Annotated in this window: 103 protein-coding genes and 1 pseudogene (2 of these 104 running past the window's edge); 56 read left to right on the top strand and 48 right to left on the bottom strand. The window is 71.8% G+C overall.

What is annotated here, in order from left to right; genetic code table 11:
• Positions 1–1,068, bottom strand: the 5' portion of a protein-coding gene (locus LO762_RS12245; RefSeq protein WP_230614725.1) for a helix-turn-helix transcriptional regulator. It extends 57 nt beyond the left edge of the window; only the first 1,068 of its 1,125 coding nucleotides appear in the window; the start codon lies at positions 1,066–1,068; its stop codon lies beyond the left edge, outside the window.
• A 182-nt stretch (positions 1,069–1,250) separates the two neighbouring features.
• Here LO762_RS12245 and LO762_RS12250 point away from each other — a divergent pair, with 182 nt between their 5' ends.
• Positions 1,251–2,204 (top strand): hypothetical protein, encoded by a 954-nt coding sequence (locus LO762_RS12250; RefSeq protein ID WP_230614726.1) that lies wholly within the window; start codon positions 1,251–1,253, stop codon positions 2,202–2,204.
• A 352-nt stretch (positions 2,205–2,556) separates the two neighbouring features.
• Here LO762_RS12250 and LO762_RS12255 read toward each other — a convergent pair whose 3' ends face one another.
• Together LO762_RS12255 and LO762_RS12260 are read right to left on the bottom strand one after the other, a co-directional pair.
• Positions 2,557–3,504, bottom strand: a complete 948-nt coding sequence (locus LO762_RS12255) for an aldo/keto reductase (protein ID WP_230614727.1) — start codon at positions 3,502–3,504, stop codon at positions 2,557–2,559.
• A 46-nt stretch (positions 3,505–3,550) separates the two neighbouring features.
• Positions 3,551–3,940 carry a PPOX class F420-dependent oxidoreductase gene (locus LO762_RS12260; RefSeq protein WP_230614728.1) on the bottom strand — a complete coding sequence of 130 codons (390 nt, stop codon included), beginning with the start codon at positions 3,938–3,940 and terminating at the stop codon, positions 3,551–3,553.
• 143 nt (positions 3,941–4,083) lie between these two features.
• On the opposite strand from LO762_RS12260, the gene LO762_RS12265 reads away from it, so the two are divergent.
• Complete coding sequence (locus LO762_RS12265) at positions 4,084–4,263, top strand: hypothetical protein (RefSeq protein ID WP_230614729.1); 180 nt, start codon at positions 4,084–4,086, stop codon at positions 4,261–4,263.
• Positions 4,264–4,331: 68 nt separating this feature from the next.
• On the opposite strand, the gene LO762_RS12270 is transcribed toward LO762_RS12265, so the two are convergent.
• Positions 4,332–4,820, bottom strand: a complete 489-nt coding sequence (locus LO762_RS12270) for a GNAT family N-acetyltransferase (protein ID WP_230614730.1) — start codon at positions 4,818–4,820, stop codon at positions 4,332–4,334.
• A gap of 67 nt (positions 4,821–4,887) precedes the next feature.
• The gene (icmF, locus tag LO762_RS12275; protein ID WP_230614731.1) at positions 4,888–8,091 is read right to left on the bottom strand and encodes a fused isobutyryl-CoA mutase/GTPase IcmF; all 3,204 of its coding nucleotides are present in this window, start codon (positions 8,089–8,091) and stop codon (positions 4,888–4,890) included.
• Positions 8,092–8,196: 105 nt separating this feature from the next.
• Here icmF and LO762_RS12280 point away from each other — a divergent pair, with 105 nt between their 5' ends.
• Positions 8,197–8,682 carry a MarR family winged helix-turn-helix transcriptional regulator gene (locus LO762_RS12280; protein WP_230614732.1) on the top strand — a complete coding sequence of 162 codons (486 nt, stop codon included), beginning with the start codon at positions 8,197–8,199 and terminating at the stop codon, positions 8,680–8,682.
• A 107-nt stretch (positions 8,683–8,789) separates the two neighbouring features.
• A complete protein-coding gene (locus LO762_RS12285) occupies positions 8,790–9,146 on the top strand; it encodes a YkvA family protein (RefSeq protein WP_230614733.1) in 357 nt (118 codons plus the stop codon).
• Here the strand turns inward: LO762_RS12285 and LO762_RS12290 are convergent.
• Positions 9,076–10,209, bottom strand: coding sequence for a fumarylacetoacetate hydrolase family protein (locus tag LO762_RS12290; protein WP_230614734.1), 1,134 nt, complete (start codon positions 10,207–10,209; stop codon positions 9,076–9,078). The two genes, LO762_RS12285 and LO762_RS12290, sit on opposite strands and share 71 nt — an antisense overlap.
• Positions 10,210–10,480: 271 nt before the next feature.
• Between LO762_RS12290 and ssuE the strand changes: the two genes are divergently transcribed.
• Complete coding sequence (gene ssuE / locus LO762_RS12295; protein ID WP_230614735.1) at positions 10,481–11,029, top strand: NADPH-dependent FMN reductase; 549 nt, start codon at positions 10,481–10,483, stop codon at positions 11,027–11,029.
• Complete coding sequence (locus LO762_RS12300) at positions 11,026–12,177, top strand: LLM class flavin-dependent oxidoreductase (protein ID WP_230614736.1); 1,152 nt, start codon at positions 11,026–11,028, stop codon at positions 12,175–12,177. The genes ssuE and LO762_RS12300 overlap by 4 nt, the downstream gene beginning before the upstream one ends.
• A 46-nt stretch (positions 12,178–12,223) precedes the next feature.
• On the opposite strand, the gene LO762_RS12305 is transcribed toward LO762_RS12300, so the two are convergent.
• Together LO762_RS12305 and hppD are read right to left on the bottom strand one after the other, a co-directional pair.
• Positions 12,224–15,016, bottom strand: coding sequence for a CARDB domain-containing protein (locus LO762_RS12305; RefSeq protein WP_230614737.1), 2,793 nt, complete (start codon positions 15,014–15,016; stop codon positions 12,224–12,226).
• Between the two features lie 75 nt (positions 15,017–15,091).
• Complete coding sequence (gene hppD, locus LO762_RS12310; RefSeq protein WP_230614738.1) at positions 15,092–16,261, bottom strand: 4-hydroxyphenylpyruvate dioxygenase; 1,170 nt, start codon at positions 16,259–16,261, stop codon at positions 15,092–15,094.
• Between the two features lie 132 nt (positions 16,262–16,393).
• Here hppD and LO762_RS12315 point away from each other — a divergent pair, with 132 nt between their 5' ends.
• The gene (locus LO762_RS12315) at positions 16,394–16,918 is read left to right on the top strand and encodes an Lrp/AsnC family transcriptional regulator (RefSeq protein ID WP_230614739.1); all 525 of its coding nucleotides are present in this window, start codon (positions 16,394–16,396) and stop codon (positions 16,916–16,918) included.
• 10 nt (positions 16,919–16,928) lie between these two features.
• On the opposite strand, the gene LO762_RS12320 is transcribed toward LO762_RS12315, so the two are convergent.
• On the bottom strand, positions 16,929–17,621 hold the full coding sequence (locus tag LO762_RS12320; RefSeq protein ID WP_308103781.1) for a helix-turn-helix domain-containing protein: 693 nt from the start codon (positions 17,619–17,621) through the stop codon (positions 16,929–16,931).
• 316 nt (positions 17,622–17,937) lie between these two features.
• Between LO762_RS12320 and LO762_RS12325 the strand changes: the two genes are divergently transcribed.
• Positions 17,938–18,765 (top strand): helix-turn-helix transcriptional regulator, encoded by an 828-nt coding sequence (locus LO762_RS12325; protein WP_230614740.1) that lies wholly within the window; start codon positions 17,938–17,940, stop codon positions 18,763–18,765.
• A gap of 6 nt (positions 18,766–18,771) precedes the next feature.
• On the opposite strand, the gene LO762_RS12330 is transcribed toward LO762_RS12325, so the two are convergent.
• Together LO762_RS12330 and LO762_RS12335 are read right to left on the bottom strand one after the other, a co-directional pair.
• Positions 18,772–19,578 carry a universal stress protein gene (locus tag LO762_RS12330; protein ID WP_230614741.1) on the bottom strand — a complete coding sequence of 269 codons (807 nt, stop codon included), beginning with the start codon at positions 19,576–19,578 and terminating at the stop codon, positions 18,772–18,774.
• Positions 19,579–19,645: 67 nt separating this feature from the next.
• Positions 19,646–20,749 carry a ferritin-like domain-containing protein gene (locus LO762_RS12335; protein ID WP_230614742.1) on the bottom strand — a complete coding sequence of 368 codons (1,104 nt, stop codon included), beginning with the start codon at positions 20,747–20,749 and terminating at the stop codon, positions 19,646–19,648.
• Between the two features lie 86 nt (positions 20,750–20,835).
• On the opposite strand from LO762_RS12335, the gene LO762_RS12340 reads away from it, so the two are divergent.
• A complete protein-coding gene (locus tag LO762_RS12340) occupies positions 20,836–21,456 on the top strand; it encodes a TetR/AcrR family transcriptional regulator (protein WP_230614743.1) in 621 nt (206 codons plus the stop codon).
• Positions 21,457–21,539: 83 nt separating this feature from the next.
• Positions 21,540–22,163: a hypothetical protein gene (locus tag LO762_RS12345; protein ID WP_230614744.1), complete on the top strand. Its 624-nt coding sequence runs from the start codon at positions 21,540–21,542 to the stop codon at positions 22,161–22,163.
• Here LO762_RS12345 and LO762_RS12350 read toward each other — a convergent pair.
• The 4 genes from LO762_RS12350 to LO762_RS12365 are packed head-to-tail and all read right to left on the bottom strand — an operon-like array spanning position 22,145 to position 25,281.
• Positions 22,145–22,513, bottom strand: coding sequence for a YchJ family protein (locus tag LO762_RS12350; RefSeq protein ID WP_230614745.1), 369 nt, complete (start codon positions 22,511–22,513; stop codon positions 22,145–22,147). The two genes, LO762_RS12345 and LO762_RS12350, sit on opposite strands and share 19 nt — an antisense overlap.
• Positions 22,510–22,887, bottom strand: a complete 378-nt coding sequence (locus LO762_RS12355; protein WP_230614746.1) for a signal peptidase I — start codon at positions 22,885–22,887, stop codon at positions 22,510–22,512. Before LO762_RS12355 ends, LO762_RS12350 begins: the two co-directional genes overlap by 4 nt.
• Before the next feature lie 11 nt (positions 22,888–22,898).
• A complete protein-coding gene (glsA, locus tag LO762_RS12360; protein ID WP_230614747.1) occupies positions 22,899–24,683 on the bottom strand; it encodes a glutaminase A in 1,785 nt (594 codons plus the stop codon).
• A 31-nt stretch (positions 24,684–24,714) separates the two neighbouring features.
• Positions 24,715–25,281 (bottom strand): TetR/AcrR family transcriptional regulator, encoded by a 567-nt coding sequence (locus LO762_RS12365; RefSeq protein WP_230614748.1) that lies wholly within the window; start codon positions 25,279–25,281, stop codon positions 24,715–24,717.
• A gap of 106 nt (positions 25,282–25,387) precedes the next feature.
• Between LO762_RS12365 and LO762_RS12370 the strand changes: the two genes are divergently transcribed.
• From LO762_RS12370 to LO762_RS12450, 17 genes are all read left to right on the top strand, one after another.
• A complete protein-coding gene (locus LO762_RS12370) occupies positions 25,388–26,941 on the top strand; it encodes a carboxyl transferase domain-containing protein (RefSeq protein ID WP_230614749.1) in 1,554 nt (517 codons plus the stop codon).
• A gap of 5 nt (positions 26,942–26,946) precedes the next feature.
• Positions 26,947–28,875, top strand: a complete 1,929-nt coding sequence (locus LO762_RS12375) for a biotin carboxylase N-terminal domain-containing protein (RefSeq protein ID WP_230614750.1) — start codon at positions 26,947–26,949, stop codon at positions 28,873–28,875.
• Positions 28,872–29,762 carry a hydroxymethylglutaryl-CoA lyase gene (locus tag LO762_RS12380; RefSeq protein ID WP_230614751.1) on the top strand — a complete coding sequence of 297 codons (891 nt, stop codon included), beginning with the start codon at positions 28,872–28,874 and terminating at the stop codon, positions 29,760–29,762. The genes LO762_RS12375 and LO762_RS12380 overlap by 4 nt, the downstream gene beginning before the upstream one ends.
• Positions 29,759–30,904 carry an acyl-CoA dehydrogenase family protein gene (locus LO762_RS12385; RefSeq protein ID WP_230614752.1) on the top strand — a complete coding sequence of 382 codons (1,146 nt, stop codon included), beginning with the start codon at positions 29,759–29,761 and terminating at the stop codon, positions 30,902–30,904. Before LO762_RS12380 ends, LO762_RS12385 begins: the two co-directional genes overlap by 4 nt.
• On the top strand, positions 30,901–31,671 hold the full coding sequence (locus tag LO762_RS12390) for an enoyl-CoA hydratase/isomerase family protein (protein ID WP_230614753.1): 771 nt from the start codon (positions 30,901–30,903) through the stop codon (positions 31,669–31,671). The genes LO762_RS12385 and LO762_RS12390 overlap by 4 nt, the downstream gene beginning before the upstream one ends.
• 47 nt (positions 31,672–31,718) lie before the next feature.
• Positions 31,719–33,659 (top strand): acetoacetate--CoA ligase, encoded by a 1,941-nt coding sequence (locus tag LO762_RS12395; protein ID WP_230614754.1) that lies wholly within the window; start codon positions 31,719–31,721, stop codon positions 33,657–33,659.
• Positions 33,656–35,716 (top strand): acyl-CoA dehydrogenase family protein, encoded by a 2,061-nt coding sequence (locus LO762_RS12400; protein ID WP_230614755.1) that lies wholly within the window; start codon positions 33,656–33,658, stop codon positions 35,714–35,716. The genes LO762_RS12395 and LO762_RS12400 overlap by 4 nt, the downstream gene beginning before the upstream one ends.
• Positions 35,713–36,501: an enoyl-CoA hydratase-related protein gene (locus tag LO762_RS12405; RefSeq protein ID WP_230614756.1), complete on the top strand. Its 789-nt coding sequence runs from the start codon at positions 35,713–35,715 to the stop codon at positions 36,499–36,501. Before LO762_RS12400 ends, LO762_RS12405 begins: the two co-directional genes overlap by 4 nt.
• A gap of 186 nt (positions 36,502–36,687) precedes the next feature.
• The gene (locus LO762_RS12410; protein WP_230614757.1) at positions 36,688–37,986 is read left to right on the top strand and encodes an ammonium transporter; all 1,299 of its coding nucleotides are present in this window, start codon (positions 36,688–36,690) and stop codon (positions 37,984–37,986) included.
• A 191-nt stretch (positions 37,987–38,177) separates the two neighbouring features.
• Positions 38,178–39,500, top strand: coding sequence for a type III glutamate--ammonia ligase (gene glnT, locus LO762_RS12415; RefSeq protein ID WP_230614758.1), 1,323 nt, complete (start codon positions 38,178–38,180; stop codon positions 39,498–39,500).
• Between the two features lie 36 nt (positions 39,501–39,536).
• Complete coding sequence (locus tag LO762_RS12420) at positions 39,537–40,217, top strand: hypothetical protein (RefSeq protein WP_230614759.1); 681 nt, start codon at positions 39,537–39,539, stop codon at positions 40,215–40,217.
• A complete protein-coding gene (locus LO762_RS12425) occupies positions 40,205–40,873 on the top strand; it encodes a hypothetical protein (RefSeq protein ID WP_230614760.1) in 669 nt (222 codons plus the stop codon). The genes LO762_RS12420 and LO762_RS12425 overlap by 13 nt, the downstream gene beginning before the upstream one ends.
• 19 nt (positions 40,874–40,892) lie before the next feature.
• Positions 40,893–42,209: an FMN-binding glutamate synthase family protein gene (locus tag LO762_RS12430; protein WP_230614761.1), complete on the top strand. Its 1,317-nt coding sequence runs from the start codon at positions 40,893–40,895 to the stop codon at positions 42,207–42,209.
• On the top strand, positions 42,206–43,381 hold the full coding sequence (locus tag LO762_RS12435; RefSeq protein WP_230614762.1) for an FAD-binding oxidoreductase: 1,176 nt from the start codon (positions 42,206–42,208) through the stop codon (positions 43,379–43,381). The genes LO762_RS12430 and LO762_RS12435 overlap by 4 nt, the downstream gene beginning before the upstream one ends.
• Before the next feature lie 149 nt (positions 43,382–43,530).
• A complete protein-coding gene (locus LO762_RS12440) occupies positions 43,531–44,616 on the top strand; it encodes an S-(hydroxymethyl)mycothiol dehydrogenase (RefSeq protein ID WP_230614763.1) in 1,086 nt (361 codons plus the stop codon).
• Complete coding sequence (locus tag LO762_RS12445) at positions 44,613–45,242, top strand: MBL fold metallo-hydrolase (protein ID WP_230614764.1); 630 nt, start codon at positions 44,613–44,615, stop codon at positions 45,240–45,242. Before LO762_RS12440 ends, LO762_RS12445 begins: the two co-directional genes overlap by 4 nt.
• Before the next feature lie 23 nt (positions 45,243–45,265).
• Complete coding sequence (locus LO762_RS12450; RefSeq protein WP_230614765.1) at positions 45,266–45,793, top strand: AAA family ATPase; 528 nt, start codon at positions 45,266–45,268, stop codon at positions 45,791–45,793.
• A gap of 513 nt (positions 45,794–46,306) precedes the next feature.
• On the opposite strand, the gene LO762_RS12455 is transcribed toward LO762_RS12450, so the two are convergent.
• Positions 46,307–46,894, bottom strand: coding sequence for a TetR/AcrR family transcriptional regulator (locus tag LO762_RS12455; protein ID WP_230614766.1), 588 nt, complete (start codon positions 46,892–46,894; stop codon positions 46,307–46,309).
• A gap of 90 nt (positions 46,895–46,984) precedes the next feature.
• Between LO762_RS12455 and LO762_RS12460 the strand changes: the two genes are divergently transcribed.
• Positions 46,985–47,950, top strand: a complete 966-nt coding sequence (locus tag LO762_RS12460; protein ID WP_230614767.1) for an NADP-dependent oxidoreductase — start codon at positions 46,985–46,987, stop codon at positions 47,948–47,950.
• A gap of 33 nt (positions 47,951–47,983) precedes the next feature.
• On the opposite strand, the gene LO762_RS12465 is transcribed toward LO762_RS12460, so the two are convergent.
• The gene (locus tag LO762_RS12465; protein WP_230614768.1) at positions 47,984–49,225 is read right to left on the bottom strand and encodes a GNAT family N-acetyltransferase; all 1,242 of its coding nucleotides are present in this window, start codon (positions 49,223–49,225) and stop codon (positions 47,984–47,986) included.
• Positions 49,226–49,418: 193 nt separating this feature from the next.
• On the opposite strand from LO762_RS12465, the gene LO762_RS12470 reads away from it, so the two are divergent.
• Genes LO762_RS12470 through LO762_RS12480 form a run of 3 tightly spaced genes read left to right on the top strand, consistent with a single transcriptional unit; the run spans position 49,419 to position 51,147 of the window.
• Positions 49,419–50,108: a nitroreductase family protein gene (locus LO762_RS12470; RefSeq protein ID WP_230614769.1), complete on the top strand. Its 690-nt coding sequence runs from the start codon at positions 49,419–49,421 to the stop codon at positions 50,106–50,108.
• A 10-nt stretch (positions 50,109–50,118) separates the two neighbouring features.
• Positions 50,119–50,529, top strand: coding sequence for an acyl-CoA thioesterase (locus tag LO762_RS12475; protein ID WP_374201552.1), 411 nt, complete (start codon positions 50,119–50,121; stop codon positions 50,527–50,529).
• Between the two features lie 24 nt (positions 50,530–50,553).
• Complete coding sequence (locus LO762_RS12480) at positions 50,554–51,147, top strand: NUDIX domain-containing protein (RefSeq protein ID WP_230614771.1); 594 nt, start codon at positions 50,554–50,556, stop codon at positions 51,145–51,147.
• 76 nt (positions 51,148–51,223) lie between these two features.
• Here LO762_RS12480 and LO762_RS12485 read toward each other — a convergent pair whose 3' ends face one another.
• From LO762_RS12485 to LO762_RS12505, 5 genes are all read right to left on the bottom strand, one after another.
• Complete coding sequence (locus LO762_RS12485) at positions 51,224–51,871, bottom strand: DUF1275 family protein (protein ID WP_230614772.1); 648 nt, start codon at positions 51,869–51,871, stop codon at positions 51,224–51,226.
• A gap of 177 nt (positions 51,872–52,048) precedes the next feature.
• A complete protein-coding gene (locus tag LO762_RS12490; protein ID WP_230614773.1) occupies positions 52,049–52,660 on the bottom strand; it encodes a TetR/AcrR family transcriptional regulator in 612 nt (203 codons plus the stop codon).
• Between the two features lie 16 nt (positions 52,661–52,676).
• Positions 52,677–53,432: an SDR family oxidoreductase gene (locus LO762_RS12495; RefSeq protein WP_230614774.1), complete on the bottom strand. Its 756-nt coding sequence runs from the start codon at positions 53,430–53,432 to the stop codon at positions 52,677–52,679.
• 386 nt (positions 53,433–53,818) lie between these two features.
• Positions 53,819–54,301, bottom strand: coding sequence for a hypothetical protein (locus LO762_RS12500; RefSeq protein ID WP_230614775.1), 483 nt, complete (start codon positions 54,299–54,301; stop codon positions 53,819–53,821).
• Positions 54,298–55,485 (bottom strand): hypothetical protein, encoded by a 1,188-nt coding sequence (locus tag LO762_RS12505; RefSeq protein WP_230614776.1) that lies wholly within the window; start codon positions 55,483–55,485, stop codon positions 54,298–54,300. Before LO762_RS12505 ends, LO762_RS12500 begins: the two co-directional genes overlap by 4 nt.
• Before the next feature lie 145 nt (positions 55,486–55,630).
• Between LO762_RS12505 and LO762_RS12510 the strand changes: the two genes are divergently transcribed.
• From LO762_RS12510 to LO762_RS12530, 5 genes are all read left to right on the top strand, one after another.
• On the top strand, positions 55,631–58,171 hold the full coding sequence (locus tag LO762_RS12510) for a hypothetical protein (protein WP_230614777.1): 2,541 nt from the start codon (positions 55,631–55,633) through the stop codon (positions 58,169–58,171).
• A gap of 353 nt (positions 58,172–58,524) precedes the next feature.
• On the top strand, positions 58,525–59,013 hold the full coding sequence (locus LO762_RS12515; RefSeq protein ID WP_230614778.1) for a hypothetical protein: 489 nt from the start codon (positions 58,525–58,527) through the stop codon (positions 59,011–59,013).
• Positions 59,014–59,330: 317 nt separating this feature from the next.
• Positions 59,331–59,963 (top strand): Crp/Fnr family transcriptional regulator, encoded by a 633-nt coding sequence (locus tag LO762_RS12520; RefSeq protein ID WP_230614779.1) that lies wholly within the window; start codon positions 59,331–59,333, stop codon positions 59,961–59,963.
• Positions 59,964–60,025: 62 nt separating this feature from the next.
• Positions 60,026–60,784 carry a hypothetical protein gene (locus LO762_RS12525; RefSeq protein ID WP_230614780.1) on the top strand — a complete coding sequence of 253 codons (759 nt, stop codon included), beginning with the start codon at positions 60,026–60,028 and terminating at the stop codon, positions 60,782–60,784.
• A complete protein-coding gene (locus LO762_RS12530; protein WP_230614781.1) occupies positions 60,781–62,775 on the top strand; it encodes a hypothetical protein in 1,995 nt (664 codons plus the stop codon). Before LO762_RS12525 ends, LO762_RS12530 begins: the two co-directional genes overlap by 4 nt.
• A gap of 97 nt (positions 62,776–62,872) precedes the next feature.
• On the opposite strand, the gene LO762_RS12535 is transcribed toward LO762_RS12530, so the two are convergent.
• The 6 genes from LO762_RS12535 to LO762_RS12560 form a co-directional block, all read right to left on the bottom strand.
• Positions 62,873–63,865 (bottom strand): BMP family protein, encoded by a 993-nt coding sequence (locus tag LO762_RS12535; protein ID WP_230614782.1) that lies wholly within the window; start codon positions 63,863–63,865, stop codon positions 62,873–62,875.
• 83 nt (positions 63,866–63,948) lie between these two features.
• Positions 63,949–65,115, bottom strand: a complete 1,167-nt coding sequence (locus LO762_RS12540; RefSeq protein WP_230614783.1) for an amidohydrolase — start codon at positions 65,113–65,115, stop codon at positions 63,949–63,951.
• A gap of 2 nt (positions 65,116–65,117) precedes the next feature.
• Positions 65,118–66,089 (bottom strand): ornithine cyclodeaminase family protein, encoded by a 972-nt coding sequence (locus LO762_RS12545; RefSeq protein ID WP_230614784.1) that lies wholly within the window; start codon positions 66,087–66,089, stop codon positions 65,118–65,120.
• On the bottom strand, positions 66,089–67,009 hold the full coding sequence (locus LO762_RS12550; RefSeq protein WP_230614785.1) for an ABC transporter permease: 921 nt from the start codon (positions 67,007–67,009) through the stop codon (positions 66,089–66,091). The genes LO762_RS12545 and LO762_RS12550 overlap by 1 nt, the downstream gene beginning before the upstream one ends.
• On the bottom strand, positions 67,006–68,037 hold the full coding sequence (locus LO762_RS12555; RefSeq protein WP_230614786.1) for an ABC transporter permease: 1,032 nt from the start codon (positions 68,035–68,037) through the stop codon (positions 67,006–67,008). Before LO762_RS12555 ends, LO762_RS12550 begins: the two co-directional genes overlap by 4 nt.
• Positions 68,034–69,575 (bottom strand): ABC transporter ATP-binding protein, encoded by a 1,542-nt coding sequence (locus tag LO762_RS12560; protein WP_230614787.1) that lies wholly within the window; start codon positions 69,573–69,575, stop codon positions 68,034–68,036. The genes LO762_RS12555 and LO762_RS12560 overlap by 4 nt, the downstream gene beginning before the upstream one ends.
• Positions 69,576–69,709: 134 nt before the next feature.
• On the opposite strand from LO762_RS12560, the gene LO762_RS12565 reads away from it, so the two are divergent.
• The 4 genes from LO762_RS12565 to LO762_RS12580 all read left to right on the top strand — a co-directional run bounded on the left by LO762_RS12565 (position 69,710) and on the right by LO762_RS12580 (position 74,748).
• On the top strand, positions 69,710–70,408 hold the full coding sequence (locus LO762_RS12565) for a GntR family transcriptional regulator (RefSeq protein WP_230614788.1): 699 nt from the start codon (positions 69,710–69,712) through the stop codon (positions 70,406–70,408).
• 77 nt (positions 70,409–70,485) lie between these two features.
• Complete coding sequence (locus LO762_RS12570; protein ID WP_230614789.1) at positions 70,486–71,421, top strand: DUF4232 domain-containing protein; 936 nt, start codon at positions 70,486–70,488, stop codon at positions 71,419–71,421.
• A gap of 481 nt (positions 71,422–71,902) precedes the next feature.
• Positions 71,903–73,075 carry an isochorismate synthase gene (locus tag LO762_RS12575; RefSeq protein ID WP_230614790.1) on the top strand — a complete coding sequence of 391 codons (1,173 nt, stop codon included), beginning with the start codon at positions 71,903–71,905 and terminating at the stop codon, positions 73,073–73,075.
• Positions 73,076–73,428: 353 nt separating this feature from the next.
• Positions 73,429–74,748: a preprotein translocase subunit SecY gene (locus LO762_RS12580; RefSeq protein WP_230614791.1), complete on the top strand. Its 1,320-nt coding sequence runs from the start codon at positions 73,429–73,431 to the stop codon at positions 74,746–74,748.
• Here the strand turns inward: LO762_RS12580 and LO762_RS12585 are convergent.
• Together LO762_RS12585 and LO762_RS12590 are read right to left on the bottom strand one after the other, a co-directional pair.
• Positions 74,745–75,491 carry a maleylpyruvate isomerase family mycothiol-dependent enzyme gene (locus LO762_RS12585; protein WP_230614792.1) on the bottom strand — a complete coding sequence of 249 codons (747 nt, stop codon included), beginning with the start codon at positions 75,489–75,491 and terminating at the stop codon, positions 74,745–74,747. The two genes, LO762_RS12580 and LO762_RS12585, sit on opposite strands and share 4 nt — an antisense overlap.
• A 44-nt stretch (positions 75,492–75,535) precedes the next feature.
• On the bottom strand, positions 75,536–76,621 hold the full coding sequence (locus LO762_RS12590) for an AI-2E family transporter (RefSeq protein WP_230614793.1): 1,086 nt from the start codon (positions 76,619–76,621) through the stop codon (positions 75,536–75,538).
• Between the two features lie 213 nt (positions 76,622–76,834).
• Here LO762_RS12590 and LO762_RS12595 point away from each other — a divergent pair, with 213 nt between their 5' ends.
• Positions 76,835–77,380, top strand: a complete 546-nt coding sequence (locus tag LO762_RS12595) for a hypothetical protein (protein WP_230614794.1) — start codon at positions 76,835–76,837, stop codon at positions 77,378–77,380.
• A gap of 26 nt (positions 77,381–77,406) precedes the next feature.
• Here LO762_RS12595 and LO762_RS12600 read toward each other — a convergent pair whose 3' ends face one another.
• Together LO762_RS12600 and LO762_RS12605 are read right to left on the bottom strand one after the other, a co-directional pair.
• Complete coding sequence (locus LO762_RS12600; RefSeq protein ID WP_230614795.1) at positions 77,407–79,482, bottom strand: hypothetical protein; 2,076 nt, start codon at positions 79,480–79,482, stop codon at positions 77,407–77,409.
• Positions 79,483–80,540: 1,058 nt separating this feature from the next.
• Positions 80,541–81,074 (bottom strand): hypothetical protein, encoded by a 534-nt coding sequence (locus tag LO762_RS12605; protein WP_230614796.1) that lies wholly within the window; start codon positions 81,072–81,074, stop codon positions 80,541–80,543.
• Positions 81,075–81,078: 4 nt separating this feature from the next.
• Here LO762_RS12605 and LO762_RS12610 point away from each other — a divergent pair.
• Positions 81,079–81,354 (top strand): annotated as a pseudogene (locus tag LO762_RS12610) (transposase family protein); the annotation flags it as partial.
• Positions 81,355–81,474: 120 nt separating this feature from the next.
• Here LO762_RS12610 and LO762_RS12615 read toward each other — a convergent pair.
• From LO762_RS12615 to LO762_RS12645, 7 genes are all read right to left on the bottom strand, one after another.
• On the bottom strand, positions 81,475–81,840 hold the full coding sequence (locus LO762_RS12615; protein WP_230614797.1) for a hypothetical protein: 366 nt from the start codon (positions 81,838–81,840) through the stop codon (positions 81,475–81,477).
• 384 nt (positions 81,841–82,224) lie between these two features.
• A complete protein-coding gene (locus LO762_RS12620) occupies positions 82,225–82,587 on the bottom strand; it encodes a hypothetical protein (protein WP_230614798.1) in 363 nt (120 codons plus the stop codon).
• Positions 82,588–82,755: 168 nt separating this feature from the next.
• The gene (locus LO762_RS12625) at positions 82,756–86,328 is read right to left on the bottom strand and encodes an RHS repeat-associated core domain-containing protein (protein WP_230614799.1); all 3,573 of its coding nucleotides are present in this window, start codon (positions 86,326–86,328) and stop codon (positions 82,756–82,758) included.
• A 26-nt stretch (positions 86,329–86,354) separates the two neighbouring features.
• The gene (locus tag LO762_RS12630) at positions 86,355–89,690 is read right to left on the bottom strand and encodes a hypothetical protein (RefSeq protein ID WP_230614992.1); all 3,336 of its coding nucleotides are present in this window, start codon (positions 89,688–89,690) and stop codon (positions 86,355–86,357) included.
• Between the two features lie 112 nt (positions 89,691–89,802).
• Entirely contained in the window at positions 89,803–90,237 is a 435-nt protein-coding gene (locus tag LO762_RS12635; RefSeq protein WP_230614800.1) for an ATP-binding protein, read from the bottom strand.
• A 510-nt stretch (positions 90,238–90,747) separates the two neighbouring features.
• Complete coding sequence (locus tag LO762_RS12640; protein ID WP_230614801.1) at positions 90,748–90,951, bottom strand: DUF3040 domain-containing protein; 204 nt, start codon at positions 90,949–90,951, stop codon at positions 90,748–90,750.
• 75 nt (positions 90,952–91,026) lie between these two features.
• Positions 91,027–92,622, bottom strand: coding sequence for a glycoside hydrolase family 10 protein (locus LO762_RS12645; RefSeq protein WP_230614802.1), 1,596 nt, complete (start codon positions 92,620–92,622; stop codon positions 91,027–91,029).
• Positions 92,623–92,703: 81 nt separating this feature from the next.
• On the opposite strand from LO762_RS12645, the gene LO762_RS12650 reads away from it, so the two are divergent.
• From LO762_RS12650 to LO762_RS12665, 4 genes are read left to right on the top strand one after another with little or no spacing between them, the layout of a single operon-like run.
• Positions 92,704–93,198: a pyridoxamine 5'-phosphate oxidase family protein gene (locus LO762_RS12650; RefSeq protein WP_230614803.1), complete on the top strand. Its 495-nt coding sequence runs from the start codon at positions 92,704–92,706 to the stop codon at positions 93,196–93,198.
• Positions 93,199–93,244: 46 nt separating this feature from the next.
• Positions 93,245–94,135 (top strand): metal-dependent hydrolase, encoded by an 891-nt coding sequence (locus LO762_RS12655; protein WP_230614804.1) that lies wholly within the window; start codon positions 93,245–93,247, stop codon positions 94,133–94,135.
• Complete coding sequence (locus LO762_RS12660; protein ID WP_230614805.1) at positions 94,132–95,220, top strand: PDR/VanB family oxidoreductase; 1,089 nt, start codon at positions 94,132–94,134, stop codon at positions 95,218–95,220. The genes LO762_RS12655 and LO762_RS12660 overlap by 4 nt, the downstream gene beginning before the upstream one ends.
• A gap of 14 nt (positions 95,221–95,234) precedes the next feature.
• A complete protein-coding gene (locus LO762_RS12665; RefSeq protein ID WP_230614806.1) occupies positions 95,235–95,906 on the top strand; it encodes a TetR/AcrR family transcriptional regulator in 672 nt (223 codons plus the stop codon).
• A 6-nt stretch (positions 95,907–95,912) separates the two neighbouring features.
• Here the strand turns inward: LO762_RS12665 and LO762_RS12670 are convergent, their stop codons facing one another.
• A complete protein-coding gene (locus LO762_RS12670) occupies positions 95,913–97,148 on the bottom strand; it encodes an isochorismate synthase MenF (RefSeq protein ID WP_230614807.1) in 1,236 nt (411 codons plus the stop codon).
• Positions 97,149–97,248: 100 nt separating this feature from the next.
• On the opposite strand from LO762_RS12670, the gene LO762_RS12675 reads away from it, so the two are divergent.
• Together LO762_RS12675 and LO762_RS12680 are read left to right on the top strand one after the other, a co-directional pair.
• A complete protein-coding gene (locus LO762_RS12675; protein WP_230614808.1) occupies positions 97,249–98,019 on the top strand; it encodes a tyrosine-protein phosphatase in 771 nt (256 codons plus the stop codon).
• A gap of 109 nt (positions 98,020–98,128) precedes the next feature.
• On the top strand, positions 98,129–99,322 hold the full coding sequence (locus LO762_RS12680) for a multidrug effflux MFS transporter (protein ID WP_230614809.1): 1,194 nt from the start codon (positions 98,129–98,131) through the stop codon (positions 99,320–99,322).
• 10 nt (positions 99,323–99,332) lie between these two features.
• On the opposite strand, the gene LO762_RS12685 is transcribed toward LO762_RS12680, so the two are convergent.
• Positions 99,333–99,974: an HAD family phosphatase gene (locus LO762_RS12685; RefSeq protein ID WP_230614810.1), complete on the bottom strand. Its 642-nt coding sequence runs from the start codon at positions 99,972–99,974 to the stop codon at positions 99,333–99,335.
• Between the two features lie 173 nt (positions 99,975–100,147).
• On the opposite strand from LO762_RS12685, the gene LO762_RS12690 reads away from it, so the two are divergent.
• Both LO762_RS12690 and LO762_RS12695 read left to right on the top strand, forming a co-directional pair.
• Positions 100,148–101,902 (top strand): hypothetical protein, encoded by a 1,755-nt coding sequence (locus tag LO762_RS12690; protein ID WP_230614811.1) that lies wholly within the window; start codon positions 100,148–100,150, stop codon positions 101,900–101,902.
• Complete coding sequence (locus LO762_RS12695; protein WP_230614812.1) at positions 101,899–102,084, top strand: hypothetical protein; 186 nt, start codon at positions 101,899–101,901, stop codon at positions 102,082–102,084. Before LO762_RS12690 ends, LO762_RS12695 begins: the two co-directional genes overlap by 4 nt.
• 54 nt (positions 102,085–102,138) lie before the next feature.
• On the opposite strand, the gene LO762_RS12700 is transcribed toward LO762_RS12695, so the two are convergent.
• Positions 102,139–103,158 (bottom strand): Gfo/Idh/MocA family oxidoreductase, encoded by a 1,020-nt coding sequence (locus LO762_RS12700; RefSeq protein ID WP_230614813.1) that lies wholly within the window; start codon positions 103,156–103,158, stop codon positions 102,139–102,141.
• 68 nt (positions 103,159–103,226) lie between these two features.
• A complete protein-coding gene (locus LO762_RS12705; RefSeq protein WP_230614814.1) occupies positions 103,227–104,150 on the bottom strand; it encodes an endonuclease/exonuclease/phosphatase family protein in 924 nt (307 codons plus the stop codon).
• Positions 104,151–104,284: 134 nt separating this feature from the next.
• Here LO762_RS12705 and LO762_RS12710 point away from each other — a divergent pair, with 134 nt between their 5' ends.
• Both LO762_RS12710 and LO762_RS12715 read left to right on the top strand, forming a co-directional pair.
• Positions 104,285–104,743, top strand: coding sequence for a helix-turn-helix domain-containing protein (locus tag LO762_RS12710; protein ID WP_230614815.1), 459 nt, complete (start codon positions 104,285–104,287; stop codon positions 104,741–104,743).
• Positions 104,744–104,879: 136 nt separating this feature from the next.
• Positions 104,880–105,386: an NADAR family protein gene (locus LO762_RS12715; RefSeq protein ID WP_230614980.1), complete on the top strand. Its 507-nt coding sequence runs from the start codon at positions 104,880–104,882 to the stop codon at positions 105,384–105,386.
• A gap of 71 nt (positions 105,387–105,457) precedes the next feature.
• On the opposite strand, the gene LO762_RS12720 is transcribed toward LO762_RS12715, so the two are convergent.
• From LO762_RS12720 to LO762_RS12730, 3 genes are read right to left on the bottom strand one after another with little or no spacing between them, the layout of a single operon-like run.
• Positions 105,458–106,180, bottom strand: a complete 723-nt coding sequence (locus tag LO762_RS12720) for a hypothetical protein (protein ID WP_230614816.1) — start codon at positions 106,178–106,180, stop codon at positions 105,458–105,460.
• Positions 106,173–106,667: a SigE family RNA polymerase sigma factor gene (locus LO762_RS12725; RefSeq protein ID WP_230614817.1), complete on the bottom strand. Its 495-nt coding sequence runs from the start codon at positions 106,665–106,667 to the stop codon at positions 106,173–106,175. Before LO762_RS12725 ends, LO762_RS12720 begins: the two co-directional genes overlap by 8 nt.
• 15 nt (positions 106,668–106,682) lie before the next feature.
• The gene (locus LO762_RS12730) at positions 106,683–107,348 is read right to left on the bottom strand and encodes a methyltransferase (protein ID WP_230614818.1); all 666 of its coding nucleotides are present in this window, start codon (positions 107,346–107,348) and stop codon (positions 106,683–106,685) included.
• A 202-nt stretch (positions 107,349–107,550) separates the two neighbouring features.
• Here LO762_RS12730 and LO762_RS12735 point away from each other — a divergent pair, with 202 nt between their 5' ends.
• The gene (locus LO762_RS12735) at positions 107,551–108,684 is read left to right on the top strand and encodes an MFS transporter (RefSeq protein ID WP_230614819.1); all 1,134 of its coding nucleotides are present in this window, start codon (positions 107,551–107,553) and stop codon (positions 108,682–108,684) included.
• 63 nt (positions 108,685–108,747) lie between these two features.
• On the opposite strand, the gene LO762_RS12740 is transcribed toward LO762_RS12735, so the two are convergent.
• Entirely contained in the window at positions 108,748–109,830 is a 1,083-nt protein-coding gene (locus tag LO762_RS12740; protein ID WP_230614820.1) for a hypothetical protein, read from the bottom strand.
• Between the two features lie 178 nt (positions 109,831–110,008).
• Here LO762_RS12740 and LO762_RS12745 point away from each other — a divergent pair, with 178 nt between their 5' ends.
• Positions 110,009–110,971 carry a pirin family protein gene (locus LO762_RS12745; protein ID WP_230614821.1) on the top strand — a complete coding sequence of 321 codons (963 nt, stop codon included), beginning with the start codon at positions 110,009–110,011 and terminating at the stop codon, positions 110,969–110,971.
• A gap of 4 nt (positions 110,972–110,975) precedes the next feature.
• Here LO762_RS12745 and LO762_RS12750 read toward each other — a convergent pair whose 3' ends face one another.
• Positions 110,976–111,815 (bottom strand): DUF4253 domain-containing protein, encoded by an 840-nt coding sequence (locus tag LO762_RS12750; RefSeq protein WP_230614822.1) that lies wholly within the window; start codon positions 111,813–111,815, stop codon positions 110,976–110,978.
• A 117-nt stretch (positions 111,816–111,932) separates the two neighbouring features.
• On the opposite strand from LO762_RS12750, the gene LO762_RS12755 reads away from it, so the two are divergent.
• Both LO762_RS12755 and LO762_RS12760 read left to right on the top strand, forming a co-directional pair.
• Positions 111,933–112,721 (top strand): CPBP family intramembrane glutamic endopeptidase, encoded by a 789-nt coding sequence (locus tag LO762_RS12755; RefSeq protein ID WP_230614823.1) that lies wholly within the window; start codon positions 111,933–111,935, stop codon positions 112,719–112,721.
• A 54-nt stretch (positions 112,722–112,775) separates the two neighbouring features.
• Positions 112,776–113,435 carry the 5' portion of a LysE family transporter gene (locus LO762_RS12760; protein ID WP_230614824.1) on the top strand. 18 nt of this gene lie beyond the right edge of the window, so 660 of the gene's 678 nt are visible here — the first part of the coding sequence; its start codon is at positions 112,776–112,778; the stop codon falls past the right edge of the window.

The raw sequence follows: 113,435 nt of genomic DNA on the forward strand, positions 1-113,435 counted from the left end.
ATAGGGGCTAGAAAGTGCCATAATTTCGCCTAGATATCCATCCAGGCGGGCCGAGGACACAAGAGGCGCCACGCAACTCAAGGTGTTCATCAACTCCGCGGCCACATAAGGAAGGCCCGCATTTAGCGCTGCCTGCACCTGGCGGGCCATGTAGTTCGCTCCGAGCAAGGGGGAAGTTGGGATGATAAGCCTGACCGCCTCCTGGAACGCGGCAATTGACTTTCCCCAGTCCCCTTGATCGTAAAACGCCACACCAACGTTTCCAGTCAACCTGGCCCGCTCGAACTCGGGTAGCTCCGAACCGATTTCCTGAGCCTTTTCTAGCGCTGCATAAGAATGCCTTTTCTCGCGAAGTAGACCTAGGGCTCGGCCGAGGCTCACAAACCCTTGCGCCTCTTGCCAAGGAGATATTCCTGGAACTGACAAAGCTTGGCGTGCCCAGCGTTCGCCATGATACCCGTCTTGCCCATAACTGTAGAAAGATGACAGCTCGTTAAGCGCATCGCTCTGCCCACTGTCGTCCTTGGCCTGACGAGCAAGGATCGCAGAAATCTTCCCGGACTCCTGCGCCTGTGGCAATTTTCTAGCGTCATACTGGACGCGAGAAACTTGCCGGGCGAGCTGTGATGCGGCCCCGAGGAGACGCACATCTTTAGTGTCCGCGACAGAATCACGAACACGGCGAAGGTGCCTGGCAGACTCTTCTAGAGTACTAATCCCTCCTGATCCGTAGAGGCCCATTTCCACCCTATCGGAGAGCAGCATCACATACTCAGGATTAGAGTAAGGATTCCCGTTGGAGGCGGGGACAAAAGTAGCAGTTGCCACACTGGCGATGAATTCGCGTCGCTTCACTTCGACCTCATCGATTTTACGCCTTATGACCAGTTCGTAGCCTACTCGTCCCAACAGCGCAATAGCGTTGCCAACCGGGGTGTCCCGCTGTCCCGTGACCACCCTGGACACCCAGGTGGTTTGTACTCCCATCTCCCTTGCCAGGCGTGCTTGATGCCACCCTTCCTCCTTCATGATCATTTTAAGCGCGCCTGGCAGGGTCTTGGCTTCCATAAGATGAGACTACTGCTTTCAGGAGCACAGCCCACCACCATATTCCCGCAGAGGAAATATTGTCGATACGTCATGATCACGACACAAGCGATCATAATACGCGCGACGTGCCACATCTTCGGGGCTGAGATCACATCCTCAGCGGATGTTACTTTCTGTAGTCTTCCCAGTTCAGGGCCTATGTGCAAGCCGAGGTAGAAGACCGGCCCTTTACTTGGCGCGGCCCCGCCGCCGCGCAGGCGTCGAGGATCGCGAAGGACGTCGCCTCGTCGGCCGTCCAGGAGGTTCCGGCGCTCGGCCTGCGGCTGGTGTCCGCGCTGTCCGGGTACTGGTGGCTGCGCGGCATGCGCCGGGAGGGCGCGGCGGCGGCCCGGTCCCTGCTCGCGATGTGGGCGGTCGCGGCCGGGCCGCCCACCGACCACGCCGAACAGATACGGCAGATGCGCGCCAGCTCGATCGGCGACGGCAGGCCGTGGTCACGCGCGCTCGTCGAACTCGGCCACGGCATGCTCCACCTGTTCGAGGGCACGCCCGGCACCGCGCGCCGCCACCTGGAAGCCGCGCTCGCCGGCTTCGAGGCGATCGGCGAACGCTGGGGCATGGCGACGGCGCGGGACACCCTGTCGGTGACGGCCGAACTCGCGGGCGACCTGCCGGGGGCGCTCGACCTCCTGGACGGGGCGCTGCGGCTCATGCGGGAGCTCGACTCCTACGGGGAGAGCGCCGACGTGCTGCTGCGCCGCGCCGACATCCTGCTGCGGATGGGCCGCACCGGCGCCGCCGCCGAGGCGTACGCCGAGGCCGAGGCGCTCGCGGCGCGCGCGGGCACCAGGGCCGCCCGCACCCAGGCCCGGCGCGGCAGGGGCGACCTGGCCGCCGCGCGCGGCCACTGGGACGAGGCCGAGGCGCACTACACCGCGGCCCTCGCCGAGTGCACCGACCACTGGTACGCCCAGCACCTACGCGCCGAATGCCTGTTCGGCATGGCCCGCGTCGCCGCCGCCCGCGACGACCGCCCCCTGGCCCGCCACCACGCCGCCGAGACCATCACCACCGCCACGGGCCACCCCCTGGCCCGCTACCTCGCCGCCGAAGCAGCCGCCCTCCTCCACGAACTCGACGGCCCCGACAGCTGACGGGCGTGTCCGCTCGGACCCAGGGGCGACCCCCGACCTCGTCGGAAACCCCCTCGGGCATGTTCGCTCGGGCCTGGCCCGACCTCGTCGGAAGCCCTCTCGGGCGTGTTCGCTCGGGCCTGGGGGCGCTTTGGGCGACCTCGACTTTGTCGGGAGCACCCCCGGCGTGTTCGCTCGGACCCAGGGGCGCTCGGCCGACCCCGACCTTGTCAGGAGCGTGTTCGCTTGGGCTCGGGGGGCTTTGCGCGACCCCGACTTCGTCGGAAGCGCCCCCAGGTGTGTTCGTTCGGACCCGGGGGCGCTTGGGCGGGTGTTCGGCGTCCCGGACGGCGTGCCGGGGTGTGCGGTGGGCTCAGGGGGTCGAGGCGGCGGTGAGCGCGGCCAGGTCCTCGTCCGAGAGTTTTACGTCGGGGAAGGCCAGGAGTGGCGTGAGCTGCCGCAGGGTGCGGGCGCTCGCGATCGGGGCGAGGACCGTGGGCTGGGCGGCGAGCCAGGCGAGGGAGACCTCGACGGGCGAGACGCCGTGTGTTCCGGCGATCTCCTCGACCTGCGTCAGGACGCGCACCGCGCGCGGATCCTGGAGCAGCTTCTCCGCTCCGGCGGCGCGCGGGCTGTCGACGGCGGGGCCGCCCGGACGGTACTTGCCGGTGAGGAATCCGGCGGCGAGCGCGAAGTACGGCAGCGCGGACAGGCCGTGCTCGGCGGCGAGCGCCGCCCGCTCGCCCTCGTAGGTGTCGCGGCTCACCAGGTTGTAGTGCGGCTGGATCGCGACGTACTTGGCGAGGCCCGCGCGGTCGGAGAACTCCAGCGAGGCGCGCAGCCGTTCGGGTGAGATGTTCGAGACGGCGATCTGCCGGACCTTGCCCTCGCGGACCAGCTCGTCCAGGGCGGTGATGATGTCCTCGACCGGGACTGTCTCGTCGTCGTAGTGCGTGTAGTACAGGTCGATGCGGTCGGTGCCGAGCCGGGTCAGCGACGCTTCGGCGGCGGCCCTGATCGTCTGCGGCCGGAGGCCGGTGAACTGCGGGTGGCGGCCGACCTTGGTGGCGATGACGATGTCGTCGCGGTTGCCGCGCGCGGCGGTCCAGCGGCCGATGATCCCCTCGGACTCGCCGCCGGAGTGGCCGGGCAGCCACGCCGAGTACGAGTCGGCGGTGTCGATGAAGTTGCCGCCCGCCGCGGCGTAGGCGTCGAGGATCGCGAAGGACGTCGCTTCGTCGGCCGTCCAGCCGAAGACGTTGCCACCGAGGTTCAGCGGGGACACCAGCAGGTCGGAGATGCCGATGGGCTTGAGACTCATGATCTGGCAGAACCCACTCGGGGCCGCCGTCATTCCCGCGGCGCGCTCAAGTTTCGGTCAGCGTGATCCTGATGCCGACGGTGCCCTGGTCGCCGCGGCGCAGCCTGCTGCCGAGCAGCGTCAACGACCCGAGGATCCCGTACTTGCTGCGCAGCAGGGTCCGGTAGGCCGCCGTGTCCTCCGGCGAGCACAGCTCCGCCGTCCCCGGCACCGGATCCCCCGTCGGGTTGCCCCGCACGTCACACGGCCCGACGAGCACGTCGGCCCGGTTCCGGATCCGCTTCACCTTGCCGGAGTCCGCCACCGTCCAGATCCCCAGCGCGTTCCCGTCCCGCACCACCCAGACCGGCGTCGGCACACCCGTCCCGTCCTTCCGGAACGTCGTCACCAGCACATACTTCTCCGCCGCCAGCAACCCCAACGCCGACTCATCCATGATCACCATCCTACGCCTCCGCCCGCCCCCCACAACCCCACTTCCCGCCCTTTCCGTCCCTCGCCACACACTGCTACAAACAATCAGCGCCATAACCCCCTTTCCCGCCGACCAGAACCCCATCACAGAAGCCGGTACCACCGATGCCCCCACGCCGCCGCCTCCGCACCACCCTCCTCCGCACCGCAGCCCCCCTCTTCTTCCTCCTCCTGACCGCCGCCTCCCTCGACAACGGCTCCCCTCTCACCACCCTGATCTTCTTCATCCTCTTCTGCTGCTCCGTCCCCGCCGCCCTCCGCCGCCCCCACCCGAACCGACCCTGAGGCCACCCGCACCCCCGCCCACCCGAACCCTCAACACCATCCGTGCGCATCCGGGGTGGGCGGGCAGGTCAGGGGGTGTGGAGGTGGGTGTGGGTTGTGGGGGTTTGGGTGGTTAGGGGGTAGGTGGAGGTGGTGGCCAGGTGGCAGGTGGTGGTGTCGGGGGTGGGGTGGGTGAGGGTGAGGGTGGGGAGGTTGAGGATGGCGGTGGACCAGGAGGTGAGGCAGCGTAGGGCGGTGGTGGCGGCGCCTCGGCGGCGGGCCCAGGGGGAGACGCGGCAACAGATGTGTGGGGTCGGGGTGTTGAGGGCGGAGAGGGTGATGTGGCCGGCCCAGCGTTCGGTGGTGGACTCCAGGATCGAGAAGGTGAGCTGGGTGTCCCAGGTCGCGTGGGCGCGGAGCCAGGCTTTGGCCTCGGGCTCGGTGGTGGGCAGGTCCTTCGAGAGGGCGGCTGTTGTCGGGTCGGCGGCCAGCGCCAGGAGGTCGGCGGCTTCGCTTTCGCGGGGCGGGCGGAGGTGCCAGAGGCCGGCGGTGATCTCGGTGTGCTCGATCGGATCCACCCCGGCATCCTGCCAGGCCCGGCGCGGCCCCTCGCGCGCCGCCCGGTGCCGAGGGCGATCAGGACGGTCAGACGTTGCGGCGGTACTGGCCGCCCACTTCGAAGAAGGCGTCGGTGATTTGGCGGAGAGAGCAGACTCGGGCCGCCGACATCAGTTCGGCGAAGGCGTTGCCGCCGGAACGGACGGTGTCCTTCAGTGCGGCGAGGGCGTGTTCGGCCTCGGCGCGGTGGCGGTCCTGGAAGGTGTGGACGCGGGTGAGCTGGGAGCGCTTCTCCTCCTCGGTGGCGCGGGCCAGCTCCAGTGGTCCGTGCGCGGTCTCGGCGTGCGGGGAGCGGAAGGTGTTGACGCCGATGATGGGTAGCGTCCCGTCGTGCTTGCGCTGCTCGTAGAGCATCGACTCGTCCTGGATGCGGCCGCGCTGGTAGCCGGTCTCCATCGCGCCCAGCACGCCGCCGCGCTCGCTGATCCGCTCGAACTCGACGAGCACCGCCTCCTCGACGAGGTCGGTCAGCTCGTCGATGACGAACGAGCCCTGGAGCGGGTTCTCGTTCATCGCCAGGCCCCACTCGCGGTTGATGATGAGCTGGATGGCCAGGGCCCGCCGCACCGACTCCTCGGTCGGGGTGGTGACGGCCTCGTCGTAGGCGTTGGTGTGGAGGCTGTTGCAGTTGTCGTAGAGCGCGATGAGGGCCTGGAGCGTGGTGCGGATGTCGTTGAAGTCCATCTCCTGCGCGTGCAGCGACCGGCCGGAGGTCTGCACGTGGTACTTGAGCTTCTGCGACCGCTCCCCCGCCCCGTACCGCTCCCGCATCGCGACGGCCCAGATCCGCCGGGCGACGCGCCCGAGGACGCTGTACTCCGGGTCCATCCCGTTGGAGAAGAAGAACGACAGGTTCGGCGCGAAGGCGTCCACGTCCATGCCGCGCGCCAGGTACGCCTCGACGTAGGTGAAGCCGTTGGAGAGGGTGAACGCGAGTTGTGAGATGGGGTTCGCTCCGGCTTCGGCGATGTGGTAGCCGGAGATCGAGACGGAGTAGAAGTTCCGGACGCCCTGCTCGATGAACCACTGCTGGATGTCGCCCATCATCCGCAGGGAGAACTCGGTGGAGAAGATGCAGGTGTTCTGCCCCTGGTCCTCCTTGAGGATGTCGGCCTGCACGGTGCCCCGTACCGTCTGGAGCACCTCGGACCGGACGTGGGCCGCCTCCTCCTGTGCCGGCTCCCTTCCGTGCTCCTCGCGGAACCGGGCGAGGCCCTGGTCGATCGCGGTGTTGAGGAAGAACGCGAGGATCGTCGGCGCGGGGCCGTTGATCGTCATCGACACCGACGTCGTGGGGGACGCGAGGTCGAACCCGCCGTAGAGGACCCGCATGTCCTCAAGCGTCGCCACCGACACCCCCGACGTCCCGACTTTTCCGTAGATGTCGGGACGCTCGTCGGGGTCGCGGCCGTACAGCGTCACCGAGTCGAAGGCGGTGGACAGGCGGGTCGCCTCCGCGTCGGCGGAGAGCAGCTTGAACCTCCGGTTGGTCCGGAACGGGTCGCCCTCGCCCGCGAACATCCGGGCCGGGTCCTCGCCGTCCCGCTTGAACGGGAACACCCCGGCGGTGAACGGGAAGGAGCCGGGCAGGTTCTCGGCCCGCAGCCACCGCAGCAGGTCTCCGGCGTCGGAGTAGCGCGGCAGCGCCACCCGGGGGATCTTGCTGCCGGACAGGGACTCGCGGGTGAGCGGCACCCGCACCTCGCGGTCCCGGACCCGGAACACGTGCTCGTCGCCGGTGTAGGAGGCGGCGACGGCGGGCCACCGCGCCAGCAGCGCCGCGCACTCCTCGGTCAGGGCGGCCCGCGCGGCGTCCAGCCGTTCGGCCACGGCGGAGGCGGCCGCCGCCGCGCCCGTCGCGGCGAGTTCGGCCCGGACGGCGTCGAGCCGCTGGGCCCGGCGCGCCGCCTCGGCCTGCCGCTCGGTCTCGGCGTGGTAGTCCCGGACGGTCTCGGCGATCTCCGCGAGGTACCTGACCCGCGCGGGCGGGATGATGCTGGCGATCTTCGTGCTCGCCCTGACCGCGACGCGTGGCAGCGTCCCCTCCTCGACCGCGAGCCCGTGTTCGCGCAGCAGCCCGAGCAGGTGCTGGTAGAGCGCGGTGACGCCGTCGTCGTCGAAGGTGGCGGCGCTGGTGCCGAACACGGGCATGTCCTCGGGCCGCGCGCCGAACGCCTCGCGGTTGCGCACGAGCTGCCGGGCGACGTCGCGCAGCGCGTCGGCGCCGCCGCGCCGCTCGAACTTGTTCACCGCGACGACGTCCGCGAAGTCCAGCATGTCGATCTTCTCCAGCTGGGACGCCGCGCCGAACTCCGGAGTCATGACGTACAGGGACACGTCCACGTGGTCGGTGATCGCCGCGTCGCCCTGCCCGATGCCGGGTGTCTCCAGGATGACGAGGTCGTGCGTCGCCCTGCACGACGCGAGGATCCCGTCGATACCGTCGGGCAGCTCCCGGCCGCCTCGGGTGGCCAGGGAGCGGAAGAAGATCCTGTCGCCGTCCAGGGCGTTCATCCGGATGCGGTCGCCCAGCAGCGCGCCGCCTCCGCGTCGCCGTGTCGGGTCCACGGCGAGGACGGCTACCCGCAGCTTGTCCTGTTGGTCCACCCGCAGGCGTCGTAGCAGCTCGTCGGTGAGCGAGGACTTGCCTGACCCGCCGGTGCCGGTGATGCCCAGGACGGGCGCGCGCCCCCCGGCGAGCGCGGGGTCGAGTTCCGCGCCGCCCTGGAGGCAGGTGATCACCCGTGCCAGCGCCGCGCGGTCGCCGGACAGGACCGCCTCGACGGGCGCGGGCTCGGCCGTCAGGTCGACGTCACAGGCCCGGACCAGCTCGTTGATCATGCCGGGCAGGCCGAGCCGCTGGCCGTCCTCCGGCGAGTAGATCCGCACGCCGAGCGACGCGAGCCGCTCGATCTCCTCCGGGACGATCACGCCGCCCCCGCCCCCGAAGATCCGGACGTCGCCCGCCCCGGCCTCGCGCAGCGCCTCGGCGAGGTAGGCGAAGTACTCAAGGTGCCCGCCCTGGTAGGAGCTGACCGCGACGCCCTGCGCGTCCTCCTCCACCACGGCGGCGACCACCTCGGCGACCGACCTGTCGTGCCCGAGGTGCACCACCTCCGCGCCCTGTGACTGCAGGATCCGGCGCATGATGTTGATCGCCGCGTCGTGGCCGTCGAACAGCGCGGCGGCGGTGACGAAGCGCACCGGGTGTACCGGCTTGTACAGACCCATCCCGACCTCCAACGCGACGCGAGCCATCTTATTTTGAAGTCTAATATTTGGAAGTTAAAGTAAATCCCAACGCGGCGGCCGTCAAGATTCCCGTACGGTGGTGACGTGTCGTTCGATCCGCTCGCCGAGGCCCACCGCCAGTGGAGCGCGCGCTGGCCCGAACACGCCGACCACATGGCGGCGGTCACCGCCGTCATGCGTGTGCAGCAGCTGCTGCTGAGCCGGATCGAGACGCTGCTCAAGCCCTACGGGATCACCTTCGCCGCCTACGAGGCGCTGCGGCTGCTCGCCTTCAGCCGGGAGGGGCGGCTGCCGATGGGCAAGATGGGCGAACGCCTCATGGTGCACCCGGCGAGCGTCACCAACGTGATCTCCCGCCTGGAAGGGCGCGGCCTGGTCACCCGCGCGCCGAGCCCGCACGACCGCAGGGTGGTCCTCGCCACGATCACCCCCGCCGGACGCGCCCTCATCGAGGAGGCGACGGCCGCCATGCACGACGCCGAGTTCGCCCTCGACGGCCTCAGCCCCGCCCAGGCCCGGACGGTGACGGAGGTCCTGCACATGATCCGCGCCTCGGTCGGCGACGCCTGACCGGACCCGGCATCCGGGGACGTCCCCCGGCGAACGTGACGCATCGGGCGCCGCCGCGCGGGGAATCGTCGTACCCGGCGGGTACAGTCGGCGGCAGGGAGGACGTCATGCCCGACGGTTGGTGGCCCTGGGCCGTGCTGGTGGCCGTGCTCGTGGTGCTCGGCACGCTGTTCTTTGTGGTGCGCGCGCTGATCCGGCTGCGCTCGCTGCGCGGCTTCGTACACGAGCGGAACTCCCCGGCGACGGCGAAGGCCGCGTACTACGGCGCGTGGATCTACGCGCTGAGCCCGATCGACCTGCTCCCGGACCCGATCCTCCTGGACGACGTCGGCATCGTGCTCGCCGCGATCGCGACGCTGGAGTACATGGTCCGCAAACGCCGCCCGGACGGGCTCATCCAACGGCCGGAAGGACCCGGCCCGCTACCTCTCCCAGATACCGCCCGTCCGCGAGGGAAGCGCTGACCGTCACCTCGTCGTAGTCCTCGAGCCAGGCGCGCGAGGCACCGCCCGGCAGCTCCAGCGGCTTCTCCCCGCCGTGCGTCAGCTCGATCAGGGAGCCCTCCTCGCCGTCGCCGGGCCCGCTGACCGTCCCGGACGCCAGCAGGTCGCCGGTGCGCAGCGCGGCGCCGTTCACGGTGAGGTGCGCCACCATCTGCGCCGGGCTCCAGTGTGTGGTCCGGTAGGGCGGCCGGGAGACCGTCTCCCCGTTGAGCCGCACCTCAAGGCCGATGTCGAGGCCCCAGTCGGCCGTCTCGCGCAGGTAGGCGGCCAGCGGCCCGGACGACGACGGGACGGGCACCCGCACGTCCTGGAGCGCGGCGAGCGGCACCACCCACGGGCTGACGGACGTGGCGAACGACTTGCTGAGGAACGGCCCGAGCGGGATGTACTCCCACGCCTGGAGGTCGCGCGCCGACCAGTCGTTGACGAGGCAGACCCCGAACACGTGGTCGGCGAAGAACGCGGTGGACACCGGGGTGCCGAGCGCGCTGGGCACCCCGACGACAAAGCCGAGTTCGGCCTCGAAGTCGAGCCGCTCCGACGGGCCGAACACCGGCGTGTGCGCGCCGTGCGGCACGTACTGCCCGGACGGCCGGACGACCGTCGAGCCCGACACCACGACGCCGCCCGCGCGCCCGTGGTAGGCGAGCGGCTGATGCCGCCAGTTCGGGGTGAGCGGATCGCCGCCGGGGCGGAACAGCCTGCCGAGGTTGGCCGCGTGGTACTCCGAGGCGTAGAAGTCGACGTAGTCCGCGACGGTGAACGGCACGTGCATCGTCGCCTCGGACATCGGGAGGTAGGGCCCGCCGACGCCTTCGAGGAGGGCGTCGCGCACCCTGTCCCACACCTCGGGTCCCGCGACGAGGAACGGGTCGAGCGTCCCGTAGGCGAACAGGGCTGGGTGCGGGATCCGGGCCTGTGAAAGGTCGAGGATCCGGTCCTCCACCGCGACGCCGACCCGGCGCACACCGGGCTGGTCGAGGGCGGTGAACACACCGAACGGCAGCGTCTCAGCGTCGAACATTCCACGTCCAGGCTCAAGGGATTGTTTGATCTTGTGGTTCCCGGCGGCGGCCGGAACCATGCGGGCGGGCGCGCGGCGATATGGATTCCCTGCAGCGCGGCGCCGTCCACCGGCGTGGTCTCCGGTGCGGCGCGGACGGGGTGGAAGGGTTTCCCGTGCACCCCGTCGTGGATCGCGATGACCCGGGGCATGGTGACCGGCGCCCGCGCCGTTTAAAGTCCCATATGTAAGTAGGAATTACCTGAATTCCGCGCGCGAGGGGGAGACACGGTTGTCCACGATCCACGTCCTTTCCGGGAGTCCCTCGGCGGTGTCCAAGACGGCCGCGCTCGCGGGGCACCTCGCCGCGCGGCTGCGCGCCGACGGGCACACCGTCGGGGAGACGGCGGTGCGGGACCTGCCCGCCGAGGCGCTGCTGCACGCCGACGCCAAGCACCCGCGCATCGCGGCGGTGGTCCGGACGATCGAGGAGGCCGACGCGCTCGTCGTCGCCTCGCCCGTGTACAAGGCTGCCTACAGCGGGCTGCTGAAGACGCTGCTGGACCTGCTGCCGCAGTTCGCGTTCGCGGGCAAGACGGTGCTGCCCGTCGTCACCGGCGGCAGCCCCGCGCACGTGCTGGCCCTGGACTACGCGCTGCGGCCCGTGCTGACGTCGCTCGGGGCCGACCACATCGTGCAGGGCTGGTTCGTGCTCGACCGGCACATCGAGGTCGGCCCGGACGGCGTCCGCCTCGACCCGGCGAGCGGCGACCCGCTGATCCGGGTCGTCGACGGGTTCTCCGCGACCCTCGGACGTCCGCTCCTCAAGGAAGTGTCATGACCCTGAAGTTCCACTGGTTCCTGCCCACCTACGGCGACAGCCGACAGCTCGTGGGCGGCGGACACGGCACCGCCACGACGGCGTCGGGAGGCGACCGGCCCGCCACGATCGGGTACCTTTCGCAGCTCGCACGGGCGGCGGAACGGCTCGGGTTCGAGGCCGCCCTGACGCCGACGGGCGCGTGGTGCGAGGACGCGTGGCTGACCACCGCGATGCTGGCCCGCGAGTCCGAGCGGCTGAGGTTCCTCGTCGCGTTCCGGCCCGGCCTGGTCTCGCCGACGCTGGCCGCGCAGATGGCCGCGACGTTCCAGCGGCACTCGGAGGGACGGCTGCTGCTCAACGTCGTCACCGGCGGCGAGGACCACGAGCAGCGCGCCTACGGCGATTTCCTCGGCAAGGACGCCCGGTACGAGCGGACCGGCGAGTTCCTCGAGGTCGTGCGCGGCCTGTGGCGGGGCGAGCGGGTGACGCTCGACGGCGCCCACGTCCGGGTCGCCGACGCCGAGCTGACGCGGGTGCCGGACCCGGTGCCGGAGGTGTACTTCGGCGGGTCGTCGCCGATCGCGGGACGGATCGCGGCGCGGCACGCCGACGTGTACCTGACCTGGGGCGAGCCGCCCGCGCAGGTCGCCGAGAAGATCGCCTGGATCCGCGAGGAGTACCGGGCGGTCGGACGGACCCCGCGCTTCGGCATCCGGCTGCACGTCATCAGCCGGGACACGGCCGAGGCCGCGTGGGCGCAGGCCGACGCGCTGCTTTCCGCGCTCGACCCGGCGCTCATCGCGCGTGTCCAGGAGGGCCTGGCCCGTAGCGCGTCCGAGGGGCAGAAACGGATGCTCGCCCTGCACGGAGGCAGCACCGCGAACCTGGAGATCTACCCGAACCTGTGGGCCGGGTTCGGGCTTGTGCGCGGCGGCGCGGGCACCGCCCTCGTGGGCGGCCACACCGAGGTCGCCGACCGGATCGCCGAGTACCACGCCCTCGGCATCGACGAGTTCGTGCTGTCCGGCCACCCGCACCTGGAGGAGGCGTACTGGTTCGGCGAAGGGGTCCTGCCCGTCCTTGAGGCACGCGGCCTCTGGACGCATCCGGGCCGCGAGCCCTCGGCCGTCCCCAACGCCGTCCCCTTCGCGGGCGCGTCACGCTGAGCCCCGCACGGCCCGCCCTCCGACGAGGGCGGGCCGTCGTGGCCGATCAGCGGCCCCGGCCGTCGCGCGTCCAGGGCTTCCCGTAGTCCCATGGCCTGCCCCAGGCCGCCGCTTCCGGGGCTCGGGGCTTGCCCTGCTGCCAGGGCTTGCCGTGTGGCTTGCCGGGTTTGCCGGGCCTACCCCGAGTTGTCACCATGACGCAGGCGGTGTCCGGGCAGTCCGCGCCGGGCGCCGTGACCGTGTTGCAGAGTTTCGCGCGGTCGGGCGCGTCGGGGTCGACCGTCACCGAGTATCTGACGGTCGCGGATTCGCCCGGCCCGAGCGGGCCGCTCCACGACAGGACCGGCTCGTCGTAGGTGAGCGTGCCGGAGGAGGCGGTGGCGTCGTTGTTGTAGGCGGCGTGTCGTAGGACCTCCGTCAGGTCGTCCCGGAAGGTCGCCCCGGCGTCCGGTGTGGCGGTCGTACCGGAGTTGGTGATGGTCACCGTGTAGGTGACGGTCTGGCCTGGCGCGGCCTCCCTACGGTCGGACTCCTTGGACACCCCGAGGTCGGGCGCGTCCCCGCAGTCCACGGTGTTGGTGACGACGAACGCGGCGGTCAGGCCCGTCACCGTCGCGGTGTGCGGCAGCGGCAGGTCCACCGGTGTGCCCTGGGCGGCGGTGAGCCGTGACGACACGAGCGCGCAGCTCTGGTCGTCGAACGGCGCGACGGTCTCCGCGATCGTCACGGAGCCGCCGACGGGGTAGCCGGGCCGTGGCACGTCCCACGCCTGGTCGGTCGCGGCCGCGTCGCCCGGCCCGGTGAGGGTGAGCTGGGCGCCGAACCCGCCGGGCTGGTGGCCGTCGGCGTAGTGCGCGCCGTCAATGACCCACTGCTTGTCCACCACGACCGCGCCGGTCTCGGGGCAGTCCACGGTGTTGGTGATCCGGAAGGTGGTGTCGTCGCGCAGCACCGAGGCGGTGTGCGGCAGGTCCTCCTCGGAGTCCGCCCCGTCGATCAGCGTGATCTGCCGGGAGACGACGGCGCAGGCTTCCGGCACCGTGACCGTCTCGTCCACGGTGACCTCGTCGCCGACCGTGTAGCCGTCGCGCGGGTCGTCCCAGCCCTGGACCGACGCGGGCAGGCTGCCGGGGCCGGTGAGCGTGGCCCGCGCGGTGAACCCGGCGGGCTGCTCGCCGTCGGCGTAGACCTCGCCGTCGATGGACCACAGCTTGCTCACGGTGACGTCAGCCGTCCCGACGGGCTTGTTGTAGACGGTGCAGGTGAGGGCGGCGCCCTGCGGGACGGGAAGGCCGAACCCCGTCTCCCCCACGTTCTCCGCCGTCACCGAGGCGCCCGTGCCGACCTCCGCGCACACCGCGTTGACCCCGCCCTGCTGGACGAGGGTGTGCCCGTCGTGCTGGCCCTCGGTGACCTGGAGGTCGGTGATGTCCGCGTCACCGCCGAGGTCGAACACCACGGTGCCGGTGCCGTCGTCGGTCGTGGTGGCGCTGGACGGCGTCACGGTGGCGCCCCCGGTCGTGGTGGCGGCGTCGAACCGCCAGCCCGCCCCGGCCGGTTCCGCGCCCGTGACGTCCTCGCCGAGGTTCTCGCTCGGGACGAGCATCTTGGTCACCGACACCGAGCCCGCGCACTGCTGGATCACAAGCCGGTGCAGCGCCTCGCCCGCCGCCGCGTAGTCCGTGGTCTGGAAGTAGTCGGCTGTCGTGGCGTTGGCGCCGTCGTAGGCGGTGGGCCCGGAGAGCGCGCGCAGGTTGAGCGCGGTGACGCCCTCCACCCCGCTGCCGACGCCGAGCGCGACGACGCGGCTGCCGCGTGCCTTCACCGCGTTGGCGGAGAAGACGCCGCCCTCGACCTCGGCGACGCGGGTGTTGGCGCCGTCGCCGGTGAGGTCGGCGAAGTAGGTGGGGTTGCCGTCGGTGAGGACCACCACGAGGTCGTACCGCTGCTCGGCCCGCGCGACCTTCCACAGGCCCTGGTCCCAGTTGGTGCCGCTGCCGAGCGTCCAGTCGGCGTACAGCTCCTTGAACGCGTCGGCGCCCGCCTGGCTCGACACCGACATCAGCTCGGGATGGTTCGCGGTGCCGGTGCTGGGCGAGCGACGGTCGAAGGTGAACAGCGCCATCCGCGACGGGGTGCCGACGAGCGCGTCGGTGAACCTGTCGGCCGCCTGCTTGAGATCGGGCAGCGCGCTCCCGACGGACGCCGACAGGTCGAGCACCACGGCGACGTCCAGGCCGCACCGGTCGGGCAGCACGGGATTGTTCCGCGACTGCTGCCACACCCCGCTGGAGGCGAGCGGCTCGCGCACCGTCAGGTCGAACATGAAGTCTCCGGTGGACCGGTAGACCTCGCCGCCCTGGAGCGCGGGTGTGGGGAAGACGTAGGCGGTGGCCGCCGAGTCGGCGCCGGAGCCGTGCCCGGTGCGCAGCTCGGGGTTGGTGTACCAGCCGGGCGGGGCGTCGATCTGCTTGACGTGGTAGACGTCGTCGCGGCGGCTCCCGCCCGTGCCGGTGTCGGGGATGACGAAGGCGCAGTCCCCGTCGGCGTCGGAGACGCACTCGCCCCAGGGGTCGGCGGTGACCGGCGTGGTGCCCGCCGCGTCGGTGAACAGGCCGAGCCTGACCCCGGCGAGCGGGCCGACCGCCGCGTCGCCGGTGCGGTCGCCGCCCGTCCGCACCGTCACCACCGACGTGGTCGGCGTGGCCGCCGGCACCTCGGCCGGCGCGGCGAGGGCGGTCGGCGCGGCCGTCTGGCCGACGAGGGCGGCGGCCAGGAGTACCGCGGCCGTGCTGCGGCGCGCCCGTGCGGGCGCGGGCAGGCCACGCGAAAGCTGCATGCGGGTCTCCCCCGAGACGATCACCAGAAGTGGTGATCACCTACCCGGGGTGACGGCGCGGTAACGCCCGGCCGGTCACAGGTTGCCGCGCCGTGCCTGCTCCCGCTCGATCGCCTCGAACAGCGCCTTGAAGTTGCCCTTGCCGAAGCCGAGCGAGCCGTGCCGCTCGATCAGCTCGAAGAACACCGTCGGCCGGTCCTGGACGGGTCTGGTGAAGATCTGGAGCAGGTAGCCGTCCTCGTCGCGGTCGGCCAGGATCCCGAGGTCGCGTAGCGTGTCCACCGGGACGCGGGTGTCGCCTACCCACTCACCGAGTGTGTCGTAGTAGGCGCCGGGCGTCGGCAGGAACTCCACTCCCGTCTCGCGCATGGCCCGCACCGAGGCGACGATGTCGCCGGTGGCCAGCGCGACGTGCTGGACGCCGGGACCGCCGTGGAACTCCAGGTACTCGTCGATCTGGGACCTGCGCCGGGAGACGGCGGGTTCGTTCAGCGGGAACTTGACCCGGTGGTCGCCGCTCGCGACGACCTTGGACATCAGCGCCGAGTACTCGGTGGCGATGTCGTCGCCCACGAACTCCTTCAGGTTGGTGAACCCCATGACGCGTCGGTAGAAGCCGACCCACTCGTCCATCCTGCCGAGTTCGACGTTGCCGACACAGTGGTCGATCGCCTGGAAGTAGCGGCGCGGGTGGTGGGCGGGCGGCCCGGCCGTCAGCGGCTCGGCGGCGGCGAAGCCGGGCAGGAACGGCCCGTGGTAGGCGGACGCGTCCACGAGGGTGTGCCTGGTGTTCCCGTAGGCGGCGATCGAGGCGAGCCGGACGGTGCCGTGCTCGTCGGACGCGTCATACGGCTCCAGCAGGACGCGCGCCCCCTGCTCGCGCGCGTGCGCGATGGCGGCGTCCACGTCCGGGACCTCAAGGGCGAGATCGCCCACGCCGTCTCCGTGCGCGGCCACGGACGCCCCCACCGGGGTGCCCGCGTGGACCTCCCCTGTGATCCGGAAGACGGCCTTGCCGGAGACCATGACGTGTTCCGCGTAATCCCGGCAGCCCGTCTCGGGGCCCCTGTAGGCGACCCGGGTCATGCCGAAGGCCGTCGCGTAGAAGTGCGCGGCCTGGCGGGCGTTGCCGACCAGGAAGCGGACGTGGTGGAGCCCGCGCACCGGGAACGGGTCGTGGCTGAAGTCGTGCTCGACCGCCCCGACGAGGCGGTCCTCCTCCAGCGGAACGATCGGCTGCGTCATCCCCGGCCTCCTCTCCCCCTGCGCCCACCTTGACCCTCCGCCTGGCTCAGTGACAAGCTCAGAGATCTCAACTCAGCGGAATGTCAAGGAAAAGCCGGTTCAGGTGGCTATCGACTCTCAGGTGGCGGTGCGATGACCGAGGAGCACACGCGGCTCGACCAACTCGACCTGTGGCTGCTGCGGGCGCTCACCGAGCACCCGCGCGCGGGCCACCTCGAGCTGTCCCGGCTGACGGGGACGTCGCGGATGACCGTCCAGGCCCGGCTGGAGCGGCTGGAGAGGGCAGGGGTGATCCGCGGCTACGGGCCCGAGGTGGATCTGCCCGCGGCCGGGTTCCCGGTATTGGCGTTCGTCACCGTCCAGATCGCCCAGGGGGCGCTGGAGGAGGTCGCCGAGGGGCTGCGGGCCATCCCGGCCGTCCTGGAGGCGCACGCGACGACCGGCGGCGATGACCTGCACCTGCGGATCGCGGCCGCCTCGCACGCGGACCTCCAGCGGGCGCTGCTCGAGGTCAACCGGGTGCCGTCGGTCGTCAGGTCCACCTCGGTGATCGCGCTGACCGAGGTCGTCCCGGCGCGGACCCTGCCGCTGCTGGAGTCGGTGGAGCGGCCCGCGCCGTCACGTGTCCCCGGCTTCCGCGTCACCCCGCCCCGCTGACCCGAGGGGGTCACCAGGAGAACGGGCCCTGGCGTCGCTCGTCGGGCGGGAGGAGCGCCGTCTCCAGGGCGCGGGCGCAGATGCGGGCCCGGTAGAGCAGCCATTGGCCACGGGAGGCCATGAGCGCCTCGGCGGGCCGCAGCGCGACGGCGTACCGGGCGACGCCGGTGTGGTCGAGGACGGGCACGGCCAGCGCCCCGCGTCCGGAGGAGGGGTCGTCGGCGTACGCGGCGTGGCCGCGCGCGCGGATGTCGGCCAGGTCCGGCGAGGAGGGCGCGGGCAGCGAGAACGCGGCGAGGACGCGGCCCTGGGCCGTGGCGCGCAGCGGGTTGCGGACGCGGTGACCGCTGCCGGACGGCCCGCCGAGCAGGATGAGGGCGTCGTCGCCGTCCCGCATGGCGAGATCCGCCGGGCAGCCCGTCTCCTTGGCCAGGTGGGCGAGTTCGGGCGCCGCCCGGTGCAGCCCGCGCTGGTGGAAGGACTGGCGGCCGAGTTCGGCGACGGCGGGGCCGAGCCGGTAGCGGGACGTGCGGGGGTCCTGCTCCAGGAATCCCTCCGCGACCAGTGCCCTGGCCAGCCGGAACGCCGTCGAGGTGGGCAGCGCGAGGCGCCGTGCCAGGTCCGAGGCGCCCAGCGGGCCCTCGTCCGCGAAGCACCGAAGCACCCCGAGCGCCCTGCCGACCGCCTGTGCTCCCTCCGCCACGGCGCACCTCCTTCTTTCCCACGGTACGGCAATGATGGGATACCCTACCAAAAAAGTCGTGATTGACCGAGTCCCGGGGTGTGACGGAGATCCACTTCTTGTCGCGGGGGACGTCGCGCATGTAACGTCTAGGGGGTCGCGAATGTCACGCTCCATTCACAACCGGGCTATACGGTTGTTAGGCAGTTAGCGATCATGTAGGAATGCATCGCATTCCCCCGATATGGTCAGGTCGCGAGTGAATCTTTCTACAAGTCCTTCAAAGGGCCCAGGGGACGATCCGTCCGGCTTCACGGGCGGTCCCACGGTCCTGCGGATGATGCTCGGCGCCCAGCTGCGCAAGCTGCGCGAGGACAAGGGCATCTCCGCCGAGCACGCCGGCTACACGATCCGCGCCTCGCACTCGAAGATCTCCCGGATGGAGACCGGCAGGGTCGGGTTCAAGGAGCGCGACGTCGCCGACCTGCTCACCCTCTACGGGGTCACCGACCCCGACGAGCGCGCGACGATGCTGGAGCTGGTGGCACGGGCCAACGAGCCCGGCTGGTGGCACCACTACAGCGACCTGCTGCCGAACTGGTTCGAGATCTACATGGGCCTGGAGGGCGCCGCGTCGCTCATCCGGACCTACGAGCTCCAGTTCGTGCCCGGCCTGCTCCAGACCGAGGCGTACGCGCGGGCGCTGATCCCCCTGGGCTTCCCCGAGATCACCGAGGAGGAGCTGGAGCGGCGCGTCCAGCTCCGGATGAGGCGGCAGACCCGCCTGCACGCGGGCGAGCTGCGGGTCTGGGCGGTGGTGGACGAGAACGCGCTGCGGCGGCCGATCGGCGGCAAGTCCGTGATGCGCGCCCAGGTGGAGCACCTCATCGAGCTGAGCTCCCGGCAGAACGTGACGATCCAGGTGCTTCCGTTCAACGCGGGCGGGCACGCGGGCGTCTCGGGCGCGTTCAGCCTGCTGCGCTTCCCGGAGGAGACCCTCCCCGACATCGTCTACCTGGAGCAGCTCACCAGCGCGCTCTACCTGGACAAGCCCGCCGACATCGACAAGTACCTCCAGGTGATGAACCGGCTCGCGCTGGAGGCGGCGCAGCCCGAGGCCTCGCGGGACATGCTGGCGGGGGTGCTCACGCACCGCACCGCCTGACGGCCCCTACTCCTCCTCGTCCCCGACGACCATCACCGGGCACGCGGCCTTGCGGATGAGGCCGTGCGTGGTGGCGCCGAGGGCACGGATCCGGCGGCCCGGCTTCTCGTGCCGGCCCACCACGACGAGCGCCGCGTCCCCGGACGCGGCGATCAGCACGTCCTTGGGATGGCCGGGCGCGACCGTCACCCTGGCCTCGGGACGGCCCAGCCAGGGCGCCAGCTCGCCCGTCAGCCGCTCCCGCAGCGCCCCCACGACGGGCCCCGGATCGGTCGGCGGCATCGGGGCGGGCGCGCCGAAGCTCTCCACCGGCGGTTCGAACCAGGCGTGCGTGAGGCGCAGTTCGCCGCCGCGCAGCGTGGCCTCCCTGTCGGCGGCGTCCAGGACGCGGCGCGACGGCTGGTCGGCGACCCCCACGACGACGGGCCCCGCCTCCCGCTGCGGGTCGTGGTCCTTCACCAGCACCACCGGGACGGGCGAGGCACCGGCGACGGCGAGCGCCACCGAGCCGACGACGAGGCTCGCGACCGGGCCGTGCCCGTGCGTGCCGAGCACCACGAGGTCGGCGGCCGACGCGCGCTTCAGGAGTTCCTCGGCCGCCTTGCCGGTGACGAACTCCGTCTCCACCTCGACGGCGGGCGCGGTGGAGCGGACGACCTCCCCGGCGAGCACCGCCGTGCTGTCGTCGCCCAGCGGCCCGCCCACGTGCGTGAGGCGCACCCGGACGCCCCGCCGCACCGCCTCGCGCGCCGCCCACGCCACCGCGGCGTCGGCCGGCGCGGATCCGTCAACCCCGACCAGGATCTCGCTCATCCGTCCCCCGTTCCCCGATCCGTCCCCTACCCCGGGGGCGGGACGGACGAACAGGGGACGAAGACGATCAACCGGCCGCGTCGGCGATGACCTCGTCGACCTCGGCGCGGCGCTCGGCCTCCTCGGCGGCGAAGCGCCGGGCGTCCATCTGGTCGGCGTACTCCTCGTCGGCGGCCATGAGGATCTCCAGGTCGTGCTTGGAGAAGTCCAGGACTCCCATGTCGTCGTAGGCGCGCTGGATGTTCTCGCTCCACAGGCCGATGTCCTTGACGCACGGCACGATCCGGCTGAACAGCAGGCTCTGGAACATCCGCATGTACTCGGAGTTGCGCACCAGCTCGATCGCCTCGGCCCGGGGGATGCCGAAGTTCTCCCACACCTCCAGGGCCTGGAAGCGGTCGCGCATCCGGTAGCAGCCCTCGATGACGAACTCCTCGCGCTCACGGCGCTCGGCGTCGGTGATGTTCCGGTAGAAGTCGCGCAGGGCGAGCCTGCCGAAGGCGACGTGCCTCGCCTCGTCCTGCATGACGTAGGTGAGCATCTGCTTGGGCAGCTCGCGGGTCGTCATGTCGCGGACCAGCCCGAACGCGGCGAGGGCGAGCCCCTCGATGAGCACCTGCATGCCGAGGTAGGGCATGTCCCAACGGTTGTCCCGGAGCGTGTCGTTGAGGAGGCTCTGGAGGTTGTCGTTGATGGGGTAGACGAGTTCGAGCTTGTCCTGGAGGAAGCGGGTGAACAGTTCGACGTGGCGTGCCTCGTCCATGGTCTGGGTGGCCGAGTAGAACTTGGCGTCGAGGTCGGGGACGGTCTCGACGATCCGGGCGCCGGTGATCATCGCGCCCTGCTCACCGTGCATGAACTGGGAGAACTGCCAGGACGCGGAGTGCAGCTTGAGCCTGCCGCGCTCCTTGACGCTCATCTTCGCCCAGTACGGGGTGTTGTAGAGCATGTTGGCGGCGTCGGGCAGGCCGAGCGGGTCGGCGGGGTCGATGTCGAGGGACCAGTCGATGCGCTTGACCGCGTCCCACTGCTTGTCCTTGCCCTTCTGGTAAAGGCTGAGCAGCTTCTCGCGGCCGTCGTCGTACTCCCAGGTGAACCGGGAGTCCCCGGCGAGGGGGACGGCCCAGGTGTCCTCCTGGACGGGATGGGTGTAGAGCTCATGGGTCGACACGTGAACCCCCTTGTCCAAATGACGTACACCGTACGGTCAACGTACGATGTACGTAAGGTGTCACGAGGTCGGAAGGGTGTCAACGGTTGCTGACGCGGGAGCGGATCGTGGGCGCGGCCGTCGCGCTGGTCGAGCGGGACGGCGCGGACGCCCTGTCCATGCGGGCGGTGGCCGGGGAGCTGGGCGTCGCGGTGATGTCCCTGTACAACCACGTGCCGAACAAGGCGGCGCTGCTGCGCGGCATCGCCGAGAACACCATGGAGTCGCTCGACCTGCCGGACGACGGGCGGCTGGACTGGCGGCAGCGGGCCCGCGAGCTGATCCGGGCGTTCCGCAGGGTGGCGCGCGAGTACCCGCACTGCACGAACCTCATCGTGACGCACAGCGTCGAGGTGCCGTTCGGGCTCAAACCGGTCGAGCACGGCCTGGCGATCGCGCACGACGCCGGGTTCGACGGGCCGACGTCCGTCCGGCTGATGCGCGCGATCATCGCCTACGCGCTCGGCGCCCAGCTACGCGAGACCGACATGGTGAAGATGCTCGACTCGCTGCCCGCCGACGCCGCCGGGGCCTTCGCCGAACTCGACCCCGCCCGCTTCCCCCGCGTGACGGCCCTCGCCAAGGAACTCACCGAGCACGACCCGGACACCGACTTCGAGTTCGGCCTCGACCTGTTCATCAACGCCCTCGACGCCCTCCCCCGCTGACCCTTCCGGGACCGCGCCCGGGACAGCCGTCCCTGTCGGCCGGGTCACGGCCCGTCCTAGGCTCCGCCGCTGAGGAGGAAGCCATGGCGGAGGTGCGGGAGCCGGTCGGCCGGAGGCGGTCGGCTATCGACGTCGGGGTAGCGCTGCTCATCGGGGTGGCGGCGACCTACGGCTCGGCGGTCGTGATGTGCCTGTTCACCCCCTACGCGGCAGTGCCCTACGCGGGGGTCATGTGCGTCGTAGGGCTGTACTTCGTTCTCGGGCGGCTCGACGACGGACGTTCCCTGCCGCTGATGCTCACCTGTGTCTTCGCGCTCTTCCTCGCGGTCAGCGCGGCGCTCGTCAGCGCGCCGCACCTGTACCTGTCGGCGGTCGGCAGGCCGGTGCCCGCCATCCACGTCTGGGAGTGGCGGGAGCTGCCGAACCCCGGCGGCGGCGAGCCGCTGCGGCTGCCCGAGATGCGCACCGAGCTTCCCGACGGGACCCTCGTGGACGACGAGGACCTCACCTGGGCGTCCGACGGGGACACCGTCACCGCCTACGCCGACCCGAACGGCTGGCTGACGCCGTCCACGCTCACCGGGCGGTCCGAGCGGCAGGCGGCGACGTCGACGCACGTCCTGTTCGGGCTGTACGGGGTGACCGCCTTCTGGCTGGCCCGGCGGCGGGCCAGGGGCGCCGAGCCGGTTCAGAGCGCCGTGACGTAGACCCAGGCGTTGTCGAGCACCACGAACCGGCTGTTCTCCTCCAGATGCCGGTTTCTGCCGCGTTCGGTGTAGTGGGCGCGGAAGTGGACGGTGCCTTCGGTGTCGAGCGCGCTCCCCGCTGTTCTGCCCAGGATCTCCAGGCCCGTCCAGCGGGTCGCGCCGTCCACACCGACGTCGTCGGGGCGGGTCGAGGGGTGCCAGGTGCGGGCCAGGTAGGCGGCGTCGCCGACAGCGAAGGCGCTGTAGCGGGAGCGCATCAGCCGTTCGGCGGTGGGGGCCTGGGCGTCGCCCCGGTGGTAGCGGCCGCAGCAGGCGTCGTAGTCGGCGTCCAGGCCGCACGGGCACCTCATGACGCCTCCCCGGCCCCGACCTTGTAGCCGGGGACCGACGGCCAGCGCACGGTCAGCACCACCGACTCCTCCTCGGCGACCCACGAGTGGTCCACGCCGTGGCCCCACACCACGTAGTCGCCCTGCTCCTTCAGCAGGACGCTGCGGCCGGGCACCTCGACCCGGAACCTGCCCGAGATGAGGACGAGCAGGGCGGTGCGGCGCTCGCCGCGCACCCACTCGGCGCGCTCGTCGCCGGGCCGGTGCACCCCCCACTTGATCTCCACGTCGGCGCTGTGCCGGGCGTCGCCGTCGGGCATGAAGTGGCCGAGCAGCCAGCCCTGCTCGGCGAGCGCGTCGACGTTGGCGTTGCCCACATAGATGTCGTCGGCCATGTCTCTTGCTTCTAGTGGATGAGTGCGTGGTTCTCGGCGTCGGTGCGGCGCAGCCGCTCGGCGACGGCGTTGGCGATGGACCAGCGCAGCGCGTCGGCCAGCCGGGGCGAATCCCGTTCCAGCCGGGCGAGGGACTGCGTGGTGAGCACCCGGCACGTCGTCGGGCACTCCGCGACGATCCGGTGCGCGTGCTCGGCGTCGTCGATGAGGGCGAGACGGCCGACGGCGGTGCCGGGGCCCATCGACGTCTCACGCACCGCGCGCTCTCCGATGATCACCTGCCGGGCGAGGCCGCCGGAGATGATGAAGCACAGCGCCGCGACGTCCTGGATGAGGCGTTCGCCCGTCTCGTACTCGCGGGTCTCCAGGTACGCCTCCAGGGCCGTCACCATGAACGGGTCGAGGCCGCGCAGCAGGTCCTGTTCGGCGAGCGGGACCGTCGGACGGGCCGCGCCCGCCTCGGCCAGCAGCGCGTCCTCGCACAGCTCCATCCCGGCGTCACGGGTGTCCACGATGATCGCGGACGGCACCCGCACCCGCTTCTCCGGGTCCACGATGACGGTGGTGATGCCGCGCTCCTTCAGCTTGGCCGCGAGGCCCTCCAGGAGGGTCGCGGCGACGGGCGCGACCCGGCCCGCGCGCTTGAGGTCGAGCACGACCCAGCGGACCGAGTCGGTGTCCTCGCTGATCGTCCGGACGACGGCCTCGGCGTTGCCGAACGCGAGGTCGCCGCGCAGCGCGTAGACCCGGAGGGCGCCGCCGAGCCGGGCCAGCGCGGTGCGCTCGTCGTGCGCGCGGACCCGGGAGGAGTGCGCGGTGTCGCCGCGCAGCGTCCGGTGGAAGACCGGGCCCGAGCGCTCGGTGGGGCGCATCACGTGCAGGCCGAACCGGGCGGACAGCTCCTCGCAGGCGGCGACGGCGCGGACGCTGTTGCCGCGCGCGTCCAGACGGGGGCTGAACGCGCCGAGGCCGAGCTGGGACGGCAGCGCGGCGATGAGGCCGCCGGACACGCCGCTCTTGGCGGGCAGCCCCGCCCGCACCAGCCATTCGCCCGCGTAGTCGTAGGTGCCGCACGTCGCCATCACGGTGAGGGCGTTGGCGGCGGCTTCTACTGACACGACCGTCTCGCCGGTGAGCGGGTTGACGCCGCCGCCCGCGAGGGTCGCGGTCATGACGGCGAGGTCCCGGGTCGTCACGAGGGCGGCGCACTGCTCGAAGTACAGGGCGAGCGCCTCCTCGACGGGGCAGGTGAGGATGCCCGCGCCGTGCATGAGGTAGGCCAGTGCCCTGTTGCGGTCGCCTGTGGCGGACTCGGACGTCATCACCTTGGCGTCCACTTCGAGGTCGCGCCCCGCGAAGGCGGACAGGCCGCGCAGGACGCGGTCCCTGCGCTCGTCGTGGGTGTCGCCGCCGACGAGGGTGCTGGCGACGATGGCCCCGGAGTTCACCATCGGGTTGTAGGGGCGGCCGGTGGACGGTTCCAGGCGGACCGCGTTGAACGCGTCGCCGGTGGGCTCCACCCCGACGCTCTTCAGGACGTCCTCAAGCCCCCGGTCCTGGAGGGCGAGCGCGTACACGAAGGGCTTGGAGACGGACTGGATGGTGAACGGGACCTGGGTGTCGCCCGCCTCGTACAGGGTGCCGTCGAGGGTGGCGACGGCGATGCCGAACCACTCGGGGTCGGCCTTGCCGAGTTCGGGGATGTAGGTGGCGACCTCGCCGTCGCGCCGGTCGGTGAGCCGGGCGTGCAGGTCGTCGAGAAGCTCCTTGATGGGGCTGACGAAAGGTGCGTTCACAACCGCAAGGGTAGTCCTGTCGATCAGTGGGTCAGATCCGGCGCGGGGTAGCGAGCAGCGCGGCGCGCGCCATCGTGTGCAGCAGCGCGGCCATCGCGGAGCGTTCCAGCCCGCCCGCGCTGTGCGGGGTCGAGTTGATGAGCCCGATGACGGCGTGGACGGCGGCGCGGGTCTCGGCCTCGGGGCGCGGCACGCGGGCGCCGACGACGGTGACCCACTCCTCGACGTAGGCGCGCTGGATGCGGCGGATCTCACGGCGCGGCGCCTCGGGCACGTGCGGGAGTTCGCGTTCGTGCACGGTGATGAGGGCGGGGTGGTCGAGCGCGAAGGAGATCTGCCAGGTCAGCAGGGCGTCGAGCGGGTCGGCGGCGGCGGCGACCCGCTCGCGGCCGCCCTCGTAGAGGCGGGTGCTGATGTCGAGGAGGATCTCGGCCAAGAGCGCCTCCTTGCCCTTGAAGTGCCGGTACAGGGCGGGCCCGGTGAGGCCGACGGCGGCGCCGAGCTCGTGGATCGACACGCCGTGGAAGCCGCGCCCGGCGAACAGGTCGGTGGCGGCCGTCAAGATCTGGGCGCGGCGTTCCCGGGTACCGATGTCCATGGGGTCTGAGTCTAGACGCTGGACGGGCGTGTTAATGACCGATAACATTCCCCTTGTTAGCGAGCATTAACAGTGGTTCGACACGATTCTTGGAGGAGCGTTGGGCGTGCTGCCGGGGCGGGTCGACCTCACCGACGACCAGCGCGACCGCAACGCCGCCGCGAACCGGCGGCTCGTGGCGGAGCTGCGCGGGCATCTGGCGCGGGCCGCGCTCGGCGGCCCCGAGCGCTCCCGCGCGCGCCACGTGGGGCGCGGCAAGCTGCTCCCGCGCGACAGGGTGGACCGGCTGCTCGACCCCGGCTCCCCCTTCCTCGAACTGTCGCCGCTCGCCGCGCACGGCCTCTACGGCGGGGAGGCGCCCGGCGCGGGCCTGATCGCCGGGATAGGCAGGGTGTCGGGGCGCGAGTGCGTGGTCATCGCCAACGACGCGACGGTCAAGGGAGGCACCTACTTCCCCCTGACGGTGAAGAAGCACCTGCGCGCCCAGGAGGTGGCCCTCCACAACCGGCTCCCGTCGATCGCCCTCGTCGACTCCGGAGGCGCCTTCCTCCCGATGCAGGACGAGGTGTTCCCCGACCGCGAGCACTTCGGGCGGATCTTCTACAACCAGGCGAACCTCTCCAAGCTGGGCGTGGCGCAGATCTCGGCCGTCATGGGGTCCTGCACGGCGGGCGGCGCCTACGTCCCGGCGATGAGCGACGAGACCGTCATCGTGCGCGACCAGGGCACGATCTTCCTGGGCGGGCCGCCGCTGGTGAAGGCGGCGACGGGCGAGGTCGTCACGGCCGAGGAGCTGGGCGGCGGCGACCTGCACGCGCGCGTCTCCGGCGTCACCGACCACCTCGCCGACGACGACGAGGACGCGCTCCGGATCGTCCGCGAGATCGTCGCGACGCTCGGGCCCCGGCGGGCCGTCCCGTGGGAGACGGTCAAGGCCGCCGAGCCGCTCTACGATCCGGCCGAGCTGTACGGGATCGTGCCGCCCGATCCGCGCACCCCCTACGACGTGCGCTCGGTGATCGCCAGGATCGTGGACGGCAGCGCGTTCACCGAGTTCAAGAAGGAGTACGGCACGACCCTCGTCACCGGGTTCGCGCACCTGCACGGGCACCCGGTCGGGATCGTCGCCAACAACGGCATCCTTTTCGCCGAGTCGGCGATGAAGGGCGCGCACTTCATCGAGCTGTGCGACAGGCGCTCGATCCCGCTGGTGTTCCTCCAGAACATCTCGGGGTTCATGGTCGGGCGCGACTACGAGGCGGGCGGCATCGCCAAGCACGGCGCGAAGATGGTCACCGCGGTCTCGTGCGCGCGGGTGCCGAAGTTCACGGTGATCATCGGCGGCTCGTACGGGGCCGGGAACTACGCGATGTGCGGACGTGCCTATTCGCCCCGGTTCCTGTGGATGTGGCCGAACGCGCGGATCTCCGTCATGGGCGGCGAGCAGGCGGCGTCCGTGCTGACGACCGTCGGAGACACCGACCCGGAGGCCGTGCGCGCGCAGTACGAGACCCAGGGCAGCCCCTACCACTCGACGGCGAGGCTGTGGGACGACGGCGTCATCGACCCGGTGGACACCCGCCGCGTCCTCGGCCTCGCCCTGTCCGCGGCCGCCAACGCCCCCCTCGACGACGTCGGCTACGGCGTCTTCCGGATGTGAGGCCCATGTTCAGCACAGTGCTCATCGCCAACCGGGGCGAGATCGCCGTCCGGGTCCTGCGGACGCTGCGCCGCCTCGGGGTGCGCGGCGTCGCGGTGTACGCGCCCGACGACGCCGGGGCCCCGCACGTCGCGCTCGCGGACGCGGCGGTGGAGATCCCCTCCTACCTGGACGGCGCCGCCGTCGTCGCGGCGGCCCTGGCGACGGGGGCGGAGGCCGTCCACCCGGGTTACGGGTTCCTGTCGGAGAACGCCGGGTTCGCCCGGGAGTGCGCGGCGGCCGGGCTGGTGTTCGTCGGGCCGCCGCCGGGCGCGATCGAGGCCATGGGCGACAAGATCGCCGCGAAGGAGGCGGTGGCCGCCGCCGGGGTGCCCGTGGTGCCGGGACGCAGTGGGCGCGGCCTCGATGACGGTCAATTGGAAGCCGCCGCCCTGGAGGTCGGGTTCCCGGCGCTGCTCAAGCCGTCGGCGGGCGGTGGCGGCAAGGGCATGCGCCTGGTCACCGCCGCCGACGAGCTGGCCGGGGCGATCGCGTCGGCCCGGCGGGAGGCGCGCGGCGCGTTCGGCGACGACACACTCCTCATCGAGCGGTTCGTCACCGCGCCCCGGCACATCGAGGTACAGGTCTTCGCTGACGCGCACGGGAACGTCGTCCACCTGGGCGAGCGCGAGTGCAGCCTCCAGCGGCGGCACCAGAAGATCATCGAGGAGGCGCCCTCGCCTTTCCTCACCGAGAGCGGCCGCGCCGAGCTCGGCGCGCACGCGGTGGAGGCGGCCCGCGCGATCGGCTACGTCGGCGCGGGCACCGTCGAGTTCATCGTGGCGGGCGAGGGCGAGGGCCGCTACTTCATGGAGATGAACACGCGGCTCCAGGTGGAGCACCCCGTGACGGAGCTGGTGACGGGGCTGGACCTCGTGGAGCTGCAACTGCGGGTCGCCTCCGGGGAGCGGCTTCCGTTCGGCCAGGACGACGTCGTGCTGGACGGGCACTCCATCGAGGCGCGCATCTACGCCGAGGACCCCTCGCGGGGCTTCCTTCCGACCGGCGGGCGTGTCCTGCTGCTGGAGGAGCCGCCTTCCGCGCGGGTGGACTCCGGCGTCGTCCGGGGCGGGGAGGTCGGCAGCAGGTACGACCCGATGCTCGCCAAGGTGATCGTGCACGGGCCGGACAGGGCGGCGGCGCTGCGCGCGCTGGACACCGCGCTCGCCTCGTACACACTGCTGGGCGTCCCGACGAACACCGGGTTCCTGCGCGACCTGCTGGCCAGGCCCGAGGTGCGGGCGGGCGCGCTGGACACGGGGCTCGTCGAACGGATCCTGCCCGAGCTGACCGGCGGCGGGGTGCCCGACTGGGTGCTCGCCGCGGCGGCCCTGACGCGGATGGAGGCGGTCGCGCCCGCCGGGGACGGCCCCTGGGACACGATGGACGGCTGGCGGGTCGGAGAGGCCGCCTGGAGCCCGCACGCGCTGGTCGTGGACGGCGCCGAGCACGTCGAGGCGCGGACCCGGGCGGGCGAGGTGGCGGTCGGCGACGGCGCGCCCGTGGCGGCGGCCCTGGACGGCGACGCGCTCGTCCTGGCCGGACGGCGCTTCCCGCACCGCAGGGTCCTCGGACCGGACGGAACGGTGTGGATCGGCGCGGGCGGCCGGGCCTGGGCCGTCCGGGAGCGGGAGCGGACGCTGCGGGCCGGGGCGGCAGCGGCGGCGGGCGGCGTGCTGCGCAGCCCGATGCCGGGGACTGTCCTCGCCGTGAAGGTCGCCGAAGGCGACCTCGTGGCGGCGGGCCAGCCCATCGTCGTCGTGGAGGCGATGAAGATGGAGCACACCGTGACGGCCGCCGTCGCCGGGACCGTGACGGCGCTGCCGGTGCGGGCCGGAAGCCAGGTCGCGCTGGACGCGGTGCTCGCCGAGATCAGCCCCGAGGAGACGTCGTGAACCTGCCCGAGAGCGTCACCATCTACGAGGTCGGCCCGCGCGACGGCCTCCAGAACGAGAAGACGGCGGTGCCCGTCGCGGTGAAGGCCGAGTTCCTGGCCCGGCTCGCGGACGCGGGCCTGCGCGTCATCGAGACGACGAGCTTCGTGCACCCGAAGTGGGTGCCGCAGCTCGCGGACGCGGGCGAACTCCTCGCCGTCATGGACCGGCGCGACGGGGTCAGCTACCCCGTCCTGGTGCCCAACGAGCGCGGCCTTGACCGGGCGCTGGAGGCGGGCGTCACGGACATCGCGGTGTTCGGCAGCGCCACCGAGACGTTCGCGCGCAAGAACCTCAACCGCTCGATGGCCGAGCAGTACACGATGTTCGAACCGGTCGTCGCGCGCGCGCTGGACGCGGGCCTCAGGGTGCGGGGCTACCTGTCGATGTGCTTCGGCGACCCGTGGGAGGGGTCCGTCCCGATCCCGCAGGTGGTCGAGGCGGGGCGGCGGCTGCTGGACATGGGCTGCTACCAGCTCAGCCTGGGCGACACCATCGGCGTCGGCACCCCCGGACACGTCCAGGACCTCGTCGCCGCCTTCGGCGCGCCCGACCCGCTCGCCGTGCACTTCCACGACACCTACGGGCAGGCGCTCGCCAACACCCTCGCGGCCCTCCAGGTCGGCGTCACCACCGTGGACTCCTCGGCGGGCGGCCTGGGCGGCTGCCCCTACGCCGAGTCCGCCACCGGCAACCTCGCCACCGAGGACCTCGTGTGGATGCTCGACGGCCTCGGCGTCGCGCACGGCGTCTCGCTGGACGCGCTTGTGGAAACCAGCGTCTGGATGGCCGAAAGGCTCGGCCGCCCCTCCCCCTCCCGCGTCGTCACCGCAAGGAGCAGCAAATGATCGACTTCAGCCTCACCGAGGAGCAGACGGCGCTGCGCGACACCGTCACCGCGTTCGCGCGGGAGGCCGTCTCGCCCGTCATCGGCGACTACTACGAGAAGGGCGAGTTCCCCTACGACCTCGTGGCGGGCATGGGCAAGCTCGGCCTGTTCGGGCTGCCCTTCCCGGAGGAGTACGGCGGCCAGGGAGGCGACTACTTCGCTTTCTGCCTCGCCCTTGAGGAGCTGGGCCGGGTGGACTCCTCCGTCGCGATCACGCTGGAGGCGGGGGTCGGGCTGGGCGCGATGCCCGTCTACCGGTTCGGGAACGAGGAGCAGAAGCGGCGCTACCTGCCGGGCCTGCTTTCGGGGGTGCGCCTTGCCGCGTTCGGGCTGACCGAGCCCGGCGGCGGCTCCGACGTCCCCGGCGGCATGCGCACGACGGCCGTCCTGGACGGGGACTCCTGGGTCGTCAACGGGTCGAAGTGCTTCATCACCAACTCCGGCACCGACATCACCGAGTTCGTCACGGTGACGGCGCTGACCGGCGAGAACGAGATCTCCACCATCATCGTGCCGAGCGGCACGCCCGGCTTCAAGGTCGGCCCCGAGTACTCGAAGGTCGGGTGGCGCGCCTCGGACACCCGCGAGCTGTGGTTCGACGACGTCCGGGTGCCCGCCGCGAACCTGCTGGGCGAGCGGGGCAGGGGCTACGCCCAGTTCCTGCGCATCCTCGACGAGGGCAGGATCGCGCTGGCGGCGCTGTCGGTCGGGCTCGCGCAGGGCTGCGTCGACGAGTCCCTGCGGTACGTGAAGGAGCGCGAGGCGTTCGGTAGGCCGATCGGCGCCTACCAGGCCATCCAGTTCAAGATCGCCGACATGGAGCTGCGGGCCTGGACCGCACGGACCGCCTACTACGCCGCCGCCGCGAAGCTGCTGCGCGGCGAGCCCTTCAAGAAGGAGGCGGCGATCGCGAAGCTGACCGCCTCCAACGCGGCGATGGACAACGCCCGCGACGCCACCCAGATCTTCGGCGGCTACGGCTTCATGAACGAGTTCGCCGTCGGCCGCTTCTACCGGGACGCCAAGATCCTGGAGATCGGCGAGGGCACGTCCGAGGTGCAGCGGATGATCATCGCGAGGCAACTGGGGGTGGGTGCTTGATCACGCTGACCTGGCACGGCGGCGCCGTCGCCGAGATCACCCTCGACCGGCCGGAGGCGCTCAACGCGCTGTCCACCAAGATGGCCGAGGAGCTGATCCGGGTGTGCGGGGAGGTGGCCGCCTCGCGCGCGCACGCGGTGGTGCTGTCGGCCGCCGGGGCGAAGGCGTTCTGCGTGGGCGCCGACCTCAAGGAGCGCAACGGGATGAGCGACGCGGACCTCCTCGCGCAGCGGCCGGTGTTCCGCGCCGCGTTCGGCGCGGTGCTGGGCCTGCCACAGCCTTCCGTGGCCGCCGTGCACGGGTTCGCGCTCGGCGGCGGCACCGAACTCGCGCTCTCCTGCGACCTCGTCGCGGCCGAGCCGGGCGCGGTGTTCGGGCTGCCCGAGGTGTCGATCGGGCTGGTGCCGGGCGGCGGGGGCACCCAGCTCATGGCCCGCCGGGTCGGGCCCGCCAGGGCCGCCGACCTGGTGCTCACCGGCCGGAAGATCGGGTTCGAGGAGGCCGTCGCGCTCGGTGTCGTGGACCGGCCCGCCCCCTCGGGCGGCGCGCGCGAGGCGGCGCTGGAGACGGCGCGGGCGATCGCGGCGAACTCGCCCGTCGCGACCCGGGCCGCCAAGCGGGCGCTGCGCCACGGCGCGCCGCTCGATCTGGCGGCCGCCCTCGACGTCGAGGACAACGCGTGGCGGACGGCGGCCCTGTCTGCGGACCGCCGCGAGGGCGTCGCCGCGTTCAACGAGAGGCGCGCCCCGGTCTGGCCGGGCGTCTAGGAAGTCCAGCGAGCCCAGCAGGTCCGGAACATCCGAGGAGGAAGCGCGTGGACGAGGGTGCCGCCCTGTGGGAGCCGTCGGCCGGGACGATCGAGCGGGCGCGGATCACCGCGTTCCGCCGCGATCTCGGCCTGCCCGCGGACTACGCCGGGCTGTGGCGCTGGTCGGTCGCGGACGTCGACGGGTTCTGGGACACGGTGTGGCGCTGGTTCGACGTCGTCGGCGACCGGGGCGACGGGCCCGTCCGCGAGGGCGGCCCGACCCCGGTGGACGGGCTGCGGTGGTTCCCCTCGGCCCGGCTGAACTACGCCGAGAACGCGCTGAGGCACGCCGTGAGCCGTCCGGACGAGCCCGCGGTGGTCTACCGCACGGACGGGGCGCCGGGGGCCGTGCTGACGTGGTCGGAGCTCGCCGCGGCCGTCGCGGGCGCGCGGGCGGGGCTCGCCGCGCTCGGGGTGGGGCGCGGCGACCGGGTCGTCGGGTATGTCCCGAACCGGCCGGAGGCGCTCGTCGTCATGCTGGCGGCGGCGTCGCTGGGCGCGGCGTGGTCGTCGTGCTCGCCGGACTTCGGGGCGGCGAGCGTGGTGGACAGGTTCCGGCAGATCGAACCCAAGGTCCTGCTCGCGGTGGACGGGTACCGGTACGGCGCGAAGTCCTTCGACCGGCGCGACGTCGTGGCGCAGATCCGGGCCGAGTTGCCGAGCCTTGAGGCGACGGTCGTCATCCCCGTGCTGCGGGACGGCGTGCCGGACGGGACGGTGCCCTACGCGGACCTGGCGCGGCCCGGCCCCCTGGAGTTCGCCAGGGTGCCGTTCGACCAGCCGCTCTGGATCCTGTACTCCTCGGGCACCACGGGCCTGCCGAAGCCGATCGTGCACGGGCACGGCGGCATGGTGCTGGAACACCTGAAGTCCCTCGCCCTGCACCAGGACATCGGGCCCGGCGACGTCTTCCTGTGGTTCACCACCACCGGGTGGATGATGTGGAACTACCTCGTGAGCGGCCTCATGGCGGGCGCGACGATCGTCGTGTTCGACGGCGCGCCCGTGGGCGACACGCTGTGGCGGATGGCGGCCGAGACCGGCACCACCCACCTGGGCCTGGGCGCGCCCTACATCATGGCGTCGCGCAAGGCGGGCCTGACGCCCGGCGCGGACCTCGACCTGGCAGCGCTGCGGCTGATCGGCTCGACCGGCTCGCCGCTGCCGCCCGAGGGCTTCGACTGGGTGTACGGGCACGTCAAGCGCGACGTGCTGCTCGGTTCGCTGTCCGGCGGCACCGACGTGTGCACGGGCTTCGTCGGCCCGGTACCGCTGCTGCCGGTGCGCGCGGGGGTGATCCAGTGCCGGGCGCTCGGAGCGGCGGTGGAGGCTTACGACGAGTCGGGCGAGCCGCTCATCGACGAGGTAGGAGAACTCGTCCTCACCGAGCCGATGCCGTGCATGCCCGTCGGCTTCTGGAACGACCCCGAGCGCGCGCGCTACCGGGAGGCGTACTTCGAGGACTTCCCCGGGGTCTGGCGGCACGGCGACTGGGTGAAGATCCTCCCGGACGGCGGCTGCGTCATCTACGGGCGGTCGGACTCCACGCTCAACCGGGGCGGCGTCCGGATGGGCACGAGCGACTTCTACCGGGTGGTCGAGGCGTTCCCGGAGATCGCCGACAGCCTCGTCATCGACACCGGGAGGCTGGGCGAGGAAGGCAGGCTGCTGCTGTACGTCCAGTTGGCGCCCGGCGCGGCCCTGGACGACGCGCTCCTCGGCCGGTTGAAGGCGGCGCTGCGGGCCGACCTGTCGCCCCGGCACGTGCCCGACGAGGTCATCGTGGTGCCGGGGATCCCGCGCACCCTGTCGGGCAAGAAGCTCGAAGTGCCCGTAAGGAAGATCCTCCAGGGCGCTGACCCGGCTCTGGCCGCCAACCGGGACTCGCTCGCCGACCCGGCCCTACTGGACCACTTCGTCCCGGATGAGCCAAACTCGTCCGCATGACTCTAGAACCGGATTCGGGTTTGTCGGAGCTGCGGCGCGCGGTCCGCGCCTTCACCGAGGCCGAACGCGCGGCCGGGGCGTTCACCCCGGGGTGCGACGCGTGGATGCGCGGCCACGACCCGGCGTTCAGCCGCGCGCTCGCCGCGCACGGCTGGATCGGGCTGACCTGGCCCGCCGAGTACGGCGGCGCCGGGCTGTCCCACCTCGCGCGGCTCGCCGTCACCGAGGAGCTGCTGCGGGCGGGCGCTCCGGTCGCCGCGCACTGGATGGCCGACCGGCAGATCGGCCCCGCCATCCTCCGCTACGGCACGCCCGAGCTGCGGCGGGAGTTCCTGCCTGGAATCACCTCGGGGAAAGTCACCTTCTGCGTCGGGATGAGCGAGACGGAGGCGGGCAGCGACCTCGCCGCCGTCAGGACGCGCGCCCTCCCCGTGGAGGGCGGATGGCTGCTCACCGGACGGAAGGTGTGGACGAGCCACGCGCACCGCTCCACCCACGCCTACGTCCTCGCCAGGACCGACGCCTCAGGGCGCAAGCACGAGGGGCTCACCGAGTTCCTCATCGACCTGGACTCCCCCGGCGTCGCCGTCGGGCCGATCCTCGACCTCGCGGGCGAGCACCACTTCAACGAACTCGTCCTCGACGACGTGTTCGTGCCCGCGCGGCGCGTCCTGGGGGCGGTCGGCGAGGGGTGGACGCAGGTCACCGAGCAGCTTTCGTTCGAGCGGGGCGGCGCCGAACGCGTGCTCAGCACCCATCCGCTCCTGGAGGCGTTCGCGGCGGGCCCGCACGACACGGCGTCCCTGCGGGTCCTCGGCAGGCTCACGGCGCGGCTGTGGGCGCTGCGGGGGCTCGCGCGGGACGTCGCCGCCGAGATGGACGCCGGGCGGGCGCCCGTCCGAGAGGCGGCCGTGCTGAAGCTGCTCGGGACGGCGTTCGAGAAGGACGTCGTCACCGCGGTGCGGGACACGACGGGCGCGATGCCCGACCCTGCGGGCGAGGGGCTGCCGCGGCTGCTCGCCGAGGCCCTGCGCGCGGCGCCGGGGTTCACCCTGCGCGGCGGGACCACCGAGATCCTCGGCACCGTCGTGGCCCGAGGGGCGGCTACCGGACCCGCCCCGTCGCTGCTGCGGAGCGTGACGCGCGACGTCCTGGCCCAGGAGGAGCCGGGCGCGCGCGCCGACCTGTGGGACCGGCTGGACTCCCTCGGATGGCAGCACGCCGAGGACGACGACCTCCTGGCCGTGCTGGAGGTGCTCGGCGAGCACGGGATCTCGGTACCGCTCGCCGAAACCGCGCTCGCCCACCAGCTCCTTCCGGGCCGCGACCTCCCGTCCGTCTGCACGGTCGCGCCCCTACCCGGTGACGAGCTGACGGTGGGCGAGGAAGACGGAGACCTCGTCCTGGACGGGTCCGTACGCGGGGTGCCCTGGGCCGTCGCGGCGGGCCTCGTGGTCCTCGTGCACAGGGACGAGCTCCTGCTCCTGGACGGCGACGTCATGGGCTGGAAGACCGAGCCGGGCCACGACCTCGCGGGCGAGCCGGTGAACACGCTGCGGTTCACCGACTGCCTGGTCGACGCCGCGCACCGCGTCCCGTCGCCACTGCCGTCAGGCGCGGTGCTGGAGCGCGCCGCGCTGCTGCGCTCGGCGCGGACCGTCGGGGCGATGCGCGGGGCGCTGCGCCTGGCCCTCGCGCACACCGCCGACCGGACGCAGTTCGGCCGCCCGCTGCGCGACTTCCAGGCGGTCTCGCAGGGGCTGGCGCGGGCCGCCGCCCAGGTGGCGCTGGCCGAGAGCGCGCTCGCCCGCGCCCGCGACGGGTACGGCACCGCCGCGCTGCGGGTGGTGCTGGCGCGGGCCGCCGAGGAGGTGGCTACCGTCGCCCACCAGGCGCACGGCGCGATCGGCGTCACCCGCGAACACCGGCTGCACCACCTGACGCTGCCGCTGTGGGCCGCCCGCGACGACGGCGCGCCCCCGCACCACTGGACGGAGCTGCTGGGTTCCGCGGTCGCGGGCGACCCCGCGGCTTTGTGGGACCTGACCGGCGCATGACCTACGACGACTTGGAGGAGACCGCCTTGGACGGCACGACCCTGCGGCTGGAGAAGCACGGCGACGGAGTACGGGTGCTCACCCTGGACGACCCGGCCCGGCACAACGCGCTCAGCCTGGCCATGCGCGACGAGCTCCTCGCGGCGGCCGCGGCGCTGAAGGCCGACGGGGAGGCGCGGGCGCTCGTCGTCACCGGCGCGGGCCCGTCGTTCTGCTCGGGCGCGGACCTGGGCGAGCTGTTCGGCGGCGGCCTCGACGTCGGCGACCTGCGGGCCCGGCTGAAGAGCGTGTACGCGGGCTTCCTCGCGCTGCGCGACCTGGAGATCCCGACGATCGCCGCGGTGCGCGGCCACGCCATCGGCGCGGGCCTGAACCTCGCGATGTGCTGCGACCTCAGGCTCGCCTCCCGCACCGCGAAGTTCAGCGCCACCTTCAGCAGGATCGGCCTGCACCCAGGCGGAGGCGCCACCTATTTCCTCGTGCAGGCGCTCGGCAAGCAGCGCGCTCTGGCGATGCTCCTGGAGGGCGGCACCTACGCGGGTGAGGACGCGGTCCGGCACGGGCTCGCGCTCTCGCTGCACGAGGACCCGCTCCCCGAGGCGCTCGCCCTCGCGCACCGGATCGCGGCGCTGCCTCCGGGCCTCGCCGAGGACATCAAGGCCGCCGTCGCGCTCACCGACGACGGGCTGGCCGCGACCGTCGGCTTCGAGGCGTGGGCGCAGGCGTCGGCCGGGACGCGTCCGGCGGCTCAGGACGTGATCGCGGCGCGCGCGGCCAAGCGCTGACCTTCCGGGCCCCGCACCGCCCGGTGCGGGGCTCTCGCGCGTCCTGGGGAGCTTCCGGAAACGCCGTCGGCACAGAGCCGGGGGCGCGGAGGCGTCGGGGATACACAGAGTTCACCGCCCGCACCGGGCCGCGCAACACACCGGCCGTTAACTGCCATGCAACTCGGCACACTTACAGGAGACGGTGTGGACACTGGCAGTACAGCGTGGATCCTGACGAGCGCGGCAGCGGTGCTCCTCATGGTGCCCGGACTCGCGCTCTTCTATGGCGGCATGGCGGGCACCCGCAGCATCCTCAACATGATCATGATGACGTTCGGCGCCGTCGCCGTCGTCGGCGTCCTGTGGACGGTCGTGGGTTACTCCATGGCCTTCGGGGACTCCTACGGCGGCATCGGACTGCTCGGGAACGTCACCGAGCACATCGGGCTCGGTGACCTCCTCGCGGAGGATCCGGACGCGACGGTGCCACCGGCGCTCTTCGCCGTCTTCCAGGCGCTCTTCGCGTCCATCACCGTCGCCCTCATCTCGGGCGCGCTCGCCGACCGCATCAAGTTCGGCGCCTGGCTGGCGTTCGCGGCGCTGTGGGCGCTGCTCGTCTACTTCCCGGTCGCCCACTGGGTGTTCGCCTTCGACTCCGACACCGTCACCGGCGGCTGGATCGCCAACGACCTCGGCGCCATCGACTTCGCGGGCGGCACCGCGGTGCACATGAACGCGGGCGTCGCGGCGCTGGCCGTGGTGCTGGTGCTGGGCCGCCGCTCCGGCTTCCCGTCGGTGCCCAAGCCCGGCAACCTGCCTCTCATGATGCTCGGCGCGGGCATCCTGTGGTTCGGCTGGATGGGCTTCAACGGCGGCTCCGCTCTCGCCGCGGGCAACACGGCGGCCGTCGTGCTGCTCAACACGTTCAACGCCACCTGCGCGGCGATGCTGGCCTGGATGCTCGTGGAGAAGCTCCGCGACGGCCACGCCACCACGCTCGGCGCGGCGAGCGGCGCCATCACCGGCCTCGTCGCCATCACGCCGTCCTGCGGCGCGGTGACGCCGGTCGGCGCGCTGGCGCTCGGCGCGGTCGCGGGCGTCGTGTGCCCGCTGGCGGTCAGCCTCAAGTACCGGCTCGGCTACGACGACGCCCTCGACGTCGTGGGCGTGCACATGGTCGGCGGGCTCGTCGGCACCGTCCTCATCGGCCTGCTGGCCAGCGCGGACGCGCCCAACGGCGCGGACGGCCTCCTCTACGGCGGCGGCTTCGGCCTCCTCGGCACGCAGACGGTCGCCGCGCTTGCGGTGCTCGCCTACTCGTTCACCGTGACGTTCGCGATCGCGTTCGTCCTGGACAAGGTGATCGGACTGCGTGTCGAGGGCCATGTGGAGGCGTCGGGTATCGACTTCGCCGTCCACAAGGAACTGGCTTATGACCATCTGGTGATGCCGGAGGCCCCCGAGGTCACGGAAGACTCCGCCAAGGAGAAGGTCGACGCCTGACGTCGGTCGCGCCCGGCTTTCCCCGCACAGCCGAACCCCCGTCCGGAGCGCCCCGGGCGGGGGTTCGGCGCGTTCGCGCGCCCGCGCGCGTTTAACGGCACTGTTACGCCGGAGCCCTTGCCAGGCAAAGTCCCGGTGGTTCACTGCAAGGCAACTAAGGTTCATGACAGTGAACACCCGAGAGGTGAACGATGAGCATGCTGGCCACCCCCCGCGCGGCCACGCTCACGGACCTGGTCGAGGCCGAGGGCATCCGCTTCGTGCTCGCCACGTTCGTCGACATGGCGGGCAAACCGTGCGCCAAACTCGTCCCCGCGTCGGCCGTCGGCATGCTGGAGCGCGACGGCGTCGGCTTCGCCGGCTACGCGGCCGGCTCCATCGGGCAGCAACCCTCCGACCCCGACCTCATCACGCTCCCGGACGCCGCCTCCTTCACCCCGCTGCACGAGATCAAGCCCGGACTCGCGATGGTCCAGTGCGATCCGCACGTCGAAGGCGAGCCCTGGAAGTACGCGCCGCGCGTCATCCTCAAGTCCGTGCTGGCCCGCCTCGCCGCGCGCGGCATCACCGCGAAGGTCGGGGCCGAGGCCGAGTACTTCCTCGTCCGCCGTGACGCCTCCGGGGCCCTGGCCGTCGCCGACGAGAAGGACACCTCCGCGCAGCCCTGCTACGACGCGCGCGACCTCACCCGCATGTACGACCACCTCACCGAGGTGTCCACCCTCCTCAACGCGCTCGGCTGGGCCAACTACGCCAACGACCACGAGGACGGCAACGGGCAGTTCGAGCAGAACTTCGAGTACGCCGAGGCGCTCACCACCGCCGACAGGCTCGTCACCTTCCGGTACCTCGTGCAGACCCTCGCCGAGCGGCGCGGGATGACCGCCACCTTCATGCCCAAGCCCTTCACCGACCGCACGGGGTCGGGCCTGCACATGCACATGTCGCTGTGGGAGGGGGACACTCCGCTGTTCCCGTCCTCCGGCGACCCGCGCGGTCTCGGCCTCTCCACGACGGCCTACCGGTTCGTCTCGGGGCTGCTCACCCACGCGGCGGCCCTCTCGGCCGTCGTGACGCCGACCGTCAACTCGTTCAAGCGGACCACCGCCGCCACCACGGCGTCCGGGGCCACCTGGGCGCCGCGCAAGGCGACCTACGGAGGCAACGACCGCACCCACCTCGTGCGCGTCCCCGACGGCGACAGGGTCGAGGTGCGCCTGTGCGACGGCTCGGCCAACCCGTACCTGGCGATGGCAGCCCTGCTCACCGCGGGCCTCGCCGGGATCGACGCCGAAGCCGACCCCGGCGACCCGGGCACGGGCGGCACCGACCTCCCGCCGACCCTCCTGCACGCCGTGGAGGCCCTCGAAGCCGACCCCGTCGTCAGCGGCGCCCTGGACTCGGCGGGCCCCGGCGTCGCCGCCTACTACGGGGGCGTCAAGCGCGCGGAGTTCCTCGCCTGGCACAGCCAGGTGAGCACCTGGGAGACCGACACCTACCTCACCGCCTTCTGACGCCCGCCTTCCGACCCCAGCCTTCGAGGAGGAACCATGTGCGGCATCGTCGGCCTGCACCTGAAGGACCCCGCCCTTGAGCCGCAGCTCGGCGCGCTGCTGAGCGGGATGCTCGCCCAGGTCCGCGAACGCGGCCCCGACTCGGCGGGCGTCGGCGTCTACGGCCCCGGCGGCCTCGCCGTGCGCAAGGGCGTCGGCGACCCCGTCGCGCTCGCCGAGGAGTTCGGCCTCGCCGGGATGCGCGGCCACCAGGCCGTCGGGCACACCCGTATGGCCACCGAGTCCGCCATCACCGTCGAAGGCAGCCACCCGTTCTCGCCGCGGCCCGGCCTCTGCCTCGTGCACAACGGCTCGTTCGCCAACCACGCGACCGTCAGGCGCGCCCTGGAAGCCGAAGGCGTCGTCTTCGACACCGACAACGACTCCGAGGTCGCCGCCCGGTTCGTCGCGCACCGGCTCGACCGCGGCGACGACCTCGACAAGGCGCTCCGGCTCGTCTGCGACGTCTTCGACGGGTTCTACACGCTGCTCGTCACCACCGACGACGAGTTCGCCGTCGTCCGCGACGCGGTGGCCTGCAAGCCCGCCATTCTCGCCGAGACGCCCGCGTGGGTCGCGATGGTCTCCGAGTACCGGGCCCTGGTCGGGCTGCCCGGATTCGCCGCCGCACGGGTCTTCGAGCCCGGCCCCGAGGAGGTGTGCCTGTGGAAGCGCTGACCGGAGAGGTCCGGGCGATCAACCGCGCGCTGCGCGCCCTGCCCGACGGCGCCTCGGCGCTCGTCGCCGACCCGCGCGGCAGGCACAACCTCGCCGTCGGCCTGGACGCCGACGTGCGGATCACCCTGGACGGGCCCGCCGGGTACTACACGGGCGGGCTCGGCAAGCGGGCCGACCTCACCGTCAACGGGCCCGTCGGATGGGGCGTCGGGGAGAACCTGATGTCCGGGCGCATCCACGTGAAGGGCGACGCCAGCCAATCGGCAGCGGCTACCGCGCACGGAGGGCTCGTCATCGTGGACGGGGACGCCTCACTGCGCGCAGGCATCTCCCTGAAGGGCGGCACGCTCGCCGTCGGCGGGGACGTCGGCGCCTACTGCGGGTTCATGGCCCAGGCCGGGACCGTCCTCATCGGCGGCGACGCGGGAGACGGCCTGGGCGACTCGCTCTACGAGGCCGTCATCTACGTCTCAGGCAGGATCGCGGGCCTCGGCACCGACGCGCGGGTCGAGGACCTCACCGAGGACGACGTGCGCAAGGTACGGGACCTCGCCAAGACCTGCGGCTTCGACCACGTCGACCCCGAGAACGTCACACGCGTGGCCTCCGCCCGGACGCTCTACCACTTCTCCACCCAGCACCACGCCGCCTACTGACGCGTCCGCAGGAGCCACGATGAACCACACCTTCCCGCCCTCGGTCATCGCCGAGATCCAGGAGCGCGCCGCCCTCGGCAGATACGCGATCCGCGGCCTCGGCGCGCGCCGGGCCGTGCCGTCCTTCGACGACCTGCTACTGCTCACCGCCAGCGCGTCCCGCTACCCGTTGGAGGGCTACCGGGAACGGTGCTCCACCACGACGGTGCTGGGCGCGCGCAACGCCTCCCAGCCCGTCGTGCTGGACATCCCCATCACCATCGCGGGCATGTCCTTCGGGGCGTTGTCGGCCGCCGCCAAGGACGCGCTCGGCCGGGCCGCCTCCGAGGTCGGCACCTCCACCACGACCGGGGACGGCGGCATGACCCCGGAAGAGAGGTCGTCGTCCAAGACACTCGTCTACCAGTGCCTGCCTTCACGGTACGGATTCAACCCCGACGACCTGCGCAAGGCCGACGCCGTGGAGATCGTCCTCGGACAGGGCGCCAAGCCGGGCGGCGGAGGGATGCTGCTCGGGCAGAAGGTCGGGCCGCGCGTCGCCGCCATGCGGACCCTCCCTGAGGGCATCGACCAGCGGTCCGCCAGCCGTCACCCGGACTGGACGGGCCCCGACGACCTCACCATCAAGATCCTCGAACTGCGCGAGGCGACCGATTGGCGCATCCCCGTGTACGTCAAGGTGGGGGCGACCCGCGTGGAGCACGACGTCAAACTCGCGATAGCGGCGGGCGCGGACGTCGTCGTGGTGGACGGCATGCAGGGCGGCACCGCGGCCACCCAGAGCGCGTTCATCGAGCACACCGGCATCCCCACCCTCGCCGCCGTCCGGCTCGCCTCCGACGCGATCGCCGAGGTCGGCGCGGACGTGCAGCTCATCGTCTCCGGAGGGGTCCGCAGCGGGGCCGACGTCGCCAAGGCGCTCGCGTTGGGCGCGGACGCCGTCTCCATCGGGGTCGGCGCCCTCGTCGCGCTCGGCTGCAACGACTCCGCCTACACCGCCGAGTCCGGGGAGCGGGTGGACGTCACCGGGGACTACCGGAAGCTGAAGGTGCTGCCAGGAGACTGCGCCCACTGCCACACCGGCGCGTGCCCCGTCGGGATCGCCACCCAGGACCCCGTCCTGGAACGGCGCCTCGACCCCGACACCGGCGCCGAGCGGGTCGCCAACTACCTGCGGTCGCTCGCCATGGAGACGACGATGCTCGCGCGGGCCTGCGGCAAGTCCGACGTGCACCGGCTCGAACCCGAGGACCTCGTGGCGCTCACCGTCGAGGCGGCGGCCATGGCGAGGGTGCCGCTCGCCGGAACGTCCTGGATCCCGGGGGTGACCGGGTGAGCCGGGACGTCGTGATCGTGGGCGGCGGACTCGAAGGCGTGTCCGCCGCCCGCTCCCTCGCCGCCCGAGGCGTCACGGTGACGGTCCTGGAACGCGCCACGGTCGGCTCCGGCGGCACGGGCAAGTCCAGCGGGATCGTCCGCTGCCACTACGGGGTGCCCTCGCTCGCCGCCATGGCGTGGAAGAGCCTCACCGTGTTCGAGAACGCCCCCGAGGAACTCGGCGACGTCGGGTTCCGGCGGACCGGCTACGTCGTCGGGGTCGGCGAGCGCAACGCGGCCGCCCTGCGCGCGAACCTCGCCATGCACCGTGGCCTCGGCATCGAGGCCCACGAGATCGGCCACGACGACGTCAAGGAGCTGTGGCCCACCGCCCGCACCGACGACTTCGCCGCGTTCGGGTACGAGCCGCGCGGCGGCTACGGCGACGCGTACTCCACCGCGCAGGCGTTCACGGCGGCCGCGCGGCGGGACGGCGCCGTCATCCGGCAGGGCACGCCGGTCGTCGCGATCGAGGCGCCCGCCGGACGGGTGACGGGCGTGCGGGTCGCGGACGGCTCGTTCGTCCCGGCCGGGACCGTCGTGCTGGCGGCCGGGCCGTGGTCTCCGGCGCTGGCCGCGCCGCTCGGCGTCGAACTGCCGATCCGGGCGATGCGCGAACAGATCATGCTCATCGACCCGGGTGAGGATCTGGGGGACGTTCCGGTTCTTTCGGATCTGGTGGCGCTGCAATATGTACGGGCGGAGACGGGCGGGAAACTACTGTTCGGGAACAGTGACCTTTCCGCTCCGGAATGGGCGGATCCCGACTCCTATCGGAACCGGGCGGAGGAGTCGTTCATGGAGCGGACCGCCGCGCGGCTCGAACACCGTTTTCCCGGACTCATCCACGCGGGATTCACCGGGGGGTATGCCGGGTGTTATGACGTGACGCCCGATTTCAACCCGATCATCGGGACGACCGGCGTCGAGGGGCTCGTCGTCGCCGCCGGGTTCTCCGGGCACGGGTTCAAGATCGCCCCGGCGGTCGGGGAACTCGTCGCGGATCTTGTCGTCGCGGGGGACAGTCTCGACCCGTTTGTCCCGGCTTCCGACTTTAGATTGTCGCGCTTTGTTGAGGAATGTCCGTTGACTAGTTTGCACCCGTATGAGGGGGCGGGGGAAATGCGCTGACTGAGTTTTCCACAGGCGGGATCGCCGATTGTCAGAGATCGGTGGCATGATCGGTGCGAGTCGTCCGACCGGGCGGCCGCGGCGCGGAATTCGTTTCGCACGCGGCGCCGGACGGCGGCGCACCACCCCCTTGTGGAAGGAGTCAGGTCATGGCACAGCGCGTACGCGGAGTCATCGCCCCCGGCCGGGACGAGCCCGTGCGGATCGAGACGATCGTCGTCCCCGATCCAGGGCCCGGCGAGGCGGTCGTGCGGGTGCGGGCGTGCGGGGTCTGCCACACCGACCTGCACTACAAACAGGGCGGCATCGGTGAGGACTTCCCGTACCTGCTCGGGCACGAGGCAGCCGGGATCGTCGAGTCCGTCGGCGCGGGCGTCACCGAGGTCGCGCCCGGCGACTTCGTCGTCCTCAACTGGCGTGCCGTGTGCGGGGAGTGCCGGGCCTGCCTGCGCGGCCGCCCCTGGTACTGCTTCGACACCCACAACGCGCGGCGGAAGATGACCCTGGAGGACGGCACCGAGCTGACGCCCGCGCTGGGCATCGGCGCCTTCGCCGACAAGACGCTCGTGGCGGCCGGGCAGTGCACCAAGGTCGATCCAGGGGTGCGGCCAGAGGTCGCGGGGCTGCTCGGATGCGGCGTGATGGCCGGGATCGGGGCCGCCGTCAACACCGGCGGCGTCACCCGCGGCGACTCCGTGGCGGTCATCGGGTGCGGCGGCGTCGGCGACGCGGCGATCGTCGGCGCGCGGCTGGCCGGGGCCCGGCGGATCATCGCGGTGGACATCGACCCGCGCAAGCTCGACAAGGCACTGGAACTCGGCGCCACCCACGCGGTGGACTCCCGGGAGACGGATCCCGTCACCGCGATCCGCGACCTCACCGAGGGGTACGGCGCCGACGTCGTCATCGAGGCGGTGGGGCGGCCGGACACCTACGAGCAGGCGTTCTACGCGCGCGACCTCGCCGGAACCGTCGTGCTCGTCGGGGTGCCGACCCCCGAGACGCGGATCGAACTGCCGCTGCTCGACGTGTTCGGGCGGGGCGGCGCGCTCAAGTCGTCGTGGTACGGCGACTGCCTGCCCTCCCGTGACTTCCCCATGCTCATCGACCTGCACCTGCAGGGCCGTCTCCCGCTGGAGGAGTTCGTGACCGAGACCATCGCCCTCGAAGACGTCGAGGCGGCCTTCACCAAGATGCACAACGGCGAGGTGCTCCGCTCGGTGGTGGTCCTGTGAGCGCGCCCGTCACCCGCCTCGTCACCTCCGGCACCTTCTCCCTGGACGGCGGCACCTGGGAGGTGGAGAACAACGTGTGGATCGTCGGCGACGACACCGAGGCGGTCGTCATCGACGCCGCCCACGACGCCACCGCCATCGAGCGGGCGCTCGCGGGCCGCCGTCTGAAGGCGATCGTCTGCACCCACGCGCACGACGACCACGTCAACGCCGCGCCCGCCCTCGCCGACGCCACCGGCGCCCCGATCCTGTCGCACCCCGCCGACCGCCCCCTGTGGGATCTCACCCACCCCGGCCGCGCCCCCGACGGCCCGCTCGCCGACGGCCAGTCCCTCTCGGCGGGCGGCGTCACCCTCACCGTGCTGCACACTCCGGGCCACGCGCCCGGCGCCGTCTCCCTCTACTCCCCCGACCTGGAGGCCGTCTTCACCGGCGACACCCTCTTCCAGGGCGGCCCCGGCGCCACCGGCCGCTCCTACTCCGACTTCCCCACCATCATCACCAGCATCCGCACCCGCCTCCTCCCCCTCCCACCCAAGACCACGGTCCACCCCGGCCACGGCCCCGACACCACCATCTCCACCGAATCCCCCCACCTCCAGGATTGGATTAACCGTGGCCACTAACCCGAGTTTCGGAGGTCCCCCCAATGATCATCTGGCTGAACGGCCCCTTCGGCGTAGGCAAGACCACCACCGCGCTCGAACTCACCGCCCTCCTCCCGGGCTCCGCCCTGTTCGACCCGGAACAGGTCGGCTCCATGCTCCGCCACGTCATGACCCCCGCCGAGCCCGTCACCGACTTCCAACACTGGCGCCCCTGGCGCACCCTGGTAGCCCAGACCGCCATCACCCTCCACACCCACCTGGGCGGCCCCCTCATCGTCCCCCAGACCGTCCTGGTCGAGCACTACTGGAAAGAACTCCACACCGCCCTCACCGCCGCCGACATCCCCGTCCACCACTTCCTCCTCCACGCCGACCAACCCACCCTCACCCACCGCATCACCACCGACCAGACCCCCGGCTCCCACAAAGCCCGCCCCTGGCGCCTAGCCCACCTCCCCCACTACCAACAAGCCCTCCCCTGGCTCCGCACTTCCGCCACCCTCCTCCCCACCACCCCCCACTCCCCCACCCACCTGGCCCACCTCATCCTCACCACCACCCACCCCTAACCCCACCCAGAGACGCGAGCAAAGCCGGACGACCCCAGCGCAGCCCAGCGGCGCTGCCGGGATGTCCAGCGTCGGCGCTGCCGGGCACCAGCGACTACAGCCCGCGTTCGACGAGCCCAGAGGACAACCGCTCCGCAACCCCGACTCCGCCGAGAACGACCACCCCCACACCGCGTTCGACGAGCCCAGAGGACGACCGCTCCGCTGCCCCAACCTCGTCGGGAACGACCACCCCTGGACAGTGTTCGATGGGCCCGGAGGACGGCCGCTTCGCGACCCCGACTTCGTCGGGAGCGGCCGCCCCCCGGACAGTGTTCGATGGGCCCGGAGGACGGCCGCTTCGCGACCCCGACTTCGTCGGGAGCGGCCACCCCCCGGGCCGGGTTGGCGGCTCCGGGAGGTCGGCGCGGGCGGTGTCGGCGCGGGCGGTCTCGGCGCAGACGGGTGGTTCCGTGGCGGTGGGTGGCGGTTGGGGAGGCTTGGAGGTGTTGGTGGGGCAGGCGGTTGAGGGGCTTAGGGGGTGGGGGTGGGTGGGGTGAGGGTGTCGAGGATGAGGGTGGTGAGGTGGGGGCGGCGGGTGGCGATGGGGGTGGGTTGGTCGGCGATCCAGGCGAGGGCGCCGATGAGGGTGAAGAGGTCGGTGCCGTCGAGGTCGGGGCGGGCGGCGTTGTGCGCCTGGGCGCGGGTGAGGAGGGCGGAGCCGGCTTCGCGCAGGGCGGAGCAGGAGGCGTAGAGGGGGGAGGTCTCGTCGGCGAGGACGGCGACGAGGGAGGCGGACAGGCCGCGGTGCAGGGCGACGCCGTCGGCGAGTTCGGTGAGCCAGGCGCGCAGGGCGGCGCCCGGGTCGGGGGCGTCCAGGAGGACGCGGGCGCGGGCCGTCAGACGGTCGAAGCCCGCACCGAGGAGGGCCTCCAGCAGCGCGTCGCGGTTCGGGAAGTGGCGGTACAGGGTGCCGAGGCCGACCCCGGCACGGCGGGCCACGTCACGCAGCGACGCCTGCGCGCCCTGCTCGGCGACGACCTCGCGCGCGGCGGACAGGAGCCGCTCGCGGTTGCGGCGGGCGTCGGCGCGCGGCTCGCGCGGCTGCGGATCACCGGACATGCGTGTTCCTCGCTGGGCATTGACAAACGGAGCACCGCTCCGCTTAGTATGCGGAGCAGTGTTCCGATTCTAGCGGCACAGGAGGAAACGATGGCGGAGAAGACGATGAAGGCGATCCGGGTGCACACCCGGGGCGGGCCGGAACAGCTCGTCCTGGAGGAGGTGCCCCGGCCCGTGCCGGGTCCGGGCGAGGTGCTCGTGCGGGTGCGCGCGGCGGGCGTCAACCCGCCCGACTGGTACCTGCGCGGCGGCATGCCGCTCATCCCCGCGGAGCTGCGGCCCGCCGTCCCGCTGCCGTTCACACCGGGAACCGACGTCTCGGGCGTCGTCGTCGCGCTCGGCCCCGGCGCCACGGGCCTCACCGAGGGCGACGAGGTGTTCGGCCTCCTGCGCTTCCCCGGAACGCCCGGCGGCGCCGCCGCGTACGCCGAGTACGTGACGGCCCCCGTCGGCGACCTCGCCCGCAAGCCGGAGCGCCTCAGCCACGTCGCGGCGGCCGCCGTCCCGATGGCGGGCCTCACCGCACACCAGTACCTGTTCGAGATAGCGGGCCTGGAGAAGGGTTGGACGGTCCTGGTGAACGGGGCGGCGGGCGGCGTCGGGCACTTCGTCGTGCAACTCGCGCTCGCGCACGGCGCGCGGGTGATCGCCGTGGCGTCAGGACGGCACACCGCCTTCCTGCGCGGCCTGGGCGTCACCGAGGTCCACGACTACACGACGGGCGACCCCCTGGCGTCCGTGCGCGGCGTCGACCTCGTCGTGGACACCGTCGGCGGCCCCGACGGCCACCGCTTCCGCCCCGTCGTCCGCGACGGCGGCGTCATCACGCCCGTCTTCTACGGCGCCTACGAGGCCGACGACGGCCGCGACATCGCGCTGCGCGGCGGCCAGGTCCGCTCCGACGGCCGCCGCCTCGCCGCCCTGGCCCAGCTCCTCGACGACGCCCGGCTCCGTCCCGCCGTCGAGCAGGTCTTCCCGCTCGCCCGCGCCGCCGCCGCCCACACCCGAGGAGAAGCCGGCCACCTCCAAGGCAAACTCGTCCTGGAAGTCCCCTGAGGCGCCTTCAACGGTCGGTCTGGGTGGGCGGGGTCAGAAGATGTCGGGGCACCAGGGGCGACGGGGGGTGGGGAAGAGGAGGTCGGCGCGGGTGAGGGCGTCCGGGGTGTGGGGGGTGAGGCGGGCGGTGGCGGAGAGGCGGTGGGCGGAGTCGTCGCCGATCCAGAGGGTGGCCAGGGCGCCGACGTCGAGGGTGAGGTCGGCGGTGCGGGTGGTGGGGGTGCAGGAGGCGCCGTCGGGGGTGGCCTGGAGGAGGAAGCGGCCGGGGGTGAGGCCCTGCGGGTCGTGCACGTCGAGCACGAGGTCGGCCTCGGCCGGGTAGGCACGGGACTCCAGGAGGCGCGGGACGTCGAGGGGACGGAGCCAGAGGGAGTCGTAGTAAGTCCGGACAACGGCGGCGCGGGGATCGCCGAGCCAGTGCGGAAGTGTGTCGTCGGGGGCGCGGCCGCCCGTCTCGACGGCGACCGCCCAGTCGATCGAGCACAGGTGCCGCCACAGGGCGCGCTCGGCGGCGGGCGTCGTCGCGATGAGGTCCTGCACGGTGAGCGTCGCGGCGGGGCGCGAACCCTCCCATTTCCCATTGGACCGGTAGGTGGCGAGCCCCTCGACCGTGCCGTCGTCGGCCGTGTAGAGCAGGTGGACGGGCGTCGTCCACCGCTCGTCGGACGGCCGGTACAGGCCCGCGAGCCGCCGCCACCACGGCAGCGGCCGGGTCACCACGCCGTGCCGCAGCGCGCGCATCCGGTCGTGCAGGGCGGGCCCCTCGGCCATCACCCGTTCGGGATCGACGTGCGCGAGCGTGCCCTCCTCGGGCACCGACCAGCGCGACGTCGCCCCGGCCCGTGGCAGGTCGACGCGGTAGTCGGCGAGCCAGGCGGCGGGCCCGAACCCGAACCGCCCGTAGATCGGGTACTCGGCGGCTATGAGCGACGCGAGGATCTCGCCCCGCTCCCGTGCCACCCGCAGATCCTCCGTGATCATCCGGGTGAGCAGGCCGCGCCGCCGGTGGGTGGGCGTCACCGTCACCCGCGACACCGCGTTGGACGGCACGAACGCGCCGCCGGGCGCCGTCACCTCGTGCGGGAAGCTGTGATACGTCGCGACGCACCGGCCCCCGTCGAAGGCCCCCAGCAGCTCTCCGGGCCGCGTCAGCAGCGCCGCGAGGTGCTCGATGTCGGCCTCGGTCGCCGACGGCTCGTGATGGAACCCCACGGCCTCCGCCCGCCGGAACTCCCCGAGCTCCGCTACCCCCACCTCACGAATCTCCACAGCCATCACGCGCCCCCCTCTCCCCACCGACGTTACCGACCCCGTCCACCGGTTTTCCGCCCCACCCGGTCGGCCGGGACGTCGGGGCGGCCGTGCCTGCTCTCGTTGGGGCTGGAGGGCGCGGGGTCAGTGGTCCAGGCGGAGGTGGGCTCGGTAGGCGGTGGGGTGAGGGTGGCACGGGGCGTGGGAGCATGCGGGGATGGAGCTGCTTGAGGCGTTGCGCGGGACCGCCGCGATCCGTGAGTTCACCCGTGCGCCGGTCTCGGACGAGGCGCTGTACCGGGTGCTGGACTCCGCGCGGTTCGCGCCGAGCGGGGGCAACCAGCAGGGCTGGCGGGTCGTCGTCGTCAAGGATCCGGGGCTGCGGCGGGAGCTGCGCGACCTGTACGCGGGCGCGTGGCGGGACTACGTGGCGATCGGGCAGGCCGGGCTGCGGGCCTGGTCGCCGACGGCGGACCGGGCGGCCGAGGCGGCCGCGATCGCCGCGGGGCCGTCGGGCGACCCGGCCGGGGAGTTCGTGAGGCACCTCGACGAGGTGCCCGCGATGCTCGTCGTGCTGGGCGACCTCGACGTGCTCGCCGCCGTGGACCGCGACCACGACCGCTACACCTTCGCGGGCGGCGGATCCCTGTATCCGTTCGTCTGGAGCCTGCTGCTCGCGGCGCGCGAGGAGGGGCTCGGAGGGGTCATGACGACGATGCACGTCCGGGAGGAGGAGGCCGTGCGGAGCCTTCTGGGGGTTCCGGAGAACTTCGCCATCGTCTCGACCGTGCTTCTCGGCTACCCGGCGCGAAGGCCGACCCGGTTGAAGCGCACGAAGGTCGAGGACTTCGCTTGGATCGACTCCTTCGGCGGGCCGCCTCTCACCCCCGAAGTTACCGGACCGTAGGATGCCGGGCGTGACTTACCGGTATTGGGTGGACGTTCCCACGCGGTGGAACGACAACGACTGCTACGGCCACATGAACAACGTCATCCACTACGAGATGATGGACACGGTCGTCAACACGTGGCTGATCCGCGAGGCGGGCTTCGATCCGCGCAAGGACGACGTCATAGGCATGTGCGTGGCCTCGCGCTGCGAGTACAAGGCCGAGGCCGCGTTCCCGGAGACGCTCAGGGTCGGGATGCGGATCGGGAAGCTCGGCACGTCGAGCGTGCGCTACGAGGTCGGGCTGTTCCGCGCGGACGGCGAGACCCTCATCGCGAGCGGCGATTTCACGCACGTGTTCACCGACCGCGTCACCCGGCGTCCGGTGCCGATCGCGGGCCGGATGCGTGAGGCGATGGAGCGGCTCGCCGTGTCCTGACCGCCGGGCTGGGAGGAAACCGCCATGACCGACATATGCGACAACGCCTCGACCGGGGTGATCGTCGCGGACGCCGCGGGCCGTCTGGTGCTGCTCACCCGCGCCCAGCCGCCCGCGGGGATCGCGCCCGCCGCCGGGCACGTCTTCGACGACCACGCGGTGCTGCGCCCCGACGGGACCGTCGACGAGGACACGTCCTTCCGCGCCGCGGCGGTGGCCGAGGTCGAGGAGGAGCTCGGGCTGACGGTCGCGGTGGCCGATCTGGAGGAGGTCACGCGCGGCTGGCGGATCTCGCCCTGCCGCCGTCCCCTCCTGCCGGGACGGGAGCCGGGCCATGCGTGGCGCGTCTACCGGGCGCCCGCGACGGGCCTGCTCACGCCCTCTCCTACCGAGACGCGCGGGGCCCGCTGGTACACACCCGCTGAGGTCCAGTCCCTTGCGGACCGGACGGCCGCCTTCGCCTGTGGTGATGTCAGCGAGGCTGCCTTCGACGCCTCCCCGGGCCTTCAACCCGTGTGGGTGCGTTGGCTCGTCGACGCCGCGCTGGTCACCGTCTCGGCCGCCGCGCTCACCGCGATCGACGCGCTGCTGCACCACCAGGCGCACACCTGCCGCTGACCCGTGGCTCTTTGACGGCCCGCGCACCTCCCGTCCGGCGCCTGACGAAGGCTCAGGGGAACCCCAAAGCAAGGCGTCAAGGGGAAGTGCCCACCCGGAGACGGCGTAGGTGCTCGGCGTGGAAGAGCAGTGCCAGCGTCACCAGCAGCGCGGGCAGGAACGCCACGAGGCGGCTTCCGGCCATGATGAGGATCCCTGCGGCGGCCGCCCCCGACAGGAGCCCGATGAGCTGGAGGGGGATCGCCATCCTGTCGTTGAAGGTGCCGCGCGCGAGGTCGCGTAGGGCGACGGTGAGCCCGCCCGTCAGGTAGGTCGTGGGAGCGGGGACCCGCAGGGCGGTGATGCTCTGCCCGCCGAGCGCGAACGCCCCCGTCGCGAGGAGAAGCGCGCCCGTGACGGCGCCCGGCCTGCCCTCGGCCGCGATCCAGCCGAAGCCGAGCACCAGAAGCAGGCCGAGCTGGGCGAGCAGCGGCGCCACCAGCACCCGCGACTCGCCGCGCCACGCCCACGCCCACGTCAGCGCGCCCACGCTGAACGCGAGCACCGCGATGGCCGCCGACGCCGCAGGCCCCCACTTGCCCATGCAGATCCCATAGACGATGTTCACGAGGTTCCCGGTCACGATCCCGGCGAAGGCTCCGCCCAGCGACGTCAACGACAGCAGGTCCACCGCTCCCGCGCACGCCGCCAACGTCACCGCCGCCGCCCGCTGCGGCCCAGACACCTCCCCCACTCCCTGAACCCTCCCCCGCCACGCCCACCCCAGAACTCCAAGAAGCCCGTGCGCGAGGAACTCGACCACGAGGCGACCCAGGACGCGCCGGATGGGAACCGCCTCCGCGCGCTCGGGGTGCCTGCCGCGTACGGGGCGGGTGTTCTACCGGACCTGTCAGGGCCGTCGTCAGGCGGGCGGGTGGAGCATGCGCAGGGACAGGTGCGTGTAGGACGCCGCGATGTCCGTGGGGGTGCGGCGGCGCTGGGTGGGGAACCAGCGGGCCACGTCGATGGCAAGCGAGAGGATCGCCACGGTGGCGGTCGGCGCCTCCTCGGGGTCGAAGACGCCCTGCGCGACCCCGTCAGCCACGGCGTCCGCGAGAAGCGAGTCGGTCTCGCGGCGGAGCTTCAGCAGCGCCCGCTGGTGGTCGTCGGTGAGCGACGGGTGTTCGTGCTGGATGACGCGGGCGAGGCTGTGGTGCTCGGCGTGGAAGAGCACCGACGTCTGCACGATCGCGGCGACGCGCGCCGACGGGTCCGGACCCGCCGCCTCGGCCGCGCGGCGCACCAGCTCCAGATGCACCTCATGCCCGGACTGGGCGATCTGATAGAGGATTTCCTCTTTTGTCGGGAAATGCATGTAGAGGGCGGCGGGGCTCATGCCCGCGCGCACCGCGATCTGCCGCGTCGACGCGCCGTGGTACCCGTGCTCGCCGAACGCCTCGATCGCCGCCCTCAGCAGCCGCTGGGCGGTCGCGGGCAGCTCCTCCCACGCCTCGGCCAGGGTGACCGCCGCCATCGCCCGTCCGTCCCGCTCAGGCGACCGTGAGGCCGCCGTCCACGGGGATGACCGCCCCGTTGACGTACGCGCCGGCCCGGCTCGACAGGAACACGGCGACGCCCGCCATGTCGTCGGGACGGCCGATGCGCTTCACCGGGACCGCCTGCGCGACGAGGTCGCCGAACGCGTCGAGCGTCGCCGCCATCATCTTGGACTCGAACGGCCCCGGCGCCACCGCGTTGACGGTGATGGCCTGCGGCCCGAGCTCCTTGGCCAAGACCCGGGTGAGCTGATGGATTCCCGCCTTGCTCGCGGTGTAGGAGTAGCGCTCGCCCGGCGTCATGATCCCGTCGATGGAGCCGATGTTGATGACCCGCGCGGGGTCGTCCGGCGTGGCCGCCTCCCGCAGGTTCGGCAGCAGGGCGCGGGTCAGGAAGAACGGCGACTTCAGGTTGAGGTCGAGCACCTTGTCCCACGCCGACGCCGGGAACTCCTCCAGCGGCGCGCCCCAGGTGGCGCCCGCGTTGTTCACGAGGATGTGCAGCGGCCCGTCGATAGCGGAGGCGAGCTCCTTGCACGCCTCCTCGGTGGAGACGTCTGCGGGCACCCCCTCGACGTCCCCGTACCGCGACAGCTCCTTGACGGCGGCCTCCACCGCGTCGGCCTTCCGAGAACTGATCACGACCTTCGCCGCCCCCGCCTGGAGCAGCCCCCGCGCGATCATCAGCCCGATCCCCCGAGTCCCCCCGGTGACCAGCGCCTTCTTCCCATCCAACCGAAACAGATCCATACCGTCTCCCGCCCTACCCGTGATCACCCCGAAGTCTAACCAGCCCCCTCCCCCCACCCCCCTCCCACCCCCACCCAAACTAACCCACGGGTTACTTCACCCCCGAAACGGGATTAGAAAGAGACGTCTGTAAGACGTCAGTAGCCCGGACACGGTTACTGATCGTTACTACCGCGAGGAATCGCACGATCTCCGTAGCTTCCTAGTGCTTGTCCGATGCACCGCTTCACCCTCCCGAAGCCCGGGACGGTCCACCGCAACGGTCTGATGCTCCCGAAGATCCGAGGCGATCCACCGCGACGGCTTGGTGCCTTCGAAGGCCCGAAGCGATTCACGTCGGGGTGTCCTCCCATGGTGGTCTCTGATGTGGGTGGCTGCTCCGAGGATCAGGATCGGGTGGAGCCGGTGGGCCAGAGGATGGTGACGGGCTTGTCTTCGGTGCGGGCGTGGGTGACGACGTCGGCGGTGCCTCCGTGGCCGCCTGAGGGGCCTCCGTCCCAGACGGCGAAGAGGTGGTCTGAGAGGGCAGTGAGGATTCTGCTTGCCGCCATGTAGGCGGGGCGGCCGGAGGTGGGGTGGTCGGTGTAGTGGACGGTTTCGGCCTTCGTGAGGAGGGTGTCGAAGGTCTTGAGGTTGTCGGGGGTTACCTTGCGGTCGCGGTAGTCGGGGGCCGGTAGGACGACCTCCAGGCGGCCTCCGACGTCTAGGACGACCTGGGCGAAGATCTGGTCTGCGCCGACGGCGAGGCATGAGATGCCGATGAGGTCGGGGCCTGTGTGAGGGGCGAGGGCTTCGCGGATGGCCTCGTAGACGAGATCGGCGGTGGCGTCGGTGAGGTTGGAGTGGCCGGTGATGCCGATCCGGGTCACGCTGTCTCCTTGAGGGTGGCGGCTCTGGTGCGGAAGCGTTCGGCGAGTTCGCCGCGTAGGTCTGCGATCTCGGTTGAATCCTTGTACCTGGCGGACTCGCGGTGGAAGTCATGGAGGCGGCGTTCCACGCGACCGGAGTTAATGGCGTCTTCGATCGTGACGGCCTGGCGGATGACGTGGACGGCTTCCTCTCGCTCGTTGAGCAGGAGGTGAGCCCGTCCGAGTCCGATGAGATCGAAGGCCCGATTGCGGAGGCGTCGGGGTGCTCGGAGTTCCAAGGCGCTGGTGATGTAGGTGGCCGAACGCTGAGCGAGATCGGTGTAGGGGCGACCTTCACGGGCCTGTGCGAGAGCGAGGTCTCGGTACCGGCCGCCGATGACCCCCGCGAGTTCGGAGGCGTCGAACGGGGTGATCCAGTAGGGCAGCCGGGTGGTTACGGGCTCGTGGAACGTCTCTTCCGCCTGGCCCACCGCACGGTGGAACGCCTGGACGCGGCCGGTCTTGGCGTAGGCCCATCCTTCTCGGGTGCGGAGCATGGACAGGACGCGTCCAGGGGCGTCGGTGCGCACTCCGTCCAGGGCGAGGCGGATGAGGTCCAGGGCGTCTTCGGGGCGGCCTAGGTCGAGCATCTGGCGGGCCATCGCGGCGAGGATGTTCGCTCCGAAGAGACGGCCGGATTCGCCGGAGGCGTGGGCGGCTCGGAGTGATAGCCGGTAGTACCGCTGGGCGAGGGGGTGGAGCCCGGCGTCATAGGACATGGACGCGGCAATCTTCGCGAGTTCGGCGAGAACTTCGAAGAGTCGGCGGGCGATGTCGGGGGCCTGGTGCTCGCGGAGGAGTTGGGCCACCTCGTTCATCTGGCCGACGACGGCTTTGCGGCGGATGCCCATGCGGAACCGCCGGTCCCAGTGGCGGAGTGCCTTGGTCGTCGTCTCGATACGTCGGATCTCCTCTTCGTCCACGCTGCCGGGGCGGCTGAGCGTGGGGAGAGGACGGCCTCTGAGAACCCAGTGTTCCAGCGGCTCGGTGAGGGCGACTCCGAGGAGGAGAGCGCCTATCTGCTGAGTGGCTTCGCGTCGGTCAAGCATGAGATCGGTGAGGGTGAAGCGGGCGATGTCCTCAACCGTACGTGCTGCCTGCCAGAGTTCGGGGCCGGAGGTCTCCGTGAGTTCCTGCCTGGTCATGGTGGCCTCGTGAGGCGTCTCACCGGGGGGCATCGACGGTAAGCGGACCTTCATCGGGTTCACGGCGATAGAGGAAGGCCGCAAGGGCTATCGCGGCAGGTTCCTGGACGTCCGGACCCTCACGTTCGCTCTCACCGGCAAGAGCATGTCTCTCGCGGACGCGTGCCAGGCGTTCGGCGTCCACGAGGGCAAGGGCGACCCTGGCGGCGGGCACGGCGTCATCACCCCCGCCTACGTCGATTACTGCCGACGTGACGTGCTGGCCACCGCCGGACTCATGGCGGCGACGCTCGCGGAATTCGAGCGACACCCCGTCAACCTAACGGCCCCGTACGCCTACTCACCCGCGTCCATCGCGAAGGCGTACCTGGACGCCATGGGGATCATTCCGCCCCTGGAACGCTGCCCCGACTTCCCGCCGCAGATCCTCGGGCACGCCATGTCGGCGTTCTTCGGCGGACGCTCCGAATGCCACATCCGCAACACCCCCGTGCCCATCTCGCTCGTGGACTTCACCAGCATGTACCCCACCGTTGACGCCCTGCTCGGACTCTGGCCCCACCTGACGTCATGCACCATCACCGCGACGGACGCCACCGCCGACGTAGCCGCCTGGCTCGACAGCCTCACCCTTGACGATCTGTTCCGGCCCGAGACCTGGCCCCAGCTCGTTGGCATCGCACAGATCAAGCCGTCCGGCGACATCCTTCCCGTCAAGGCCAGGTACGGCACCGACCGCTCATGGTCCAACGCGGTCAACCCCCTCTACAGCCCCGAACCGCTCTGGTTCACCCTCGCGGATCTCGCAGCGTCCAAGATCCTCACCGGCCACGTGCCGGAGATCCAGGCCGCGTTCCGCTTCGCCCCCGAAGGCACCGCCGACGGCCTCAAGCCCGTCAACCTCCGGGGTGTCCTTCCCGTGGACCCCGCTGACGGAGACTTCTTCCGCGAAGTCGTCCAGGAGCGCCAGCGACTCAAGACGGCGACGCGGGACCACGATGCCCCGTGCGGGTGCGCTGGCTGCCGGACGCACGCGTTCCTCAAGATCCTCGCCAACGCGGGAAGCTACGGCATCCATGTGGAGATGCACAGGGAACGGGCATCCGGCCGCAAGCTCACCCCCGTCCGGGTATACGGCGCTCCCACCGAATCGTGGACCACCCGCGTGGACCGCCCCGAGGCACCCGCCGAACGCTGCTTCCCGCCCCTGGCCGCGTGTATCACGGGCGCTGGCCGCCTGCTGCTCGCGATGCTGGAGAAGTGCGTCACCGACTCCGGCGGCGTGTGGGCGCTCGCGGATACCGACTCCATGGCGATCGTGGCCGACGAGCACGGAACCCTCATCCCGTGCCCCGGCGGCCCCCACCTCACCGACGACGGACGCCCCGCCGTCCGAGCCCTCACCTACAGCCAGGTAGAGCAGATCAGGCGACGCTTCGACACCCTCAACCCCTACGACCCGGACACCGTGCCCGAACTACTCAAGCACGAACTCTCCGCGTGGTGCCTGGCGATCTCCGCGAAGCGGTACGCCTGCTACCAACTCCGGCCCGACGGCACGCCCCGCGTGCTCGATCTCCCCGACGACGAGCCCGGCGGCATGGTCAAGCACAGTGAGCACGGACTCGGGCACCTCCTGAACCCCACCGACCCCGACAGCCCTGATCGGGACTGGATTCGCCAGCTCTGGGAATTGATCATCGCCGATGTCCACGGCGTCAAGGTCACCGAACCCGCATGTCTCGACCGACCCGCCCTGTCCCGCACCACGATCACGCGACCCGCCCAACTGCGAGCGTTCAACACCGACCCCGGCCCCTACCGCGATCAGATCAAGCCCTGGGGCTTCATGCTCACCGCTCATCTCTCGCTGAACGGACGCCCGGCCAGCGTCGCCCCTGACGCTCCCTTCCTCCTCGTCGCCCCCTACAACCCCGACCCGTCCACCTGGAACACCCTCGACTGGCGCAACCGCCACGCCCCCGACCAAGGCCCCTACAAGCTCACCACCGACCCCGACGCCTACGACGAGACCAACCGCCCGCCCGACACCGCCCGAGCCCGCACCTACCGCGAAGTCCTCAACGCCTACCGGCGACACCCCGAACGCAAGGCGGCGGCCCCCGACGGAACCCCCAGCACCCAGGACACCACGGGCCTACTCCGACGCCTCCCCGTCCGAGCCCCCTCCCTCCACCACCTCGGCAAGGAAACCAACGATCTCCACGAGGTACAGGCCGGACTGATCAGCGACCCCGACGAAGTACAGGCCGACTACACCGAGCCCGATGCCGCCTGGCGCTCCCTGGCCCTCCGCCTCCTGTCCCGCATCCCTGCCGACCAACTAGCCCAGTTGATCACCAACGATCCGACGATCAAGGCCACCGTCACCGACCGCACCATCTACCGCATCCGAGCAGGAGCCGAACCCCAGCCCGACCTACGCCACGCCCTCACCCTCACCGCCCTACGCCTGGCCCTCACCGACCTACCGGACATCCCCACCCGCACCCCCGAACATCCCTGGCCGTCCGTACTCGGCTACTGGCGAGACCACCACCCCGAACCCACCACCCCCGCCCGAACCTGCCCGTGCGGCTGCGAGACCCCCCTCACTGGCCGCCAGAGCTACGCCTCCGACACGTGCCGCAAGAGCGTCAGCCGCCGCAACAAGACCACCACCTAAGGAGCACCCGATGCGCAAGAACGCACCCCACAAGCCCAAGCAGGCCCGCCGACACAAGCCCTACGCCTGGGAACGCGGCAGAGTCCCCAGCGAGACCCCTCCCGGCGAACGCCTGAGAAAGTGCCTCGCCTGCAAGACCGAACGCAAGGCCCGACACCTCCGTCTCGGCTACTGCCCTTCCTGTTGGAATCCCGAAAACATCCCCCACAACACCTAGCCACGCCCCGGCCCTCCGGGGGTGCTCAGGGTTCGTGTCTGGCTCCTCTGTCCCGCACATCCCCCCACAGAACGCCGCATACTCCTAGAGTTCGGGGAGAAAGCCGGGAGATGCTGAGGAGCTAGGCGTGGGTGGTATGGGTGAGGCCGAGATCAAGCGGACGTTGGGAATCGACTCGTTTCGGAACGTGTCTAAGGACAAGATTCTCAAGTTTGCGGCGATGATGCCCGATCTCGATACCGAGGTCGCCATCAAGATCATCGAGCAGTTCCCGGTGTTCAAAGAGTTCGCCGCTGGAGCCCTGAACACCTTGGAGCGGACGCACTCCGCCACGCTCATCGCCAACATGCACAGCCAGGACGCCTTCCACGAAGACCTCCGGGAGACCCGGGAGATCTTCAAGGCGCAGCTGACCGACGATATGCCCTCCGAGGACAGGAGGGACATCAACGAGAAGCTCATAGAGCTGGCCCAAATGTCGTACAAGAAGGATTCTGAGAACAAGAAGTCCCTGTCGGAGAACCTCAAGACGGTAGGCGTCGTGGTCGGGGTCGTCGCCGGATCAGTCCTCGCTGCCCTCGGTGGCAAGGCCGTAATCGATAGCCTCTCCGACTCGGATAGCTGACCAACGCAGCGAGAGCCTGTTCCGAGTACGGAGGACCAGGATCTGACCAGTGACGACACGGAGCCCGCAAAGGGCCGTCGCGGTGGGCAGCCTCGGGCCTCCGCAACCACCAGCCCGTCGCCGTGAAGTCGCCTCCGGCCTCCGGGAGCGCAGGCCGTTAGCGGAGGCAACTCAAGCAATCACGATCACGTTCAGTGGTGTGTCCGCCTTCACTGACACTCGATCAAGGCTTATCCCTTATCCCCTTCACCCCCGAAACCCGCGCAGCGGCCCGTCCCACCGTGGCGTCCCGAGCCCCCTCCATGAGACACAGAGTCATGCAGACCGCTTCGAAGGAATGGATGACCCTCTTCCACCACGGCTCACCGCGCACCTACCTTCCCGGCCGCCCCTTGATGCGCCAAGGCGAGTCGGCCACCCATGTTCTCGCCGTCGTGTCAGGCCAGGTGAAGGTCCTCCAGACGCAGGAGGACGGATCAGAGCTGCTCCTCGCGGTACGCGGCCGCGGCGAACTGCTCGGCGAGTACTCGGTGCTCGGCGGCTCGACGCGTTCGGCGACCGTGACGGCGCTGACCCGCGTCGAGGCCAAGATGCTCACCGCCGACCGGTTCGTCGTGCTCCTCCAGCGCCACGGCCTCTCCTGGGACCTCCTCCGGCACGCCTACGGGCGGGTCCGCGAGGGCGAGGCGTGGCGCGCCGAGATGGCGACGCTACCCGCCGGCCGCCTGCTCGCCCGCGCGCTCCTGCGCCTGTCCCAGGCGACCCCCGGCGAAGTCCCCCTGGACCAGACCGACCTCGGCAGTGCGACCGGCCTGGCGCGCAGTACCGTCGCGGCGGAACTCGGCACGCTGCGTGACCTCGGCGTCGTCGTGACGCTGCGCCGGAGGGTCCGCATCCTCGACGGCGACGCCCTGGCCGCGCTGGCCGGGCTGAGCCAGCCGAACGTCTGATTTCAGACATTCCCCGACAGACCGTCGCCGGAAGGTGGAAGCCCCAATGAAAGGGCTCCACCATGCACCCGTACCGAGGTCTGTTCGCCGTCGACATCGAGGACTACAGCGGCAACTCCGACAACGAGCTGCCCGTTCTGCACCGCGCGATGCTCGCCGCCCTCGACACCGCGTTCTCCGGTGCCTCCCTGGCGGACGTATGGGAGGCGGGCCGCCCCCAGACGGCTGGGGACAGTGTCTTCCTACTCGTTCCGCACGAGGCGCTGCCGCCGCTCGTCCACCCTTTCCCGGATCTGCTGCAGGGCGCGCTGTCAGAACGGGCGCGCGCCCTGCGTGCGGACGGGCTCGGCCTGCGCCTGCGGATGGCGCTCCACGTGGGGGCGGTGGACGACACCGACCCGGTGACGGCGGGGATCTCCACCGCGACGAACGAAGTGCACCGGCTCCTGGACTGCGAGCCGGTCCGGGAGGCGCTGAAGGGAAGCCATCCCGACGTCACCCGGCTCGCGGTCTGCCTCTCGGCGCGGGTTTATGAGGACGTCGTCGTCTCGGGTGCGTCCGGACTGCATCCGAGCCGTCTGGAGCCCGTGCGCGCGCGGGTGAAGCGCTTCGATCAGACCGCCTATCTTTACGTTCCCGTCCCGTCCCGGCGGGAGCCGCCGTCTCCGGCCGCAGGACAGACGGCCGAACCCGATCCGGCCCCCTCCGGCCCGCTGCCGTCCGGCTTGCCTTCGTGGGGGCCGATCAGCGTGCAGGGCGACGGCGTGAACAACGCGGTAGGCAACTGGACGCAGGGCAGCTTCCACCAGGGGCGGTCGTGAGCACCGCGTCCGCTTTCGCCGGCCCGGTGGACGCGTCAGGCGACGACTCGTTCTTCGCCGTGGGCAACTGGACGGGAGGAGACTTCGTCCAGCAACAGATCAAGATCATGCGCGGGAACCCGAGCCTCACGGTGGGCGACGGGCACATCGCGGAGATCCTCTCCTTCCATGTGCCGTGCGCGAACCATGACACCGTGGTCAAGGTGCTCGCGGCGGAGGGCGCGGTCCTGCTTACCGGACCCGTTGGCGGCGGCCGGCGGACGACGGCGGTCGCCGCCCTGCGGGCCGTCGCGCCGGGTGTCCCGATCCGCGCGTTCTCGCCCGGCGCGGACGATCCGGAGGAGGTCTCGGCCAATGGGCGGCACGGGTATCTCGTCGCGGCTCCCGACCTGTCCTCGGAATCCGCCAGGACGGCCCTGCTCGACTGCCTGGAGCGGGCCGGGGCGGTGGGCGCGCACGTGGTCGTGCTCGGCCGCGCGCAGGACACGGCGCGGCTCGACGGGTGGCTCGTCCCCGTCGAGATAGATCCGCCGTCCGCGCTCGCCGTGTACCGCCGCCACCTGCGCGCAAGGAGGCTGCCCGACGGGTGGACGTCCTGGGAGGCCGCGGCGAGGCTGCTGGACGGGCTGCTTCCGGTGGACGGAGGCAGGCTCGCCGAGATCGTCGCGGGCGTCACGCGCAAGGGTGGCCCGCCCGAGGCGCTGCGCGAGGAGGCCGAGCGCTCGTTCGCGCGTTGGGGCAGCGAGCTGACCGCCTGGTTCTCCCACCATCCCGACCCGTGCGAACGGGCCCTGCTGGCCGCCTCAGCGGTTCTCACGCCCGTCCCGGCGGACGCGGTGTACGGACCGGCCCGCGCCCTCGCCGCCCGCTTCTCGGTGACGGTGAACGGCGACGGTCTGGTGTGGCCGCCCGTGTCGGCGCTGCGCGGCCTGCTCGCCGCCGACGAGGCGGCCGACGACGCCGACGGGATCGCCTTCGCCCGGCACGGGTACGCGGCCGCCGTCCTGCACCACCTCTGGACGGAGCAGCCTCCGGCGCGCGAGCCCCTCCTGTCCTGGTACGCGACGGTACCCGGCGACCCGCAGGTCCCGGAATCGCGGCGGGAGGACCTGGCGCGGGCGTTCACGGAGTTCGCCGCCGCGCACGGGGCCGCGGCCTTGATCACCGCGACGGCTCGTCGTTGGGCGAGCGCGGGAAGACCCCGGCTCGCCTTCGTCGCACTCGCCTACGCCTGCGTGGACAGGAACGCGGGGGCGACCGTACGTCGCGCGCTGTACGAGTGGGCTCGGGCGGCGCGTACCCCGCAGCCGCTCAAGTTGGTCGTGGCGGCGGTGTGCGAGGTACTCGGGCAGGTCTATCCGACGATGGCCCTCACCCGCCTGAAGCATCTGGCGACCCACGGCGACGACCAGGTCGCGCACGCCGTCGTGCGGGCGGCGGCCGGGATCGCCTCGGCCGGGCGGCCCGGCCTCGCGCTCGGCGCGGCTTTCGTGTGGTGCGCGCCCGGCGGCGGCGGGCTGTCAACGATCGGGCGGACGCGCCGGACGCGTGCGGGGGCGCTGCTCTTCCTGACGCTCACCGCGCCCGACGCCGCACCCGATCCCCTCGACGTGCTGGACCGGCGCGACCCGCGCGAGCCGGGTGCGGTGTGGCGGGCCGCGGTGCGGCTGGACGGCGGCCTGTGGCGGCCGGTGCTGCGGCACTGGCTCGACGCGGCGCTCGCCGATCCGGAACGGCGCGCCGCGGTGGTGGCCGCCTTGCACGAGGTGCCCTGGGATCCGCTGACCGGGGTGCGTGAGGTCGCCCATGAGGGCCATCCGACCGCCGCCGCGATCGTCGTTGGCGCGGTGCGGGCGTGGGCCGCCGAGCGCCCCCGTGACCGGGAGCGCAGACGGCTCAGGGAAGACGTCGTCGTGCCTCTCATCGAACCGTGGTGGACTCGTCTTCTTCTGGCCGCCTACGTCCGCGTCCGGAGGTTCGCCACGGGGTGAGGCTTCGGCAGGCGAAGGCATCGCCGCAGTTGGCGCGCTGCCGGGAGACGGCGAAGGGTGACGGCCGGGAGGGGCCGTCACCCTGGTGGGGTGGGGGTTAGGGGAGTTTGATGTCGCCGTTGGTGAGGGCTTCCTTGACTTCGGTCATCTTTGTCGCGGTTTCGGGGGTGGGGTCGCAGAGGATGATGTCGGTGGCGTTGGTGCCGGAGGCCATGCCGAAGGGGACCTGGGCGGCCTTGTAGGTGCCGTCCAGGACGGCGTTGACGGCGTGTTCGAGTTCGGCGCCGGTGTCGCTCTTGACGTAGCCGGCGTAGCCGGGCTCGGAGCCGCACTCCTTGACCAGGGGGCCTCCGATGACGGTGGCGTCTCCGTTGAGGGCGGCCTGGACGAGGCCCTGCTTGCCCAGGTTGAGCTGCTGGCCGAACGCCTGGGCGCCGCCGCCTACCATGGCCTGCCCTGCCTGGCGGGCCTTGGCGACGTCGTTGAAGTCGCCGACGTACTGCGGCTTGAGCACCTCGACGTCGGGGCGGACGTGCTTGGCGCCCTGCGCGAACGCCTCGGCCGTCTTGACGATCGCGGGCAGCTCCATGCCGCCGACGAACCCGACCTTGCCGTCCTTGCTGATGAGGGCGGCGTAGGCCCCGGCGAGGAAGCCGCCGTCGGCCTGGACCGGGTCGTAGTAGGCGAGGTTCGTGAGCGGGACGGCGTCGGACGGGCCGCCGATCTCGACGAACTTGACGTCGGGGAACGTCGGGGCGACCTGCCTGAGCACGGAGTCGGTCTGGCCGCCGAACGAGACGACGAGGTCGGCGCCGGTCGCGAGGCGGGTGAGGACCTGCTGGTAGTCGGCGGCGGCGACCTGCTCGACCTTGGTGAGCGCGACCTTGTCCGAGAGGTTCTTCTCGATCCGCTGGTAGCCCTCGTAGCCGGACTGCATGAAGCCGTCGTCGGACAGCGAGCCGGGGAACATGACGCCGACCTTGATCTTGTCGGCGCCGCCGTCCGCGTCGGAGCCGGAGTCGCCGCCGCAGGCGGTGGCGGTGAGTCCGACGGCGAGCAGGGCCGCCGCGGCGAGGGAGGTCTTGTGCATCGGGGGTCTCCTCTGGCCAGAGCCTTAGTGGTATACCGTTAAGTCAAGTGGGCGATCGTTTCGGCGTGGTTTCACCGACGTAATCAGCGTGAGACGACCACTCCGGCACGCAGAACGAGCCTGGACGACGGCCTGGACATCACGGCCTCAGCCACAGTGCGCGCCTCGACGATGACAAGGTCGGCGGCGACCCCGACGGCGGTCCCGTGCGCGGGCAGCCCGAGGGCGCGCGCTCCCCCGTGGGTCGCCGCCGTGAGCGCCAGCTCGATCTCCGGATCGGCGTACAGCTCGGCCCGCTCGGCGATCCGATGCGCGCGCGCGAGCATGTCCCCGTCTCCGTAGGGCGACCAGAGGTCCCGGATGCCGTCGTTGCCCGCCGCAAGGTTGGCGCCCGCCTCCGCCATCGCCAGGATCGGCAGGACAGGGTCGGAGTGCGCCGCGCACGTCACCACGCTGATCCCGGCCTCGGCCAGCCCGCTGACGAGCTCGGCCTGACGCGGCCCGGAGACGTCGCCGAGCGCGTAGCCGTGCCCGATCGTCACCCGCCCCGACATTCCGGTGGAAAGGGTCCGCTCGATGATCAGCTCGTACTCGTAGGCGCCGAGCGAACCCCTGTCGTGCAGGTGCAGGTCGACGGGGACGCCGTGCTCGGCCGCGAGGCCGAACACCACGTCGAGGTGGCGCACCGGGTCGCGTTCCAGCCCGGCCGGGTCGATCCCGCCGACGACCTGGGCCGCGCCCGTCCGCAGCGCCTCGGCCATCAGCTCGGCGGTGCCCGGGTTGGTGAGCATCCCGTACTGCGGGAACGCGACCTGCTCGACGGTGACGAGGTCGGCGACCCGGTCGGCCGCCGCCCGGACCGCATGGAACCCGTCGAGTCCGAACTCGGGGGAGATGTCGGTGTGCGTCCGGACGTGTGCCGTCCCGAGGGAGGCGACGTGCCGGAGCAGCGCCTCGATCCGGTCCGCGGACGGCACGGCGAACTCCGCGCGCCGCCGCCGGGTGTAGTCGATCTTGTCCTGAAGGTGCGGCCCCGCCGTGTTCGGCACCCAAGGCCCGCCCCACAGCGTCTTGTCCAGATGGCAGTGCGCGTCGACGAACGCGGGCAGGACCAGCCGCCCGCCTACGTCCAGCTCCGGAGCCCCGGAAGGCAAGTCGGCGCCCTCGGCTGCCACCAAGCCGTCGGAGAGCAGCAGATCCGTGAGCGCCGTACGGCCGGGCAGCAGGGCGCCGCGTAGTAGGAGGTCCATCGTCACTCCGCGAGGTCGATCTCGGTGCCGATCCCGCGCGCGCGGGCGGCGTCGATGAGCAGGCGGGCGGCGGCCAAGTCCTGGAGGCCGACGCCCAGCGAGTTGAACAGGGTGATCTGCTTGCGGTCGGTGCGGCCGGGACGCGCCCCGGTGAGCACCTCTCCCAGCTCGTCCTCGAAGTGGGACGGGCCGATCGCGCCTTCGGCGAGCGGGATGAGCACGTCTCCCGACTCGTGCAGGGCGGTCAACCGGCTGTCGACGACGACGCGCGCCCTGCGGATCCCCTCGGTGTCGATCTCCCGATGGTCGGCCCTGGGCGGTGCCCCTACCGCGTTGACGTGCAGGCCGGGACGGAACCATTTACCTTCCACGAGAGGTTCCTTGGACGGGGTGAGCGTGCACAGCACGTCGCAGGAGCGCACCACCTCCTCGGCCGTCGGCAGGGCCCGCGCGCCGTTCTTGGCGGCGAAAGCACGTGCCGTCGCCTCCGTCCGGCTCCAGACGATGACCTCGCTGAACGGCATGACCGAACGCAGCGCTTCGAGGTGCGCATGGGCGAGCGCCCCCGCACCGACGAAGCCGAGGACCCTGCTGCCGGGACGTGCCAGCGCTTGGGTCGCGACGGCGGAGGCGGCAGCCGTGCGGAACCGGGTGACGGCGCCGCCGTCCACGAGCGCCTCGCAGCCTCCGTCAGCGGCCGACACCGCCAGGATCGCCGACCTCTGCACGGGCAGCCCGCGCGCGCGGTTGGCGGGCACGTCGGCGAGCAGCTTGACGGTGGCGAGCCCGGCGGGCCGGGAGGCGGCGGCCATGACGAGGAACGCGGCGTCCGACCCCGGCAGCCGCAGGGCGGGCGGCGCGGGCAGCACCGCCTGGCCGCGCGCCAGGTCCTCGTGCGCGCGCCGGACCGCCGCGATGACCTCCGGGTACGCGATGAGCGCGAGCACGTCGGAGCGGGTGAGGATGAGGGTCATCAGGCGCGTGCCTCTCGGGCGAAGGGGCGGGTGAGCCCGGCGGGCGCCCTGCTGGCGCCGACCAGGCCGCTCACCGCGACGACGGCGAGCAGATAGGGGGACATGACAAGGACGGCCGTCGGGAGGTGGATGCCGAAGGCGGGCGCGGCGAACTGGAGGGCCTGGGCGAGGCCGAAGAACGCGCAGGCGGCGAGGGTCGGCCAGGCCCGCCAGCGTCCGGCGATGACCGCGGCGACCGCCAGATAGCCCGCCCCGGCCGTCAGATTGTCGGTGAAGGCGTGCACGTCGGCGAGGGCCAGGTGGGCCCCGGCGAGCGCCGACGTGACGCCCACGAGCAGCACGGCGCCGAACCGGACGGCGTTGACGGGCAGGCCCGACCGGTCGGCGGTCTCGGCGTCGGCGCCGATCGCGGTGACGGCGAGGCCGAAGCCGGTGCGGCGGCCGAACAGCACGGCGAGGAGGACGGTGAGCAGGACGCAGCCGTAGCCGAGCACGCTCTGGTCGAACAGCGCGGGCCCGATGACGGGAATGTCGGACAAGAGGGGAAGCGCCACCGGGTCAAAGCCGGGCACCGTCCGTCCCTCGGTGAAGTACAGGCGGGCGCCATAGGTCGTCGCGCCCAGGGCGAGCGCGTTGGCGGCGACCCCGGTCACGATCTGGTCGGCCCGCAGCGTCACGCTGAGCACCGCCTGGAGCGCCGCCGCCAGCAGCCCCGCGACGAGCGCGCACAGCAGGCCCGCCGAGGCGCTGCCCGTCGTGTGCGCGCCGACCGCGCCCGCGAACGCCCCGGTCAGCATGATCCCCTCGACGCTCATGTTGAGCACCCCGGCACGCTCGCTCACCAGCTCGCCCGCCGACGCGACGAGCAGCGGGATCGCGAGACGGACGCCGCCGTCGACGAGTTCGGCGAACGCGCTCATCGCGCCGCCCCCTTCCGGAAGATCACGGCGCCCGCGACGCAGATGATGAGCACGCTCTGCACGACCTGCACCGACGCGGCGGGCACCCCGGCCGCGAGCTGGAGGTTGATGCCGCCGGAGGCCAGGAGCCCGAAGGCGAGGGAGATCCCCGCGACGGCGGTAAGGCTGCCCCGGGCCAGCAGGCCGACGACGAGGCCGGTGAACCCGTACCCGGAGGTGAAGTGCTCCGCGAGCACGTAAGGCACCGTCGCGATGAGGGTCGCGCCCGCGACCCCGGCAAGGCCGCCCGCGACGGCGAGGGATCCCGCCTGGAGCCGTCCGACGGGCAGGCCGAGGCGGGCGGCGGCGGGCTCGGACATCCCGACGGCCGTAAGGCGCGTCCCGGTGGCGGTGTGCCGCAGGAGCAGCGCGGCGACGATGACGGAGACGGCCGCAAGCACGATCGCGATGGTCGCGGGTGATTCGGGCGGTCCAAGAAGCGGCAGCCGAGCGGCCTCGACAAGCGGCTCGGACTGAGGCAGCGTGTCCGCTGACGTGACCGGCTGGCGGAGGAGCGCCTCCTCGTGCACGGCGAGCAGGACAAGGCACAGGCCGACGAAGTTCAGCAGCAGCGTCGTGATGACCTCGTTGACGCCGCGCCGCACCCGCAGCCAGGCGGCGACACCCGCCCACAGGGCGCCGCCCGCGAACCCGGCGATAAGCAGAGCCGTCAGGGCGAGTACCGCCGGGGTACCCGCAGGCAGGGAGACGCCTACGGCCGTCGCAGCGATCCCGCCCAACGCCATCTGCCCTTCGCCGCCGACGTTCACCAGGCCCGCGCGGTGCGCGATGGTGAAGCCGGTCGCTATGAGCGCCAGGACGGCGGTCGTGTTGAGCGCGCTGCCGAACGCGTAGGGGGAGCCGAACATGCCGTCCCACAGCGCCCGCCCCGCGACGTCCGGGGCGGCCCCGCCTCCGGCCGCCAAGGCGAGCCCGACCAGGACGGCGACGAGTACCGCGCCGCCGTAGACCAGCAGATCCCTTCTCATGTCGCCGCTCCGAGCATCAGCTTTCCGATCTCGTCGCGCGCGCCGGGCGCGTCGGGGGCGACGGGGCCGAGGAGACGGCCCCGGTAGGCGACCATGACGCGGTCGCACAGGGTGAGCAGCTCCGCGAGTTCGCTGGAGACGACGAGGACGGCCGCCCCGCGCGCGGCGGCGTCGCGGACCCGGGTGAGGACGGCGTCCACGGCGCCGATGTCCAGGCCGCGGGTGGGTTGCGCGGCGATCAGGAGGCGCAACGGGTCCAGCGCGAGTTCCCTTGCGACGACCACCTTCTGCTGGTTGCCTCCGGACAGCGTGTGCAGGGGCGCGTCCGGCCCGGAGGCGCGGATGCCGTGCTCGGCGACGGCCCGCGCGGCACCGGCGCGCATCGCCTTACGGTCCAGGAGGCCGAACCTGCGGAACTCGCGAAGGCGGCCGAGGAAGAGGTTCTCCGCAACCGACATGCCCGTGACGCACCCCTCGTGGTGCCGGTCCTCAGGGATGACGCCGAGTCCCGCCGCCGTCCGCACGGCGGGGGCCGCCCGGGTGAGGTCGACCCCGTCGAGCTCGAACACCCCCTCGTCGGCGCTGAGCGCGCCGGAGAGGACCGCGACCAGCTCACTCTGCCCGTTGCCCTCGACCCCGGCCACCCCGACGATCTCGCCCGCTCTGAGCTCCAGGTCAACACCGTCCAGCACATCCGGGCCGTGATCGGAGCGCAGCCGGAGGCCGCGGAGCCGGGCGACGGGTTCGCCTGCGGTCTCGCGCGGTGTGCGGGGCGCGGGCGCCTCGGTCGCGTCGAGGCCCGCGGCGAGCAGCGGGTCGAGGTCGGCGAGTTCTCTGCCGACCATGAGCCTGACGAGTTCGTCGCGGCTGAATCCGGCGAGCGGGCCGCTCCCGGCGACCTTCCCGCCGCGCAGGACGGTGGCGGCGTCTCCGGCCCGCTCGACCTCGCCGAGCTTGTGCGTGACCAGGACGACGGCGCGGCCCGTCTCGGCGACGCGGCGGCAGGTCGCCAGCAGCGCGCGCACCTCGGCGGGGCCGAGCACCGCGGTCGGCTCGTCGAGGAGCAGCAGCCGGGGGTCGCGCAGCAGGCACTTGACGATCTCGACGCTCTGCCGCTCGCCCACGGGCAGGCCGGCGACGGGCGCCGCGAGATCGACGGCGAGGCCGTACTCCTCCTCGATCGCCTTGACGCGTCCGGTGAGGTCGGGCGGGCGCAGCCGGGCGCGCTCGGCCAGCAGCAGGTTCTCCCCGACCGTCAGTTCGGGCACGAGGCTGAAGTGCTGGTGCACCATCGCGACGCCGAGCCGTAGCGCCTCGGCGGGCCTACGCGGCCGGTAGGGCGCGCCGTACAGGCGCATCTCCCCCTCGTCGAGGGCGGCCGAGCCGAAGACGAGGTTGCACAGCGTCGACTTCCCGGCGCCGTTCTCGCCGAGCACGCAGTGCACCTCCCCCGCGCGGACGGTCAGGTCGACGGCGTCGAGGGCGCGGACCTCTCCGAACGTCTTTCCGACGCCGGTAAGCTCCAGAGCAGGCTCCACCTGGGCCTCCCTCCTTAGTGGTATACCGCTAAAGGTGGTGCCTGCCCATGGCAGAGGTGTTGCGTGAATGTTTCGACCGTGCAAACCCGGAATCGGGAGACTCCTGTGACCGGGCGCTATCACTGTGAGGTGCCGTGTCTGAACCGGGCTCCGTACGCGACCTCGCCTACGCGACGCTCCGGCGGCGCATCGTCGAGGTGGCCCTGAAGCCCGGAGAGCGCCTCGTCGAACGTGACCTGGCGGCCGAGCTGAACATCTCCCGCATCCCCCTGCGCGAGGCGATGCGGATGCTCGCGGCCGAGGGCCTCGTCGTGCTGGTGCCCGGCAAGGGCGCGCTGGTCTCGCCGTTCACGCCCGCCGACGTCCGCGACCTGTTCGACGTCCGCGAGTCGCTCGAGTCGCTCGCCGCACGGCTCGCCGCCGCGCGCGCCTCCACCGAGTCCGTCAAGGCGCTGGCGGACCGCCTGGCCGAGTGCCGCGCCGCGACGGAGGCCCGTGACGTCCCGCGCATCGCCGCCGCGAACGCCGCGTTCCACGCCGAGATCATCGCGCTGGCGGGCAACCCGCTGCTCACCTCGATCATGACGCCGCTGGCCGCCCGCACCGAGTGGCTGTTCCGCCTGACGTCCTCGCGCGACCCGGCCGAGCAGTGCACCGAACACGAGGTGCTGTTCGACCTCATCGCCTCCGGCAACGCCGACGCCGCCGCGGCCGCCGCCTACGCCCACATAGCCGCGGGCCGGGCCCCCTCCCTGGCCCTGGCCTCCACCTGGTCCGAACCCCACCTCGACCCCGAAGCCATAGCCCGAACCCGCCGCCGCCGCAAACCCTGACCCGCGTCCGGACGCGTTCCGTGTTGTGCGTTCGGGGGGTGAGGTAGCCTCGTCCGACCCGGGGGATGGGGGCTTTGATGGGATTTACTCGGGCGTTTGTGGTGGGTGTGTCCGTTGTCGCGCTGACGGCCGGGTGCGGTGAACTGACGGCGGGGGCGCCCGTTCGGCCCACGGCGAGCCCGGCGACGGAGACACCGCCGCCCTGTCCGCCGTCGGGGTTCCAGCTGCGCGAAGGCGGTGCCAACGCGGCGATGGGGTTGCGGGTCGTGCAGATCGACCTGCACAACTGCGGCACCGAGCCGATCACGCTCAACGGCTATCCCGAGCTCACCCTCCTCGACGCGCAGGGCGCGGAACTCAAGGTGGACGTCGGGCACGGCTCGAACGGCGTCGCCACCGTCGAGGCGTTCGACGTGCCGCCGAAGCCGGTCACCGTAGCCCGCCGCTCGACGGCGAGCGCGAGCATCCTGTGGCGGAACCTGGTCGAGGGCGGCGAGAGCCTCCGCGCCGACCGCGTGGTGGTCACCCCCGCGCCGAAGCTCGAACCGCGACGCGTGGACGGCCTGAACATCGACCTCGGAACCACCCGCAAGGTCGGGGTGAGCCCATGGACGCTCACCCATGTCCCGCAGACCGGCGACGGCGCCCCACACCACGCCGAGAACAACGGATGGAAGCAGCGCCGCGACCTGACCCCGGCCCAACAGGCCGTAGGCGAGGCCGCCGCCACCCGCTTCCGCCCCGTCCTGGACAAGCTACACAAAAACGGCGATATCACCCCGAACAGCGTCCACAAGGCCCTCCTCGCCGCAGGCGCCGAACCCGACCGCCTGTTCGTGAGCCCACTAAGAGCCTCCGCCGCCACGGACGCGCCCCCGCCACCCGGCGCGGTCATCGACTACCGCCCCGACGACGGCATCTGCGTCACCGGCTCCGTCACGGAGACCGCCGTCGACCTCCAGGTAAGCGGCCCGAACGGCGAAGGCACCTGCATCGAAGCCTTCGCCCACTGAACCACCCGAACGCATAACCCTCGCAGCAGCACCACACACGCACAGCCCCCGATGGCTCCGCACCCCGGCGACGCCGCCCTTCGCCCGCCGGAGGAATCGGACGGAAGCGGCCGTTCCTTAACGGGCCCGGCGATCTTCGCGTAAGCCAACGCCCCGGCCGCGCGGCGCGACGGTACGGCCAGTGAGATCTTCCTCGTGGAAGTAGATTTAGGTAAGGCTCGCCTAATGAACCTGGGAGGTCGTTACCGAAGATCCCGAGCTTTGCTTCGACTCCCGACTTGACGATCACCATTGGCGCGGCCGAAGATAGGCAAGCCTAACCTTAGTTGGGAAGGCCCTGGTCGAGGAGGACGGCGGTCATGGTGGCGCTCGTCAGTGGGGCGGCGACGACGAACGGGCGACACGGGAGCCGGTGCGACACCGTCCGCCCCGTGTCACGGACACGTCCACGCCGCGCGCCCGACGGGAACGGAAGACCCCTATGAGCATCACGACGCAGTCAAGCCCCGGGCTCGATCTGCTCGCCGAGTACCGTCCGCACGGGTCGTTCTTCTTCAGGTCGCCCCGGCACACGCTGCTCACCCGCGACGTGCTGGCCACCGTGCCGAGCTGCAACGCGCACGACCCGGCGACGACGCTGACGCGGGTGCGCGCGACGCTGGACGAGGCGGCCGCCGCCGGGCATCCGAAGCCGATCGTTGTCGGCGCGGTCCCCTTCCACGAGCGGACGCCGGCCCGGCTGACCGTCCCGCGGACGGTGCACTGGGCGGGGCCGGGAGCGGCACGGCCGGAACCGGACACGGTTGTGGTCTCCTACGGCTCGGTCGGGCAGGTGCCGTCACCGGGGGACTACCTGCGCGGCGTCGCGACGGCGCTGGAGCGGATCGCCTCCGGGCCGCTGGAGAAGATCGTCCTTGCGCGGTCCCTGCGGCTCCAGGAGGTGCGCGGCGCGGACACCGCGGCCCTGCTGCGCCGGCTCGCGCACAACGACCCGCAGGCGTACGTCTTCGCCGTTGACCTGCTCGGCGGCCGGGTCCTGCTCGGCGCGAGCCCGGAGCTGATGGTCCGCCGCACCGGCCCGACCGTGTCGTCCTCCCCGCTGGCGGGCTCCTCGCCGCGCCTGCGCGACCCCGGGCTCGACGAGGCCGCCGGACGCGCCCTGCTCGGCTCGGCGAAGGACCTGCGCGAGCACGAGGTCGTCGTCGCGGCGGTCGCGGAGGCGCTGCGCCCGTTCTGCGCCGAGCTGACCGTGCCCGAGCGGCCGTCGCTGGTGAAGACGGCGACGATGTGGCATCTCGGCACCGAGATCACCGGACGGCTGGCGTCGCCGGAGACGTCGTCCCTGGAGTTGGCGTTCGCGCTGCACCCCGCCCCCACGGTCTGCGGCACCCCGACCGCGCAGGCCCGCCGCGCCATCAGCGAGATCGAAGGGTTCGACCGCGGCTTCCACAGCGGCACCGTCGGTTGGTGCGACGCCTCGGGCGACGGCGAATGGGCGGTCACCCTCCGCTGCGCCGAGGTCTCCCCCTGGGAGATCCGCCTATTCACCGGCGCAGGCATCACCCCCGACTCCACCCCCGAAAGCGAACTCACCGCCACCACCACCAAGTTCCGCACCCTGCTACAAGTACTCGGCATCGACCACAACCTGTAGCCGACCCAACGAGGCCAAAGCCTCATCCGCCGTCGTCACCGGTGCCGGACGCCGGACACCCGCGCGACACGGCTGGAGCTGGTCCTACGCGCCCACCGAGCACCCCGGGTTCGTGCACCTTGCGCGGCACGCGGAGGCCGTCGCCTCCGGGCCAGTCCAACACAGCCAGGGGGCGGCTGCTCACGGCGGGGCGGGGAAGCGCCCGGCCTCAGGGCACAGGAACGGCCCGGATCCGCAGGGCTCCTCCTCCGCCGCGGATCCGGGTCCGGTCCCCGAACCGGTCGGGCGTGACGGGCGTCCCAGGAGACGGGTCGCGCTCGACTATATATAAACATAGTTGTATTTTTGTATCCGTGCACGGGATTACAGAAGCGTCCCGATGGTGGACAAAAGCAGCGGTCACGGTTCTCGCCATCGTCCTCTACCGGGTGGGGCAGGCGCTGCCGAGCCCCGGTGTCGATGTCGCGGCGCTCAGCGCGGCCGCCGACGCCGCCGTCCGTACCGACCCCTTCTACGGGCTCGCCGAGCTGTTCAGCGGCGGCGGACTCCTACGGCTCTCGGTGTTCGGGCTCGGTGTGCTGCCCTTCGCCGCGGCGACCTTCATCGTCCAGCTCCTCGTGCTGACCGTGCCGCGCATGCGGGCGCTCGCCACCGCCGGACGTCCCGGAATCGCCCGGATCGAGCGCTACATCCGCATCCTCACCCTTGTGCTGGGCGCGCTCGCGGGCACCGGCGTCGCGTTCGCCGCCGCGCAAGGCCACTTCCCCGGCGGCGAGGTCCTGACCGGCACCGGCGTTCCCGACATCCTGCTCATCGCGGCCTGTATGACCGCGGGCACCGCCGCCACCACGTGGCTGATCAGGCTGATCTCGGTGCGCGGCTTCGGTGACGGGCTCACCGTGCTGTTCTTCGTGCAGCTCGCCGCCGTCTTCCCCGGCCTGCTCCTCGACGTCAGGGCGACCGACGGGGACGGCGTGTTCGTCGCCGCGTCCCTGGCCGTCCTCGTCTCGGCGGCGCTCGTCGTCGTCGCGGTGACGGTGCTCGGCCGGGCGGAGCGGCGGGTGCCCGTCCAGTACGCGAGGCGCATGATCGGACGGCGCACGCACGGCGGGACCCCCACCTACATCCCGATCCGCGTCGACGACGCCGGGCTCTTCCCCATGCTCACCGTCGCGGCCCTCCTGCACGTACCCGCTGTCACCGCCCGGCTGTGGCCCGGCGGCGGCCTCCCCGACGGCGTCTGGACGCTGCCCAGGCAGGCCAGCCTCTGGTTCCTGGCAGCCCTGTTCGTCCTCGTCGCCCTCCTCACGTTCCTGCGCGCGCCGACCGTCACCGACCACCACGCCCTCACCCGGCGGCTCCAGCGCGAGGGCGCGTTCGTCCCCGCCATCCGGCCGGGCCGCCCCACCGCCGAGTACCTCGACTACGTGCGCACCCGCGTCGGCGCCCTCACACCGCTGACCCTCGGGGCCGTCGCGGTGCTGCCGTACGCGGCGCTCGCCCTCGCCGGAGCCGGCGCGACGGCCCCCGTCACCGGGACGGCCGTCCTCGTCCTCGTCAGCTCCGCGCTGACGACCGTCTCCCGTGTCCTCGGCCAGGCGGGCATCGAGCGCCAGATCCGCCTGTTCGCGCCCTTCCTCCCGCCCAGCCCGAGAACGACGGGCGACGGCTAGAAGCGGGACGCTCGTAGCCAGGCGTCCAGGATCGTACGATCGCCGAACACCTCAAGGGTGGCGTCGTCCTGACGGCCGAACGTGTACAGGAGCAGGTCGCTCAGCGGGCCTCGCACGGCGGCGTCGCCCTTGACGTGGCCGCGCTCCCAGGCGTACCCGCCCGGACCGCCGAACGTGACCGTCCACTCGCCCTCCGCGTCCGTCGCGTGCAGATGGAGCGTTCCCGCGGTGAGCGCGGCGATGAGCGGGCCGCTGTTGCGGCCGTACGGGATGTTGGTGAGGAACTCGTCGATGGCGTCGGCGGCGTCCCCCGGATCGAAGTACGGTGACTTGCCTCCCGCCCCCTCGGCGTCCGCCCGGTGCACGAGCGTCTCGTGGAACTGCCTGCGCGACCAGAACAGCATCCGGTGGTCCGGCCCCCACGTCCACACGGGCGCGTCGCCGTCGACGTCCCGCAGCGCCGCCACGAGGCGGAGCCCGCCCTCGGCGACCCAGGCGGGGTAGTCCGCCCACTCCGCCGGGAACTCGACGGGCACGTCCCGGAAGGGGACGCGGTCGGTCGCCGCGGTCTCGACGATCCGGATCGTCCAGCGGTGGATGAGTCCGATGTGCTGGGCCAGGTCGAGTGCCGTCCAGTCCTCGCAGCCCGGCACCAGCGCCTGCGGATCCGCCGTGGCGAGCGCCTCGGCCAACCGGTCGACCTCTGACTCCAACAGGGTGCAGTAAGCGGCGTGATCCCTCATGGCCGCACCCTAACTCCGTGAGACGTTCACGGGTAGGGCAGTGCTCATCCCGTGTCCTTAACACCACCGTCATGTGAGCCGAGGTCCGTCAGCGGATGCTCCTCCACTTTGTACCGTCGTACGTAGACTGTCAGGAATGCCTGGATCGTCGCGCCCGCGGGTAGCGCGAGGACGGCGCCGGCGGGACCGAGCAGGGCGGCGCCCGCGATCACCATGCCGAAGGCGACGGCCGGATGCATGTCCATGCTGCGGGCCGTCACCTTCGGCTGGAGCACGTAGTTCTCGAACTGCTGGTAGGCGACGATGAACAGCAGCACCCACAGGGCCGTCGACGGGCTCTGCGCGAACGCCACCAGCACGGGCACCGCCCCGGCGATGTAGGTGCCGACCGTCGGGATGAACTGCGACACGAGGCCGACGAAGATCGCCAGCGTCACCGCGTTCGGCACGCCCAGCAGCCGCAGCGCCGCGAAGTGCGCCACCGCCGAGAAGATCGCCAGGACGAGCCGCGAATACAGGTAGCCGCCCGTCTTCTCGATCGCGATCTCCCACGCGCGCAGCACCTCGCGCTGCCTGGACGGCGGCAGGACCGCGCAGACGGTACGGCGGAAGCGCGGCCCGTCAGCGCACAGGTAGAAGGTGAACAGCGCGACAGCGAGCGTCTGAAAGAGGACGGAGATCGCGCCCGTCCCGATACCCCACACATTGCCCGCTACCGAGGTGAAATAGGACTCGATGACTGTCCGCGTCCGGGTGAGCTGTGCCGTCATGTCGGCGGCCGAGACGTCCAGGTGGAAGGTCTGGTTCACCCAGCCGATCACCGCGTCCACCCGGTCCGGGAAGTCCCCGACGATGTTCTGGACCTGTTCGACGAGCAGGTTGCCCAGCAGCGCGACAAAAGCGGCGAACGCCACAAGGATCAGCAGGAAGATCAGCCCGGTGGACAGCCCACGCGGCCAGTTCAGCGCCGCCAGCCGGTTCACCGCGGGCTCGATCGCGAACGACAGGAACAGCGCGACGAGCACCAGCAACAGGAGCCCCTGGAGCCGCTCCAGCATCCACAGCACCGCGAGGAAAGCCAGCGCCGTCAGCGCCGCCAGTCCGTAGGCCCGCGGCAGCCACACAGGCATCCGCCCTCCCATCAGGCCAACATAACCCGAGGCCAGGTGGGCGTCCGGCTCCGACACCGTGCGGCGGGATGCCCGGTATGCGACTTCGCACCGCGCGCTGGGCCCGGGTTGCCTAGAGTGGCGTCCGTCGGGTCGTGCCCCCGGCTGCCGGGAGCGCCAGACGGTACGGGAGGATATGTCCCCGCGTCGTCAAGGGCCGGGAGGGAGCATCCAGTGAGTCGCCGACTGCTGCAGGTGGGTGTGCGACTGCACCCCGACAAGGGCATGTTCCGCGTCCACGACCTCGGCGCCGACCCCACCGGGATCCAGGCGCCGCCACCGCCCGGCAACCACCTCCTGAGCGTCGGCTACGACCAGATGTGGATCGGCAGCCTCCAGGACGACGTGGAGATCACCCTGCTGCTCGAAGAGTGGGACGGGATGCCTCCGCCGTCCGGGCAGGGCCCGTGGGAGCAGGAGGCGTTCAGCGAGCTGTACCTGCGCGGCGCCGTCGCCGTCGCGGGCGCCACCGGCGAGCCCGTCCTGCACGGCGTGCGCCTCGCGGGCGGCGTCGGCCGCTACCACATGGCCGTCCGCGCCCGGCACCGCGCCGAGATCGCCCGCCTCTACGACGAACTCCTCGACCGCTTCCGCGACGGCTTCAGCGCCTCCTTCCAGGCAGCCCTCCGCGAACTCCACGGCGTCGAGCACTACCTCGTCCAGCTCTGGCCCGCCCAACCCACGGGCCCCCTCCGCGTCATCCCCGACACCCCCATCTGACCCGCGCGGGGCGGGATCCCGGCGGGTCATTCGGCGGGGTGGGGGGCGCCGGTGAGGTCGGCGCAGATGGTGCGGGCGCCGAAGTCGAAGGCGCTGCGGGTGGCGACGCAGGCGACGGCGGCGGGGCCGCCCTCGCGGGCCGTCTCGATGAGGTCGCGGGTCATGGTGAGGGTGCAGGCGGCCGCTTCGGGGCCCTCGTCGCAGCCGTACCAGACGGGGGTGCGGTCGACCGTCGCCGGATCGACGAACCTGCCCTTGGCCGGGACCTGGCCGCCGATGACGGCGGTGAGCGTCACCCGTCTGCCGACGGTCAGGCGGAACTCGCCGCAGCGGCGCTTGCCGGTGATCGGGTCGAAGGCCGAGCCGATCTCGTCGGTGCCGTGCGCGCAGGCCACCGGCGCGCCCTCGACCGACACCTTCCACTGGGTGGGCGCGGCGAGCGACACAACGCCGGACGCGGGCCTGCCCGTCGCGGCCTCCTCGGTGAGCGCGGCGCACTCGGCGCGGGCGTCGGCGTCGCGGGGGCTCACGGTCGTGGCGCAGACCGTGCGCTCGGCCTCGGCCGTCACGGTGCAGGTGCGGGACTCCGGGCCCTCGTCGCAGCCCCAGTAGCGCAGGTCTACGACGCCGGACGGCAGCGCGGGCCGCACGACGACGAGGCGCGGCTCGCCCTTCTCGGCCCGGATCACCGAGGTGCAGTCGGTGCCGCCCGCCGCCGCGTCACAGGTGGCGTCGCCGGGCAGCTCCGCGCTCAGCACCGCCGTCCGCACCGCGAGCTTCACCGCGACGGTGTCGGACGCGGCGACGGCGACCGCCGCGTAGCCGCCCGCGACGGCGGCCAGCGCCAGGCCGCCGCCGACCACGAACCTGAACCCCCTGCCCGTCGAGGGGACGGCGTGCTTCGCCCGGCTGCCTCCGCCGCTGCGGGGTGCGGCGTGCGCGGGCGTATGCGGCTCCGGCGCGCTCCGCTCCGCGCGCGGCTCGGGTACCGGCTCGGGCCGCCCGACGGGCTGGAGGTCGGCGACGGACGCGCCGTGCCGCAGCACCTCGCGCGCCTCCTCGGTGCGGACCGCCCCGGCCGGATCGCCGAGCTCCCGCCACAGCACGGCCGCCGCCGCGAGCGCCGAGGCCGACGCCGCGCGCCGTCCGGCGAGCAGCAGCCTCACCCCGTCCTCGTGCAGCAGATAGGCGAGGGTGCGCCTATCTCCGGCCCGTTCGGCGGCCGCCTTGCCCTGCTCCAGGATCCTGCCCCAGGCCCCGAGCCTCAACGACGTCGCGGCCCCCGGGGAGGCCGCCCGCGCCAGCAGCCCGCCGGACTCGGCGTCCCCGGTCCGCGAGGCCGCCGCGGTGACGGCGGCGAGGAGGTCGGCGTGCGCGGCGATCTCCTCGGGTGTGCGGTCCGGCGCCAACGCCCAGGCCCGCAGGACCCGCGCCGTCGCCCGGATCTCGGCGGCCGCGGGGTTCGGCGCGGTGACGGGCCCGGCGGCGATCCGGTGCCCGTCGACCGTCTCCACCGCGAGCCCCATCCGCGCGAGCCGCTCGGCCGCCGCCCCGCCCATCGGCACCAGGTCGTCGAGCAGGCTCGGCCGGACCGCCCCGCAGCCGGGCAGCCCCAGCAGGGCCAGCACCCGCAACGCCGCCTCGTCCAACGTGGCGATGAGCGTGGGCACAAGGTCGGCGACCCTCCCGGGCGGCGGCAACTCCCCTCCTATCGCCCCCGCCGCGGCCCTCAGCAGCCCCAGCGGCTCCCCTCCGGTGGCGTTCCAGACCGCCTCCGCCCTACTCCTCTCCCCGAGCTCCCCACCCAACACCGCCGCCAGCAGCGCGATAGCCGGATCCCTCCCAAGCCCGCCAAGGTCAAGCACCTGCACGTCCCCGTGATCAGCCCGCGACGCCCCGGAGAACACCACCCCACCCCGAGGCACCGCGTCCAACACCCGATCGACGGCCGCCGCCGCCAGATCATCGATCACCAACCGCACCGGCGCCTCCGCCAGCAACCTCCGCAGCTCCGCTTCCCCCGGCCGATACCCCTCCGCGTAAAAACACGCCTCAAAGACGTCCTGCAGCAGATCCCCCGTCTCCTTCCCACCCGCCTCCAAAAACACAAGATCCTTCCGCCGATACAACCCAGCCCCCCGCCGCAACAACGCGCTCTTCCCCACCCCGGCCACCCCCGTCACCTGCACCCTCCGCCCTCCCTCCAACCCCCGAACCACCTGCCCCGCCTCCGCATCCCTCCCCAAAAACAACAACGCCCCCTTGGGCACCACCCCCTCCACCACCGCCCTCTCCCTGGGCCCCGACCTCTCCCCCTCCCCCAACACCCCAACCCTCGACCCCTCCCCCTTCACCCTGACGAGGTACTCCCCCACCACAACCCCAACCCCCTTCATCCCAACTCCCCCGTTCATCCCACCCACGATTCCTCCCTTTCATCCCTTTCCCCAGAAGCCCTCTCACCGGACCCCCAAACCACGCCCGCTCCCCGGACACCCCCAAACAATAAGCCACCCCACCGCACCACACCCCCCCTTTTCCCCATTTCCCAAACCCCACCATCCTCCCCCTAATTCCCATAAACACCCCCACCCCCAACATTTCCCACCCCAGCCCCAGGCCACATTTCCCCCATTCCACCCGACCCCCACCAACACCCCCAAATCCCCCAGCCAAACCCCCTCAAAATGCAGTTCTATCCCCCCACTAGCACACCGCACTGCTAAAGACTTGCGCGGCCAACTGCCGTTAATGAGCGAAACACCACTCACCGAGCCATCATCATGAACATGCAAACAGAGCACCGGATGGAACTGGCAGTCCTCATAGAGGTCACCCACACCTATCATTCTCACTACCGCACCCACAAGAAAGTCACACCCGAACCATAACTGTCAATCCCGCCTGGCCGCTCCACAAGACGGAACTCGCCATCCGGGAACTCATACCGCAACATACACGCCCACGACTCAGCAAGTAATCCAACCACTTCCTTCATACTCGAATGACCGCCCAACGCGCCCTGCGTGAACTTCAGAACCGCGGCGTGGTCTACTGCGTCGCCATCCGCTTCGAGCCTGAGGGGTTCCAGATGTGGGTGTTCGTGGCGCCGGAGGCGTGGGTATTGCCGTTGAGATCACCTCATTGAGCAGCGACCACCCTACCGATCATCAACCTCCTGAAGCAATCCCCAAGCAAACCTCAAGAACAGCCGCTTACCACTTTCTCCATGCCAAGCATGGCAGGTTGAATAGTGACCCCATTCATCAATAAATTCCACTCCACTAAACTCATTATCGAGGTCACCGATGACGAAACCCCAGGGCTCGATCGGCCCTCCAGTCCGAGGACCACCAGAGGCCCTGCCAAATCCCGCCTTCTCAATGAAGAGTCCGGAGCTGTCAATTGCCAACCAGAAAACAAACTCCGGCCACAGGGAAAGCCTGTATCCCGAAACAATATTACCCCCGGAACCATCCTCACTCACAAGTGAATCACGTAGCATCGCCTTGAGAGAATGGGGCGAACCCGAGATAGGCTTCATCAACTCGGAGACCGAGCCATAACTGACCTTCATGCCTCCCCGATCAGAGCCCAGAACGCCCAGGGACGAATCGAGCAGGGGAGTTGGGGGATCCATTGTTTTCAGAAGATATAGCTGGAAATCGTCTTTATCCAACCCGTAACCCACCATCAGGGCGCTCGCCGCGTGCGGGCTGATCGTCCTGACCGACAAGGGCTACGTCAGAGCCGACCCAGCGACCTCGACCCCGTACAAGGACAAGAACAAGCCCGCTTCGCAGAAACAGGCCAACCATGCTCACGCCAAGCTCCGTGGACCCGGCGAACGCGCGGACACGCAGCTCAAGTCCTGGAAAATCCTCACCAAGCTCCGCTGCCACCCCTTCCGCGCCGGCCACCTCGCCAAGGCCATCAGCGTCCTCCAGAACCGAGAAGCCTCAGCTCACACATGATGGAAAAGGCTCGCTGAACCTTGGAGTAAAACCCGCTCCAGGCGAGCTTATCGAACTATTCATGAGGCACAACGAGGTTGAGGAATTCTGGATGCCCAGTGTTGCTGGAACTTGGCAGAATTAACCATTCGTGTTCACCGTGTCGGCCCCATAGACGAGGCCAACGCTCGCTGAATCCTTCTTTCGTGATCGGCCAGGTGGGTCCATTCGGATGTGGGCTGAGATCAATTTTATCGTAGATGTCGTAGAACTCATCATCATCTTCGATTTCTTCCAGCCCAGGACCCGCATGTAGGCGTCCCGCGCGATGCTCAGCGGCAGCTCAATGGCTTCCCCCGCATCTTCAAGGGGAATACCAAGCTCTGCGAGTGAGTCCGCGAGCACCTCACTCCCCGCGACCCCACCTTCATCTCTCATCCCACGAACCGTCAACCCCTCCACCTCCGCCGTCTCGTCACCCGGACACCCACCGACTCCACCGCTCACCGGCCCGCCTCCGCAGCCTTGAAGTCAGTGACCCCAGGCTATAGCGCAGAGCCCAACCGCCAGGCTAATGAGGACTTCCCGTACGTCTTCAAGGGCGACCCGCTCCGCGGGCCGCCGACTACCCGCGCGGCCCGCGCCGGGCTCCGGCCCCTCCGGGGCCGACCCGGCCCAGCCGCCACACAGCTCGACACAAACGGAACCTTCGACGCAGATCAGGCCAAGTTGGAGAGTTCCTACAAACGCCCTCTCTCCGTGACGGCAACGCCGACGGCAACAGGAGCGACCATCTACCCCTCGCAGCAGCCTCCAGCACGGACCCCGAAGGAAATATCTCCGCAGCCATGCATAGCTGCTGGCGATTCGTTCGGCAGCTGCGAAGCAGCTTTACATTGAAGTCCGACCTCCCCCCAGCAAGCCGAGCCATCTCAGCGCAAACTCACAGGAGATCGGTTCAAATATCTCAGGAGTGGAGGCTTCGAATAGGAACTCGAGGATCAGATCTTCACTTTCAGATCCACTCTCGACTTGGACTTCATCCAAGCCATGAATGAGCTCGGCCCAGTCCACGAGTTGTTCACCTCCGATCTCTCCATCCAGATACTTTTCAAGTACCCGGATAAGATCTGCTCGGCCCACCTGCACAAGCTCCGGACCATCAACAACTCGGTCACGGAGCGCCGCCGCCATGAGCTCCTCATAGCGCCCATCCAGGCCGACGAACCTCCTGAACGTATCCTCTTTGGCCAAGAGACCAACTCCAACTACTTTGTCTTTGTATGGGCTATCGAACCATCAGGAAGCACAGTTGTCTTATTTGCAAACAGAGTGACTCCGTCGGTACTTACACGCTTCCGATAGATAGCATAGGAACCCGGCACTCGCCCGGGAACTTTATAGCTAAAGTCAACCGCTCCATCAGCAAGCCGTGTAATCACTGGAATTTCGGCACCGGCTGGACTTTTTTTGCATGAACTTCTTGAGACTGGCAAGCTGACCTGAGCTAAGAGAATCCAAACCTCCCGCCGCACGCATCTTGTCCATGTGGGTCATATTCTCGCAACTCGCGTTATGCACGAGAACGGGCGCGGACCCTGCGAGTACATAGTAGGTGTGGAGGGTGGGGATGGTTAGGTCGTAGGTGGTTTGGGTGGACTTGTAGTGGTGGGTGGAGAGGACGGTGGCGGGGGTGCCGTTGGGTTGTTGGAGCTGGTCGCCGGGGGTGATGGCTTCGGCGTCTACGAAGGAGGACTGGGTGATGTTGTAGAACTTGTGGTGGGCGGTGGTGGTGAGCTTGCCTACGGAGGGAGGGGCTCGGCCCTGTTCGGGGGTGGTGATCTTGAGGTCTACGTAGTCTCGGTCGGCCTTGGTGACGATGACGGCTTCGACGGTGTGGATCTCGGGTTCGTCGTCGCCCGGGACGGAGCTTTGGACCTTGTCGCCCACCTTGATCTCGCTGATGGGTTTGGTGGAGCCGTCAGCCATCAGCACCAAGGTGGAACCGATAAAACTGTTCTTTCGTGGGCAGACGGTTGGCTTTTTGGGCTTGTTTCCTCCGTTGAGGAGGTCGCGGGCTTCCTGGGTGACCTTCGCATCGTCCTTCTTTCCACCGGAACCAGCGATGATCTTCGCTAGTGCAGCTGCTTTAGGACCGAGGAATGAAAGCAGTTTGACGAGCTTGCCCGCAGGGATGAGACTCAGGCCCGCCATCGCGCAGGTGCCCAGCGTCGGAGACTTCAGACAGTGATAGAAATCTGCGAACGTCAGCTCCCAGGCCAGTTCTGCCAGAATTTTCAACGCATCGCCGATGCCGAAACTTGCCGGATTGATATTGACGCCGACAGGATCTTTGTTGGATTTTGCCGTCTTGACGGGACCGCGGCCGACCGGCTGCTGTTTGGCCTTCTTGACCGCAACCTTCTTTGCTGGCTTCTTGGCGTCGACGATCTTCTTTGAGTTGGTTTTCTTGGCGCGTGTCTGCTTGAGCTTGTTTTCGGCGGCCTTGAGCTTTTGGAGTGTCTTGGCTTCTTCGGCGGCCTTTTTGGCGGCGGCCTGGGACTTCTTCGTGTTGACGGGGGTGGTGGTGGTGAGGGCGCCTCGGCCGCCGGTGTTGGCGGTGGGGATGGCGGCGTGGCCGTCGGGGTCGAGCATGGTGAGGGGGTTGGCGTCGGCGTAGGCGAAGGCGTTGGCGGAGATGGAATTGGGGATGGGGCTTAGGGCGACGGTGTCCTTGTTCTGGAAGAGGCCCAGGGACGGGGTGTACCAGCGGGCGCCCATGTTGACCTTGCCGGTGGCGGCGTCGGTCCAGTCGGACTGGTAGCCGAGGTTGCCTTCCATTCCGGCGGTGGAGGTGACCTTGCCCAGGGGGTCGTAGGTGCGGGAGCCCGTCAGGCCCGTTGTCGGTTTGAAGTTCGCGACGACATCGTCATGCAGGTCGGTGAGAGCGAGGACGCCGTTCCCGGTGGGCGTCGCCGGGCCGATACCGATCAGGCCGTCGCCAGGGTCCCGCGTGTAGGTGTGGGAGCCGTCGGACGCGGCGTTGTTGCCCTTGCCGGAGTAGGCGAAGGTGATGTTCCCGGCGGGGCCGGAGGCGGAGACGTTACGGCCCAGGGCGTCGTTCACGTAGGTCTGGGTGCCGCCGGTGAGGGTGGCCTCCGTGATCTGCTGGCCGTAGGCGTCGCTCGTGTAATTGACGGTGTTTCCGGCCTTCGTGGACGTCAGGAGGGTGCCGCGCGCGGAGTACGTGTAGGTGGCTTCACCGTCGGACGTCAGTTGGTTGCGCGCGTCGTAGGTGAAGACGTCCGCGCCGAGCCGTACCCGGTTGCCTGAGTCGTCGTACTCGTAGACGGTCGTGGTGCTTCCGGTCGTCCAGTTGGTCAGCCGGTCGGCGAAATCGTAGGTGTAGGTGTTGGCGGACGCCCCGGAGACGCCGGTGGTGGTCTTGGAGGTGACGTTGTCGTTCAGGTCGTAGCCGTAGCTGACGGAGGCCAGGGTGGTGCCTCCGTTGTTCTTCAGCGTGTCGCCGGTGAGGCGTTGCAGCGGGTCGTAGTCGAAGGTGCGGGTGTTCGCGCCCGTCCCGTAGGAGATCGTCTGGAGCCGCGAGACGGTGTCGTAGTTGTAGGTGAGGGTGCTTCCGGACGCCGGGTCCTGGAGGGTCGTGAGGCGCTGCCCGGTGTCGTAGCCGTAGGTCGTGGTGCCGGCCGCGTCGGTGCGGGACGTCAGGAGGCCGTCGGCGTTGTAGGCGAAGGAGCTCGATCCGGCGGAGCCCGCCGTAGTGAGGAGGTTGCCCCGGTCGTCGTAGGTGAACGTCGTGTTCGTGGCGGGGACGGACATGCCGATGGACGAGGTGTTCACGGTGAGCACGCGCCCGTCCGCGTCGTAGGTGAAGCTCCGGTTAGCGGTCGCGGCCTCGGCGCCCGTGCCGGTCTGCCCGGTGACGGCCCCGAGCGCGTCGTACTGGGTGGTGGCGACCACTCCGCCGGGTGACGTACGGGTGATCTCGCGGCCGTTGGCGTCGTAGCCGAAGGAGACGACGATGCCGTTGGACGCGTCCACGGGTTCGGTCTGGCTCGTCACCCGGCCGAGGGCGTCGTTGGTGAAGGTGGTCGTGTGTCCCTTGGCGTCGGTCTCCGACAGCTTTGTCCCGGTGCCGTCGTAGGTGGCCGTCGCGGTTCTGAGGACGGTGCTTCCGTCGGTGTCCGTCTCGACGACGCGGACGGCCTGGTCGAGCAGGTTGTAGCCGAACCGGGTGACGGTGCCGTCGGCCCGCTCGACCCGGTAGACCCGGTAGACCCGGTAGACCCGGCCAAGCTGGTCGTAGGCCGTCTCGGTAACGACACCCGCAGGGTCGGATGCCGCCGAGCGGGTCGGTCCTCGACGACCTGGCCGACGTCGTTGTACTCCCACGTGTGTTCGGCCTCGATCGGCGAGGAGCCTCCGGGCGGCGTGTAGTTCGGTCTGGTGACGCTGGTCCTGCGCCCTGCGGCGTCGTACGCGGTCGTGACGACGTTGCGTCATCTGGCCGTTGCCGGCGTTGTAGACGCCGACGAGGTGTGTCCACGTTCCGGCGGCGGGGGTGGTGGTGCCGGTGGCGACGACGCCCTGTGGATTGACGACGTCGCCGCTCATCCGCTGGAAGGTCCATTTGCCGTTCCAGCCGCCGTACTGCAGGTAGAAGCCGCTCTGCTGGACACCGTCCTGGCTGACGAGGGTCTGAGTGTTCCCACCGAGCGTCGTCGGCTTGATCCAGGCCGACACGGTGAAGCTCTGTGTCGTGTCGACGACCGGGCCGTTGGTGGCGATCTGGGTGCCCGCCGCGCCGGTCATCGAGGCGGCGGAGTCGGCCCAGGTGACATTGTCGCTAGCGGTGGCCGTCGCGCCGGTCCCGGAGGAGTCGGTGACCTGGCGGCCCGACGTCTGGTCGAGCTTCCACCAGCCGACGGGGTGCCCCGGCTCGTCCCCCGCGAGCGACTCGCTGGTCTTGCGGCCCATCGCGTCGTAGGTGAAGGACGTGACGACTAGGTGGGGATTTCGGTGGCTATGCCTTGGACGTCGGTGGGGGTGAGGGTGAAGCCGTTGTTGTTGAGGACGGCGAGGGTGTCGTCGGCGGTGCCCAGGTGGCGGGTGCAGGAGCGGTCCAGGTAGGTCTCGACGAGGCGGGCGTTGACAAGGCGGCCTCGGCCCTTCAGGGGGGCCAGTTCCTGGCGGATGATGGGCCAGGACTCGTCGGCGACGGTGACGAAGCGTTCGGCGGCCAGGAGGGCCAGGAGGTTGAGGCGGGCTTCGCCGTCTTCGAGGTCCGGGAGGCGGACGGTGCGGAAGTCGGTGACGAGTTCCGGGTGCGCGGCGGCGAACTCCTCAAAACGGTCGGGGTGGACGGAGGCGACGATCGTCGTTGTGGTGACGCCTTCGGCCCGGACCCGGTAGAGGGCTCGGGCGTAGGAGGCGCCCTGGCCGTCGTCGAGGACGAGTTCGTCCAGGCCCTCGATGAGGACGGTCTCGCCGCTGTGCGCGGCGAGGAGGGCGTCCAGGCCGTCGGGGCCCGCCTCGCGGACCTGCTCGACGTGGACGGTGCGGACGCGCTCGCCGCTGAACCCGACCTCGGCGAGGGCACGGGCGATCATCCGGGCGAGGCGGCGCTGGCCCGTCGAGGGGGCGCCGACGAGCAGCACCGCCGGCGCGGACGCGCTCGACACCTCCTGGCCGCGCAACTGCTGCGCCCACTTGCCGCGCCGCCGCACCTCGGTGAGCATCCGGTCGATGTCGTCGACCCCGGAGAGGAACTTGATCCCGTACGCCTCGACCACAGTCCCGCCCCCCGGCGCCCCACCCGAGCCACCGGAAGCCGAAGACCCGGACCCGAACGACTCCCCCTGAGCGCCCGCTGACGGGCCGCCCGGCGCGGAGCCGAAGGGCTCGCCCTGGACGCCCGGAGCCGCGCCCGCTGGCGGGGTGCTCGGGGCGGGGCTGAAGGAGTCGGCGGGCGGGAGGTGAGTGGCGAAGGTCGGGAGGTAGGGGGCGGTGGCGTCGGCCGGAGGGCGTGGGGCGTCCGGGGTGTAGGTCTGGCCGGAGGGACCGGCGGGGGGGATGCCGTGTTGGGCGGCGGGGCCCGATGGGAGGGGCTGGGCGTAGGCGTCGAAGGGCGGGGGCTGGGGCTGGCCGTACGCGTCGTAGGCGCCAGGTTGCGGACTGCCGTAGGGGGCGGACGGGTCATAGGCGGTGGGCGCGGGTGCGCCGGGGCCGCCGTAGGAGACGGGACGTGCCGACGGGTCGTAGGGCGGCGGCGTGGACGGGCCCGCCTCGGGCACGTCGCGGCCGAACGGGTCAGGACGCACCTCGCCGGACGACGTGCCTGGACGGGTGCTGAACGGGTCGTCCTCGAAGCCCGGCGCGGGCGACGGCGGCGGCGCGCCGTACGGCTGCCCCGCACCGGCCTGCCCGGCGCCCCACCCGCCCGGCGCGCCCGCGTCCGCCGGGATCCCGGGCTGCGCCGCACCCCAGCCCGCGTCGCCCGACGCGGGCTGAGCACCACCCCAAGGCCCGCCAGGCTGGGCCGCGTCAGCACCCTGCCCGGCATCCCCCGGCTGGCCGCCCCAGCCGCCCGCGCCCGGCTGCGCCACGTCAACGCCCGGCTGGGCGCCGCCCCACGCGCCACCCGGCTGTGCCACGTCGGCACCCGGAGTCGCGTCGGGACCGCCGGACGGGCGGGAGCCCCACCCACCGGCACCGGGCTGCGCCGCGTCGGCACCCGGCTGGGCTCCGCCCCATGCGGCACCGGCCGCGTCGGGCTGGGCCGCGCCCCAGGGACCGGCGCCCGGCTGGGCCGCGTCGGCACCTGGCTGGGCGTCACCCGGCGCGCCGCCTGGTTGTGCGGCGTCGGCGGGGCTGTGGGAGCCCCAGGAACCGGGGGCAGGCTGGGGTGAGTCGGCCTGGGGGGCGGGGGTGTTGGTGGCGGTGGAGCCTCGTTCGTCGGCGAGGTGGCGGCGGGCGTTGTTGATGATCTCCCAGGCGGTGGCGCTGGTGGCGCGGGGGCGGCTGAGGGCGGGGGTGCCGAGTTCGGCGGCGCACGCGGCCGGGACGACGAACTCCATGTGCTGCGGGACGGTCTGGGAGAGGCGGCACGCCGTCATCGCGAGGGTGTGGGTGAGGGCGAGCAGCGCGCGGACCTTGCCGGGGTCGGTGCTGCTGAGGCTCGGCGGGAGCCGCACGCCCTGCGGGAACAGTTCGCGCAGCGGGTGCCCGGCCTGGCCGAGCACCTCCTGGACGGTGCGGGCCGACTCGGGGTCGAGCCACGGCAGCACCGCGGGCACCGCCTGCGGGATGGTCTGGAGGTCGGCGGCGAAGACGGCGGCGGCCGAGCGGCGCAGCTCGGCGGGCGGCCGCGCGGGCCCCTCGCTGATGTCCCCGTACACGAGAGCGAGGTCGTACAGGGCGAGCCGCAGGAACTCGCCGGGAGACGCCTCGCGCATGATGGGCGCCGCGTATTCGGCGGGGCACCTGCGCAGCCACTCTTTCGCGACGGTCTGCGGCCCGTAGGCCATCGCCTGCTGGTCGGCCTGGACGTACTGGAGCGTCGTCGCGCAGATCGAGGCGAGCGCGGACGCGCCGGGCTGGAACGCGCGGTCGGCGGCCAGCGCCCCCGCCAGCTCCCCCATCATCCGCACGACGAAGGCAGCGCCCACAGGGTCGCCGGCGCCGAGCCGATCGGTGTAGTAGACCGCGAGACGCGTGATGTCAGGCGCGATCATCCAGCGCAGGTGTTCGGCGGGCACCGTCAGGTAGGGCGCGAACATGGCGACGAGCGGGTGGTCGGCGAGCACGACGGGGGTGCCCGCGCTGAACAGGACGGCGCCCCACAGCGCGGCGACGGTGGTGGGGGTGCCGGGCTGGAACGCGGGGTCCTGCATGGCGAACTGGTGGGGGTCGACCGCGATGGCGGTGACGAGGGTCTGCTGGACGCGCGCGACGAGTTCGGCGGACGGCCCCTCGCCGAGCAGCCCGGCGTTCGCCATGAGCCCGGCGGCGATGTCCGGACCTGTCGGGATGAGCTGGGGCGGAACCGGCGGGTTGCCCACTCCGGGCGGGGCGGGCGCGAGCACCCGGCGCGCGGCGGGGTCGGCGGGCGGCGGCGACGGGTGCCAGTGCCCGTCGAGGCCGCAGCGGTACCACCGGCCCCACGCCCCGAACAGCCACCACTCGCCGGGCCCTGCCAGCAACCGGGAGACCACCTGTTCGGCGCGCTGCCGCAGCGCGGCGGTCTGCCACCACGCCGAGGAGGTCATCGCGCGGACGTCGGCCTCTGCCGTGGCGAAGGGGTCATCTGCGGGGGCGCCGCCGGAGGTCTGCCAGTTCACACTTTCGGATCCTAGTCGGGTTCGCGCGCGCTTGGCCGGGCCTGCCCCGAGCTGTGGATAACTCCGGTGACGCCCGGTGCGCACGGCCTCCGGGGCCGTGGCGCGACGGGCGTCAGGAGGCCAGACCGCTGACGACGCGGGTGAACCAGACGGTCTTGCCGTGCGGGTCGGTGCGGCAGCCGGTGTCGGCGGAGAGCGCGGCGACGAGGAGGAGGCCGCGGCCGTCCTCGGCGTCTGTCTCGCGTTCGGTGCGCGGTTCCGGTGGGCGGATGAAGGACTCGTCGGTGATCTCGCCGCGCAGGAGCAGACCCTCCAGCAGCAGGCTCAGGTGGATCGGTCCCTTGCCGTGCACGACGGCGTTGGCGACGAGCTCGTCGACCATGAGGACGATCTCGTCGATGTCGGCGGGGTCGGCGAGGTGCCAGGCCGCCAGTTCCCCCCTGGTGAGTTCGCGCGCCCTGCCCGGGGCGCGTAGGTCCGGTGACAGCTCCCATGCCGCGGCGCGGGCGCCGGACCGGCCGACCAGTCCGAGGCGCGGTGCGTCCACTGCCCGTCTCCTCCCGTGCGACGTGCGTTGCGATGGCGGCCGAGGCCCCCCGGCCCTCATCTTCGGATGTTCCCCGTCCGGCGGAGGAAAATTGCCGTCGGGGGCCGGTATGGCCGAAACGGCAGTCTTTCGTGTCGGGTGGCGTGCCGATCCGGACGGGGGCTGCGATTCCGCCAAGAGCCCCTCCTCCCTGGCGTTCCGGTCTTTCGTCACAAGTGGGACGCCTGGCCTCGCCCTTCGGAGTACGTGACGGGTATCACAGCCGCCCGGACGGCCCCGGTGAGGCGGCGCGCAGGCACGGCGGGACGGGCGGGATGCGTGGGGCATCGGCGCGGAGCGGTTAAGCTGGCTGTGCCGGTGTGGCCAGTGTCCCCGGGCCGCATCTAACGCCTTCACGGAATACCGTTCGGCTGGAGCCGTGTTGTGCCATCCGCCGAGAGGCGACCACCACACCGGCCTTAGGCATGACGAGGGCCCCGGCGCACAGCGCGCCGGGGCCCTCGCACTCCTTCAGGAGAAGAACACCGCTATCGCCGTGCCGACCGCGGACACCAGGCCCAGCAGCCCGATCACCACGGCGGTGACGATCCGCTGCGCCCGGCTCCTGCGCGCCCGGCCGAACCGCTCCAGCCTGGCCGCGAGCGCGGGGTCGTCGCGGCTCAGCCGCGAGGCGATCTCGGTCAGGATCCGCTCCTCGTCCATTGAGAGAGCCATGGCGCACCTCCGGGGGTCACATTGCGGTCTTCCTCCCCCGCCGCGCGCCGTTCTACTCGCCGGACGTGACGCGGATCACGGCGTGTGGACGACCCCCGCGCCGGGCGCGCTCTCGTGCTGGTTCCTGTCCAGGGCCGTCACCCGGTAGGTGTAGGTCTGGCCGGTTGCGGCGGTGGTGTCGTTGTAGGCGGTGCCCCTGAGCGTCCCGATGAGGTCGGCGGGCTTGACGGGCCCGCACTTCGCGCCCTTGCCGGCGCTGCGGTAGACGGCGTAGGACGTACCGTCGCCCTTCCAGGTGACCTTGATGTCGCCGGATGTGCCGGTGACCTTGACGTCGGTGGGGGCGGCCGGAGCCTGCCCGGTCTTCCATGGCGGGATGAGGGCGGGCCGCTGGTAGTGCTCGCGCAGCAGGACGGTGAGGAACCCGCCCTTGTTGCGGGCGACGTCGGCGGAGCTGAAGTAGACGTCCCCGCGCACCTCGGGGTACTTGCGGTTCAGGGTGAGGTGGCGGCTTATCTCGTCGGGCTTCTTCCAGACGGAGTCCGCGCCGATCCGGTAGGCGCCCTGGCCGATGAACAGTCTTACGTCGGTGCCGCGCACGAGGTTGGACCACCAGGGGACGAGGACGCGGTAGTCGGCGCGCGGGTCGCCGATCGGCCAGTAGAGCTGCGGGAGCACGTAGTCGAGCCAGCCCTGGCGCACCCACTTGCGGGCGTCGCCGTAGATCGAGGCGTAGGCGTCGAGGCCGTTGGTGTCGGATCCGGCGGGGTCGTTGGTCCGGTTGCGCCAGATGCCGAACGGGCTGATGCCGAACCGTACCCACGGCTTGGCTTCCGTCACCTCGGTGTAGAGCCGTTTGACGAGTTTGTTCACGTTGTCGCGGCGCCAGGCGGCCTTGGTCGGGTAGTCCGCGCCGAACAGGCGGTAGGTCCTGTCGTCGGGGAAGTCGCCGTGTGACGGGTAGGGGTAGAAGTAGTCGTCCATGTGGATGCCGTCGACGTCGTACTTCTTGACGACGTCCATGATCGCGGACGCGGCGAGATCCCTGACCTCGGGCAGGCCCGGGTCGTACCAGAGGTACTTGCCGTACTTGTGGACCCATTCGGGGTGCTCGCGGGCGGGGCTGGTGGGGGCGAGCTTGGCCCTGTCGTTGTCCTCGCCGACCCGGTAGGGGTTGAACCAGGCGTGGAACTCGAGGTTCCTGGCGTGCGACTCCTCGATCATGAACTTGAGGGGGTCCCAGCCGGGGTCCTTGCCCGCCTTGCCGGTGAGCCAGACCGACCAGGGTTCGATCGGCGACGGGTAGAACGCGTCGCCGGCGGGCCTGATCTGCACGAAGACGGCGTTGAGCCGGGCGGCCTTGGCCCGGTCGAGCAGCTTGCGGAAGGCAGCCTTCTTGCGTTCCACGGGGAGTTTCGGGTCGCCGGGCCAGTCGCCCGCGTAGACGGTGGCGATCCACATGCCCCGGAGCTGCTTGGCCGGGTCGTCGCCGGTCGGTTCGAGAGCGGGGCAGTCGGGGGTGGCCCGCGCGGTCTTGGCCGTCGGCTTCCCGGTGTCCGCGTCGACCGTCGGCACCGGTGCCCGCTCCGGTGTCCCGCCCGTCGTCCCCGCCGAGCATCCGGCGGCCAGGGCAAGCCCGGCAGCGGCGACGGCTGTGCGCGCTCCTCCCATCTGCGCGAGGCTACCCGGTCGCGGCGGCCGACACGGGGGAACGTCGGCGATTCTGTCGGACCCTGGTGCTTCGATGTCCTCATGGCTACCTGGAACGACGTGCGGGAGACGGCGCCGGAGTTCGCCGAGCGGGTCCGTGCCCTGTTCGACGCGCACCGGCACAAGACCATGGCGACGCTCCGCAGGGACGGCTCGCCCCGGATCAGCGGGATCGAGCTGGCGCTGGTCGGCGGGCAGGCGGTGTTCGGCATGATGCCCGCCTCGCTGAAGGCGCGGGACGTGCGGCGCGATCCACGGGTCGCGATCCACTCGGGCTCGGAGGATCCGGACGACGCGAATCCGGCGGCCTGGCCGGGCGACGCCAAGATCTCGGGCCGCGCCGTGGAGATCACCGGTACCGAGGAGGCGGGCGCCCTGCTGGAGGCGATGGGCCAGGGCGAGGCGGCCGGTCCGGACACCCCGGTTTTTGTGGTCGACATCGCGGAGGTGGTGCTCACCAAGGTCGCGGCCTCGGCCGACAGCCTTGACGTGCTGTTCTGGAAGGACGGTGGGCTGCGTACCCTGAAGGCCGTTTGAAGGGGGGCCCTTCCAGCACTATTGACAAGTTATCTAGTATGGCGGTGTGCTGAAGGAGACACCGCCCCCGGACAACCTCGTCCTCGGCGCCCGCGACGTGCGCTTCGACTGGTCGGAGCTGCCCCGCCACTGGGTCCCGGACGAGCCGCTGGCCACCCATCTGATGAACGTCCTGCACCTGCTGCTGCCCGCGGGCGAACGCTGGTTCGTCGAGGTGTTCAAGCAGGCGCTCCCCCTGATCCACGACGACGACCTGCGCCGCGACGTGCTCGGCTTCATCGGCCAGGAGGCCATGCACGCCGGGGCCCACCAGGGCGTGCTCGACCACTTCGCCGCGCACGGCATGGACTGCGGGCCCTTCGTCGACCAGGTCGACTGGCTCTTCAGCCGCGTCATGGGCGACCGCCCCCACCTGGAGGGGCGGCGGCAGACGGAGTGGCTGGTGTCCCGCCTCGCCGTCATCGCGGCGATCGAACACGTCACCGCCTTCATGGGCGACTGGATCCTCAACGCCGACGGCCTCGACGCCGCCCGCACCGATCCGACCATGCTGGACCTGCTGCGCTGGCACGGTGCCGAGGAGGTCGAGCACCGGTCCGTGGCGTTCAACCTGTACCAGCACGTGGACGGGCGCTACCTCCGGCGGATCCAGGCGATGGCGATGGTCGCGCCGATGATGTTCGTGCTGTGGCGGCGCGGCGTGCGCTTCATGTACGCGGTCGACACCGAGCTGGCCGGGCACCGCCCGCCGCGCGTCCGCGACGTGCGGGGCACCGCCGCGCGCGGCGTCACGCCGAGCCTGCCGCACCTGACGCGCAAGGTGCTGAAGTACTTCGCGCGCGGCTATCACCCGTCGCAGGAGGGCGACACCGACCAGGCGGTCGCCTACCTGGCCTCCTCCCCCTCCGCGCGGGCGGCAGCGGAGCGTGCCGCGTGAGGCTTCCGGCGGAACTGCGCCGCAGGGGCGGCGCGGACACGCTGTTCGGGCTGCTCGGCCTGTTGGGCGAGACGATGCCCACGGTGGCGGCGCTGAGCGGGGTCGGGCGGCGTGAGCCGCGCCCGGTGGAGCGGGGCCTCCCGCTGGTCGTCACCGAGGTGGCCGCGGCGGCGGGCGACGTCGCGGTGCTGCGGCTGGCCGATCCGGCGTCGGCGCCGCTGCCGCCGTGGACGCCCGGCTGCCACGTGGACGTGCGGCTGCCGTCGGGCGGCCTGCGCCAGTACTCGCTGTGCGGTGACCCCGCCGACCGGTCGGCCTACCGGATCGCCGTCCGCCTCGTCCGCGACGGCAGGGGCGGCTCGGCGGAGGTGCACGCGCTCGTGCCGGGCTCGGTCGTGACGGTCTCGGGTCCGCGCACCGCGTTCCACTTCACCGGCGGCGGGCCGCACCTGTTCGTCGCCGGGGGCATCGGCATCACGCCGATCCTGCCGATGGTCGCGGAGGCGGCCCGGCGCGGGGAGGAGTGGCGGCTGCTCTACCTGGGCCGCTCCCGCGACTCCCTGCCCTTCCTCGACGAGCTGGCCCGCCACGGCGACCGCGTCACCGTCCGCACCGACGACGAGCACGGCCTCCCCGGCCCGGACCTGCTGGCCGCCTACGACGGCGACGGGAACGGTCCGCAGCCGGGGTTCGCCGGGGGGCTGGCGGCCGCCGCGGTGTACTGCTGCGGGCCCGCGCCGCTGCTGGCGCTGGTGCGGGAGGCGGCGCGGGACGCGCGGGCGTTCCACGCCGAACGGTTCGCGCCCGCGCCGGTGGTGGACGGCCGCCCGTTCACGGTGAAGCTCGCCGGAACCGGCAGGACGGTCGAGGTAGCGGCGGACAAGACGATGCTGGACGCGCTGTCCGACGCGGTGCCGTCGGTGGCGTACTCGTGCCGCCAGGGGTTCTGCGGGACGTGCCGGGTGACCGTCCTCGCGGGCGGAATCGAACACCGTGACCGGTTTCCGGAGCGGCTGCGCCGGGACGATGAGATGATGCCGTGCGTCTCCCGAGCCGAGGGCGACCACCTGATCATCGACCTGTGACCGGGAAAGGGTTCATGCCCGCTACCGACAGAACCGCCCCACCGCCGCCCCGCCCCCGCCGGATGTCGCCCGAGCACCGCAAACAGGCGCTCATCGACTCGGCGCTGGAACTGTTCGGCAGCGCCGGGCCCGACCGCGTCTCGATGGAGGACGTGGCGGCGCACGCCCAGGTGTCCCGCGCGCTCGTCTACCGGTACTTCTCGAACATCGAGGAGATCCACGTGGCGGCGCTGCGGACCGCCGTCGACGACCTCGTCGGCCGGATCTGCCGCGAGCGCGAGGGCGACCTGCTGACGCAGCTGCAGGACACCATCGGGGAGTTCGTCGCCTACGCGGAGGAACGGGCCGCCGGGTACATCGCGCTGCTGCGCGGCGGCTCGGTGATCGCGACCTCCGAGACGGCGGCGATGGTGGACGAGGCGCGGCACGCCGCCGTGCACCAGGTGCTGGCGCGGCTGGAGATCCCCGACCCGTCGCCGTTCCTGCTGCTGACGCTGCGCTGCTGGGTGGCGGCCTGTGAGGGCGCTCTCCTCACCTGGCTCCAGGAGCGCACCCTGGGCCGGGAGGAGCTGGTGCCGTGGCTGTCCGGCCAGCTCGTCGCGATGATCGCGGCGACGGCCGGGCACGACCCGTCGATCGCCGACTTCATCGCCAAGCTGGAGGAGCTCGGCGACGCGCCGTCCTGAGCCCGCTCAGGGCTCCAGGGCGGTCCGCATGACGGAGAACTTGGCGCGGGCCTCGGCGAGCTCGGCGGCCGGGTCGGAGTCGCCGACGATGCCGCAGCCCGCGAACAGCCGGGCGCGGCTGCCGTCGAGCTGGGCGCAGCGCAGCGCGATGCCCCACTCGCCGTCGCCGCGCGCGTCCACCCAGCCGACGGGCCCCGCGTACCTGGCACGATCCATGGCCTCCAGCTCACGGATGAGGTCCATGGCGGCGTCCGTGGGGGTGCCGCAGACGGCGGGGGTGGGGTGCAGCGCCTCCAGGACGTCCAGGACGGACCGTTCGGCGGCGAGGGTGCCGCGCACGGGCGTCGCGAGGTGCTGGACGTTGGCCAGGCGCAGCAGCTCGGGCCGGTCGGGCACGGACAGTTCGGCGCACAGCGGCCCGAGCGCCTCGCGGACCATGTCGGCGGCGTAGGCGTGCTCGCGGCGGTCCTTGACCGAGGCCATGAGGGCGGTGCCGCGCGCGGCGTCGACCTCCGGGTCGGGGTCGCGCGGGGTCGTCCCGGCGAGCACCAGGGACTCCACGACGCCGCCGATCCGCCGGACGAGCAGTTCGGGGGTGGCGCCGACGAGCCCGTCGACGGCGAAGGTGTAGCAGTCGGGGTAGCGGGCGGCGAGCCTGCGCAGCAGGACGCGGGAGTCGATGGGTTCGGCGGCCTCGGCCCACAGGTCGCGGGCGAGGACGACCTTGCCGAGCCGCCCTTCGCGGATCCGTTCGACGGCGGCGCTGACGGCCCCGGCCCAGCCCTCGTCGTCCAGGGCGCCGCCGCGCCAGGACACCCGCGACGGCTCGGCCTGCGGGCGCAGGAGGGTCAGCGGGTCGGCGGTGTCGCCGATGACGGTGCTCCAGGCGTGCCCGTCGCGCCAGCCCAGGACGTACCGGGGGACGATGAGAACGGAGTCGTCGCTCTTGGGGTCGAACCCGAAGGTGCCGAAGGCGACCGGCCCGGAGCCGGGCACGCCGACGGGGTCGTCGACGTCGGCGGACTCGAAGAGGGAGGCGAGGGCGGCGCGGGCGCGGGCGAACCTGCCGTCACCGCCGGGGATCGGCACCCGGGCGGCCTCACCCCAGCCGACGAGGCCGCTGTCACGCCTGATCCAGGCGAGGGCCGCCGGATTCGGCAGCCGTCCGATGAGGTCGAGACGGCCGGGGGCGGGTAGGGTCCGCACCGTAAGCCGCTCGGAGGTTCCCAAAGCAACGCTCACGGCCCCACAGTACAGAAGAGTTGAACCCGTTCAAACCAGAGGTGTCACTGTTCACACAGCGGCCCGGAGGACGTCAACGACGGCGGGTAAGCTCGCGATCATGCAGAACCGCTGGATACCCCTCGAAGGCGCGGCCAACGTGCGTGACCTCGGCGGCCTCCCCACCCACGACGGCGGCGTCACCCGTTTCGGCAGGGTGCTGCGCGCGGACAACCTCCAGGGCCTCACCGAGGCCGACGTCACCGTGCTCGCGGGCCTGGGCGTCGGCCACGTGCTGGACCTGCGCACGGACATCGAGTTGCGGCGGGAGGGTCCGGGGCCGCTTACGCGCACCCAGGTGAAGCACCACCACCTGTCGCTGTTCACCGACGAGTTCGACGGCCCCGCGATCTCCTCGGACGCGCTGCTGCCCTGGCAGAAGCGCGACGCGCAGCGGGGGCAGCTCGACCGCGCGCTGGGCATCTACCACGGCTACCTGCGCGACAGGTCGGACTCGGTGCTGGCGGCGCTGCGGGTGATGGCGCACGAGGAGGACGGCGCGATCGTGCACTGCGCGGCGGGCAAGGACCGCACGGGCATCATCGCCGCGCTCGCCCTCGCGGCGGTGGGCGTCACCCGGGCGGCGATCGTCGCGGACTACGCGCTCACCGGCGAGCGGATCGACGCGATCCTGGCGCGGCTGCGGGCGTCGGAGACCTACCGGCACAGCCTTGAGGACCGCACCCCCGACAGCCACCGGCCGCACCCGTTCCTGATGGAGCGCTTCCTCGACGAGCTGGACGCCGCGCACGGCGGCGCGCTGCCCTGGCTGACGGCGCGCGGCTGGACGGGTTCCGACACCGAGGCGCTGCGGGTACGCCTGCTCGCCTGAACCGGACGCGCCGGACACGGCGGCCGAGATGTGCCCGAGTCCACGGGATCTTCGCCACATGGAACATTTTCCACTTTTCCGGTATGAATTACCTAGAAGTGGAGGGTGCATGCGCAAGATGTTCGTCCTGTTGGGGGCGCTGACCTCGGCGGGTCCGCTGGCGATCGACCTGTATCTGCCGGCCCTGCCGAACCTCGCCGCCGACCTGGGCGTCAGCGCGTCAGCCGCGCAGCTGTCCCTCACCGCGTTCATGGTCGGCCTCGGCACCGGCCAGATCATCGTCGGCCCGCTCAGCGACGCGTTCGGACGGCGGCGACCCCTGCTCATCGGGCTCGCCGCGTTCGCCGTCGTCTCGGTGGCGCTGACGGTGGCCCGGGACATCGAGGTCCTCATCGCGCTCCGCCTCCTGCAGGGCCTCACCGCGGCTACCGGCGTCGCGCTCACCAAGGCCGTCGTGCGCGACCTGTACAGCGGGGTGGAAGCCGCCCGGTTCTTCACCATGCTGATGCTGGTGACCGGGTTCGTCCCCCTCATCGCGCCCGTCGCCGGGGCCCAGTTGCTGCTGGTCACCACCTGGCCGGGGCTGTTCGCCACGATGGCGGCGCTCGGCGCGCTGCTGTGGCTCACCGCGCTGGTCGCGCTGCCGGAGACCCATCCGAAGGACGCGCGCCAGGCGTCGACCATACGGTCGGTGGTGCGCGCGATGGGCACCGTCGCGCGGCACCGGGGCTTCCTGTCGTTCACGCTGACGGCGGGCTGCGCGAGCGGCGCGATGTTCGGCTACATGGCGGGCTCGTCGTTCGTGCTCCAGGAGGTCTACGGGCTCAGCCCGCAGGGGTACAGCGTGATGTTCGGGCTGAACTCGCTCGGCATGATCCTCGGCGGGCAGACCGCGGGGCGGCTCGCCGGACGGGTCAGGATGAAAGTGCTGCTCGGCATCGGCCTCGGCGTGTCGGCGACGGCGGGGCTGACCGTGCTCGTCGGCGTCGTCACCGGGGCGGGGCTGCCGGTCATCATGCCCGCCCTGTTCGCCGTGGTGGCGGGCCAGGGGATGATCTACCCGATGGCGCTCACCCTGGCGATGAGCAGCCAGCCGCCGCACCGGGCGGGCAGCGCGTCGGCGCTGTTCGGGCTGGTGCAGTGGGTCGCGGGCGGCCTCACCGGGCCGCTGTCGGGCGCGTTCGGCACCGGCACCGCGCTGCCCCTCGCGCTCATCATCGCGGTGCTCGGGGTCGCGGCGTGCGTCACCGCGTTCCTGTTCACCCGCGGCGCCTCCGACAAGCAGCCTGTGGCTTCCGTCTGAGCGTGCCCGCTTACGCCCCGTCCAGCAGGGCTCGGGCCAGCGCGTAGGCGTCCGACAGCGAGGCGCCCTGGTAGGTGCGGGCGGCCAGGCCGGTCAGGTGGTGGTCGGCGTTGACGGCGACGGTGTGGGTGAGGTGCGCGAACAGCGGCGCGTCCGACATCGAGTCGCCGTAGGCGACGACCCGGGTGAGCGGCAGGCCGTGCCGGGCGCGCAGCCGCTCGGCGGCGGTCACCTTGGCGGCGGGGCTGAGGATGCCCGCCGGGTCGAGCGGCGCCCGGAAGGGCGGCGCGGGGAAGCGGGACGCGACCACCTCGTCGACGCCGACGGCGCGCAGCCGGTCGGCGAAGAAGTCGGGCGACAGGGTGATGACGGCGGTGTGCCCGCCGCGCGCCTTGATGTCGGCGCACACCTCGGCTATCCCGTCGATCCAGGGCGCGGCGGCGAAGGCGCTGGCGACGTGGTCGGGCGTGAGCGCGTGCCACAGGAGGTGCAGGCGGGCGGCGAAGGCGCGGGTGTCGATCTCGCCCGCGGCGAACTCCTGTTCCAGTGCCGCGAGTTCGGCGGTGCCGCCGAGTACCGCGGCGACCTCCAGCGCCGCGTTGGTGCCGCGCAGCAGGGTGCCGTCCATGTCGAAAAGGTGCAGTTCAGCCATCCTGCCATCCCAGCACGCGCGGGCCGGGCGGCGCACCGGGTTTTTCGCCGCGCCCGCCGCGATGTGTTCTCCATCGCACCCTGTTTTCCCAGCGAACGAGACATCGGATAATGACACATAGGCCGGTGATGCGTTACCGTGCCGAGCATCACGGATCGACGAGGAGAGTTCACGTGGGCGTGTTCGCCGAGGAACTGAAGCCGGCCGGAGGGGCAGCGCTGGACCAGGTGTTCATCGCCAGCGGCGCGGGGGTGGTGCTCGCCGCCGTGCTGCTGGTGCTGGGCTGGGGGCACCGCAGCGGAAGGCTCGACGCGCTGTCGAGGATCGCCGCTTACGTCACGCGGGGGGCGTCGCAAGGACTGCCGGGATGGGCGGCGCTGCCGTCACTGGTGTCCCTGGCCTCACTGCTCACCGCACTGCTGGGCATGTACTGGGACATCTCCCTGCACATCACCCGAGGCCGCGACGAGGGGCCGCTGGCCAACATCGCGCACTACCCCATCCTCATCGGGCTGTTCGGCATCTTCGCGGCGGGCGTCATCGCGCTCGTCCTGCCGCTGCGGGAGAAGCCGGGGCCCGACCCGGTGCGCATCACCCGGAACTGGTACGTCCCGGTCGGCGGCGCGCTCGTCGCGGGCGCCGGGTTCTACGCGCTGCTCGGCTTCCCGCTGGACGACGTGTGGCACCGCATCTTCGGCCAGGACGTCACCCTGTGGGGCCCCACCCACCTGATGCTCATCGGCGGCGCGGGCCTTTCCCTCGTCGGCATGATGGTGCTGGAGCGGGAGGGCCGCGTGGCCGGCGAGCCCGGGCCCGCGTTCCTGTCCTGGCTGCGGCGCGGCAGCATGGCGGGCGGCCTGCTCGTCGGCCTGTCGGTGTTCCAGGCCGAGTTCGACTTCGGCGTCCCCCAGTTCCGCCTGGTGAACCAGCCGTTCCTCATCGCGCTCGCGGCGGGCTGCGCGCTCGTCGTCGCCCGGCTGTGGGTCGGCCGGGGCGGCGCGCTCATGGCCGCCGCGTTCTACCTCGTGGTCCGGGGCGGGGTGTCGCTGCTGGTCGGGCCGGTCATCGGCGAGCTGACCCCGGCCGTCCCGATGTACCTGGCCGAGGCGCTGCTCGTCGAACTCGTCGCGCTGGCGCTGATCCGGCGGCCCTACCTGTTCGCCGCCGTCTCCGGACTCGCCATCGGGACCGCCGGGTTCGCCGCCCAGTACGTCTGGACGGGCTTCGCCTACCGGCTGCCCTGGACGACCGACCTCGTGCCCGAAGGCGTCGTCATGGCCACCGCGGGCGGCCTCGCGGGCGCTGTACTCGGTGTGCTGCTGGCGGAGGGGCTCGCGGGACGGCTGCCCCAGCCCGCCGTCACGAACACCCTGTTCGCCGGGGCCCTCGTGGTGATAGCCGGATGCGTCGCCAACGGGCTCATCGCCACGGTGCCGCAGGACGTCACGGCGCGCGTCCAGATCGCGCAGGACGGCAACGCGACCATCACCCTGAACCGGCCCCTCGACGACCCCGCGTGGGTCCAGGTGACCGGCTGGCAGGGCGGCGACCTGCACGTGGACCTGCTGGAGCGGACCGGTCCCGAAACCTACCGGACGACGTCGCCGCTGCCCCTGGACGGCACCTGGAAGACCCTCGTGCGGCTCCACGACGGGCGCGACCTGTCGGCGGTGCCGATCTTCCTGCCGGAGGACCCGGCGATCGGCGCGCCCGAACTGGCCGCCGTGCCCGACGCGACCCGCCCCGCCCAGTCGGAGAAGCTCATCCTGCAGCGCGAGCTCAAGACGGACGTGCCTGGATGGGTCTGGGGCGCCGCCTCCCTCGTGGTACTGGTGTGCTCGCTGGTACTCGTCGTCTCCCTCGGGTGGGGCACCCGCCGGATCGCCCGTGCGACGGCCGGGCGTCCCGAGGTAAGTTCGCGGTCATGATTCTCGCCGACCACTCCGTAACCGAGGCCATCGCCCTGTTCGTCCCGGCCGTGGCCATCGTCACGGTGATCGCGGGCGCCGTCGTCATCGACCGCCGCCGGGCCGCGCAGGAGGACGCCGAGAACCCTGACTCCCCCGCCCCCGCCGACACCGCGCCCGCCGCAGGCGAGCCGACGTCCTAACAAACACGACGAAGCCCGGAGAGATACTTCCCTCTCCGGGCTTCGTCGTTCGGGTCAGCGGCCTACGGCGGAGCGGACGGCCGCCTCGATGACCTCCAGGCCCGCGATCGCGTCGGCCATCGGGACGGGCGGAGGGGCGCCGTTCTCCAGCGTCGCGACGACGCCCTTGTAGAAGTCCTGGTAGGCGCCGAGATCAGTGCGGACGGGACGGGCCCTGCCGGGCACGCCGAGCAGCCCGTACGTCTCCGGCGGCATCTGGCCCCAGCCGGGCTCGCGCGGGGTCCGTCCGGCGCGCAGCGCGTCCTCCTGGCCGTCCATGCCGTGGATGACGTAGGACGCCTGCTCGCCCAGCACCCGGAAGCGCGGCCCCAGGTCGGCGGCGGTCGCGCTCATCCACAGGTGCGAGCGGACGCCGCCCGGATGGGTGAGGCCGAGGAACACGTCGTCGGCCACGTGCGCGCCGGGCCGTCGTGTGTCCATCTCGGCGTAGACGTGGGTGGGCGGGCCGAACAGGCAGATCGACTGGTCGATCAGGTGGGCGCCCAGGTCGTACAGGATGCTTCCGGCGTCGGCGGGGTCGCGCGACTCCTTCCACGACTCCTTGACCTCCGGCCTCCACCGCTCGAACCGCGACTCGAACCGCTGCACCTTGCCGAGCGCGCCCTCGCCGATGAGCCTCCGGACCGTCCTGAAGTCACCGTCCCAACGACGATTGTGGTACGGGAACACGGGCGGCCCGTAGGACTCCAGCTCCCTCGCCTGCGCGGACGTCACCGCGATCGGCTTGTCGACGACGACGGGCAGCCCCACCTTGAGCGCGTCCGCCGCCAGCGGCACATGGGTGCGGTTCGGGGTGGAGACGACGACGAGGTCGCAGTGGCCCGGCTCGGCGAACACCATGCCGGGCTCGGGCAGCACCGCCACCCCGGGATAGCGCCGCCGCACCTCCTCCTGCCGCTCGGGGTTGCCCGTCACGACGGCCACCAGCACCATCCCGGGCACGGAGGTGATGAGCGGGGCGTGGAAGGCCGCACCGCCCAGCCCGTATCCGATGAGCACCACACGCAACGTCATGTACCGATCATGACAAACCACCAGCACGTCGCAAGAGGGAGGGGTCCCCTCTGACCTGCACGAGTGCCTCAGGGCAGGCGCAGCCGGGCGAACACCGCGCGGTGGTCGCTCTCGGGCAGCGGGTGGACGGCGAAGTCGAGGACGGCGACGCGCCGGTCGGCGAAGACGTGGTCGATGGCGATGCCGGGGAGCCTGCGGCCGTCAGCGGGCCATGTCGCCTTGAGCGCGGCGCCGCGCGCTTCGGCGGCGCTGCGGTAGCCGGTGGCCAGGACGCGGCGGATCGTCGTGTGGTCGAGGGTGGCGTTGAAGTCGCCCGCGAGGATCCTGACGGTGCCGTCCGGGGTGGCTGCGGGGATCGCGGCCTGGCTGTCGCGCCAGCACGCGTCAAGGCCGGGGTAGAGCGGAGCGCACGTGTGCACGGCGACGACCTCCACCGGGCCGCCCGCGCCCGGCACCCGCACCTCGGCCCTGACGGCGCCCGCCGGGGCGGGCCCGGGGACGGTGAAGGGGTACCGCGAGTACAGGGTGGTGTCGTTGGTGCCGTCCTCGGCGTACGGGAGGTGCTCGCGCAGGCCCGCGGCGTCCAGGCCCTCCTTGGCGTGCCGTGGCAGCTCCGACAGGGCGAGGACGTCCACGTGGAGCGTCTGGACGAGGCGCAGGACGTCGGCGGGAGGGGTGCGGCCGAACAGGAGGTTCGCGGCGAGGACGCGCAGCTCGGGGCCCCGCGCGGCGGGCTCGCCGTCGGGGATGGCGCGGGGGGCGAGCAGCATGCCGAAGGCGGTGACGACGGCGAGGCCCGCGGCGGCGGCCGAGCAGCGGCGCAGCAGCAGCGCGCCGAGCGGCGCGACCGCCGACGCGGCGGCGACATAGGGGGTGAACGAGACGAGCTGGACCCAGCGGAAGGCGGCGTCCCAGCCCGACACGCGTACCAGCGTCCACGTGGCGAAGGGCGTGACGAGCGCCCACGCGACGACGGTCTTCCAGCGCCCCATTCCCCCGGCCCCCCATGGCAGGAAACGCCTCACCAGCGGGCCGCACGGGCGTGGCGTACCCTCCCTGAGCCTAACAGCGGGGGGATCACCCCCGGTGCGGGCGATCAGTCGGTTGGATATGGCAACCTGGAGGGATGAGCACCTCGGCGCGTCCCTGCTCGATCGCCGCCGCCCTCCAGATCGTCGGCGAACGCTGGGCGCTGCTCGCGATCCGCGAGATCTTCCTCGGCAACCGCAGGTTCGACGAGATCGCCCGCAACACGGGCGCCTCCCGCGACATCCTCACCGCCCGGCTGCGCTCCCTGGAGACGGCGGGCGTGCTCACCCGGCGGCCCTACCAGGACCGTCCCGCGCGCTACGAGTACCACCTGACCGAGGCGGGCCGCGACCTCGCGCCCGTCCTCACCGCGCTGCGCACCTGGGGCGACACCTGGGTCTCCGACACCCCGCCCGTGACCGCCACCCACACCCCGTGCGGCCACCCCCTCACCTCCGTCACCCTCTGCCCCCACTGCCACACCCCCACCACCCCCGAAACCACCCACCTCACCGTCAACACCCCCGACTGGACCCTCAAGGGCCCCACCCCCTGACCCCGTCCCCTGCGCCCTGGCGGCCGATCTGCCGGGGTGCGTAGGGTTCGGTGCGTTGTTTCCGTGCGACCGCCGGGTCGGGCGGGTTCGGGTGTTCTTGCGAGGAGACGGTGTGGACCTGCGGGAGACGATTCCGGTGGCGTGGCATGGCGATCGGTCCAGATTCGTCTACTTCTGGGGGCATCGGCCGACGCGGAGCGGGAACCACGTTTTCTCGCAGTGGTTTGAACACACGTTCGAACTGGGTAGTGTCCGGTACGCGTCGGCCGAGCACTACATGATGGCGGAGAAGGCCCGCCTGTTCGGCGACGAGGAAGCGCTGCACCGGGTCCACCACGCGCGGAACCCGGGCGCGGCGAAGGCAGCCGGCAGGAAGGTCGTGGGTTTTGATGAGGACGTCTGGGCAGCACACCGCTTCGACATCGTCGTGCGCGGCAACGTCGCGAAGTTCGCCTCCTCCCCCGAGCTTCGCGCCCGTCTCCGCGACACCGGCGACCGTGTCATCGTCGAGGCCAGCCCTCTGGACCCGGTCTGGGGCATCGGCCTGTCCGCCGACCACACCCACGCCCCCGACCCCGCCCACTGGCCGGGCACCAACCTCCTCGGCTTCGCCCTCATGCAGGCCCGCACCCACCTCACCTGACGCCCGCCCCGCCGAACCGACGCACCACCAGCCCCGTCCCCCACGGTTACCGTCACCCCGCCCTCCGACGGTCAGGGGGTGGGGGTCCAGGTGTTGGCGGGGGTGCGGTGGACGGGGACGGGGGTGCCGTTGACGGGGATGTGGAGGGCGTCGGGGGTGCCGGTGGGGAGGTCCAGGCGGAGGGCGCCGGGGGTTTCCCTGGTGGTGAAGGTGAGGGTGGGGAAGGTGGTGCGGAGGGACTTCTTGAGGGTGCCCGGGAGGGGGTCGGTGGTGCACGGGGCGTTGACGGGGCAGCGGCGGTCCAGGACGACGAGGCGGTCGGGGTCCGCGTCGCCGACGGTGCGGAAGGCGGCGGCGTAGGCGGCGCCGAGGTCGGCGAGGTCGGCGAGGTCCAGCAGGACGTCCGCGGAGCTCTGCGGGACGGCGGACTCCGACGAGGTCGCGGCGCCCGGCGGGGTGGGGCCGCCCGCGGTCGTCTCGGGGCGCTCGGCGGCGTCGGGGTCGGTGGTGTACGCCTCGGGCACCGCGGCGGGGGCGCCGCCGGAGCCGTCCTCGTTCCGGGAGTAGGACTGGCCCGCGGCGGTCGAGTCGGCCTGCTGCTGGGAGGGCAGGGCGGTGTAGGCGACAGGGAGCAGGAAGGCGGCGAGGGCGGTGCAGGCGGCGGCGGAGGCCACGACGGTGAGGCGGCGGCGACGGCGGGTGCGGCGGCCGGTGGCGATGACGGAGTCGGCGAGCGACGGGCCGGGCGCGGGGGCGTCGTCGGCGAGAAGGGAGAGCAGTGCCTTGTCATCCATGGGCGTCGTCCCGCACTCCGTAGGCTTCGCGGAGCTTGTCAAGGCCGCGCATGGTCTGGCTGCGGACCGTCACCGCCGAGCAGCCGAGCAGGTCGGCGACCTCGGCGACCTCAAGCCCGACCCAGTGGCGCAGCACGACGGCGGCGCGCTGCCCGGCGGGCAGGGCGGCGAGCGCGGCGCGCAGTCGCACGTTGCCGTCCACCGCGGCGAACGGGTCGGCGCCGGGCCGCTCGGGGAGCGTCTCGGCGGGGGTCTCGTGCCTGCGGTGCGGGCGGCGGTGTTCGTCGGCGGCGACGGTGACGAGGATCCGGCGCACGTACGCCTCCGGGTTCGTCTCGATGCGCTTCCACCGAAGATACGCCTTGACCAGCGCGTTCTGCACGAGGTCCTCGGCGGCGGAGCGGTCGGCGGTGAGCAGGTAGGCCAGGCGCAGCAGCGAGGGGGAGCGCTCAGCGACGAACCGTCGGAACGACTCCTCGTCGGCCATCGGGGTGCTCCCCCCTTATCCGGGTACCTGCCACACCGTCGTGCGCTTGTGCCTGGCGTCCTCCAGGGCCCGGCTCACCGGCACATCGTAACGGGCCAGCGCGGTGAACGTCCCGCGCGGCAGATAGCGCCGCCCGGGGTCGCCGACGAGGACGAGCGCGCCGGCCCGCGCCCGTCTGCGCAGGTACGGTTCGACGCGCCGCGACATCGCCTTGTCGTAGAACACGTCGCCGGCGAGCACGACGTCGCACCGTTCGGCCTCGGGTTCGGCGTCGTCGAGCACGTCGGCGCACAGCGCGGTGACGGCGACGGCGTTGGCCTCGGCGTTGGCGAGCACGGCGGCGCCCGCGTACGGGTCGACCTCGGCGGCGACGACCTCGCGGGCCCCGGCGCGCGCCGCGGCGACGGCGACGACGCCGGAGCCGGACGCGAAGTCCAGCACGCGCCGCCCGCGCACGAGTTCGGGACGGTCGAGGACGTACCGGGCCAGGGCGAGACCGCCGGTCCACGCGAACGCCCAATAGGGCAGTCCGGTGTCTTCGGTGCGCTCCCACAGGCCGTAAGGGTCGTCTGCCTGGTGGAGCACGATCTCGGGAAGGAGCGGGACGGGCTTGAGACGCGTGTGCGCGCGCACAAAGGAGAGTTCTTCGGGCGCCTTGCAGAGCGGGGGGTTCGGCTGCACGGTGCCGACCTTAATCCGACCGACCTGACAACGCCATTTCCCGCGGTCATTTCTCCCGGGATTCAATTTTGTTGCAATATCGGACTAACTCCCGACCGGCCCCAACACACCGTCAAAATCGGTCATAGAAGACAAACGCCAACCAGGCCCCGGGGACCCCCGGGGGTGCAACAGTAAATAAACCTGCCTATTATGGTCGGTCATGGTCTCCCCCAGGATGTCCGTCGCCGCGGTCTTCTGCCTGCACGGCGCGGTCGGCGGTTCGTTCGCCACCCGGATCCCGTGGATCCAGGAGCACGTGGACACCGGCCCGGCCGGGCTGGGCCTGGCGCTGCTCGCCCCCGCGCTCGGCGCGTTCCTCGCCATGCCGCTCACCGGAAGGCTGATCCACCGCAGAGGCGCCCGCACCGTCACCCGCGCCACCGCCGTGCTGTTCGCCGCCGCGCTCGTCCCCCCGTCCCTGGCCGCCGACCTGCCCGTCCTGTGGGTGCTGCTGTTCGGCTACGGCGTGCTCGGCGGCGTCTGCGACGTGGCGATGAACGGCCTCGGCGTCGAGGTCGAGCGGGAGCTGGGCAGGCCGATCATGTCCGGCCTGCACGGCATGTGGAGCGTCGGCGCGCTGCTCGGCGCGGGCGCGGGCGCGCTGGCGGCGGCCGCCCACGTGGACGCCCGCACGCACTTCGCCGCGGCGGCCGCCGTCCTCGTCGTCGTGGCGCTGCTGGCGGCGCGCGGCCTGCCGGACCCGCCGCCGGGCCTCGCCGAACCGGCCAGGTTCACGCTGCCGGGGCGCGAACTGCTCGGCATCGGCCTCGTCGGGTTCTGCGCGGTGTTCGCCGAGGGCGCCACCGCCGACTGGTGCGCCGTCTACCTGCGCGACGTCGTGGACGCGGGCCCCGGCATCGCCGCGTCGTCATACACGGCGTTCGCGGTGACCATGGCCGTCAGCAGGCTGCTCGGTGACACGCTCGTGGCCCGCATCGGCACCGTCCGCATGGTCAGGGTGAGCGGCGCCCTCGCCGTTGTGGGCGGCGTCCTCGTGGTGACGGCGGCCTCCCCGCTCCCGGCCATCGCGGGGTTCGCGTTGATCGGCCTCGGCATCGCGGTCGTGGTGCCGCTGGCGTTCGCGGCGGCGGGCCGGGCGGCGGCGGTGCCGAACGAGGGGGTGGCGGCGGTCGCGACCATCACCTACTCGTGCCTGTTGGTCTCCCCCGCCCTCATCGGCGGCCTCGCCTCCGTGACGTCGCTGCCCGTGTCGTTCGCGGTGATCACCGCGATGGCGCTGCTCATGACGCTCTCCGCGGGCTTCCTGCGCCCCGCCGACGCCAGGACCGCCTGAACCGCCCGCCCCCCGCTCGTGAACGCGTCAACGGGCCGCCGCCGAACCGGCGGCGCCGGAAGGTCAGCCGAGCAGCCGCAGGGCCCTCTGCGTGCCGCTCCGGGCCGCGCTGGCGGCGAGCCGAGGCACGGCCCCGGGCGCGGTGCGCAGCGTGACGCGCACCGCGATCGCGGCGGCGGCCTCGCCCGCGGGCCCGGAGACGACGAGTTCGGTGACGCGCCGGGTCGCGCGGGACACCGCGCCGTCCGCCGCCGCCGGTGCCTCCGCGCCGCGCAGCACGCCCACCGCGCCCGTCCAGGCGACCCTGACGGACTCGCGGGTGCTCTCCCGCATCCGCTCCCGCAGCGCGGCCCTGGCGACCTCCTCGGTCATCTCGGTGAGCGCCCGCCCGAGGTCGGTGCCCGCCGCCCACGCGGCGGCGCCGGTCACACCGCGTTCGGCGAGGTCGGTGATCCCGGCCGCCCCGACGAGCCCGACGGCCTGCCGCACCGGCTCGCTGCGCGCCACGCCCCCGGCCCACGCGACGGCCGCCGCAGGCACCGGCCCGGCCTCCACGAGCCGCGCCGCGATCTCCTCGGCGGCCTGGCGCGCCGCGTTCTCGGCGACCTCAAGGGCGAGTTCGGGACCCACCTCGATCACCACGTCCATGACCACGTCGGCGACGACGTCCGTCACCGAGTCCAACGCGGCGTCCACCGCGAGCCGACCGAGCGTGCTGCCCGCCGCCTTCTCGGTGAGCCCCGCCCACGTGGAGGCCGTCACCCGCGTCAGCGGGTTGCGCAGCGCGAGCCGCCGCGCCGCCTTCGACAGCGGATGCCCGGCCGCCTGCCCCGCGACGGACAAGGCCGTCGCCGTGACGCCGTAAGCGGCACCCGTCACGGCATGCGACCCGGCAGCCGACGCAAGCTGATCGACCGCCTGTTCGGCGATCGAGACGGCGAGCCGCTGCGCCGCCGTCTGTGCCGCGCGCTCCACCGGCGCCCGCACCACGGGCAGGTCCAGCGCCCGCTCCAGGCCCGTCCGCGCGACGCCCACCGTGACGTCGCGCCCGAGATCACGCACAGGCCGCGCGATCAGGGAGCCGAGCCGCAGCAGATCGCCGACCTCACGGCGGAGTGCCGACCCGGTGCCGTGTTCCGCCGTCATCGCCCCGCCCCTCGCCTCGGTTCCGCGCGCGGCGGCCGTGGTGGTCCCTCCAGGTAACCACGCGGAACGCCGGCGGCGAAGAGGGTATCCCCCGCGGCCTGCGAAGCAATCCAAGATCGGGCCCGGCGGTCGCCGTCCGGGAGGCGTGATCCGGGGCACGCTGAGTAGGTTTGAGGCCATGAGCAATCTGGAGACGGCGCCCGAGCCGGTCCGCACGGGCGGGACGGCCGAGGTCAAGGCGACGCCCGTGCGGGAGCTGCTGCCGATGAAGGAGGTGCTGCTGGGCGGCACCCGGGTGCGCCGCCTCCTGCCGTCGTTCGGCCGCCGGATGGTCGGCGCGTGGTGCTTCCTGGACCACTACGGCCCCGACGACGTCGCCAACGAGCCGGGTATGCGGGTGCCGCCGCATCCGCACGTCGGCCTGCAGACCGTCAGCTGGCTGCACGCGGGCGACGTCCTGCACCGCGACAGCCTGGGCAGCCTCGCCACGATCCGGCCGGGCGAACTCGGCCTGATGACGGCGGGCCGGGGCATCGCCCACTCCGAGGAGTCCCCGGTGCCGCACCCTTCGGTGCTGCACGGCGCCCAGCTCTGGACGGCCCTGCCTGACGCGGCCCGCCACAAGGACCCCGCGTTCGCCCACCACACCGACCTGCCTGTGGTGACGGCCCCCGGCCTGCGCGCGACGGTGTTCCTGGGCGAGCTGGACGGCGCCCTCTCCCCCGGTGAGGTGTTCACCCCGATCACCGGCGCCGACGTGACGGTCGAGGCGGGCGGCGAGGCGAGCCTCCCCCTGGAGTACGACTTCGAGTACGCCGTCCTCACCATGACGGGCGACGTCAGGATCGACGGCGCGGAGGCCCCCGTAGGGCACCTCCTCTACCTGGGCTGCGGCCGCGACGAACTCCCGGTGGAGGCGGGCTCCGCCACGAGGTTCCTGCTCCTGGGCGGCGTCCCCTTCGAGGAGAAGCTCGTCATGTGGTGGAACTTCGTCGCCCGCACCGGAACCGAGATCGCCGCCGCCCGCGAGGCGTGGATGACCGGCGACGCCCTGGGCGTCGTGCACGGCTACGACGGCCCGCGCGTGCCCGCCCCCGCCCTCCCGACGACCCCGCTGAAGCCGCGCGGCCGGGAGCGCTGACCGGCTAGTCCCACCAGAACGACCAGGCGTTCCGCCCGACCAGCTCCTCCGCGTACCCCTCCAGGCTGCCCGCGCCCTGCACCACGACGTCCGGGCAGAACGCCCAGTGCTCGGCGGCGACGTGCACCGCGTGGTCGGGGTCGCGCGGCGGCGCGGCCACGCTGAAGTCCATGGTGTTGAACCCGACCCGGACGAGGCGGGCGCCGAACCTGTCCTCCCAGCCGCGCGCGACCGCCGACATCGGCGCGGTCCACGGGTTGTGGTTCAGGGCGCCCTGCCAGCCCATGACGGCGAGGACGTCGGCGCTGCGGGCGGCCGCGACGAGGCCGAGCAGGGTGCTGCGGCCGTCGGCGAGCTGGCCCGCGAGCCAGTCGGCGGCCTCCAGCGGCTCGGCCATCGGCTCGCCGGGCGCGGCCAGGCCCGGACAGTACTTGCCGAACGGGGAGAGGTCCTCGAAGTCGTCGCCGTACCGCAGCCGCGGCTCGATCATGTCCTGCCAGACCTCGGTCATGAACTGCGCGGGCTCGTACACGCCGATCTCGGACTCCGGTTCGGGCGCGACCTGCCCCGCCGCCCACGGCTGCGCCGACTCGTCCAGCAGCAGCGGCCACAGGCCCGAGTAGAGGTGTTCGGCGGCCAGGCTCCGCCAGATCTCCGCGGTGACCGGCGCGTCGCTCAGCCAGAACGCGGGCCTGGTCACCGGGTGGTCGCGGCGGTAGGACCGGTCGGGCCACACCACCGCCCCCTCGGGCAGGGGCACGTTCAGCGTGCGGCCGTTGCCGCCGTCGGCGAACAGCCGGTACACACCCGCCGGCAGCGCCCTGCCGGGCCGGTGATCGTCCATGCTCGACCACTTTCGCTATCGCAGACCTATGCCGGATCTTGGTGCATTCCAGGACTCTACTGCCACCTGGCCGCCCCGTGCCGCACGGCACGTCAAGGCCGTGCGACGATCGGTGCCGTGACCGCCGACGCCGCCCTCACCCCCACACTGCCCGACCGCAGGACCCTCAGCCGCGAGGTCTGGCTCGTCCTCGCGCTCTCGCTCGGCGCGTCGGCGCTGGCCGCGCTGATCTCCTTCACGGGCTCGCTCACGGCCGAGAAGGCGCTGTCGGAGCAGACGGCCTCCCTTGTCACCGACAGGTACGCGGGACGGCCCTGGCTCGGCCTGTCGTGGCAGCTGTACGGGATCGCGGTGTCGCTGGTGCCGGTCGCGCTCGTCGCCCACCTCATGGCGCGGTCGGCCGAGCCGATGGGCAGGGCCCTGGGCGTCTCGTGGGTGCCGCGCTGGCGCGACATGGCGCGCGGCGCGGGGGTCGCCGCCGTCATCGGCGGGTCGGGGCTGGCGCTGTACCTGGCGGCGCAGGGGCTGGGCGCGAACCTCACGATCGTGCCCACGACGCTCGGTGACGTGTGGTGGCGGATCCCCGTCCTTGTGCTGTCGGCGGTCGAGAACGCGGTGCTCGAGGAGGTGATCGTCCTCGGGTACCTGCTGCACCGGCTCGACCAGCTCGGCTGGTCGCGGTGGAAGGCCGACCTGACCAGCGCGGGAGTCCGCTCGGTCTACCACCTGTACCAGGGGATCGGCGGGCTCATCGGCAACTTCGTCATGGGGCTGGTCTTCGCGTGGCTGTACCGGCGGTGGGGACGGGTGATGCCGCTCCTCGTCGCGCACGCCCTCATCGACATCGTGGCGTTCGTCGGCTGGGTGGCGCTGGCCGGACGGGTGTCCTGGCTGCCGGGCGCCTGACCTGGCGGAAAACCCTTTGCCGGAGATCACCGGGTTCGGCCAGGATCGCCCGGCATGGACGAGGCACTGGTCGCGGGGCTGCTCGCCGGGTACGGGGTGGCGGTGCCCGTAGGGGCGATCGGCGCTCTCATCGTCGGGCTGACGGCCCGCACGTCGCTGCGGATAGGCGCGGCGGCCGCCTGCGGGGTAGCAGCGGCCGACGGCCTCTACGCGCTCGCCGCCGTCCTGGGCGGCGCCACCCTCGCCGGGCTACTGACGCCGGTCGCGACGCCGCTTCGGTGGGTCGCCGCGGCCGTCCTGATGGCGCTCGCCGTCCGGACCGCCCTGTCGGCGTTCGCGGAGGCGGCGGGCCGCCCCGTGCCCGTGTTCACAAGGCCGTCCCGCGCCTTCCTCGCCCTCCTCGGGCTGACGATCCTGAACCCTGCGACCATCGTGTACTTCGCCGCGCTCGTCCTGGGCCGCCAGGGCGAGGCCGCTCTGACGGGCCCGGGGCAGGCCGTCTTCGTCGTCGCCGCTTTCGCCGCCTCCCTGAGCTGGCAGCTCCTCCTGGCCGTGTTTGATTCGGCCCGAGGGCGGCCGCTTCGCAACCCCGACTTCGTCGGGAGCGGCCGCCCCCGGGCCGGGGGCGGCGCGCTCGTAGGCAGGACCCTCACCGGCGCGCGCGGCCGCCTCGTGACGGCCCTGGCCGCCGCCGCGATCATCGCCGTCCTGGCC

It is taken from the genome of Actinocorallia sp. API 0066, assembly GCF_020991275.1.
Taxonomy (GTDB): domain Bacteria; phylum Actinomycetota; class Actinomycetes; order Streptosporangiales; family Streptosporangiaceae; genus Actinocorallia.

Excerpts from the sequence above, each read along its gene's own strand:
- LO762_RS12740 (WP_230614820.1), bottom strand. The coding sequence starts at position 109,830 with ATGACGGCGGAACACGGCACCGGGTCGGCACTCCGCCGTGAGGTCGGC.
- LO762_RS12570 (WP_230614789.1), top strand. The coding sequence starts at position 70,486 with ATGGGATTTACTCGGGCGTTTGTGGTGGGTGTGTCCGTTGTCGCGCTG.
- LO762_RS12555 (WP_230614786.1), bottom strand. The coding sequence starts at position 68,037 with ATGAGAAGGGATCTGCTGGTCTACGGCGGCGCGGTACTCGTCGCCGTC.
- LO762_RS12520 (WP_230614779.1), top strand. The coding sequence starts at position 59,331 with ATGCAGACCGCTTCGAAGGAATGGATGACCCTCTTCCACCACGGCTCA.
- LO762_RS12430 (WP_230614761.1), top strand. The coding sequence starts at position 40,893 with ATGAACCACACCTTCCCGCCCTCGGTCATCGCCGAGATCCAGGAGCGC.
- LO762_RS12495 (WP_230614774.1), bottom strand. The coding sequence starts at position 53,432 with ATGGATCTGTTTCGGTTGGATGGGAAGAAGGCGCTGGTCACCGGGGGG.
- LO762_RS12365 (WP_230614748.1), bottom strand. The coding sequence starts at position 25,281 with ATGGACATCGGTACCCGGGAACGCCGCGCCCAGATCTTGACGGCCGCC.
- LO762_RS12490 (WP_230614773.1), bottom strand. The coding sequence starts at position 52,660 with ATGGCGGCGGTCACCCTGGCCGAGGCGTGGGAGGAGCTGCCCGCGACC.
- LO762_RS12260 (WP_230614728.1), bottom strand. The coding sequence starts at position 3,940 with ATGGATGAGTCGGCGTTGGGGTTGCTGGCGGCGGAGAAGTATGTGCTG.
- LO762_RS12695 (WP_230614812.1), top strand. The coding sequence starts at position 101,899 with ATGATTCTCGCCGACCACTCCGTAACCGAGGCCATCGCCCTGTTCGTC.
- LO762_RS12525 (WP_230614780.1), top strand. The coding sequence starts at position 60,026 with ATGCACCCGTACCGAGGTCTGTTCGCCGTCGACATCGAGGACTACAGC.
- LO762_RS12330 (WP_230614741.1), bottom strand. The coding sequence starts at position 19,578 with ATGAGCGAGATCCTGGTCGGGGTTGACGGATCCGCGCCGGCCGACGCC.
- LO762_RS12385 (WP_230614752.1), top strand. The coding sequence starts at position 29,759 with ATGATCGACTTCAGCCTCACCGAGGAGCAGACGGCGCTGCGCGACACC.
- LO762_RS12720 (WP_230614816.1), bottom strand. The coding sequence starts at position 106,180 with ATGGATGACAAGGCACTGCTCTCCCTTCTCGCCGACGACGCCCCCGCG.
- icmF (WP_230614731.1), bottom strand. The coding sequence starts at position 8,091 with ATGGGTCTGTACAAGCCGGTACACCCGGTGCGCTTCGTCACCGCCGCC.
- LO762_RS12470 (WP_230614769.1), top strand. The coding sequence starts at position 49,419 with ATGGAGCTGCTTGAGGCGTTGCGCGGGACCGCCGCGATCCGTGAGTTC.
- LO762_RS12350 (WP_230614745.1), bottom strand. The coding sequence starts at position 22,513 with ATGAGGTGCCCGTGCGGCCTGGACGCCGACTACGACGCCTGCTGCGGC.
- LO762_RS12735 (WP_230614819.1), top strand. The coding sequence starts at position 107,551 with ATGGTCTCCCCCAGGATGTCCGTCGCCGCGGTCTTCTGCCTGCACGGC.
- LO762_RS12265 (WP_230614729.1), top strand. The coding sequence starts at position 4,084 with ATGCCCCCACGCCGCCGCCTCCGCACCACCCTCCTCCGCACCGCAGCC.
- LO762_RS12355 (WP_230614746.1), bottom strand. The coding sequence starts at position 22,887 with ATGGCCGACGACATCTATGTGGGCAACGCCAACGTCGACGCGCTCGCC.
- LO762_RS12550 (WP_230614785.1), bottom strand. The coding sequence starts at position 67,009 with ATGAGCGCGTTCGCCGAACTCGTCGACGGCGGCGTCCGTCTCGCGATC.
- LO762_RS12400 (WP_230614755.1), top strand. The coding sequence starts at position 33,656 with ATGACTCTAGAACCGGATTCGGGTTTGTCGGAGCTGCGGCGCGCGGTC.
- LO762_RS12510 (WP_230614777.1), top strand. The coding sequence starts at position 55,631 with ATGTCTCTCGCGGACGCGTGCCAGGCGTTCGGCGTCCACGAGGGCAAG.
- LO762_RS12465 (WP_230614768.1), bottom strand. The coding sequence starts at position 49,225 with ATGGCTGTGGAGATTCGTGAGGTGGGGGTAGCGGAGCTCGGGGAGTTC.
- LO762_RS12605 (WP_230614796.1), bottom strand. The coding sequence starts at position 81,074 with ATGGTGGGTTACGGGTTGGATAAAGACGATTTCCAGCTATATCTTCTG.
- LO762_RS12405 (WP_230614756.1), top strand. The coding sequence starts at position 35,713 with ATGACCTACGACGACTTGGAGGAGACCGCCTTGGACGGCACGACCCTG.
- LO762_RS12710 (WP_230614815.1), top strand. The coding sequence starts at position 104,285 with ATGAGCACCTCGGCGCGTCCCTGCTCGATCGCCGCCGCCCTCCAGATC.
- glnT (WP_230614758.1), top strand. The coding sequence starts at position 38,178 with ATGAGCATGCTGGCCACCCCCCGCGCGGCCACGCTCACGGACCTGGTC.
- LO762_RS12750 (WP_230614822.1), bottom strand. The coding sequence starts at position 111,815 with ATGGACGATCACCGGCCCGGCAGGGCGCTGCCGGCGGGTGTGTACCGG.
- LO762_RS12745 (WP_230614821.1), top strand. The coding sequence starts at position 110,009 with ATGAGCAATCTGGAGACGGCGCCCGAGCCGGTCCGCACGGGCGGGACG.
- LO762_RS12650 (WP_230614803.1), top strand. The coding sequence starts at position 92,704 with ATGGCTACCTGGAACGACGTGCGGGAGACGGCGCCGGAGTTCGCCGAG.
- LO762_RS12535 (WP_230614782.1), bottom strand. The coding sequence starts at position 63,865 with ATGCACAAGACCTCCCTCGCCGCGGCGGCCCTGCTCGCCGTCGGACTC.
- LO762_RS12460 (WP_230614767.1), top strand. The coding sequence starts at position 46,985 with ATGGCGGAGAAGACGATGAAGGCGATCCGGGTGCACACCCGGGGCGGG.
- LO762_RS12685 (WP_230614810.1), bottom strand. The coding sequence starts at position 99,974 with ATGGCTGAACTGCACCTTTTCGACATGGACGGCACCCTGCTGCGCGGC.
- LO762_RS12455 (WP_230614766.1), bottom strand. The coding sequence starts at position 46,894 with ATGTCCGGTGATCCGCAGCCGCGCGAGCCGCGCGCCGACGCCCGCCGC.
- LO762_RS12725 (WP_230614817.1), bottom strand. The coding sequence starts at position 106,667 with ATGGCCGACGAGGAGTCGTTCCGACGGTTCGTCGCTGAGCGCTCCCCC.
- LO762_RS12640 (WP_230614801.1), bottom strand. The coding sequence starts at position 90,951 with ATGGCTCTCTCAATGGACGAGGAGCGGATCCTGACCGAGATCGCCTCG.
- LO762_RS12300 (WP_230614736.1), top strand. The coding sequence starts at position 11,026 with ATGACCCTGAAGTTCCACTGGTTCCTGCCCACCTACGGCGACAGCCGA.
- LO762_RS12305 (WP_230614737.1), bottom strand. The coding sequence starts at position 15,016 with ATGCAGCTTTCGCGTGGCCTGCCCGCGCCCGCACGGGCGCGCCGCAGC.
- LO762_RS12480 (WP_230614771.1), top strand. The coding sequence starts at position 50,554 with ATGACCGACATATGCGACAACGCCTCGACCGGGGTGATCGTCGCGGAC.
- LO762_RS12665 (WP_230614806.1), top strand. The coding sequence starts at position 95,235 with ATGCCCGCTACCGACAGAACCGCCCCACCGCCGCCCCGCCCCCGCCGG.
- LO762_RS12705 (WP_230614814.1), bottom strand. The coding sequence starts at position 104,150 with ATGGGGCGCTGGAAGACCGTCGTCGCGTGGGCGCTCGTCACGCCCTTC.
- LO762_RS12285 (WP_230614733.1), top strand. The coding sequence starts at position 8,790 with ATGCCCGACGGTTGGTGGCCCTGGGCCGTGCTGGTGGCCGTGCTCGTG.
- LO762_RS12675 (WP_230614808.1), top strand. The coding sequence starts at position 97,249 with ATGCAGAACCGCTGGATACCCCTCGAAGGCGCGGCCAACGTGCGTGAC.
- LO762_RS12325 (WP_230614740.1), top strand. The coding sequence starts at position 17,938 with ATGATGCTCGGCGCCCAGCTGCGCAAGCTGCGCGAGGACAAGGGCATC.
- LO762_RS12575 (WP_230614790.1), top strand. The coding sequence starts at position 71,903 with ATGAGCATCACGACGCAGTCAAGCCCCGGGCTCGATCTGCTCGCCGAG.
- LO762_RS12505 (WP_230614776.1), bottom strand. The coding sequence starts at position 55,485 with ATGACCAGGCAGGAACTCACGGAGACCTCCGGCCCCGAACTCTGGCAG.
- LO762_RS12420 (WP_230614759.1), top strand. The coding sequence starts at position 39,537 with ATGTGCGGCATCGTCGGCCTGCACCTGAAGGACCCCGCCCTTGAGCCG.
- LO762_RS12345 (WP_230614744.1), top strand. The coding sequence starts at position 21,540 with ATGGCGGAGGTGCGGGAGCCGGTCGGCCGGAGGCGGTCGGCTATCGAC.
- LO762_RS12645 (WP_230614802.1), bottom strand. The coding sequence starts at position 92,622 with ATGGGAGGAGCGCGCACAGCCGTCGCCGCTGCCGGGCTTGCCCTGGCC.
- LO762_RS12515 (WP_230614778.1), top strand. The coding sequence starts at position 58,525 with ATGGGTGAGGCCGAGATCAAGCGGACGTTGGGAATCGACTCGTTTCGG.
- LO762_RS12375 (WP_230614750.1), top strand. The coding sequence starts at position 26,947 with ATGTTCAGCACAGTGCTCATCGCCAACCGGGGCGAGATCGCCGTCCGG.
- LO762_RS12700 (WP_230614813.1), bottom strand. The coding sequence starts at position 103,158 with ATGACGTTGCGTGTGGTGCTCATCGGATACGGGCTGGGCGGTGCGGCC.
- LO762_RS12590 (WP_230614793.1), bottom strand. The coding sequence starts at position 76,621 with ATGCCTGTGTGGCTGCCGCGGGCCTACGGACTGGCGGCGCTGACGGCG.
- LO762_RS12625 (WP_230614799.1), bottom strand. The coding sequence starts at position 86,328 with ATGGGCCGCAAGACCAGCGAGTCGCTCGCGGGGGACGAGCCGGGGCAC.
- LO762_RS12440 (WP_230614763.1), top strand. The coding sequence starts at position 43,531 with ATGGCACAGCGCGTACGCGGAGTCATCGCCCCCGGCCGGGACGAGCCC.
- LO762_RS12680 (WP_230614809.1), top strand. The coding sequence starts at position 98,129 with ATGCGCAAGATGTTCGTCCTGTTGGGGGCGCTGACCTCGGCGGGTCCG.
- LO762_RS12255 (WP_230614727.1), bottom strand. The coding sequence starts at position 3,504 with ATGAGTCTCAAGCCCATCGGCATCTCCGACCTGCTGGTGTCCCCGCTG.
- LO762_RS12450 (WP_230614765.1), top strand. The coding sequence starts at position 45,266 with ATGATCATCTGGCTGAACGGCCCCTTCGGCGTAGGCAAGACCACCACC.
- hppD (WP_230614738.1), bottom strand. The coding sequence starts at position 16,261 with ATGACGCAGCCGATCGTTCCGCTGGAGGAGGACCGCCTCGTCGGGGCG.
- LO762_RS12585 (WP_230614792.1), bottom strand. The coding sequence starts at position 75,491 with ATGAGGGATCACGCCGCTTACTGCACCCTGTTGGAGTCAGAGGTCGAC.
- LO762_RS12545 (WP_230614784.1), bottom strand. The coding sequence starts at position 66,089 with ATGACCCTCATCCTCACCCGCTCCGACGTGCTCGCGCTCATCGCGTAC.
- LO762_RS12315 (WP_230614739.1), top strand. The coding sequence starts at position 16,394 with ATGACCGAGGAGCACACGCGGCTCGACCAACTCGACCTGTGGCTGCTG.
- LO762_RS12540 (WP_230614783.1), bottom strand. The coding sequence starts at position 65,115 with ATGGACCTCCTACTACGCGGCGCCCTGCTGCCCGGCCGTACGGCGCTC.
- LO762_RS12290 (WP_230614734.1), bottom strand. The coding sequence starts at position 10,209 with ATGTTCGACGCTGAGACGCTGCCGTTCGGTGTGTTCACCGCCCTCGAC.